This is a genomic window from Cobetia sp. 1CM21F (assembly GCF_023161745.1).
Taxonomy (GTDB): domain Bacteria; phylum Pseudomonadota; class Gammaproteobacteria; order Pseudomonadales; family Halomonadaceae; genus Cobetia; species Cobetia amphilecti.
In genome coordinates this window covers 1-115,343 of the sequence record NZ_JALNTQ010000006.1, presented here as the reverse complement: position 1 = coordinate 115,343, position 115,343 = coordinate 1, and the positions used below count along the sequence as shown (strand labels likewise).

91 protein-coding genes, 3 tRNA genes and 1 pseudogene (1 of these 95 running past the window's edge) are annotated in these 115,343 nt (G+C 64.0%); 39 read left to right on the top strand and 56 right to left on the bottom strand.

The annotated features are described in order from the left end of the window. From yajC to secF, 3 genes are all read left to right on the top strand, one after another. Positions 1-42: the final stretch of a preprotein translocase subunit YajC gene (yajC, locus tag MSG32_RS16185; RefSeq protein ID WP_043333819.1), read on the top strand. Its footprint begins 294 nt before the window's first position; the window shows 42 of its 336 coding nt (coding positions 295-336); its start codon lies beyond the left edge, outside the window; its stop codon occupies positions 40-42. Between the two features lie 70 nt (positions 43-112). Further along, positions 113-1,963 carry a protein translocase subunit SecD gene (secD, locus tag MSG32_RS16180; RefSeq protein ID WP_054556870.1) on the top strand — a complete coding sequence of 617 codons (1,851 nt, stop codon included), beginning with the start codon at positions 113-115 and terminating at the stop codon, positions 1,961-1,963. A gap of 12 nt (positions 1,964-1,975) precedes the next feature. Further along, a complete protein-coding gene (gene secF / locus MSG32_RS16175; protein ID WP_107336021.1) occupies positions 1,976-2,881 on the top strand; it encodes a protein translocase subunit SecF in 906 nt (301 codons plus the stop codon). A 141-nt stretch (positions 2,882-3,022) separates the two neighbouring features. Here secF and MSG32_RS16170 read toward each other — a convergent pair whose 3' ends face one another. Further along, a complete protein-coding gene (locus MSG32_RS16170; protein WP_043333816.1) occupies positions 3,023-3,817 on the bottom strand; it encodes an inositol monophosphatase family protein in 795 nt (264 codons plus the stop codon). 505 nt (positions 3,818-4,322) lie between these two features. Between MSG32_RS16170 and MSG32_RS16165 the strand changes: the two genes are divergently transcribed. The 14 genes from MSG32_RS16165 (at position 4,323) to der (ending at position 19,218) form a co-directional block, all read left to right on the top strand. Beyond that, positions 4,323-5,120 carry an RNA methyltransferase gene (locus tag MSG32_RS16165; protein WP_054556868.1) on the top strand — a complete coding sequence of 266 codons (798 nt, stop codon included), beginning with the start codon at positions 4,323-4,325 and terminating at the stop codon, positions 5,118-5,120. A 9-nt stretch (positions 5,121-5,129) separates the two neighbouring features. Then, a complete protein-coding gene (gene cysE, locus MSG32_RS16160) occupies positions 5,130-6,089 on the top strand; it encodes a serine O-acetyltransferase (RefSeq protein ID WP_248380691.1) in 960 nt (319 codons plus the stop codon). A 142-nt stretch (positions 6,090-6,231) separates the two neighbouring features. Then, a complete protein-coding gene (locus MSG32_RS16155; protein ID WP_043333815.1) occupies positions 6,232-6,705 on the top strand; it encodes a Fe-S cluster assembly transcription factor in 474 nt (157 codons plus the stop codon). Positions 6,706-6,830: 125 nt separating this feature from the next. After that, positions 6,831-7,979, top strand: a complete 1,149-nt coding sequence (locus tag MSG32_RS16150; RefSeq protein WP_248380690.1) for an aminotransferase class V-fold PLP-dependent enzyme — start codon at positions 6,831-6,833, stop codon at positions 7,977-7,979. 15 nt (positions 7,980-7,994) lie between these two features. Continuing rightward, entirely contained in the window at positions 7,995-8,321 is a 327-nt protein-coding gene (locus tag MSG32_RS16145; protein WP_043333813.1) for an iron-sulfur cluster assembly accessory protein, read from the top strand. Positions 8,322-8,618: 297 nt separating this feature from the next. Continuing rightward, a complete protein-coding gene (ndk, locus tag MSG32_RS16140) occupies positions 8,619-9,044 on the top strand; it encodes a nucleoside-diphosphate kinase (protein WP_043333812.1) in 426 nt (141 codons plus the stop codon). A 354-nt stretch (positions 9,045-9,398) separates the two neighbouring features. Beyond that, positions 9,399-10,556, top strand: a complete 1,158-nt coding sequence (rlmN, locus tag MSG32_RS16135; RefSeq protein WP_043333811.1) for a 23S rRNA (adenine(2503)-C(2))-methyltransferase RlmN — start codon at positions 9,399-9,401, stop codon at positions 10,554-10,556. Positions 10,557-10,687: 131 nt separating this feature from the next. Further along, positions 10,688-11,596, top strand: coding sequence for a type IV pilus biogenesis/stability protein PilW (gene pilW, locus MSG32_RS16130; protein WP_209443798.1), 909 nt, complete (start codon positions 10,688-10,690; stop codon positions 11,594-11,596). A 337-nt stretch (positions 11,597-11,933) separates the two neighbouring features. Further along, positions 11,934-12,977 (top strand): RodZ domain-containing protein, encoded by a 1,044-nt coding sequence (locus MSG32_RS16125; protein WP_248380689.1) that lies wholly within the window; start codon positions 11,934-11,936, stop codon positions 12,975-12,977. A gap of 11 nt (positions 12,978-12,988) precedes the next feature. After that, the gene (gene ispG, locus MSG32_RS16120) at positions 12,989-14,104 is read left to right on the top strand and encodes a flavodoxin-dependent (E)-4-hydroxy-3-methylbut-2-enyl-diphosphate synthase (protein ID WP_043333809.1); all 1,116 of its coding nucleotides are present in this window, start codon (positions 12,989-12,991) and stop codon (positions 14,102-14,104) included. Between the two features lie 112 nt (positions 14,105-14,216). Beyond that, on the top strand, positions 14,217-15,500 hold the full coding sequence (gene hisS / locus MSG32_RS16115; RefSeq protein WP_192839402.1) for a histidine--tRNA ligase: 1,284 nt from the start codon (positions 14,217-14,219) through the stop codon (positions 15,498-15,500). Between the two features lie 87 nt (positions 15,501-15,587). Continuing rightward, positions 15,588-16,244, top strand: coding sequence for a tetratricopeptide repeat protein (locus tag MSG32_RS16110; RefSeq protein ID WP_240548630.1), 657 nt, complete (start codon positions 15,588-15,590; stop codon positions 16,242-16,244). Further along, a complete protein-coding gene (gene bamB / locus MSG32_RS16105) occupies positions 16,241-17,401 on the top strand; it encodes an outer membrane protein assembly factor BamB (protein WP_043333807.1) in 1,161 nt (386 codons plus the stop codon). The genes MSG32_RS16110 and bamB overlap by 4 nt, the downstream gene beginning before the upstream one ends. A 392-nt stretch (positions 17,402-17,793) precedes the next feature. Beyond that, on the top strand, positions 17,794-19,218 hold the full coding sequence (gene der / locus MSG32_RS16100) for a ribosome biogenesis GTPase Der (RefSeq protein WP_248380688.1): 1,425 nt from the start codon (positions 17,794-17,796) through the stop codon (positions 19,216-19,218). 193 nt (positions 19,219-19,411) lie between these two features. Here the strand turns inward: der and MSG32_RS16095 are convergent, their stop codons facing one another. Continuing rightward, entirely contained in the window at positions 19,412-20,275 is an 864-nt protein-coding gene (locus MSG32_RS16095; RefSeq protein WP_043333805.1) for an ATP-binding protein, read from the bottom strand. 237 nt (positions 20,276-20,512) lie between these two features. Between MSG32_RS16095 and MSG32_RS16090 the strand changes: the two genes are divergently transcribed. Continuing rightward, a complete protein-coding gene (locus MSG32_RS16090; RefSeq protein ID WP_172978723.1) occupies positions 20,513-21,352 on the top strand; it encodes a M48 family metallopeptidase in 840 nt (279 codons plus the stop codon). A gap of 362 nt (positions 21,353-21,714) precedes the next feature. Continuing rightward, positions 21,715-22,902 carry an EAL domain-containing response regulator gene (locus MSG32_RS16085; RefSeq protein ID WP_248380687.1) on the top strand — a complete coding sequence of 396 codons (1,188 nt, stop codon included), beginning with the start codon at positions 21,715-21,717 and terminating at the stop codon, positions 22,900-22,902. Between the two features lie 225 nt (positions 22,903-23,127). On the opposite strand, the gene MSG32_RS16080 is transcribed toward MSG32_RS16085, so the two are convergent. Continuing rightward, the gene (locus MSG32_RS16080) at positions 23,128-25,554 is read right to left on the bottom strand and encodes an ATP-binding protein (RefSeq protein WP_248380686.1); all 2,427 of its coding nucleotides are present in this window, start codon (positions 25,552-25,554) and stop codon (positions 23,128-23,130) included. A 48-nt stretch (positions 25,555-25,602) separates the two neighbouring features. Further along, positions 25,603-26,094: a hypothetical protein gene (locus MSG32_RS16075; RefSeq protein WP_248380684.1), complete on the bottom strand. Its 492-nt coding sequence runs from the start codon at positions 26,092-26,094 to the stop codon at positions 25,603-25,605. 275 nt (positions 26,095-26,369) lie between these two features. Between MSG32_RS16075 and MSG32_RS16070 the strand changes: the two genes are divergently transcribed. Continuing rightward, positions 26,370-27,086 (top strand): response regulator transcription factor, encoded by a 717-nt coding sequence (locus MSG32_RS16070; protein WP_043333802.1) that lies wholly within the window; start codon positions 26,370-26,372, stop codon positions 27,084-27,086. A gap of 180 nt (positions 27,087-27,266) precedes the next feature. On the opposite strand, the gene aroE is transcribed toward MSG32_RS16070, so the two are convergent. The 3 genes from aroE to MSG32_RS16055 form a co-directional block, all read right to left on the bottom strand. Next, on the bottom strand, positions 27,267-28,100 hold the full coding sequence (aroE, locus tag MSG32_RS16065) for a shikimate dehydrogenase (RefSeq protein WP_248380797.1): 834 nt from the start codon (positions 28,098-28,100) through the stop codon (positions 27,267-27,269). Between the two features lie 43 nt (positions 28,101-28,143). Continuing rightward, on the bottom strand, positions 28,144-29,064 hold the full coding sequence (gene hemF / locus MSG32_RS16060; RefSeq protein ID WP_248380682.1) for an oxygen-dependent coproporphyrinogen oxidase: 921 nt from the start codon (positions 29,062-29,064) through the stop codon (positions 28,144-28,146). 179 nt (positions 29,065-29,243) lie between these two features. Continuing rightward, the gene (locus MSG32_RS16055) at positions 29,244-29,825 is read right to left on the bottom strand and encodes a Sua5/YciO/YrdC/YwlC family protein (RefSeq protein ID WP_153636528.1); all 582 of its coding nucleotides are present in this window, start codon (positions 29,823-29,825) and stop codon (positions 29,244-29,246) included. 306 nt (positions 29,826-30,131) lie between these two features. Between MSG32_RS16055 and MSG32_RS16050 the strand changes: the two genes are divergently transcribed. Beyond that, positions 30,132-31,016: a 5'-nucleotidase, lipoprotein e(P4) family gene (locus MSG32_RS16050; protein ID WP_248380680.1), complete on the top strand. Its 885-nt coding sequence runs from the start codon at positions 30,132-30,134 to the stop codon at positions 31,014-31,016. A gap of 59 nt (positions 31,017-31,075) precedes the next feature. Here MSG32_RS16050 and dprA read toward each other — a convergent pair whose 3' ends face one another. Together dprA and MSG32_RS16040 are read right to left on the bottom strand one after the other, a co-directional pair. Beyond that, entirely contained in the window at positions 31,076-32,365 is a 1,290-nt protein-coding gene (gene dprA, locus MSG32_RS16045; RefSeq protein ID WP_248380678.1) for a DNA-processing protein DprA, read from the bottom strand. 101 nt (positions 32,366-32,466) lie between these two features. Beyond that, complete coding sequence (locus MSG32_RS16040; protein ID WP_054556857.1) at positions 32,467-33,519, bottom strand: LysM domain-containing protein; 1,053 nt, start codon at positions 33,517-33,519, stop codon at positions 32,467-32,469. A gap of 255 nt (positions 33,520-33,774) precedes the next feature. On the opposite strand from MSG32_RS16040, the gene def reads away from it, so the two are divergent. The 5 genes from def (at position 33,775) to MSG32_RS16015 (ending at position 39,993) form a co-directional block, all read left to right on the top strand. Beyond that, entirely contained in the window at positions 33,775-34,284 is a 510-nt protein-coding gene (gene def, locus MSG32_RS16035; protein WP_043333797.1) for a peptide deformylase, read from the top strand. Positions 34,285-34,469: 185 nt separating this feature from the next. Next, positions 34,470-35,474 carry a methionyl-tRNA formyltransferase gene (fmt, locus tag MSG32_RS16030; protein ID WP_248380676.1) on the top strand — a complete coding sequence of 335 codons (1,005 nt, stop codon included), beginning with the start codon at positions 34,470-34,472 and terminating at the stop codon, positions 35,472-35,474. Then, positions 35,471-36,922 carry a 16S rRNA (cytosine(967)-C(5))-methyltransferase RsmB gene (rsmB, locus tag MSG32_RS16025; protein ID WP_248380674.1) on the top strand — a complete coding sequence of 484 codons (1,452 nt, stop codon included), beginning with the start codon at positions 35,471-35,473 and terminating at the stop codon, positions 36,920-36,922. Before fmt ends, rsmB begins: the two co-directional genes overlap by 4 nt. A 160-nt stretch (positions 36,923-37,082) precedes the next feature. Next, positions 37,083-38,456: a Trk system potassium transporter TrkA gene (trkA, locus tag MSG32_RS16020; RefSeq protein ID WP_043333795.1), complete on the top strand. Its 1,374-nt coding sequence runs from the start codon at positions 37,083-37,085 to the stop codon at positions 38,454-38,456. An 88-nt stretch (positions 38,457-38,544) separates the two neighbouring features. Further along, positions 38,545-39,993, top strand: coding sequence for a TrkH family potassium uptake protein (locus MSG32_RS16015; RefSeq protein ID WP_043333794.1), 1,449 nt, complete (start codon positions 38,545-38,547; stop codon positions 39,991-39,993). 90 nt (positions 39,994-40,083) lie between these two features. Here MSG32_RS16015 and MSG32_RS16010 read toward each other — a convergent pair whose 3' ends face one another. The 10 genes from MSG32_RS16010 to MSG32_RS15965 form a co-directional block, all read right to left on the bottom strand. Continuing rightward, positions 40,084-40,995, bottom strand: coding sequence for a DTW domain-containing protein (locus MSG32_RS16010; protein WP_153636532.1), 912 nt, complete (start codon positions 40,993-40,995; stop codon positions 40,084-40,086). A gap of 99 nt (positions 40,996-41,094) precedes the next feature. Beyond that, positions 41,095-42,039 (bottom strand): bile acid:sodium symporter family protein, encoded by a 945-nt coding sequence (locus MSG32_RS16005; RefSeq protein ID WP_248380672.1) that lies wholly within the window; start codon positions 42,037-42,039, stop codon positions 41,095-41,097. Positions 42,040-42,121: 82 nt separating this feature from the next. Next, positions 42,122-42,871 carry a Sir2 family NAD-dependent protein deacetylase gene (locus MSG32_RS16000; protein WP_248380670.1) on the bottom strand — a complete coding sequence of 250 codons (750 nt, stop codon included), beginning with the start codon at positions 42,869-42,871 and terminating at the stop codon, positions 42,122-42,124. 54 nt (positions 42,872-42,925) lie between these two features. Continuing rightward, entirely contained in the window at positions 42,926-44,704 is a 1,779-nt protein-coding gene (gene aceK / locus MSG32_RS15995) for a bifunctional isocitrate dehydrogenase kinase/phosphatase (RefSeq protein WP_248380668.1), read from the bottom strand. Positions 44,705-44,910: 206 nt separating this feature from the next. After that, positions 44,911-45,876, bottom strand: a complete 966-nt coding sequence (ttcA, locus tag MSG32_RS15990; protein ID WP_082388814.1) for a tRNA 2-thiocytidine(32) synthetase TtcA — start codon at positions 45,874-45,876, stop codon at positions 44,911-44,913. A gap of 228 nt (positions 45,877-46,104) precedes the next feature. Continuing rightward, positions 46,105-46,326 (bottom strand): hypothetical protein, encoded by a 222-nt coding sequence (locus tag MSG32_RS15985; RefSeq protein WP_043333792.1) that lies wholly within the window; start codon positions 46,324-46,326, stop codon positions 46,105-46,107. A 532-nt stretch (positions 46,327-46,858) separates the two neighbouring features. Then, a complete protein-coding gene (locus MSG32_RS15980; protein WP_131432712.1) occupies positions 46,859-47,503 on the bottom strand; it encodes a 3'-5' exonuclease in 645 nt (214 codons plus the stop codon). Positions 47,504-47,531: 28 nt separating this feature from the next. Next, entirely contained in the window at positions 47,532-49,502 is a 1,971-nt protein-coding gene (locus MSG32_RS15975; RefSeq protein ID WP_248380666.1) for a DUF294 nucleotidyltransferase-like domain-containing protein, read from the bottom strand. Positions 49,503-49,654: 152 nt separating this feature from the next. After that, positions 49,655-51,457: a sodium:solute symporter family protein gene (locus tag MSG32_RS15970; RefSeq protein ID WP_248380664.1), complete on the bottom strand. Its 1,803-nt coding sequence runs from the start codon at positions 51,455-51,457 to the stop codon at positions 49,655-49,657. Positions 51,458-51,547: 90 nt separating this feature from the next. Beyond that, a complete protein-coding gene (locus MSG32_RS15965; RefSeq protein WP_043333789.1) occupies positions 51,548-51,805 on the bottom strand; it encodes a DUF4212 domain-containing protein in 258 nt (85 codons plus the stop codon). A gap of 553 nt (positions 51,806-52,358) precedes the next feature. Between MSG32_RS15965 and MSG32_RS15960 the strand changes: the two genes are divergently transcribed. Next, entirely contained in the window at positions 52,359-56,357 is a 3,999-nt protein-coding gene (locus MSG32_RS15960) for a NahK/ErcS family hybrid sensor histidine kinase/response regulator (RefSeq protein ID WP_248380662.1), read from the top strand. 154 nt (positions 56,358-56,511) lie between these two features. On the opposite strand, the gene MSG32_RS15955 is transcribed toward MSG32_RS15960, so the two are convergent. From MSG32_RS15955 to MSG32_RS15940, 4 genes are all read right to left on the bottom strand, one after another. After that, on the bottom strand, positions 56,512-57,174 hold the full coding sequence (locus tag MSG32_RS15955) for a response regulator transcription factor (protein WP_043333788.1): 663 nt from the start codon (positions 57,172-57,174) through the stop codon (positions 56,512-56,514). 228 nt (positions 57,175-57,402) lie between these two features. After that, on the bottom strand, positions 57,403-58,371 hold the full coding sequence (locus tag MSG32_RS15950) for a DMT family transporter (protein ID WP_248380653.1): 969 nt from the start codon (positions 58,369-58,371) through the stop codon (positions 57,403-57,405). Between the two features lie 268 nt (positions 58,372-58,639). Continuing rightward, positions 58,640-60,586, bottom strand: a complete 1,947-nt coding sequence (acs, locus tag MSG32_RS15945) for an acetate--CoA ligase (protein WP_107335998.1) — start codon at positions 60,584-60,586, stop codon at positions 58,640-58,642. 276 nt (positions 60,587-60,862) lie between these two features. Next, positions 60,863-61,519 carry a SprT-like domain-containing protein gene (locus MSG32_RS15940; protein WP_248380651.1) on the bottom strand — a complete coding sequence of 219 codons (657 nt, stop codon included), beginning with the start codon at positions 61,517-61,519 and terminating at the stop codon, positions 60,863-60,865. 181 nt (positions 61,520-61,700) lie between these two features. On the opposite strand from MSG32_RS15940, the gene MSG32_RS15935 reads away from it, so the two are divergent. Continuing rightward, positions 61,701-62,429 (top strand): YecA family protein, encoded by a 729-nt coding sequence (locus tag MSG32_RS15935; RefSeq protein WP_248380649.1) that lies wholly within the window; start codon positions 61,701-61,703, stop codon positions 62,427-62,429. 114 nt (positions 62,430-62,543) lie between these two features. Here MSG32_RS15935 and MSG32_RS15930 read toward each other — a convergent pair whose 3' ends face one another. After that, complete coding sequence (locus tag MSG32_RS15930) at positions 62,544-63,665, bottom strand: phospholipase D-like domain-containing protein (RefSeq protein WP_248380647.1); 1,122 nt, start codon at positions 63,663-63,665, stop codon at positions 62,544-62,546. A 332-nt stretch (positions 63,666-63,997) separates the two neighbouring features. Between MSG32_RS15930 and plsB the strand changes: the two genes are divergently transcribed. Further along, a complete protein-coding gene (plsB, locus tag MSG32_RS15925) occupies positions 63,998-66,622 on the top strand; it encodes a glycerol-3-phosphate 1-O-acyltransferase PlsB (protein WP_248380645.1) in 2,625 nt (874 codons plus the stop codon). Between the two features lie 111 nt (positions 66,623-66,733). On the opposite strand, the gene MSG32_RS15920 is transcribed toward plsB, so the two are convergent. The 8 genes from MSG32_RS15920 to ampD form a co-directional block, all read right to left on the bottom strand. Next, on the bottom strand, positions 66,734-67,432 hold the full coding sequence (locus MSG32_RS15920) for a class I SAM-dependent methyltransferase (RefSeq protein ID WP_225348174.1): 699 nt from the start codon (positions 67,430-67,432) through the stop codon (positions 66,734-66,736). Between the two features lie 296 nt (positions 67,433-67,728). Next, complete coding sequence (locus MSG32_RS15915; protein WP_054556849.1) at positions 67,729-68,547, bottom strand: undecaprenyl-diphosphate phosphatase; 819 nt, start codon at positions 68,545-68,547, stop codon at positions 67,729-67,731. A gap of 205 nt (positions 68,548-68,752) precedes the next feature. Next, the gene (tsaB, locus tag MSG32_RS15910) at positions 68,753-69,448 is read right to left on the bottom strand and encodes a tRNA (adenosine(37)-N6)-threonylcarbamoyltransferase complex dimerization subunit type 1 TsaB (protein ID WP_248380643.1); all 696 of its coding nucleotides are present in this window, start codon (positions 69,446-69,448) and stop codon (positions 68,753-68,755) included. A gap of 290 nt (positions 69,449-69,738) precedes the next feature. After that, positions 69,739-70,395 (bottom strand): adenylate kinase, encoded by a 657-nt coding sequence (gene adk / locus MSG32_RS15905; protein WP_131432716.1) that lies wholly within the window; start codon positions 70,393-70,395, stop codon positions 69,739-69,741. Positions 70,396-70,949: 554 nt separating this feature from the next. Then, positions 70,950-71,711 (bottom strand): TerC family protein, encoded by a 762-nt coding sequence (locus MSG32_RS15900; RefSeq protein ID WP_043333781.1) that lies wholly within the window; start codon positions 71,709-71,711, stop codon positions 70,950-70,952. 244 nt (positions 71,712-71,955) lie between these two features. Next, on the bottom strand, positions 71,956-73,989 hold the full coding sequence (aceF, locus tag MSG32_RS15895; RefSeq protein ID WP_248380641.1) for a pyruvate dehydrogenase complex dihydrolipoyllysine-residue acetyltransferase: 2,034 nt from the start codon (positions 73,987-73,989) through the stop codon (positions 71,956-71,958). 105 nt (positions 73,990-74,094) lie between these two features. Then, positions 74,095-76,770 (bottom strand): pyruvate dehydrogenase (acetyl-transferring), homodimeric type, encoded by a 2,676-nt coding sequence (aceE, locus tag MSG32_RS15890; RefSeq protein WP_248380639.1) that lies wholly within the window; start codon positions 76,768-76,770, stop codon positions 74,095-74,097. Positions 76,771-77,218: 448 nt separating this feature from the next. Then, a complete protein-coding gene (gene ampD / locus MSG32_RS15885) occupies positions 77,219-77,830 on the bottom strand; it encodes a 1,6-anhydro-N-acetylmuramyl-L-alanine amidase AmpD (RefSeq protein ID WP_052384569.1) in 612 nt (203 codons plus the stop codon). Positions 77,831-78,001: 171 nt separating this feature from the next. Here ampD and nadC point away from each other — a divergent pair, with 171 nt between their 5' ends. The 3 genes from nadC to MSG32_RS15870 all read left to right on the top strand — a co-directional run bounded on the left by nadC (position 78,002) and on the right by MSG32_RS15870 (position 80,565). Then, a complete protein-coding gene (gene nadC, locus MSG32_RS15880; RefSeq protein WP_248380636.1) occupies positions 78,002-78,865 on the top strand; it encodes a carboxylating nicotinate-nucleotide diphosphorylase in 864 nt (287 codons plus the stop codon). A 110-nt stretch (positions 78,866-78,975) separates the two neighbouring features. Beyond that, positions 78,976-79,635 (top strand): class I SAM-dependent methyltransferase, encoded by a 660-nt coding sequence (locus MSG32_RS15875; protein WP_248380634.1) that lies wholly within the window; start codon positions 78,976-78,978, stop codon positions 79,633-79,635. Positions 79,636-79,770: 135 nt separating this feature from the next. Next, entirely contained in the window at positions 79,771-80,565 is a 795-nt protein-coding gene (locus MSG32_RS15870) for an SDR family oxidoreductase (protein WP_248380632.1), read from the top strand. A 122-nt stretch (positions 80,566-80,687) separates the two neighbouring features. On the opposite strand, the gene MSG32_RS15865 is transcribed toward MSG32_RS15870, so the two are convergent. From MSG32_RS15865 to MSG32_RS15850, 4 genes are all read right to left on the bottom strand, one after another. Next, positions 80,688-81,209 (bottom strand): GNAT family N-acetyltransferase, encoded by a 522-nt coding sequence (locus MSG32_RS15865; RefSeq protein WP_052384567.1) that lies wholly within the window; start codon positions 81,207-81,209, stop codon positions 80,688-80,690. Between the two features lie 93 nt (positions 81,210-81,302). Next, positions 81,303-81,983: an acireductone synthase gene (mtnC, locus tag MSG32_RS15860; RefSeq protein ID WP_153636541.1), complete on the bottom strand. Its 681-nt coding sequence runs from the start codon at positions 81,981-81,983 to the stop codon at positions 81,303-81,305. Next, positions 81,980-82,576 carry a cupin gene (locus MSG32_RS15855; RefSeq protein ID WP_052384566.1) on the bottom strand — a complete coding sequence of 199 codons (597 nt, stop codon included), beginning with the start codon at positions 82,574-82,576 and terminating at the stop codon, positions 81,980-81,982. Before MSG32_RS15855 ends, mtnC begins: the two co-directional genes overlap by 4 nt. Beyond that, positions 82,573-83,238: a methylthioribulose 1-phosphate dehydratase gene (locus MSG32_RS15850; protein WP_248380630.1), complete on the bottom strand. Its 666-nt coding sequence runs from the start codon at positions 83,236-83,238 to the stop codon at positions 82,573-82,575. The genes MSG32_RS15855 and MSG32_RS15850 overlap by 4 nt, the downstream gene beginning before the upstream one ends. Positions 83,239-83,597: 359 nt before the next feature. Here MSG32_RS15850 and tsaA point away from each other — a divergent pair, with 359 nt between their 5' ends. Both tsaA and MSG32_RS15840 read left to right on the top strand, forming a co-directional pair. Continuing rightward, positions 83,598-84,338: a tRNA (N6-threonylcarbamoyladenosine(37)-N6)-methyltransferase TrmO gene (gene tsaA, locus MSG32_RS15845; protein ID WP_248380796.1), complete on the top strand. Its 741-nt coding sequence runs from the start codon at positions 83,598-83,600 to the stop codon at positions 84,336-84,338. Positions 84,339-84,525: 187 nt separating this feature from the next. Continuing rightward, entirely contained in the window at positions 84,526-85,104 is a 579-nt protein-coding gene (locus tag MSG32_RS15840; protein WP_192839386.1) for an NAD(P)H-dependent oxidoreductase, read from the top strand. Positions 85,105-85,262: 158 nt separating this feature from the next. Here MSG32_RS15840 and purC read toward each other — a convergent pair whose 3' ends face one another. The 4 genes from purC to dapA form a co-directional block, all read right to left on the bottom strand. Further along, entirely contained in the window at positions 85,263-85,979 is a 717-nt protein-coding gene (gene purC / locus MSG32_RS15835; RefSeq protein WP_043333774.1) for a phosphoribosylaminoimidazolesuccinocarboxamide synthase, read from the bottom strand. A gap of 194 nt (positions 85,980-86,173) precedes the next feature. Further along, positions 86,174-86,956, bottom strand: a complete 783-nt coding sequence (locus MSG32_RS15830) for an MBL fold metallo-hydrolase (protein WP_248380795.1) — start codon at positions 86,954-86,956, stop codon at positions 86,174-86,176. Positions 86,957-87,111: 155 nt separating this feature from the next. Then, on the bottom strand, positions 87,112-88,050 hold the full coding sequence (locus tag MSG32_RS15825; RefSeq protein ID WP_054556839.1) for a hypothetical protein: 939 nt from the start codon (positions 88,048-88,050) through the stop codon (positions 87,112-87,114). Then, positions 88,050-88,934: a 4-hydroxy-tetrahydrodipicolinate synthase gene (dapA, locus tag MSG32_RS15820; RefSeq protein ID WP_043336386.1), complete on the bottom strand. Its 885-nt coding sequence runs from the start codon at positions 88,932-88,934 to the stop codon at positions 88,050-88,052. Before dapA ends, MSG32_RS15825 begins: the two co-directional genes overlap by 1 nt. A 447-nt stretch (positions 88,935-89,381) precedes the next feature. Between dapA and MSG32_RS15815 the strand changes: the two genes are divergently transcribed. Beyond that, positions 89,382-89,858, top strand: a complete 477-nt coding sequence (locus tag MSG32_RS15815; RefSeq protein WP_054556838.1) for a peroxiredoxin — start codon at positions 89,382-89,384, stop codon at positions 89,856-89,858. Positions 89,859-89,992: 134 nt separating this feature from the next. On the opposite strand, the gene MSG32_RS15810 is transcribed toward MSG32_RS15815, so the two are convergent. Both MSG32_RS15810 and MSG32_RS15805 read right to left on the bottom strand, forming a co-directional pair. Then, complete coding sequence (locus MSG32_RS15810; protein ID WP_043336373.1) at positions 89,993-91,084, bottom strand: AI-2E family transporter; 1,092 nt, start codon at positions 91,082-91,084, stop codon at positions 89,993-89,995. Continuing rightward, complete coding sequence (locus MSG32_RS15805; protein WP_043336423.1) at positions 91,081-91,347, bottom strand: sulfurtransferase TusA family protein; 267 nt, start codon at positions 91,345-91,347, stop codon at positions 91,081-91,083. The genes MSG32_RS15810 and MSG32_RS15805 overlap by 4 nt, the downstream gene beginning before the upstream one ends. Before the next feature lie 255 nt (positions 91,348-91,602). On the opposite strand from MSG32_RS15805, the gene MSG32_RS15800 reads away from it, so the two are divergent. Beyond that, complete coding sequence (locus MSG32_RS15800; RefSeq protein ID WP_248380628.1) at positions 91,603-93,105, top strand: M48 family metalloprotease; 1,503 nt, start codon at positions 91,603-91,605, stop codon at positions 93,103-93,105. A gap of 109 nt (positions 93,106-93,214) precedes the next feature. Here the strand turns inward: MSG32_RS15800 and nadA are convergent, their stop codons facing one another. The 12 genes and pseudogenes from nadA to purL all read right to left on the bottom strand — a co-directional run bounded on the left by nadA (position 93,215) and on the right by purL (position 108,972). Continuing rightward, complete coding sequence (gene nadA, locus MSG32_RS15795) at positions 93,215-94,273, bottom strand: quinolinate synthase NadA (protein WP_248380794.1); 1,059 nt, start codon at positions 94,271-94,273, stop codon at positions 93,215-93,217. 318 nt (positions 94,274-94,591) lie between these two features. Further along, positions 94,592-94,666: transfer RNA gene (locus tag MSG32_RS15790), tRNA-Lys, on the bottom strand. A 16-nt stretch (positions 94,667-94,682) separates the two neighbouring features. Then, positions 94,683-94,757, bottom strand: a tRNA-Lys gene (locus MSG32_RS15785). 36 nt (positions 94,758-94,793) lie between these two features. Continuing rightward, a tRNA-Lys gene (locus MSG32_RS15780) sits at positions 94,794-94,868 on the bottom strand. A 267-nt stretch (positions 94,869-95,135) separates the two neighbouring features. Further along, a complete protein-coding gene (gene rluB / locus MSG32_RS15775; RefSeq protein WP_043336411.1) occupies positions 95,136-95,996 on the bottom strand; it encodes a 23S rRNA pseudouridine(2605) synthase RluB in 861 nt (286 codons plus the stop codon). A 926-nt stretch (positions 95,997-96,922) separates the two neighbouring features. Then, positions 96,923-97,444 (bottom strand): annotated as a pseudogene (scpB, locus tag MSG32_RS15770) (SMC-Scp complex subunit ScpB); the annotation flags it as partial. Then, positions 97,441-98,478, bottom strand: coding sequence for a ScpA family protein (locus MSG32_RS15765; RefSeq protein ID WP_248380625.1), 1,038 nt, complete (start codon positions 98,476-98,478; stop codon positions 97,441-97,443). The pseudogene scpB and the gene MSG32_RS15765, both read right to left, overlap by 4 nt. A gap of 126 nt (positions 98,479-98,604) precedes the next feature. Next, complete coding sequence (locus tag MSG32_RS15760) at positions 98,605-99,819, bottom strand: hypothetical protein (RefSeq protein ID WP_043336371.1); 1,215 nt, start codon at positions 99,817-99,819, stop codon at positions 98,605-98,607. 131 nt (positions 99,820-99,950) lie between these two features. Next, on the bottom strand, positions 99,951-101,741 hold the full coding sequence (locus MSG32_RS15755; protein ID WP_248380623.1) for a DEAD/DEAH box helicase: 1,791 nt from the start codon (positions 101,739-101,741) through the stop codon (positions 99,951-99,953). Positions 101,742-101,974: 233 nt separating this feature from the next. Next, on the bottom strand, positions 101,975-102,796 hold the full coding sequence (locus MSG32_RS15750; RefSeq protein ID WP_248380621.1) for a crotonase/enoyl-CoA hydratase family protein: 822 nt from the start codon (positions 102,794-102,796) through the stop codon (positions 101,975-101,977). Positions 102,797-103,009: 213 nt separating this feature from the next. Then, positions 103,010-104,656, bottom strand: coding sequence for an FMN-binding glutamate synthase family protein (locus MSG32_RS15745; protein ID WP_199852285.1), 1,647 nt, complete (start codon positions 104,654-104,656; stop codon positions 103,010-103,012). Positions 104,657-105,057: 401 nt separating this feature from the next. Next, on the bottom strand, positions 105,058-108,972 hold the full coding sequence (gene purL, locus MSG32_RS15740; RefSeq protein ID WP_248380619.1) for a phosphoribosylformylglycinamidine synthase: 3,915 nt from the start codon (positions 108,970-108,972) through the stop codon (positions 105,058-105,060). A gap of 172 nt (positions 108,973-109,144) precedes the next feature. On the opposite strand from purL, the gene mltF reads away from it, so the two are divergent. Further along, positions 109,145-110,638, top strand: a complete 1,494-nt coding sequence (mltF, locus tag MSG32_RS15735; protein ID WP_082388806.1) for a membrane-bound lytic murein transglycosylase MltF — start codon at positions 109,145-109,147, stop codon at positions 110,636-110,638. 82 nt (positions 110,639-110,720) lie between these two features. Further along, positions 110,721-112,676, top strand: a complete 1,956-nt coding sequence (locus tag MSG32_RS15730; RefSeq protein ID WP_107335978.1) for a diguanylate cyclase — start codon at positions 110,721-110,723, stop codon at positions 112,674-112,676. Positions 112,677-112,755: 79 nt separating this feature from the next. On the opposite strand, the gene tadA is transcribed toward MSG32_RS15730, so the two are convergent. Beyond that, on the bottom strand, positions 112,756-113,202 hold the full coding sequence (tadA, locus tag MSG32_RS15725; RefSeq protein ID WP_248380615.1) for a tRNA adenosine(34) deaminase TadA: 447 nt from the start codon (positions 113,200-113,202) through the stop codon (positions 112,756-112,758). A gap of 200 nt (positions 113,203-113,402) precedes the next feature. Here tadA and MSG32_RS15720 point away from each other — a divergent pair, with 200 nt between their 5' ends. After that, the gene (locus MSG32_RS15720; RefSeq protein WP_248380608.1) at positions 113,403-114,248 is read left to right on the top strand and encodes an acyl-CoA thioesterase II; all 846 of its coding nucleotides are present in this window, start codon (positions 113,403-113,405) and stop codon (positions 114,246-114,248) included. A 151-nt stretch (positions 114,249-114,399) separates the two neighbouring features. Here MSG32_RS15720 and MSG32_RS15715 read toward each other — a convergent pair whose 3' ends face one another. Continuing rightward, positions 114,400-114,678 (bottom strand): hypothetical protein, encoded by a 279-nt coding sequence (locus MSG32_RS15715; RefSeq protein WP_248380607.1) that lies wholly within the window; start codon positions 114,676-114,678, stop codon positions 114,400-114,402. Positions 114,679-115,343 lie beyond the last annotated feature (665 nt).

Genomic DNA, 115,343 nt, shown 5'->3' with positions numbered 1-115,343 from the left:
GTGGCTGCAGTCCTGCCGAAGGGCACCATCAAGTCCATCTGATCCCTCCTGCTGCCGGCCCCTGTGCCGGCAGCATGCTTTTCTCTCCCGCTCCACCAAGGACAGGGCTGCCATGCTCAACCGCTATCCGCTTTGGAAGTACCTGGTGATCTGCCTGGTACTTGCCGTCGGCGTGATCTACGCATTGCCGAATCTCTACCCCGAAGACCCGGCTGTGCAGATCAGTGCCGCCAGCGGCGCCGAGGCCATCGACCAGCAAGACCTCGATCGCGCCACCAGTGCCCTCGAAAACGCCGGCATCACGCCCAAATCCGGGGAACTCAACGGTTCCACCGGCCTGATTCGCCTTACCAGCAACGACCAGCAGCTGCGCGCCAAGGAACTGATCAGCGAGACGCTCGGCGATGACGCCATCGTCGCGCTGAACCTGGCCGACGCCACGCCGTCGTGGCTGGCCAGCCTCGGTGCCTCACCGATGAAGCTGGGCCTTGACCTGCGTGGCGGTGTCCACTTCCAGCTGGAAGTCGACATGGACGCCGCGGTCAAGCAGCGCCTGGAAGTCAACGCCAGCGCCATCAAGGAAACCCTGCGCGAGGAGCGTATCCGCTACCGCGGCAGCGAAGTCGACGACGGCACCCTGAGCCTGACGTTCTCCGATGAGGAAGACCGTTCGAAGGCGCGCTCACTGATCTCGCGCGACTTCCAGAACTTCGAATACGACGAGCGCGATGTCGAGCGTGGAGCCGTACTGGACCTCACCCTGACCGCCGCCGCCGTCAAGGAGATTCAGGATTACGCGGTCAACCAGAACCTGACCACGATCCGCAATCGCGTCAACGAGCTGGGCGTGTCCGAGCCGCTGGTTCAGCGCCAGGGCCCGAACCGCATCGTGGTCGAGCTGCCGGGCGTGCAGGACACGGCCGCCGCCAAGCGCGTACTGGGTGCCACCGCCAACCTCGAATTCCGTCTGGAAGCGGCCAGCGACACGCCGGCCAGCGAGATGGAGAGCTTCGCGTTCCGCAACCAGCCGAGCCGCACCGCCAACATCATGAAGGACGTGATCATCAGCGGTGACAGCGTCTCCAGCGCCAGCACCAGCTTCGATGAAAGCGGCCGTCCGCAGGTCAACATCAACCTGGACGGAACCGGTGGCTCGATCATGAACCGCGTCACGCGTGCCGCGATCGGCCGCAACATGGCGGTGCTGTTCATCGAGCACAAGACCCGCACGCGCACCGTGATGGAAGACGGCGAGAAGGTCGAGAAGCGCATCCCGTACACCGAGAAGGGGCTGATCAGCCTGGCGACGATCCAGAGTGCACTGGGCAACAGCTTCCGCATCACCGGCCTCGACTCGCCGACGGAAGCCAAGGAGCTGTCGCTGCTGCTGCGTTCCGGCTCACTGGCCGCGCCGATCTACTTCGTGCAGGAACGCACCATCGGCCCGAGCCTCGGTGCCGAGAACATCTCGCGCGGCATCCTGTCCGTCGAGCTGGGCCTGCTGCTGGTCGTGCTGTTCATGCTGGCGCGCTACAAGGCCTTCGGTGTCGTCGCCAACGTGGCCCTGACCGCCAACCTGGCGATCCTGATTGCCGCGATGTCGATGCTGGGCGCCACCCTGACCCTGCCGGGTATCGCCGGTATCGTGCTGACGCTGGGCATGGCGGTGGATGCCAACGTGCTGATCTTCGAGCGTATCCGCGAGGAAATGCGCTCCAAGATGCCGCTGCATCAGGCGGTGCACACCGGCTTCGAGCGCGCCTTCACCTCCATCGTCGATGCCAACATCACCACCCTGCTGGTCGCGGTGATCCTGTTCTCCATCGGCAGTGGCCCGGTCAAGGGCTTCGCGGTGACGCTGTCCATCGGCATCCTGACGTCGATGTTCACGGCGATCATGGTCTCGCGCGGCATCATCAATCTTGCCATTGGCGGCAAGACACTCAAGAAACTCTGGATCTGAGGGGCCATCGTGATGCGACAGTTTGACTTCATGAGCAAGCGGCGCGCGGCCTTCATCGTCTCCATCGTGCTGACGATCGTGGCCATTGGCGCCCTTGTGATTCATGGCCTGAACCTGGGCCTCGACTTTACCGGCGGCACCCTGGTGGAAGTGAAATACCAGGCGGCACCGGCGCTGGACAGCGTGCGCCAGACACTGGAAGCCGCCGGCTACAAGGATGTCTCGGTCCAGACCTTCGGAGCCAGCAACGAGATTCTGGTGCGTCTGCAGCAGAGCTTCGAAGCCGGCATCGGCAATGACATCGTGGCGCATCTGCAGGCCACCGGTGACAGCGTCAACCTGATCCGCGCCGAGTTCGTCGGTGCTCAGGTCGGTGATCAGCTGCGTGACCAGTCCGGTCTTGGCATGCTGCTCGCCCTGGCCGTGGTGATGGTCTACGTGGCCTTCCGCTTCCAGTACAAGTTCGCCCTCGGCGCACTCATCTCGCTGGGTCACGACGTCATCATCCTGCTGGGCATCTTCGCCCTGTTCGGACTCGACTTCGACCTGACGGTACTGGCCGCGGTGCTGGCCGTGATCGGCTACTCATTGAACGACACCATCATCGTCTACGACCGCATTCGCGAGAACATCCGCAAATCGCGTACCGATGACATGCCGTCGATCTTCAATGACGCCATCAACGCGACGCTGTCACGCACGCTGTCCACCTCCGGCACCACCTTGCTGGTGTTGCTGGCGCTGTACTTCCTCGGCGGTGACATGATCCACAACTTCGCCATCGCACTGATCATCGGTGTGGTCGCGGGGACCTTCTCGTCCATCTACGTGGCAGCGGCGCTGCTGCTGGTGGTCGGCCTGAAGCGTGTGGATCTGATCCCCCCGCCCAAGGAGCAGTTCGAGGACGGCGCGCCGTAAGCGCCTCCGCTCGTTCAGCTTGGCACGGATCGGCCGGCACGGATCGCCAGGCACAAAAAAACCCCACCTCATGCGAGGTGGGGTTTTTTTCGTTCTCCAGACGGCCCGGAGGGCTGTCAGGTCACGTCATCTTGCAGGGTCTTACAGGTGCGGCTGCATGGTCTGCGCCAGCGCCTTGTACAGACGTGCGCCAGCGGCCATCAGGGTGCCTTCAGCAACCACGACCGGCGTGCCGTCGGCACTGCCTGCCAGAGCGCCACATTCCTTCAGGAACAGGCTGACGATCTCGCTGTCACCGGCATCCAGACCCAGCACATAGACGGCATCGACGCGGCCGGAGGCCAGCTCGAGCACGTCCAGCAGCGCACAGCCGCTGGTGCGCAGCATCTCGACCTGCGGGCCGACCTGCTGAACGATGGAGAGGTAGGTCGGCAGGTGACGCGGACGCTGCCAGCTTTCCGGCAGGCCCATCGCCAGACGCGCACCTTCGATGGAGGTGGCGTTGGTCACGCGGATACGGTGACCGGAGTGCTGGGCGCCACGACCGCGGCTGACGATGTACTCTTCGTCAGTGAACGGTGCGATGACCACGGCGTGCTCGGCACGGCCCTTGAACAGGCAGACCACGGACAGCGCGAAGCCGGAGGCCGCGGATGCCAGGTTGGAGTAACCGTGCACCGGCTCGATGCGCCAGTGGTAGTCAGAGCCCTGACCTTCACCATCGCGATGGTCGGTATAACGGCCGGAGAGACCGTGTTGCGGATAACCGCGCTCCAGCTGACGCACGATGTGCGCTTCGGCGCGACGTGCAGTGTCTGCAATGAAGGTGTCGAGATCGTTGTCGCCACGGGCGACTTCGATACGTTCACGAGCACGGACGAACTGCTCTGCGGCACCGCGTGCAGCACGCAGCGCAAATTGGACCATCGGATGCATGATCAAGGCCTTGACGAGTCGGGAGCTGTTAAAGAACGGGTGCCACGGCGCGTGAGACATCAACGCGGCGCAACACGGATCGAGCGAAACTGGGTGCAATCAGATCAGGCGGTCATGTAGCCCGTACAGGAATCCTGATACGGCGCGGGGCGCGCTGCATAGTGCAATGTATGCAGACTGCCAGCCGCCACAGCACGCGGCGCCAGCGAGGGCGAACACATGTTGCGACATGACGGGACGACGTAGTCTATCAGAGCTCGGCTCGAGCTGCCATTGCCTGCGGCCACCCTCTGCCTGCGCGTCGCCTCCCTGCGCCCTGCCCGCGCGCGCCTCCCCCGCGCCGCTCTTGCCCTCAAGACCGGCGGGAAACTGCTCCCTGACGCGGCTTCATGCTAGGATATCGGGTCCTGACGCGCGATTTATCGCTGAGTCTGCGTATGCGGATCACGCACTGCGCCAGCCGCGTCGGCCGACCCGCCCTTCAATTGCTATCCTGGAAGTCCTCATGCTTGAACGTCTGCGCATTGTCCTGATTGGCACCAGCCATCCCGGCAACATTGGTGGTGCAGCCCGCGCCATGCTCAATATGGGCCTGGCCGATCTCGCACTGGTCGCGCCGCGATGTCAGGTGCAATGCCAGGAATCCGCCTCACGCGCCTCGGGTGCCGATGCACTCGTCGCCAGCGCCTCGGTGCACGAGACACTGGAAGAGGCCGTGGCGGATTGCAGTCTGGTGGTCGGCTGCAGCGCACGTTCGCGCAACCTGCCGTGGCCGATGATCACGCCGCGCGCCTTCGGTGCCACCCTGGCCGATGAAGCCCGCCTGCCGGATGCCCGCGTGGCCATCGTCTTCGGCCGCGAGGATTCCGGGCTCTCCAATGAAGAGCTGCAGCGCTGCCACCGCCACGTGCATATCCCGACCAATCCGGATTTCAGCTCGCTGAATCTGGCCGCGGCGGTGCAGGTGCTGGCCTATGAGTGCCGCCAGGCGTGGCTGGCCGACCAGGAAGCCGCCGGCGAGACGCCGCGTGCCGAGGATGACCAGCCGTTCGGCATCGACTGGGACAGCCCGCTGGCCAGCCATGCCGACCTCGAGCGCCTGTTCGAGCATCTCGAGAAGACACTGATCAGCGTCGACTTCCTCGATCCGGAACAGCCGCGCCAGCTGATGGCACGCCTGCGTCGCCTTTATCTGCGCGCGCGTCCGGACAGCATGGAAATCAACATTCTGCGCGGCATTCTTTCCGCGGTGGACAAGCAGGTTCGCCTGGCACAAGCCGACACGGCCAACCGCACTTCCTGAGGACACGCCATGTTCACTCGACTGCGTGAAGACATCGATAGCGTGTTTGCCCGTGATCCGGCGGCGCGCAACTTCTTTGAAGTCCTGACCAACTATCCGGGCCTGCATGCGCTGGTGGCCCATCGCATCAATCACTGGCTATGGCGCCACAACGCCAAATGGCTGGCGCGCACCGGCTCGACCCTGATGCGCTGGCTGACCGGCATCGAGATCCACCCGGGTGCCACCATCGGTCGCCGCTTCTTCATCGACCACGGCATGGGCGTCGTGATCGGCGAGACCGCCCTGATCGGCGATGACGTGACCCTCTATCACGGCGTCACCCTCGGCGGCACCACCTGGAACGCCGGCAAGCGCCACCCGACCCTCGGCGACGGTGTCATCGTCGGTGCTGGCGCCAAGATTCTCGGCCCGTTCACCGTCGGTGCCGGTGCCAAGGTCGGCTCCAATGCCGTGGTCACGCGTGAAGTGCCTGCCGGCGCCACCGTCGTCGGCATCCCCGGCAAGATCGTCAAGCGCGCCGAGCCGGATGTGGCGGAGGAGCCGTCAGTCGACCCGGAAAGCCGCGAGGCCATGAAGGAGAAGTTCGGCTTCGATGCCTACGGCATGGGCCAGGACATGCCCGATCCGGTCGCGCGCTCCATGCACGCGATGCTCGATCACATGCATGCCGTGGACAAGCGCATCGAACAGATGTGCGGCACGCTGCGCAAGCTGGATGCCAGCTATCGCGCCGGGCGCCTGCCCGAGCTCGACGACGCCGACTTCGCCCAGCTGATCGATGAACTGGGGCCCTGCGGTGGCGAGACCACCGTCGCTGACGTGGCCGCGGCCCAGGGCAGCACCTCGCCCAAGGCCCGGGCAGCCTCCAGTTCCGAGCAGACCTCGCCCCAGCAGGCACCGACTGACCAGCCGCCGACCGAGCAGGCAAGCGATACGCAGGAGCCCGCCGAACGTCAGCATGGCTAAAGTTGACCAATTCAGTCGGGATTGACCCCGCCAGACCACCCCACCATAATGGGGCGCATTGATACGCCGTCTCGCCAGAGGCGGCGACTACGCCCGGCCTCGTCCTCAACGTCGCAGGCTCCATCTGCTCACGGACTCTGTCATGCGCCTGACCACCAAGGGACGCTACGCCGTCACCGCGATGCTCGATCTGGCCCTGCATGCCAGTTGCGGCCCGACCTGTCTGGCCGATATTTCCGTACGCCAAGGCATCTCGCTGTCGTATCTGGAGCAACTGTTTGCACGTCTGCGGCGTGCAGGTCTGGTCAAGAGCGTGCGTGGCCCCGGTGGCGGTTATCTGCTGGATACCGAACTCGAGACCACCTCGGTGGCGTGCATCATCGACGCCGTCAACGAGTCAGTCGATGCCACACGCTGTCAGGGAATGTCGGACTGTCAGGCCGGTGACACCTGCCTGACGCACCATCTGTGGTGTGATCTGTCCGACGAGATCCACGGTTTTCTCGACGGCATCAGCCTGGCCGACCTGGTCGCGCGCGAAGAGATTCGCCAGATCGCCAGTCGTCAGCGCAAGGCGTGCGAGCCGACACCGATCACCGTCATGCAAGGCAGCTGAGCGGCGTTTGCCAGCCAGGCTGAGCACGGCCAGCCGAGGCGATGCTCGCCGCGCCCCATCGCCTTCGAGATCGCCTTCATCACGTTCACCGTCATCACTGTCTGTCGTGTCTTCAGGAAGTCACCATGTCCCAGCCGATCTACCTTGACTATGCCGCCACCACGCCCGTCGACCCGCGCGTCGCCGAGCTGATGATGCGTCACCTGACGCAGGACGGCACCTTCGCCAACCCGGCCTCGCGCAGTCATATGCCGGGCTGGCTGGCCGAGCAGGCCGTCGAGGGCGCACGTCGTCAGGTCGCCGAGCTGATCGGTGCCGACCCGCGTGAGATCGTCTGGACCAGCGGTGCCACCGAAGCCGACAACCTGGCGCTGACCGGCTACATGCGTGCCAATGCCGCGCGTGGCCGCCATCTGATTACCTCGACCATCGAGCACAAGGCGATTCTGGATACCGCCAGTGCGCTGGAAGCGGAAGGCTTCGAGGTGACGCGCATCGCGCCACAGCCTGACGGGCGCATCAGCCCGGACAGCCTGCGCGACGCCCTGCGCAGCGACACCATCCTGGTATCGCTGATGGCAGTGAACAACGAGCTGGGCAGCCTGAATGACCTGAATGCGCTGGGCGACATCGCCCACTCGCATGGTGCGGCCTTCCATGTCGATGCCGCCCAGGCGCCCGGCAAGGTGCAGATCGATGTCAGACGTCAGCCCATCGACATGCTGTCACTGTCCGCCCACAAGGCCTACGGCCCCAAGGGCATCGGCGCGCTGTACGTGCGTCGCCAGCCGCAGATCAAGGTCGATGCCCTGATCCACGGCGGTGGCCATGAGCGCGGCATGCGTTCCGGCACCCTGCCGACCCATCAGATCGTCGGCATGGGCGAGGCCTACCGCCTGAGCGCCGAGCAGTTCGACGCCGATCACCAGCACCTCGTCGCGCTGCGTGATCAGTTCGTCGCCGGGCTTGCCGGCCTTGAAGGTGTGCACTTCAATACCGATATAGAGGTCAGCGCGCCCAACATCGTCAATCTCGCCTTCGAGGGCGTGGATGGCGAGGCGATGCTGATGGCGCTGCGCGGCATCGCGATTTCCACCGGCTCGGCCTGCAATTCCGCCAGTGTCGAACCGTCGTTCGTCCTCACCGGCATCGGGGTGCCCCGTCCGCTGGCGCTGGCATCACTGCGCTTCAGCTTCGGTCGTTTCACCACCGCTGCCGACATCGAATCCGCGCTCGGCGAACTCAGGCATGCCCTGACGTCGCTGCGCGCCTGACCCGGGAGACTGCTCATGGCACATCTGTCGATTTCCTCCTCCGCCGCCGACCAGATCCGCGTCGTGCTGGCCGAGCGCGGCCACGGCCTTGGCCTGCGTGTCTCGGTCAAGCCCAGCGGCTGCTCCGGCTACAGCTACGTGCTCGACTTCGCTGACGAGGTCAACGAGGAAGACGCCGTCTTCGTCGATCACGGCGCTACCGTCTATGTCGACACCGAAGCCCTCACCGTGCTCGACGGTTCCGAAGTGGACTACGTCAAGGACGGCCTGAACCGCTACTTCCGCTTCAACAACCCCAACGTCAAGGACGAGTGTGGTTGTGGCGAGAGCTTCAGCGTCTAGGCCAAGCTTCAGCGTCTAGGCCAGGCTTCAGCGTCTGAGACTGGCTTCAGCTTGTAATTAGAGCTTCAGCGTCCAGACCAGGCTCAACGTCCGAGCCGACCCTCAGCGCCTCGCCAGCCCATGCCGACGAGGCGCTTGCCATCTGTGCGTCATGCGACTCAGGCATGATGGATGCAGCCGGTGGCACTTGCCGCTATAATGCCGCCCACTTTTGTCGCGCGCATGCCGACAGAGCCCGTTTTCCGCCGTTCGGCATCTGCCGTGCGGCTCTTCAAAGCTTGTCTCAGGAGATTCACCATGACTCAGCGTACTCTGTCCATCATCAAGCCGGATGCCGTTGCCAAGAACGTGATCGGCGAAATCTACTCTCGCTTCGAGAAGGCCGGTCTGCAGATCGTCGCTTCCAAGATGGTTCACCTGTCCAAGGAACAGGCCGAAGGCTTCTACGCTGAGCACAGCGAACGTGGCTTCTTCGGTGAGCTGGTCGGCTTCATGACTTCCGGCCCGGTCATGATCCAGGTGCTGGAAGGCGAAGACGCCATCACCAAGAACCGCGACCTGATGGGCGCTACCAACCCGAAGGAAGCAGAAGCCGGCACCATCCGTGCAGACTTCGCCACTTCCATCGACGCCAACGCCGTTCACGGTTCTGACGCGCCGGAATCTGCTGCTCGCGAAATCGCCTACTTCTTCGGCGACAACGAAATCTGCCCGCGCGGTTGATTTCGCCTTGTACGACTGAGAAGCCCGGCCCTTCGGGGCACGCGTCTCCCAGCCGTGCATGACACGACGGCCCTGCCTGCGAGGCGGGGCCGTCGTGGTATCGGACGTGCTGAAGCGTCGCGCGACATCATGCACCCCCTGAAGCAGATTCGACGCTTGAGCAGGTCCGATACGCTTTTCTGAAAGCCGCTGCAGCGCCCTCTCCCCACGCCATGTGACGCCCACGCGCACTGCGCTGATGATGAGAGCCTCTTGAGGTCTGCGAGCCATCGCCACCTCCGCTGACAGCGTCGCCCTGCAGACGTCTATCCTTTGTATGACGCCTGCCCATCCCTGACACGACCGGCCCATACCATGACTGATACCACTGCAACTGCCACCGATGCCGCGGCGCCTGCCGCCGTCAAGCTCACCAACCTGCTGGGCCTGCCGCGCCCGGCGATGGAAGCCTTCTTCGAGAGCATCGGCGAGAAGAAATTCCGCGCCACCCAGGTGATGAAATGGATTCACCAGGAAGGCGTCGACAGCTTCGACGAGATGACCAACCTCGCCAAGCCGCTGCGCGAGCGCCTCAAGCAGGTCGCCGAGATCCGTGCGCCGGGCATCGTCTATGAAGGCGAGTCCAAGGACGGCACCCGCAAGTGGGTGCTGGAAGTCAGCGATGGCAGCTATGTCGAGACCGTGCTGATCCCGTCCGAGAACGGCAACCGTCGCACCCTGTGCGTGTCTTCCCAGGTCGGTTGCTCGCTGGACTGCAGCTTCTGCTCCACCGGCAAGCAGGGCTTCGAGCGTGACCTGACCGCCGCCGAGATCATCGGCCAGGTGTGGGTCGCCACCCGTGGCGCCGAAGACCGCAAGGACACCCGCAAGCGTCCGGTCACCAACGTGGTGATGATGGGCATGGGCGAGCCGCTGATGAACTACGACAACGTCGTGCCGGCGATGAAGCTGATGCTGGACGACAACGCCTATGGCCTGTCCAAGCGTCGCGTCACTCTCTCCACCTCCGGTGTGGTGCCCAAGCTGGACCAGCTCGGCGACGAGATGGACGTCAGCCTGGCGATCTCGCTGCACGCAGCCAACGATGAACTGCGCAACGTGCTGGTGCCGATCAACCGCAAGTGGAACATCCGCGCGCTGCTCGACTCCTGCCATCGCTACCTGGCCAAGTGTGACGACGCACGTATCGTCACCATCGAGTACACCCTGATCAAGGACGTCAACGACCAGATCCAGCACGCCGAGGAACTGGCCGCGCTGCTCGACGAGCTGCCGTGCAAGATCAACCTGATCCCGTTCAACCCGTTCCCGCATTCCGGTTACGAGAAGCCGTCACGCAACCAGGTGATGCGCTTCCAGCAGCGTCTCTATGAGCTGGGCTACACCGCACCGGTGCGCGCGACCCGTGGCGATGACATCGACGCCGCCTGTGGCCAGCTGGTCGGTCAGGTCAAGGACCGCACCCGTCGCGCCGAGCGTTACATCAACGCCATCCAGCTCGACGCCGACTGAGCGGCTGCCAGCCCTGACCTGACGCTATCGCCATAGCCATGCGCCGCCCTGCCACCTTGACTTGTGGCAGGTGCGGCGCTTTGATGGGGGCGCTTTTGTTGCCTGCCGCGACCCTCGCCCGCAGGCACATCATGAGCCTTCATTCACGCGAGGATTGCATGCCGAGTCGTCTGCCCCGTCATCGCACCAATGAGCATGACCCTGTCGCCCATGGCACTGTCGCACAGGGCCCCTGCCAGCATGATTCCCACACCCGCACCGCTGCTCGCGGCATCACTCGCCGCACCAGAGCCCTGCTGCTGTGCCTCGGGTTTGCCGGCCTGACCCTCGCAGGCTGCGCGACACGCGTGGAAACCAACGACCCCTACGCCCCGCCGGATGACAACAAGGCCTCGAACGCCTACGTGGAACTCGGAGAGGCCTATCTGGGTCGTAATCAGCTGCAACGCGCCGACAGCGCCTTCCAGAAGGCACTCAAGCTGCAGAGCAGCAATGCCGAGGCCAAGGCCGGGCTGGCGATGATCTATCAGCGCCAGGGTGAGAACGTGCTCGCCGATGACTATTTCAATCAGGCCATTTCCAGCGATCCGTCCTTTACCCGTGCGCGCAACAACTACGCGGCCTTTCTCTACTCTCGCGGTGAATACGTCGAGGCCTGTCGCCAGCTCGAGATCGCGGCGGAAGACCTGACCTACGACAATCGTGGCCAGCTCTATACCAATCTAGGGCGCTGTCAGTTGCAGCTGGGCAAGACCAGCGAGGCCGCGAAGAGTTTCGAACGTGCCGTCAAGATCAATCCGCGTGAGTCAGAGGCCTGGTTGGCGGTGGCACGCATGTCACATGACGCCGGCGACAATGACGCCGCCCAGTCGGCGCTGAGCCGCTACTTCCGTCTGGCTGGCACCGATAGCGACAGTCTCGCCCTGGCCGTCGATGTGGCCACGGCTCGCGGCGACAGCCGTCTGGCAGATCTCTACAGCCGTCAGCTGGAGCAGGTCATGACCCGTGAATCCGGTCGCGCGGTGATTCGCACTCCCTGAGCAAGGCGCAACGACGCCGCTGATGGCGCCACCTCACGGGCGGGGTCGCTGCAAGCAGGACCGAGAAGACCGAAATGCCGGTGAAAATCTCGGCGCGGGCTTGGTATAGTGCCGACGCGGACGAACGTGTGTTCGTGCGCGTCGATTGGCATGGGAGGTCATCGCTTTTCACGCTGCTCACTCGCATGATGATCAACGAGTCGTGCAGCACCCGGCCAATCGCGCGACAGCATCAGTCAGCATGCTCCAGCATCAGTGTCAGGAGCAGTTTCCCGCAGTACCGGAAGAGCGCCCGGATGTGCGTTCGGTAGACAGTTTTTCCTTACAAGGATGCGCCATGAGCGAACATCAACCCGCCCCTGATCAGCACGCCAGTGATGCACTGCCTGGCACGCGCCTCAAGCTGGAGCGCGAGCATCAGGGGTTGTCGCGTGATGAGGTGGCGACACAGCTCAACCTGCGCCCCAGCCTGGTCGATGACCTAGAACGCGACCACTACGACCAGATTCCCATCGCCGCGTACCGTCGCGGCTATCTGCGTGCCTATGCCCGCCTGCTGGGCATGGACGAGAAGGCGATCGTCGGGCAGTACAATGCCCAGTTCGGCACCACCGAAGCCGAGCGCTACACCCCCAGTTCCACGCCGTCGGTGCGCCCGCCGGGCAAGATGGGCAAGTACCTGTTCCGCCTCGTCAGCCTGCTGGTCATCGCCGGTCTGATCGGTCTCAGCTACGTGTGGTGGCAGAGTGGCGACTATGGCCGCACCTCGCCGGCGGAAACCTCCTCCCTCGAAGGTGGCAGCGATGCGGACAACGCCGCACCGGTCGTGAACGCCGATGGCTCCATCGAGCTTTCGCTCTCGCAGTCCTCTGCCAGTGAAGCGGCGCCGTCCTCCACTGCTACCGCCACCGGTGATGCGTCTGCCGTCGAGGCAGCAACCTCGTCCGAGGCGACAGCGCAGAGTGCTGACGCGCTCGATACAGGCGCAACCGCGGCCGCGCCGGGCGCTGCAGAGGCTGGCACGTCAGCGTCTGACGCTGCCACGGATAGCGCCGCTGCCACTGACGTGAGTGCTGTCGCCGATGCCAGTGCCGACACCTCGCAAGAGAGCGCAGCAGAAGAAGCTACGCCGGCGGCAGACCCGCGCAAGCTAGAATTGACGTTCAACATCAATTCCTGGACCGACATTCGTGATGCCGATGGCAAGCGCCTGCTGCGCGGTAACAACGAGGCCGGCACCAGCACGACGCTGGAAGGCAAGCCGCCCTTCACGCTGACCATCGGCAATGCCTCTGGCGTCGAATTGCGTTACATGAATGAAGCGGTCGACCTCACGCGCGTCACGCGCGGCAGTGTCGCCAAACTTACCCTCGGTGAATGATCCGGAATCCCATGCATAGTCACTCCCCCATCAAGCGCCGCGTCTCGCGCAAGATTCATGTCGGCAATGTGGCCGTCGGCGGCGATGCACCGATTTCCGTGCAGAGCATGACCAACACCGACACCAACGATGTCGCCGCCACCGTCGCGCAGATCAAGCGCCTCGAAGATGCCGGTGCCGATATCGTGCGTGTCAGCGTGCCGGACATGGATGCCGCCGAAGCCTTTGGTCGCATCAAGCAGCAGAGCAACATTCCGCTGGTCGCCGACATCCACTTCGATTACAAGATCGCCCTGCGTGTGGCGGAACTTGGCGTCGACTGCCTGCGCATCAACCCGGGCAACATCGGTCGTGAAGACCGCGTGCGTGCCGTGGTCAGCGCCGCACGCGACAACGGCATCCCGATCCGCATCGGCGTCAACGCAGGCTCGCTGGAAAAGGACCTGCAAAAGAAATACGGCGAACCGACGCCGGCGGCGCTGGTCGAATCTGCCATGCGTCACATCGACCATCTGGATCGCCTCGACTTCCAGGACTTCAAGGTCAGCGTCAAGGCCAGCGACGTGTTCATGGCCGTCGCCGCCTATCGTGACCTGGCAGCGCGCATCGAACAGCCGCTGCACCTGGGCATCACCGAAGCGGGCGGCCTGCGCTCGGGCACCGTCAAGTCTTCCATCGGCCTGGGCATGCTGCTGATGGACGGCATCGGTGACACCATCCGCGTATCGCTGGCAGCGGACCCGGTCGAGGAGATCAAGGTCGGCTTCGACATGCTCAAGAGCCTCAAGCTGCGCGCCAAGGGCATCAACTTCATTGCCTGTCCCAGCTGCTCGCGTCAGAATTTCGACGTCATCAAGACCATGAACGAGCTGGAGACACGTCTTGAAGACGTGATGACGCCGCTGAACGTCTCGGTCATCGGCTGTGTCGTCAATGGCCCCGGCGAAGCCAAGGAGACCGATGTCGGTCTGACCGGCGGCAGCCCCGCCAACCTGGTCTACCTGGACGGCAAGCCGGCCAGCAAGTTGACCAATGACACCCTGGTTGACGATCTTGAGCGACTCATCCGTGACAAGGTCGCGGAAAAAGAGGCCCGTGAGGCCGACACTATCATCCGCCAGAGCTGAGCTTGCCTCAGCTGGCTTGCGCGTCGTGATTGACGCGCCTTCGTCTCCCCACCCGCCTGCATGACGTCATGCGAGCGCCGTGGGGAGACGCGCAAGGATTCAGGAGAGAACGTTGAGTACCAAGATCCAGGCCATTCGTGGCATGAACGACCTGCTGCCGGACCAGTCACCGGTATGGCAATACTTCGAGCACCAGGTGGAAGCGCTGATGGGCCAGTACGGCTATCGCGAGATCCGCACCCCCATCGTCGAGCAGACCGCGCTGTTCAAGCGCTCCATCGGCGAAGTCACCGACATCGTCGAGAAGGAGATGTACACCTTCGACGACCGTAACGGCGACAGCCTGACCCTGCGTCCGGAAGGCACCGCCAGCTGCGTGCGCATGGCGATGGAGAATGGCCTGGTCCACAACCAGATCCAGCGTCTGTGGTACACCGGCCCGATGTTCCGCCACGAGCGCCCGCAGAAGGGCCGTTATCGTCAGTTCCATCAGGTGGGCGTCGAAGCCTACGGCATGGAAGGCCCGGACATCGATGCCGAGATGATCCTGATCTCCGCACGCCTGTGGCGCCAGCTGGGCCTGCTGGAACACGTCACGCTCGAGCTCAACTCACTGGGTAGCCTCGAGGCGCGTGCCGCCTATCGTGACCTGCTGGTCGAATACTTCGAACAGCACCTGGATGTCCTCGACGAAGACTCCAAGCGTCGTCTGCACAGCAACCCGCTGCGCATCCTCGACACCAAGAACCCGGACATGGCCGCCGTCGTCGACGCCGCGCCGCGCCTGGGGGATCACCTGGATGAAGAGTCCCGCGTGCACTTCGAGGGCCTCAAGGCACGTCTCGACGCCGCCGGCATCGAGTACGTCATCAACCCGCGCCTGGTGCGTGGCCTCGATTACTACTCGCGCAGTGTGTTCGAATGGACTACCACCGCGCTGGGCAGCCAGGGCACCGTGTGTGCCGGCGGCCGCTACGACAGCCTGTTCGAACAGCTGGGCGGCAAGCCGGTGCCGGCGGTCGGCTTCGCGATGGGCGTCGAGCGCCTCATCCTGTTGCTCGAGACGCTGGAACTGGTACCGCAGGACGTCCGCGAGACCGTCGATGTCTACCTGATGTCGATGGGCGAGCAGGCCGAAGGCGAAGCCATGCGTCTGGCCGAAGAGCTGCGCACCGCCCTGCCCAGCCTGCGTCTGGTGCTGCATTGCGGTGGCGGCAGCTTCAAGAGCCAGATGAAGAAGGCCGACAAGAGCGGTGCACGTATCGCGCTGATTCTCGGTGAGAATGAAGTCATCGAAGGCACGGTGGCGCTCAAGTTCCTGCGCGAGGAACGCGATCAGGAAACGCTGAACCAGCGTGCGCTGGGCGAACGTCTCGACAGCGTCTTCGGCGCCTGAGACTGCCAATGAATATCGGGCGGAGAGCCAGCTCTCCGCCTCACGAATGCAAGTGCCGGCATGCCGGCCAGGTCAAGGAGACCGCCCGTGGCGGAAGAGCTCAGAAGCGAAGAAGAACAGCTTGAAGCCATCAAGCGTTGGTGGAGCGAGAACGGCAAGTCACTGATTGCCGGTGTCGTACTGGCCGGCGCCGGTGTCTTTGCCTTCAAGGCCTGGCAGAACTATGAAGCCAGCCAGTCCGAAGCGGCCTCCGTGCGTTACCAGCAACTGATCAGTCTCGTCAGCCAGCCCAAGCTGGAAGACGCCGGCGTCAAGCAGGCGCGTACGCTGATCGGCGAACTGGAAAGCGAGCACGGCGACAGCCTCTACACCCAGATGGCGCACCTGCTGGATGCCAGCATGTCGGTCAAGGCCAACGATCTCGATGCAGCCGCCACGGCGCTGCAGAGCGTGATCGACAACAGCGATGACAGCTACCTGCAGGGGCTGGCCAGCCTGCGTCTGGCGCGCATCAACGTCGAGCGCGGCGACAACGACGCGGCACTCGCCCTGCTCAAGAGCCCGCCGGCGCCGCTGGCAGCGCAGGCAGCTGCGGTGCGTGGCGATGCCCTGGCTGCACAGGACAAGCGTGATGAGGCCATCGCCGCCTATCAGCAGGCCAGCACCCTGTCGCAGGAAAGTGGTCAGCCGGTCTACGGTCTCGACCTGAAACTCGCCGATCTGGCTGCGGAGTCTTCTTCATGAGCGTCACTCGTCGTCTGAGCGTACCGGCCTCGCTGCTGGCCGTGAGTCTGCTGGCCGGTTGCGCCAGCAGTGCCCAACCGGAATATGCGCCCAAGGAGCTGGTTGATTTCGATCGCCAGGTCGCGCTGGATTCCGTCTGGAGCGAATCGGTCGGCAATGGCCTTGGCCGTGCCCACTATCCGCTGTCACCGATCTTCGCCAACGACAAGCTGTTCGTCGGTGCCGAAGGCGGTGAGCTGGAAGCCCTCGCTGCCGACAGTGGCGACGACATCTGGCAGACACGGTTGCCAGCTGGCATCACCAGCGCACTGAATGCCGATGCCTCTCGCCTGTACGTCGGTACGCGCGATGGCAAGGTCAGCGCCGTCAGTCAGGAAGATGGCAGCATCGAATGGAGCACGCGTGTATCCAGTGAAGTGCTGGCCGCGCCGCAGTACAACGACGAGCTGGTCGTGGTGCAGAGCGTCGATGGCACCGTGACCGCGCTTGATCGCTTCACCGGCGAAGAGCAGTGGGCCTACTCGGCCACGATTCCGGCCCTGACGCTGCGTGGCACCGGCGCGCCGCGCGTCATCCAGCCGGTCACCTTCGCGGGCTTCGCCAACGGCAAGCTGGTCACGCTCGACAACCGCTCAGGTCAGGAACTGTGGGACCTGCGCGTTGCCGTGCCGGCCGGGCGTACCGAGGTGGACCAGCTGGTCGATCTCGATGGCCAGCCGGTGCTGACCCAGGATGGTCGCCTGTTCGTCACCAGCTACAACGGTCGTCTGATCGCTCTGGACGCTCGCAACGGCGAGCCGCTGTGGGACAAGCCGTCCTCCAGCTATCTGACGCCCATCGTGGTCGGCGATTACCTGTTCAGCATCGACAACGCCAGCCATGTGCTGGCGATGGATGCCAACACGGGCAACGTGCTGTGGAAGTCCGAAGACCTGGAAGGCCGCTGGCTGACCTCTCCGGCCTTCGTCGATGGCAAGCTGGTGGTCGGTGACTACGAAGGCTATGTGCACCTGATCGACGCCCAGAGCGGCGAGATGGCCGGCCGCTATGACGTGGGGGGCGATGGCATCAGCATCACCCCGCTGACCGAAGGCAAGCGCATCTACGTCTACACCAACGATGGCGAGCTGACGGCGCTGGATCTCGAAGCCCCGTAAGCCACTGATCGAGCGCGCACGTCAGCCTGCCCCGCAATCTGACATGCGCCTCGTTCAGCCCTCGTCACGACAACGGCAGCCATCTGGCTGCCGTTGTCGTAATGCGCCATTGGTAGCAACTCCCTGTCAATGCTAGAATGCTGCCCCCGCTGATCAGGCCTGCCGCACGACGCAGCCATTGATTCAGCCACGAGATCTTTCCGCCGACAGTGCTAACCCCCTGTCGGCGGACCATACTGGATGCATGCGACGCCTGCGTCGTCATCCAGTGCCCCAAGTCCGATATCATCGCTATCGCCCTGCCTGCACAAGGTGCTTTCCAGCCATCATGGTTCGAAGCAGACCGTACGGGGCCGGCATCGATGCTATCCCTGCGAATGCTGTGAGATTCCATGAACCCCGTGATCGCCCTGGTCGGCCGCCCGAATGTCGGCAAGTCGACGCTATTCAATCGCCTCACCAAGACCCGTGATGCTCTGGTCGCCGATTTCCCCGGCCTGACCCGTGACCGCAAGTACGGCACCGGCAAGGTCGGCGGCAAGCCCTACACCGTCATCGACACCGGCGGCATCAGCGGTGACGAGGAAGGCATCGACCTGATGATGGCCGGCCAGTCACTGGCCGCCATCGACGAAGCCGACATCGTGCTGTTCATGGTCGATGCGCGCGCCGGCCTGAACATGGCGGATGAGGCCATCGCCAATCACCTGCGCGTCAACCAGAAGAAGACCTGGCTGGTGGTCAACAAGACCGACGGCATGGACGAGGAGATCGGCAAGTCCGACTTCTGGACCTTGGGTCTGGGTGACCCGCGCGCCATCGCCGCCGAACATGGCCGCAACGTCACCACGCTGCTGGAAGAGGTGCTCTCGCTCTACCCCGAAGTCGAGGAAGGCGAAGACGAGGACCTGCACCCGGAGCTGGATGATCGCGGCGTGCGCATCGGCATCATCGGTCGCCCGAACGTCGGCAAGTCGACGCTGGTCAATCGCCTGCTCGGCGAGGAGCGCGTGGTCGTCTATGACCAGGCCGGCACCACCACCGACGCCGTGGAGATTCCCTTCGAGCGTCGTGGCAAGCCTTACCTGCTGGTCGATACCGCCGGGATCCGTCGTCGCAAGAACGTGCGCGAAGTGGTGGAGAAGTTCTCCATCATCAAGACGCTGGAAGCGATCAAGAAGTGCAACGTCGCCGTGATGGTGCTCGATGCCCGCCAGGGGCTGGTCGAGCAGGACCTGCACCTGCTGGACTTCGTGCTGACCAGCGGCCGCGCGCTGGTGCTGGTGGTCAACAAGTGGGATGGCCTGGAAAGCGAAGCCAAGGAGAAGATGCGCTCCGAGATCAAGCGTCGTCTGGGCTTTGCCGACTACGCTGACCTGCACTTCATCTCCGCGCTGCACGGCACTGCGGTGGGTGACCTCTACCCGTCCATCGACCGCGCCTTCGAAAGCGCCGTGGCCCGCTGGTCGACCAAGCGTCTGACCACCCTGCTGCAGGACGCCACCCAGGCGCACCAGCCGCCGATGGTCAACGGTCGTCGCATCAAGCTGCGCATGGCTCACCAGGGTGGCGCCAATCCGCCGCTGATCGTGGTGCACGGCAACCAGACCAATCGTCTGCCGGAAGCCTACAAGCGCTACCTGACCAACACCTTCCGCAAGGTGCTCAAGGTCAAGGGCACGCCGATGCGCTTCGAGTTCCGCTCCGGCGACAACCCCTTCGATGGCGCCCAGGGGGCTGATGACCGCGAGCGCGCAAAAGAGCGTTCACTGGCGCGCACCAAGGAAGCTCGCAAGGAACGCAAGCAGCGCCGTTGATGGCGTGAGCTGCGCCCGTGCGTGATGGCACGCCAGCGGATCTGATCCGCCAGCCTGCCCCATGAAAAAGCCGCCCCTGCAGTCATCTGCAGGGGCGGCTTTTTCATGTCGCGAGCACTGACGTTTCAGAGCACTTCAAGCGCTTCAAGCACCTCAAGCGCCGCAATCATCTCAAGGGCGTCAAGCACCGGGCTCACGCCTCCAGCGTCTTCTGCCCTGCCCAGAGATTGGCGAACTGCCAGGCGGCACGCCCGCTGCGCACCCCGCGCTGGGTGGCGTAGCGCAGCGCCTCGCCACGCGCGGCCTCATCGAAGCTGCCAGCGCCCAGACGCCATTCCACCCAATGCTGACAGGTCTCCAGATAGGCGTCCTGATTGAAGGGATGGAAGGCCAGCCACAGGCCGAAGCGGTCCGACAGCGAGATCTTCTCTTCCACCGCATCGCCGTGATGCAGCTCGCCATCGACGATGTGGGTGGCCTGGTTGTCGCTCATGTGCTCCGGCAGCAGATGACGACGGTTGGAGGTGGCGTACAGCAGCACGTTCTCCGGCGGCCCGGTCAGGGTGCCATCCAGCACGCTCTTGAGCGCCTTGTAGGCGTCATCACTGCCCTCGAAGGACAGATCATCGCAATAGACGATGAAGCGATGCGGCTGCTGGGCCAGCTCGGCGACCAGCGCCGGCAGTGCCGGCAGGTCGTGGCGATCGATCTGGATCAGACGCAGCCCCTCGCGGCCCAGGGTATTGAGCAATGCGCGGACCAGCGATGACTTGCCGGTGCCACGGGCGCCCCACAGCAGCGCGTGGTTGGCCGGCTTGCCCGCGAGGAAGGCGCGGGTATTGGCCAGCAGCTCGCGCTTCTGGCGTGCGATGCCGAGCAGGTCCTCGAGTGTCAGGGCATCACGCGGCGCGATCGGCGTCAGGCGCCCTCCCAAGGGGTGGCGGGTCCACAAGGCGGCGACATCGCGTGTCCAGTCCACTTCGACAGCCGTCGGCGGCAGCATCGGTTCGAGTCGGTCCAGCAGATGCGAGAGGCGGCGTTCAAACTCTGGCGACATGGTGATTCCCTGTCAGATACATGGGGTCCGGGCCGTGGCAGGCCCATCAGATCACGCCCAGTATCTCATGCCCGGCGGGGCCGTCTGGCCTGACGATGCTGTGATCTCAGCAACGTATCATTTCGCTGACTGCACCACTGCGCCTATCCGGTTATGCTGTCTGCACGTTTCTTGCACGTTCAGCGTCGCCCTGCCGTGCGCTCGAAGGTTGTCACGTCATCTAGCCAGGAGGCCCCAATGCCAGGATTGCTCGATCTCTCATCTCCCCGCGCCCTGCGTCGTCTGCTCCCGCTGGCGGCCCTTGCGGCGTCCGTCACCCTGAGTGCCTGCGCCAGCTCTCCGCTGGGCCGCAGCCAGCTGACCCTCTACTCGGACCAGGAACTGGAGAAGATGGGGGAAGCCAGCTTCAGCAAGTACCAGCAGGAGCTGCCGGTGGTGGAGGGTCGCCAGGATGCCTACGTCAGCTGCGTGGCGGATGCGGTGACCGCCAAGGTGCCCGCCAGCTATGGTATCAGCGGCTGGCAGGTCAAGGTATTCGAGGATGAGTCCGCCAATGCCTTCGCACTGCCGGGCGGCTACATCGGCGTCAACACCGGGTTGCTGGAGGTCGCCGAGAATCAGGACCAGCTGGCAACCGTCATCGGCCACGAGATCGCCCACGTGCTGGCGCGCCACGCCAACGAGCGCGTCTCGACACAATCGCTGACCTCCGCCGGGCTGTCGCTGACCCAGGCACTGGCCGGCCTCGAGGGCACCGGTGGCGATCAGCTCATGGGGCTGCTGGGCATGGGCGCGGAATATGGCGTGCTCAAGCCGTTCTCGCGCTCCCACGAGTCCGAAGCCGACCTGCTGGGACTGGACCTGATGGCCGAAGCCGGCTTCGACCCGCGCGCCAGCATCAAGCTGTGGGCCAACATGAATGCTGCCGGTGGCGCGCAACCGCCGGTGTGGATGTCGACGCACCCGAGTGATGAGCAGCGCATGGCGGCCCTCAACGAGCGCCTCGAGACCGCTCTGCCGACCTATCAGCAGGCCCGCGCCGCCGGCGAGAAGCCCAACTGCGATCGTCTGCGCTGACCCCGCCAGTCTGGGGTGGCGTCATCATTCTCAGGTAACACACGCTCGCGCGGCCCCTGAAGAACCTGGGGCTGCGCGAGCGCGCGGCGCGCGCTATCCAGCCGCCCTCTACTCTCTGGCTCTGCTCTCACTAGTCTGTCCTCTGATCTATCTCCCTTGACTATCTAACGCTCTACCAGCTCCTCGCTTTGCCGGCTTGACAGCCTGAATGTAAAAAGAAGCCGTCAAATGTGTCGATATCCGCGAATCATGTAACTGCATTGCTAATCTGGGATCACCTGCTCGCCTGCGCACTGCTCATGCAGTCACTTCATGCACAGCGGCGCGAGCGTATTCCCGACACTCGCTTGAGGATGCCTTACATGACTCGACACGCACTCATCATTGACGACGATCCGGATTTTCGTGAACTCATCAGCGGGCTGCTTTCCGCCCATGGCTTCGACTGCACGCAGAGCGAAGGGCTGCAGGACATCGCCTGCAATCCCGCCTGTCTGGAGACGGACCTCATCCTGGTGGACTACGAACTGGGCGACTTCACCGGCGATGATGTGCTCGGCTATCTGCGCGAACGCAATGTCGAGGCGGGCATCATCCTGATGAGCGCCTGTCACAACGACGACATGCAAGCGATGGTCGCCAGGGGCAAGCGCAGCGGCCTGGAGATGCTGGGCCAGCTCGGCAAGCCCTTCGACATCATGCACCTGGCCTCGCTGCTGGCAGAGCTGGACAAGCAACGCAATCCGCTGTCACTCGATGAGCTCGATGATGCTCTGACCGAGCGCCAGCTGCATCTCGTCTATCAGCCCAAGATCGACCTCGCCAGCGGCCGGCTCAGCGGCGCGGAGGCTCTCGTGCGCTGGCAGCATCCTCTACGCGGCATGGTCATGCCCAACCAGTTCATCACCATGGCGGAACGCAGCAACCGTATCGAGGCACTCACCTGGCAGGTCATCGAGCATGGTTTCCGCCAGCAGGGCCAATGGCAGTCCCAGGGACTTCACCTTGACCTCGCCCTCAATGTCTCACCGCAACTGCTGCGCACCCGCGACATGCTGAAGACGCTGGATGCGCTGGCCAGTCAACATCATGTCGATCCGCATTCCATCACGCTGGAACTCACGGAGAGCTGCGGGATCGACTGCCTCACCTACGCTCGCCACCTGCTGAATGCCATTCGCGACCGCGGCTATCGCCTGGCGCTGGATGACTTCGGCACCGGTTTCTCCTCGATGATGCAGCTCTACAACCTGCCGTTCGACGAATTGAAGATCGACCAATGCTTCGTCGGGCGCAGCGACAGCCACCCGGAAGCGCGCGCCATCACGCGTACCATCGTCGAGCTGGGCCAGCGTCTGAATCTCGCCGTGGTCGGCGAAGGCATCGAGACCGCGGAACAGCGCGATTACCTCTGCGATACCCGCTGCAATATCGGCCAGGGCTATCTGTTCGCGCGCCCCATGCCCGTCAGCGACTTCAATGCCTGGAGCCGCTGCCCGCCCAGCGCCGTCAATGCACTCAGCCAGCGCCACGTCTCCGCTGTCCATTGAGGAGACTGGCGTCCCGCCGCAGCGCAGCACAGACAGCGGGAATGCCGCAACACCCCCACGACACAGACGCCACCCATGTCACCATGGGTGGCGTCTGTGTCGTGAAGGCCAGGATGAATCGTGAAGGCCAGGATGAAGAGAGCGAGAGAAGGCGGGAACGGGAGAACAAGAGAGGCGTTAGTGAATGCTGTCGGCTGTCTATCACGCTATCTCATTCCCATACCGTCAGGAGAACAGATAGCCCTCTGCGAGAAGGCTGTCCCGCGTCGGCACACTCAAGGAGCGCAACGTGGCGACATGCTGATGTACCTCAGGCAGGTCCTCGCTGATCACGGCCTCCTCCAGCGCCTTGGCACCACTGGCTATGCCGCTGCACCCCAGCGAGGCTGACGCCCCCTTCAGGGAGTGTGCCTCGCGCTTGAGCTCGGTGAGATCCATCTGCTTCAGCAAGGTCACCATCACGTCGAGGCGTCCTTCGAGTCGCGTCAGGTAATTGCTCAGCAGTCGTGAATAGGCCTCGCCACTCAGGGTCGTGAGCAGCTCCTGACAGGTCGCGTGTTGCAGCAAGGAAGGCGCGGCATCGGGCAGAGCGCGCGCGCCTGAGTCGTCAGTTGCCACATCGAACGCCGAAGCAGCGTCGATCTGCGCGTCCTGATCTTCAGTCGCTGACGAGCTGACGCCATCATCGCCTGGTGCCTGCGTGACGGTAGTCCGCTCGCCAGCCGAAGCCTCTGACTTGTCTGGCTCGAGCGCCTTCTGCTGCGAATAAGACTTCTGTGAATCAGCCTCCTGTGAATCAGAGGCCTGCGAATCAGAGGCCTGGACCAGATACTGTTGCAGCACCCGATGCAGATCATCACGCGTGAAGGGTTTGTGCAGCACCCCCTGCATGCCAGCCTCGATGCAACGGCGGGCATCCTCCTGCATCACGTTGGCGGTCATCGCGATGATCGGCAGACGAGCGCTGGCGGGTTGCTCAGCCTCGTGCTGACGCCAGCGACGTGTCGTCTCGACGCCATCCAGCACCGGCATCTGCATGTCCATGAACACCAGATCGACATCGTTGCCAGCCTGCGCCAGCCATTCGAGTGCCTGTTCACCGTCTTCCACCACCGTGACCTGCTGCCCCAGATACTCGAGCATGGCCCGCGCCAGTGACTGATTGACCTCGTTGTCTTCCACCACCAGCACGCTTGCATGGGGCAAGGGCGTGTCTCCCACCGCCTGCTGCGGGCAAGCCTCGGCGGCGGTCAATACCGGCAGCGGCACGCGGCACCAGAAGCGACTGCCAAGCCCGAGATGACTCTCGACGCCGATCTCGCCGCCCATCGCCTCCACCAGTCGCTTGCAGATGGCTAGCCCGAGCCCGGTGCCCTCATGACGACGCGCAATCGAGGTATCCACCTGGGTGAAGGGGGCAAACAACTGGCTCACCTGGTCGGCGGCGATCCCGCAACCGCTGTCGTGAACCTCGAAATGAAGCGTCTCGCCCTCTTCCAGTGATGCCCTCAGCCGGATGGTGCCCTGGGGACAGAACTTGAAGGCGTTGTTGAGCAGGTTGGTCAGTACCTGACGCAGGCGATTGACGTCACCCTTGACCCAGACAGGCAGATCATCGGCACGTTCTTCGAGGAAGATGCGCGAGCATCCCTTGCCGGCACTGCCTGTCTGGCGATGGTAATGCGCGGCCAGGGAATCGAGGAATTCGGGCAACGAGAAGCAGCGCTGATCCAGCTCCAGCTTGCCGGCTTCGATCTTGGAATAATCCAGCACATCATTGATGACGGCCTGCAGGCTCTCGGCACTCTGGCGCAGCATCGCCAAATATTGCTGGCCACGCCGGGTCGAGACTTCCTCGCCGATGAGGTCCGACACGCCGACCATGCCATTGAGCGGGGTGCGTATCTCATGGCTCATGATCGCCATGAATTCCGACTTGGCACGACTGGCCGCCTGCGCCAGCTGCACCATGCCATCCAGCTCCTGGGTGCGCTCCTCCAGCTTGCGGGTCTTGTAGGCCCGTCCACGACTCTCGACGATCAGCGCGACCACCAGCACGATGCCGCTCAACGTCATCAGCAGCACCAGCGACAGCGCGAGGGCATACAGGTTGAGGAGCTCCGAGCGCTCCTTGGTGCGCTGGATAGCGGCCTCGGCATTGATGTTGAGCAGCAGCTCGCCGGTCTGCTCCTGAAGCGAGGCAAGCCGGCTGAGTATCTGCACATAGAGGGACGCATCACGCTCCTGACGACTCGCCAGGTCCATGATGGCGCTGTCCAGCACCTCGATTCTGGGCAGCATGGCCATCAGCTGGGCATGCAGGTCAGGCATCCCCGCCAGCATGCTGCCCAGTTGGCCGCTCTGCAGCAGCTGCACCCGGCTATAGAGGATGTCGAGCCGCAACAGCAGCTCGCTGTCATCCATCAAGGCGGGCGGCGTCGGGGTCTTCTGCTCCTCGGCCACCACCATGCGCAGCTCGCGCACTTCCCTGTCGAACTGATAGACCGCCCAGATCAGATTCTCACGCAGCTTGTGCTCGAGTGCCTGCTGACGCTGATAGACCAGAACGCCAGTCACCAATGCCGAGACGAAGAACAACGTCGCGGCAATGGCGATGGCGGTTCTGAAATGCAGAGAACGGAGTGGATTCATGCACGAGCATCCTGGCAGCGCTCATGAAACGGAGCAGGAGAGACGGGTTCAGCGTTCGATGTCGATTCGCTTCACCTGCCAGACAGAGCGGGTCATGATTTCCTCGTTGAGGAGATCCGGCTGCTCACTGAAGGGGTAGATGATGAAGATGGGGCCATTGTCGCGCACACGCAGTCGCTTGCCATCGACTTCCATGGCCAGTATCACCGGATGATCGAAATAGTCCTGCACCGGCGCGGTGGCGGCGTAGTCGTTGAGCGCCACGATACGCATGGTGCCATCCTCGACGCCCACCGCCTCCATCAGCGCCGAACCGAGCGGACCGCTGAAGCTCACTTCGCCATCATGCCAGGGGGTGGTGGTCACGGTTTCCCGTTGTGTCAGCGCCATGAGCATGGCGCGATCGAAATGTGCCTCGCCTCCGGCGTTGGTATGGGTGACATCCCCGGTGACGCGCAGCACCACCGGCCCCTGCGGTGCCTCGAGGGCCATGGCGAAGGGGCAAAACGATAGTGTCAGCAGCAAAAGCCAGTGGCGCATGCGGGGTAACGCCGTGGTGAGACATCGCAGGAGAATGAGAAGCGGCATGGGAAGACTCCAGGGGTCATGGACAACCATGGATGACGGCCGGAGGTTCACCGTCTCGTTTCATCCTCGCCCTTCACGGGTCAGCAGCGGCACCGCGCCATGAAGCAGCGAGAGGGTTGAACACGAGTATATGTCGCCATCGTCCTGGCAAACGTGAACCATTGTGACGCGGTCTCACGCAAGAGACGCGTAGACTGCTTGCGATACCCACGCGGGGAGACAGCGACATGCAAATCGGCATTCTGGAAGATGATCATGATCAACGTGATTACCTGACCCTGTGTCTCGAGGCTCAGGGACATGAGCTGGCAGGCTTCGAGCGCGCCAGCCAGTTGTTGCGCGCACTGCGCGAGCGCAGCTTCGACCTGCTGATCATCGACTGGCAACTGCCGGATGCCTGCGGCATGGAGCTGACGCGCACACTGCGCAGCGAGCACGGCTGGCGAGGGCTGATCCTGTTCATCACCGCAAGCCAGGGAGAGGAGGATGTCGTGCATGCGCTTCAGCATGGCGCCGATGATTTCCTGGCCAAGCCGATCCGCCCTGCCGAGCTCACGGCGCGTGTGGAAGCGCTGGGCAGGCGTTTCGTCACCTCCGATACCAATTACCTGCAGCCCAAGGTGGCCATCAGCGATCAATATCGGATCGAGCCGGATGAACACACCATCTGGTGCGGCGAGGAGCCGGTCGCCCTGACCCAGCGCGAATATCAGCTGGCCTCCCTGCTGCTGCGCCACGTCGGAGAGCTTTACTCACGCGCCTACCTGCTGGAGATGATCTGGGGGGTCAACGGGGACATCTCGACCCGTACGGTCGACACCCACGTCAGCCGCCTGCGGCGCAAGCTGGGACTGAACGGCAGCCGTGGGCTCAGACTGAAAAGCGTCTATCAGTACGGATATCGGCTCGAATCCTGTGCCACGGCCCCCGTCAAGAGCAGCTGAGCGCCAACAGCGAGGCGTGAGCACGCTGGATCATGGCCAACCAAAAAGGAGCGGGCGACTCTGTCGAGTCCCCCGCTCCTTTTTCATCGTCTGTCGTCTGACTGGTCGGCTAGCTGGTCATCTGGCTGCCCGTCTGGCGGCCATCTGAATCGACGTGCATGCCCGGCAAGCGCACGCGAATCATCCCTCCGCCAGCATCCTGCGCAACATGTCCGCCACTGGCCCCGTCTCCGGGCGCTTGTGACGCCACAGGAAGTAGGACTCGGCCGCCTGCTCCACCAGCATGCCGAGGCCGTCCTCGACCCGCGCGCCGCGCTCGCTGGCCCAGCGCATGAAGACAGTCGGCTCGGCGGCATACATCATGTCGTAGGCGAGCGCCTGCGGAGAGAACAGCGAATCCGGCAACGGCGGCAGCTCGCCGCCCAGCGATGCGCTGGTGCCATTGATGACCAGATCGAACTGACCCTCGATGGCCGCATAGCTGCCGCCGGACAGCAGGCAGCCTTCCCCCGCCAGGTCGGCGAAGTCCTCGGCCAGCGCACTGGCCTTGACGGCGGTGCGATTGGCGATCACCAATGCCGCCGGGTGCTTGGCCAGCAGAGGTTCCAGCACACCACGCACGGCGCCACCCGCGCCGAGAATCAGGATGCGCGCGCCCTTGAGCGGCGCCTCGAGACGTTCGAGATCACGGGTCAGGCCGACACCATCGGTGGTATCGCCATACAGCTGACCGGTCTTGCCGAGCATCAACGTATTGACGGCGCCGGCGCGACGGGCACGCGGGCTCAGCACATCGACCAGCCGGAAGGCCTGCTCCTTGAAGGGCATGGTGACATTCGCCCCCTGGCCGCCTTCGGCGACGAACTCGGCCCAACCGGCCGCGAAGTCATCGACCGGCGCCAGTCGTGCCTCGTAGCTCAGCGAGTCCTTGAGCTGCTCAGCGAAGGAGCGATGAATCAACGGGGATTTCGAGTGGGCAATCGGGTTGCCGAATACAGCGTAACGGGACATCAGGACTCCGGGGCAATCACAGAAAAGCGTCAGGTCAATGCGGCGATCAGGCCTCTTCGCCCAGCCAGTCGCGGGCATGCAGGAAGTCACGATACAGCACCGCTTCGGCACTGCCTTCCTCGGGCTCGTAGCCGTACTCCCAGTGCACTACCGGCGGCATCGACATCAGGATCGACTCGGTACGTCCGCCGCTCTGCAGGCCAAACAGCGTGCCGCGGTCCCAGACCAGGTTGAACTCCACGTAGCGCCCGCGACGATAGAGCTGGAAGTTGCGTTCACGCTCGCCATAGGCCGTCTCGCGGCGGCGCTCGACGATGGGCAGATAGGCCTCGAGGAAGCTGTCGCCGACGGATTGCTGGAAGGCGAAGCAGCGCTCGAAGCCCCACTCGTTGAGGTCATCGAAGAACAGGCCACCCACGCCCCGCGTCTCGTCGCGGTGCTTGAGGTAGAAGTACTCGTCACACCAGGTCTTGTAGCGCGGATAGACATCACTGCCGAAGGCAATGCAGGCATCGTAGGCCGTCTGGTGCCAGTGACGCGCGTCTTCTTCATGCGGGTAGAACGGCGTCAGATCGTAGCCGCCCCCGAACCACCATACCGGTGCCTCGCCCTCCTTCTCGGCGATGAAGAAGCGCACATTGCCATGGCTGGTCGGCACGTGCGGGTTGTGCGGATGCAGCACCCAGCTGACCCCGACGGCGTGGAAGCTGCGACCGGCCAGCTCCGGACGCACCGCCGTCGCGGAAGCCGGCAATTCATGCCCGAAGACATGCGAGAAGTTGACGCCACCCTTCTCGAACACGCCGCCATTCTCGATGACCCGTGAGCGACCACCGCCACCCTCGGCACGCTCCCAGCTGTCTTCACGGAAACTTGCCTGGCCATCGCAGGCTTGCAGCGCCTCGCACAGGCGGTCTTGCAGATCGAGCAGGTAGACCTTGACGTCTTCGAGATTGGCGTGGGCCACGATGCCTCCGGTAGAACAGGAATGAATGATGACGGGGCGACACCCGTCGTTGGCCGCTGCTGGCGGTGAACTGCCAGCTTACCGCGACACGCCGCGCTCGGCAGGTCGGAAAATGCCCCTCTTGGGCGCCTGGATGACGCGGCACTGATCTGGATCAACTCGAGGGGCGATCCTGCTGCTCAGGCGCGCAGTACCTTGCCGGTCGCGAGATCACGAATGGTGCTGGGACGCGGATTGCCGCCGAGCGGCCCCTCGAGGATCACGTCATTGACCAGCGCATCGCCGAAGGCGTCACGCACCTCGTCTGCGGTCATGGCAGGCGATTCGCCTGCACGGTTGGCCGAGGTCGACACCAGCGGGCCGCCGAAGGCAGCGCACAATGCCTGGACCAGCGGATGATCGGTCACGCGCACGGCCAGGCTGACGTGTTCACCGCGCAGCAAGGGGTGCGCACGGCCATTGTCAGGCACCAGCCAGGTATAGGGTCCCGGCCAGCTGGCCAGCAACTGCTCACGCTGCTCGACGGTGACTCCCGCCAACCAGGGTTCCAGCTGGGCGATATCACCGGCGATCAGGATCAAGCCCTTGGCGGCGTCGCGGGACTTGAGCTTGATCAGCCGTGCCAGGGCCTCACCATCGTCGGGATCACACCCCAGCCCCCAGACGGCCTCGGTGGGATAGGCAACGATGCCCCCATTGCGAAGACAGGCAGCGGCGCCGTCGAGGGCACGCTGATCCAGCGAAACATCACTGACATTCATGATCTGCTCGAACTCCTAGCTGCGGCAACACGATGGCGGCGATTCTAGCACGCTCACCGGCGCGAGACCGACGCTGCACATCGACGCAACACGGCGTCGCGCCGGGGTGGCATAGGCGCACCGCCCGGTTCACGGCATGATGAACGGGTCCATCGCCCTCAGGGTATTGCGAAACTGACGCAAAGGCTTGTTTCAAAAGACTATCGAGGTCATTTGGACGCTTTGCTGGACAGTCTCCAGCACCGGGCCTGATGCCGTTTCACCCCCACTTTTCCTCCCCCTTTTCTTCAGACAAGGATGTGATCCATGCGCCGCGCTTTCTCCCTGACCACCTCAGCCGCTCTCTTACTGGCATTGGCAGGCTGTGCCAGCTCTGGCCCCCAGACGCCGACCGCGCCGGCGCCACGCCCTGCCCCGCTGCAGGATGCCGCGGCGCAGGCGCCCTTGAGCGACCAGGCCATGCTGGCGACCCTGTGGATACAGCGCAGCGCGGAGTTTCATGCCCTGTCACTGCAAGCCTTCAACGTGGCCCACGACCGCCTGAATCTGGCGCTGGCGCGTCGCCACGCGCAGGACAAGCCGCTGGCGGTGGTCGTCGATGTCGATGACACCGTGCTCGACACCACCAGCTACGGCGGCTGGGCACTGCGTGAAGGTCGTACCTACGACAGCCAGAGCTGGGCTGATTGGGTGGATGATGCTGTCTCCACTGCTTCACCGGGCGCCGTGGACTTCCTCAACTACGCTCACGCCAGCGGCGTCGATGTGTACTACATCACCAACCGCAAGGCGGCCGGCAAGCAGGCCACCATCGCCAATCTCGCCACGCTGGGCTTCCCGCAGGCCGATGCCGAGCACGTGATGCCGCGCACCGACAGCTCCGACAAGACCGCGCGCCGCGCGCGGGTCACGCAGGAGCATGACATCGCGCTGCTGATGGGCGATAACCTCGGCGATTTCGATCAGGCCTTCCAGCAGTCCACCACCCGCGCACGCAATGCCGAGGTCGCCCGCCAGGCGGATCAGTTCGGCCGTCGCTTCGTGCTGTTGCCCAACCCGACCTACGGCGAGTGGGAAGGCGTGCTCTACGATGGCAACTGGAGTGCCAGTGAGCGCGAGAAGCGCGCCATGCGTGATGCGGCGCTCAATGCCTGGCAGCCCGAGAGCGGCAAGGTCAGCCTCGGCAAATGAGTTCAGGTTGCCGGCCTCCCGGATCATCACTGCCAGGTTGGCAACATTTGCTCAGAGCGTCAGAGTCGCTTCCAGCCACCCGGTGCCTGCATGACTCGCCCCTCGAGCTCCAGTTCCAGCAACTGCATGCTCAGCTCACTGACCGAGGTGCCGCTCAGCTCGACCAGCTTGTCCAGCGCCAGCGGCACGGCCCCCAGAAAGCACAATGGCGCCGCCTCCTGACTGACCGGCGGTGTGGCAGCGCGTGACGCTGGCGGCGCCAAGGACGGCAAGGGCAGTGACGTCGTGTGTGTCGCGAAGGTGGCGGAGGCTGTCGCTTGCCGAGCCGAAGTGGCTGAGCGAGAGGCCGCAGAGCCGGCAGCGGGCTGCCTGGATGACGCCACCCGGGCCTGCGTTGACGGCTGCTCGGTCGAGTGAGCCGGCAACAGGTGCTCGAGCTCCGCCAGCATGTCATCGACATCGCGTACCAGCGTCGCCCCCTGACGGATCAACTCCAGACAACCGCTGGCGGTGATGTCATCGATGCGTCCCGGCAGCGCGAACACCTCGCGATTCTGCTCCATCGCCAATCGGGCGCTGACCAGCGAGCCACTGCGCAGCGTGGCTTCGACCACCAGCACGCCGAGTGACAGGCCGGTGATCAGCCGATTGCGGCGCGGAAAATGACGCGCATGCGCACCGGTGCCAGGCGGATGCTCCGAGAGCAGCAGACCGCCACCCTCCAGCAGCCGTTGGCGAAGATGATGATGCTGAGCGGGATAGACCACATCGACCCCACAGCCAAGCACCGCCAGTGTCGAGGGACTGGCCGCATAGTCGTGCGCGCCGAGACGCGCTGACGCCGCCAGGGCTCCCTGATGCGCCGCGGCATCGACCCCCAGCGCCAGCCCACTGGCGACACTCCAGCCACGTGAGACCAGCTCAGCCGCGAAGTCATGCGCATGCCGCAGGCCTGCCTGGCTCGCCTTGCGTGCGCCGACGATGGCCAGCATGGGCAACTCAAGCAACGATTGACGCCCCAGCGCCCAGAGGGCCAACGGCGGGTCCGGCAGGGTATCGAGCATGGCTGGCCACTCGGGGTCCGCGGGGGTGAGCAGATGATAGCCCTGTGCCGGCGCATGCCAGGCAAGGTCTGCCATCACCTGCTCATGGAGCGGCGAGGATTCGGGACGCTCGCACCACAGGCGCAGCGGTGCCGCGAGGCGTGGCGGCAATACCGCCAGCCAGCCCTGCGGCCAGTCGGCCCGCTCACGCAGCTTGGCCGCGGTATGCGTGCCAAAACCCGGCAGGCGCGCCAGAAAGACGAAATCCGCCCGCGAGGGGCCGCGTTGTTCGACATCGATCGACACGCCACACCTCCCGAGCGGATTATTGACTCACCCTGGTTGTTCACTTCAGCACGACGAGTCGTTTCACCACGCCGATGCTTGCGGATGACAGGGGCTTTCGATCAGCCGTGGGGCTCCAGCAGCTTGTCACCGACGCTCAATGGGCGGCCGGCCTGCATCACCAGCGCGTAGCTGACCTTGTCGTAGATACGAAATACCATCACCAGGCCACCTTCCTCACCGGGCAGGGTGATCGGCTCGCCGGTGACGGGGTCGGTGATCGTCTCGCCGCGGCGCTCGATACCGAAGACGTACCCCGGCTGGATGCCTTCACGACTGCCGCGATTGAGCGCGACGATGTCATTGCGACCGATGTTGCGCAGTCCATCGGGGGCCGCGAGGATGACGCCGCCTACATCTTCTTCGGGCGGCTGCGGCTGGAAGCTGGTGGTGATCGCACCACCGTCCGCCGGCAGCAGCAGATCGCCATTGAGAATCTCGCGATTGGCCGACAGCACGCGCAGCACGCCGATATCGCCTTCGCGACGTTCAAGCTTGATGTCGCCGATGCTGATCATCTCCAGCCCCAGAAACTCCTGGGTGTCCGGGTCCAGGTAGCGCTGGCCCTTGCGGTAGACGCTGTAGGTGTCATTGGCGGACCAGTTGCCGCGGGCGTAGATGGTATCGCCGGCACCGCTGATCAGACGGGTGTCATCCCCGGCCACGATATAGGGCGCATCGGTGAGCAGCGCCGGGTCAATCACGCGATGCTCTTTCAAGAAGGCCGAGATCTTCTCCAGCGGAATCGGCGGCACCGCCTCGCGCTTGGGAATCTTGCGGATCTGGGGGGACAGCTTGACCACACCGCCCTGGCCGCGCTCCAGGCGCAGACGAGGCTCGCCATTCTCGTAGTAGAGCGAGATGCGATCACCCGGATAGATCAGGTGCGGATTCTTGATCTGCGGATTGGCGCGCCAGACTTCCGGCCACAGCCAGGGTTCACGCAGAAAGCGCCCGGAGATGTCCCAGAGCGTATCGCCACGCACCACCACATAGGTGGAAGGTACGTCATCACGCACGGTTGCTGCCTGTGCCAGCGACATCCCTGCGCTTGCCCCCAGCGTCGCCATGCCGAGGAGTGCCGTAAAGACGGCATTGCCGACCAGTCGTTTCATGCCCATTCCTGCGTCCCTTGCGTTATTGCCACCCATCGCTCGGTGGTGATGGTCTTGTTCTGAACTCCGCACCGCGCAGACCCGCTCTGCCCCGCGCCTGGTGGCTGCTGACCCCTGTCCATCGCCATGTCAGATCAATCCTGACTATTGCCGCGATAGTAGCAGCATTGACGGCATTCGGTTCCGTTCCTCGCTTGCGCACACTACAATATCAGGCAAATCCTTTCTGACAGCACAACGGTAATTACACCAGCCATGGCCAAACGCGAAATCCTTGAATTCCCTGATGAGCGTCTGCGCAACGTTGCCGCCCCGATCGACACGATCGACGCCGAGCTGCAGACCCTGATCGACGACATGATCGAGACCATGTATGACGCCCGCGGCATCGGCCTCGCCGCGTCACAGGTCGACGAGCATCGCCGTCTCATCGTCATCGACGTCAGCGAAGATCAGTCCCAGCCGCTGGTGCTGATCAACCCGGAATACACCCCGATCGGTGATGAACAGCAACCGATGCAGGAAGGCTGCCTGTCGATTCCTGAATATTATGCCGAAGTCCCGCGCTATCTGAAGGTACGACTCAAGGCTCAGGACCGCAACGGCGATGCCTACGAACTGGAAGCCGATGGCCTGCTGGCACATTGCATCCAGCACGAGCACGACCACCTGCAGGGCAAGCTGTTCGTCGACTACCTCTCCCCGCTCAAGCGTGATCGGGTGATGAAGAAGATGCAGAAGCGTCACAAGCTGCAAGAAGCCTGATCCCTCACGCTCGGCCACACGGCCGATATTGAGCGCATGGCGGCACCGCACGAAGGCCGAGGGCAACCCCTCGGCCTTCGTGCGGTTACTGGTCCATCAGCCGCGTCTGTCGCGCTGGCCGACCTGCCGCAACCGTCAGCACCTTGAGCACGGCCGCCTCCGTGCTCCTACATGAGTCATAGCACATGTCGAAAGCCCTGCGCATCGCCTTTGCCGGCACCCCCGATTTCGCCGCCGAGTGTCTGTCCGCCCTGCTGGGCAGTCGCCACGAGATCATCAGTGTCCACACCCAGCCTGATCGCCCCTCCGGGCGTGGTCGCAAGCTGACCCCGGGCCCCGTCAAGCAGCTGGCACTCCAGCACGATATCCCCGTCCATCAGCCGCTCAACTTCAAGGACGAGGCCGATCGTCAGATTCTGCGCGACCTCGAGGCCGACATCATGGTGGTGGTGGCCTACGGGCTGATCCTGCCGCAGGCGGTGCTCGATATTCCGCGTCTGGGCTGTCTGAACATCCACGCCTCTCTGCTGCCGCGCTGGCGCGGTGCCGCACCGATCCAGCGTGCCATCGAAGCCGGTGACAGCGAATCCGGCGTCACCATCATGCAGATGGATGCCGGCCTGGATACCGGTGACATGCTGCTGATCCGCCGCACCCCGATCACCGCCAGCACCACCGGTGGCGAGCTGCACGATGCGCTGGCAGCCCAGGGTGGCGAGGCCATCGTCACGGCTCTCGACGCCATCGCCGCTGGCGACCTGCCCGCGACCCGCCAGCCGGAAGACGGCGTGACCTACGCCGCCAAGCTCTCCAAGGCCGAGGCCGAACTCGACTTCACCCGCCCTGCCGCCGAGCTGGACGCGCGCATCCGCGCCTTCAATCCGTGGCCGGTGGCCTGGACCCGCCTTGAAGGCGAGCCGCTGCGCCTGTGGATGTCCCGCACCGGCGAGCAACGCCTCACCGACAGCGTGACGCCCGGCACCCTGCTGGCGCCCGGCAAGGATTGCCTGCGCATCGCCTGCGGCGATGGCCATGAGGTGCTCGAGATCACTCGCGCCCAGTTGCCCGGCGCCAAGCCGCTGTCCGTCAAGGACCTGCTCAATTCCCGTGCTGCGCGCTTCCCCGAGGGCCTCGTCCTCGGCGCAGATCACGCCCCTGATACCGATTCCCAGACCGAGACTTCCGCATGAGCCAGTCAGACAACCCGTCCTCCAAGGGCAACGGCAAGAAGCGCAACTCCCTGCCGCCGGCCCGCAGCAAGGGCGGCGCTCACAAGCATGGCGGCGCCCGTCGCAAGCCTGACAATGCACCGGCCTCGCCGGGCGCTGCGGTGCGTGTCGCGGCTGCGCGGACGCTGGCCCCGGTGCTGGCCGCGCGTACCTCGCTGAACCTGGACAGCCTGCCGTCCGGTGTCGCCGGGCGTGATCAGGGCCTCTACAAGGCACTGTGCTTCGGCGTCTGCCGTCAGCTGCCGCGTCTGGATGCCTTGGCGGGCAAGCTGCTGAAGTCATCCTTCAAGTCGCAGGATCAGGACATCCACGCCCTGCTGCTGCTCGGCCTCTATCAGCTGCTGTACATGCGCATCGCCCCGCACGCCGCCGTCGGTGAAACCGCTGGTGCCGCCCGTGGCCTGGGCAAGGGCTGGGCCACCGGCGTGCTCAACGCCTGTCTGCGTCGTTTCCAGCGTGAGCAGGAAGCGCTGGAAACCGAGGTCGACAAGGACCCCGCCGTCGCCCTGTCCCACCCCCAGTGGCTGCTGGATACCTTCCAGCGCAACTGGCCGGACGACTGGCAGGCCATCGCCGAGGCCAACAACGCCCAGGCGCCGATGACACTGCGCGTCAATGTCGCCGCCATCAGCCGCGATGACTACCTCGCCCAGCTGGCGGAAGCCGAGATCGAAGGCGTGGCCTGCCCGTTCGCCGAGCACGGCATCACCCTGACCAGCGCCTGCGACGTCAGCGCCCTGCCGGGCTTCGAGGATGGCCTGGTCAGCGTGCAGGATGAAGCGGCACAGCTGGCCGGTCAGCTGCTGGCACCGGCCGTGACGGCCATCAACGCCGAGGGTGAAGGCGTGCGCCTGCTGGATGCCTGCACCGCGCCGGGCGGCAAGCTGGCGGACATGCTGGAGCGCTTCCCGGGGCTGGACGCCACCGCCATCGACATCGACGGCGAGCGCCTCGAGCGCGTGGAAGAGACGCTGGAGCGTCTCGAGCTGGGGGCCGGCGTCGTGTGTGCCGATGCCAGCGAACGCGATTGGTGGGACGGCGAAGCCTTCGACGTCATCCTGCTCGACGCGCCCTGCTCCGGCAGTGGCGTCATCCGTCGTCACCCGGACATCAAGCTGCTGCGTCGCCCGAATGACATCGGCGACCTGGCGCGCCTGCAGGGCAAGCTGCTGGCCAATCTGTGGGGCATGCTCAAGCCCGGCGGCACCCTGGTCTACGGCACCTGCTCCATCATCACCCAGGAAAACGCCCGCGTGATGGACCGCTTCCTGGCCGCGACACCGGACGCCAAAGCCGAGACCATCAAGGCCGACTGGGGCCGTGTCTCCGGTGCTGGCCGCCAGATGCTGCCGCAGGTCAATGGCCACGACGGCTTCTACCTGGCCCACATCACCAAGGCCAGCGCCTGATCACAGCCAGGTGAGCCGTGTCGGCGCGACGTCCGTGGTGACATGAGACGCCACGCCTGACATTCCCGGACAGCCGCGCCCCGACTCTCGGGGCGCGGCTGTCTTCCGTCCTGGCACTGGTTTATCCTGTGCCGACTGAGCAACAGCGGACGAGCCGGACATGAAAATCATCATTCTGGGCGCAGGTCAGGTCGGCGGAACGCTCGCCGAACACCTGGCCCATGAAGAAAATGACATCACGGTGGTGGATACCGACAGCGAACGGCTGCGCGAGCTTCACAACCGACTCGACATCCGCACGGTCACGGGGCCGGCGAGCTATCCGCAGATCCTGCGGCAGGCGGGTGGCGAGGATGCCGACATGCTGATCGCGGTGACCAACTCTGACGAGGTCAACATGATCGCCTGTCAGATCGCCCATAGCCTGTTCCACACGCCGACCAAGATCGCGCGTGTGCGCTCGACCGCCTATCTGACCCGCAAGGGCCTGTTCTCGCATGACGCCATCCCGGTCGATGTGCTGATCAGCCCCGAGCAGGTGGTGACGGACCACATCCGCCGCCTGATCGAATATCCCGGCGCCCTGCAGGTGCTCGACTTCGCCAATGGCGTCGCCCAGCTGGTCGCGGTGAAAGCCTACTACGGCGGACCGCTGGTCGGTCAGGAGCTCGGTTTCCTGCGTCGCCACATGCCCAACGTGGATACCCGCGTCGCCGCCATCTATCGTCGCAATCGTCCGATCATCCCGCGCGGTGACACCGTGATCGAAGCCGATGACGAGGTGTTCTTCATCGCGGCGCGCAAGGACATCCGCACCGTGATGGGCGAGCTGCGACGCGTCGATCGCAACTTCCGCCGGGTGGTGATCGCCGGTGGCGGCCATATCGGTGAGCGTCTGGCCGAGACGCTGGAGCACAGTCATCAGGTCAAGATCATCGAGCACTCGCTGGCGCGTTGCACCGACCTTTCCGAGCGCCTCGATCGCACCGTGGTCCTGCACGGCAGCGCCACCTCCAAGCGTCTGCTGCTGGAGGAGAACATCGAGGATTGCGACATCTTCTGCGCGCTGACCAACGACGACGAGGTCAACATCATGTCGTCGATGCTGGCCAAGCGGCTCGGTGCCAAGAAGGTGCTGACGCTGATCAACAACGCGGCCTACGTGGACCTGGTGCAGGGCGGCGAGATCGACATCGCCATCTCTCCCCAGCAGGCGACCATCGGCGGCCTGCTGACCCACGTGCGCAAGGGTGACATCGTCAATGTCCACTCGTTGCGCCGTGGTGCGGCGGAAGCCATCGAGGCCATCGCCCACGGCGATGAGCGCTCCTCCAAGGTGGTAGGCCGACGCATCGAGGATATCAACCTACCGGAGGGCACCACCATCGGTGCCGTGGTGCGCGGCAAGGAAGTGCTGGTGGCGCATCATGACCTGGTGGTGGAGTCCAACGACCACGTCATCCTGTTCGTGGTCGACAAGCGTCGCATCCGCGAGGTGGAGCGTCTGTTCCAGGTCGGGTTGACCTTCTTCTGATGCCGGCCTCCATGACTTCCGCCCCGCGCCCGCCCCGAACGTCACTCGGCGGCTTCACCACGCTGCGCCTCTCTCAGGGAGGCGCCGCATGAGCCTACGCGTGATCTCTCGCATCCTCGGTATTCTGCTGATGCTGTTCAGCCTGACGCTGGTGCCGCCGATGCTGATCTCGAGGGTCTTCGAGGACGACACCCTGAGCGCCTTCGCCGTGGCGATGGGCATCACCCTGCTGACCGGTTTCGCGCTCTTCTACCCCAATCGGCACGCCCGCAAGGAGCTGCGCAACCGCGATGGCTTCCTGATCACGGTGCTGTTCTGGACCGTGCTGGGGGCCTTCGGCTCGCTGCCCTTCCTGCTCGCCGAAGACCCGAACCTGACCATCATCGATGCCATGTTCGAGTCGTTCTCGGGGCTCACCACCACCGGCGCCACGGTGATGACGGGGCTCGATCTGCTGCCCCACTCCATCCTCTACTATCGCCAGCAGCTGCAATGGCTGGGCGGCATGGGGATCGTGGTGCTGGCGGTGGCGATCCTGCCGACACTCGGCATCGGCGGCATGCAGCTCTACCGCACCGAGATTCCCGGCCCGCTGAAGGACTCCAAGCTGACGCCGCGCATCACCGAGACGGCCAAGGCGCTGTGGTACATCTACGCCGCGCTGACGCTGGTGTGCTTCGCCAGTTACTGGGCGGCTGGCATGAGCTGGTTCGATGCCCTGGGCCACAGCTTCTCGACCGTCGCGGTCGGTGGCTTCTCAACCCACGACGCCAGCATCGGCTACTTCGATTCCGCCAGCATCGAGATGATCTGCGTGTTCTTCATGGTGGTGTCCTCGATCAGCTTCGGCCTGCACTTCGCCGCTTGGCGCGAGGGACGCATCAGCCATTATCTGCGCGACCCGGAGACACGTTTCTTCCTGATCCTGCTGCTGATCCTGACCTGCGTCACCATCGCCGGCCTGCTGCTCACCGGCAGCTACGATGACAGCAAGGCACTGCGCCACGGCCTGTTCGAGGCCGTCTCGGTGGCCACCACCACCGGCTTCGGCGTCGCCGATTTCACCGGCTGGCCGGGCGTCTTGCCGATGATGCTGTTCATCGCCGCCTTCATCGGTGCCTGCTCCGGGTCCGCCGGTGGCGGCATGAAGGTCATCCGCATCCTGCTGATCCTCAAGCAGGGCGTGCGCGAGATCCATCGTCTGATCCACCCCAATGCCATCCTGTCGGTCAAGGTCGGCAAGATGCGCATCTCGGAGGGCGTGGCTGAAGCGGTGTGGGGCTTCTTCTCCGTCTACCTGATGCTGTTCGTGCTGATGATGCTGGGCATGCTGGCCACCGGGCTTGACCAGGTGACGGCGTGGTCAGCGGTCGGCTCGGCGCTCAACAATCTGGGGCCGGGGCTGGGTGAGGTCGCGACCCACTACGGCGATATCCCGGGGGCCGCCAAGGGCATCCTGATCCTCGCCATGCTGTTGGGGCGTCTGGAGATCTTCACCATCCTGGTGCTGTTCACGCCGGCCTTCTGGCGGCGCTGACAGCCGCCAGCGTGCCGAGAGCATCACCTTGAACGCAAACGCCCCCGCCGGAGGACTCCGACGGGGGCGTTTTTTGTTGCGGCGCTTCGACTATGACTCGCCGGTAGTGGCGTCACGGCGCGCCAGCAGGCGGCGCATCGGCGCGGTCGGCTCCAGCACGTAATGGATGCGGCTGGCACGATAGCAGTCGTTGAAGGCATCGAAGTAGTCATCCAGCACGCTGGCCGCGTTCTCCTCTCCCGCCTGACGCAGCAGCTCCGCCGCCACTTCCGCCGTGCACAGGTGCGCTTCGGAGGCAGGCTTGCGCAGGTGATAGCGGGTCAGACGTTGAGTGTGCAGCGGCAATACCGGCAGGCCGTCCAGATAAGGGCTCTTGCGGAAGATGCGCCGCGCCTGACGCCAGGTGCCATCGAGCAGGATGAACACCGGAATGCGCGCCTCGCCACTGGCGGTATGCGTTGCCACATCGGCGCCGACGCCGGCGATGGCATTCACGTCGACCACGCGGTCGGCGTAGTCGGGCTGGTCATCCGGGAAGATGATGAAGGGCTGATAGCGCTCATCTTCCAGCAGCGCCAGCAGGCGCGGGTCCGGCTCGACGCGATACCAGCTGAAGACCTCGGTGCCCGCCAGCACATCCGAGATCAGGCGCCCGGTATTGGTCGGCTTGTAATGCTCCAGCGGATGGGTGATCAGCCAGAACTTGATCCGCGACTCGGCGGTGACCTGATAGGGACACAGGCAATTGAGCCTGGGCAGGCGGCACGCCTCACAGCGAATCACCTGACTGCCGCGCGCCTTGAATTCGCGGCGCGGATGCCGTCCGTGCCACGCCTCCGGCTCGCCACTGGGCAGCGTGGTGATGCCACTGCCTTCGCCTGGCGCGACGGTATCGATTGCCACAGCGTCGCCATCGACGCTGGAGGCGACAGCGGAAGCAGATTGAGGCGCACAGGCGGCGATATCGTCGCCATCAGCCGGCGGGGGGCGGGAATCACACATGATGAGCAGTCAGAACCAAGGAAAAAGGGACGCGCATTCTAGCATGCGCGTCCCTTTCTCCCATTCCTCTGTCCCGACTCAGGTTGCCGATTCGCGGGATCAGACCTCGTAGCGGTGCTTGCTGCCGGTCACGAACTTGGGCGGACGACGCTTCCAGTAGCCAGCCAGCAGCGACCCCGAGACGTTGTGCCAGATGGAGAAGATCGCCCCCGGCAGCGCCGCCGTGGCGGAGAAGAACTGACTGGCCAGTGACGCCGCCAGGCCGGAATTCTGCATGCCGACCTCGATGGCGATGGTGCGCGAAGTGCGCTCATCCAGCCCGAACAGGCGCGACAGGCCATAACCCGCGCTCAGGCCGATGCCATTGTGTGCCACGACCGCCAGCGCGACCAGCGGGCCCAGCGTGGCGAGGCGCCCGACGTTGAGCGAGACCACGATGGCGATGATCAGCACGATGGCCAGCATGGCCAGACTCGCCAATGCCGACTCCCACTCGCGGATCAGATCACGCGCGAAGTGGTGCACGACCACGCCGAGCACGATGGGGGCGACCACCAGCTTGGCGATGCTCAGCAGCATGCCGCTGACCGGCACATTGATATCGGTGCCCAGCAGCCACCAGGTCAGCAGCGGCGTCATCACGATGGAGAGCAGCGTCGAGGCCATGGTCATCGAGACCGATAGCGCCACGTGTCCGCCGGCAAGCCAGGTCATCACGTTGGAGGAGGTTCCCCCTGCCGTGGCACCGACCAGCACCATGCCCACCGTCAGCGCCGGGTCCAGCCCCAAGAGGCGCGCAATCAGGAAGGCGGCCAGCGGCATCACGCTATATTGCAGCAGCAACCCGAGCGCGATCGGGCCGGGGCGACGCGCCACGCGTATGAAGTCGTCACGCGACAGGGTCAGGCCCATGGCGAACATGATCAGCGCCAGCAGAGGCTGAATGGTGTCCTTGAGCGCCACGAACGGCGTCGGAGCCACCACGGCGATGCCGGCAAAGACCAGCGCCCACAAGGGGAAGAAACGATTCAGCGTCTCGAACATGCTTTTCACTTTTCGGTCGCCCGGGGCATCGATTTCCCGGAAATTGCTGGCCCGCCTCCCATGGCAGGCCTGAAGGCGCGCATCATAACGTATCAGGCAGCCCCAGGTGGCCCTGATACAACCAATGGCGCACAAGGCGCGGTACCGCCTGACCGGCACTTTCGGCCAGCGGCAGCACGCCGGGCTCGGCCAGTTCATCGGCATTCGGGTCGACCAGCACGATGGGGGCGTCCAGCGGTGCTGCTGCATAGAGGTTGGACGCCGGCATGACCTTGAGCGAGGTGCCGACGATCAACAGCAGGTCCGCCTCGGCGGCGATCTCCTCGGCGACCGCGTAGAGCGGCACCGCCTCACCGAACCACACCACGTCCGGACGAAGCTGACTGCCCTTGTCACACAGGTCCCCGAGGCGAATGCCGCCACGCGGCAAGGGATAGCGCAGGCCGTGGTCGACGCTGGAGCGCGCCTTGAGAATCTCGCCATGCAGATGCACGACCTCGCGTGAGCCCGCTCGCTCGTGGAGGTCGTCGATGTTCTGGGTGATGACCGAGACGCGAAAGCCGTGCTGCTCCAGCTCAGCCAACGCCTTGTGGGCCGCGTTGGGCCTGGCGCGGCGTACCTGGGTGCGGCGGTCATCGTAGAAGCGCAGCACCTGCTGGGGGTCACGTCGGAAGGCCTGCGGCGTCGCGATGTCTTCCAGACGATGCTCTTCCCACAGGCCATCCTCGGCGCGGAAGGTGCGCAGGCCGCTCTCGGCGCTGATGCCGGCGCCACTCAACACGACCAGATGGCGTCCGTGACGTGCACCGGGGTCCTTGAAGCCTTGACTCATCTAGCACTCTCTCTGGCGTTGGACAGGATCGAACAGCGGGCATGGCGATCACACTCAGTCATCGATGAAATCCTGACTGCGATCGACACCGAAGCGCCGCTTGTTGCGATAAGGGTAGACATCGATCACGCGCCCTTGCGCGATGGCGTCCTGCAGGCCACGCCACCAGCTGGCCTGGAAGATCTCGGGATGCAGCTCGTAGAACAGCTTGCGCAGCTGAATATCGGCAAACAGGAAGGGGCCGAACTCCTCGGGGAAGATGTCGTTGGGCCCCACCGAATACCAGGGCTCGCTGGCCAGCTCCTGCTCAGGGTAACGTGCCTCGGGAATCTCACGGAAGTTGCACTCGGTCAGGTAGCTGATCTCGTCGTAGTCATAGAAGACCACCCGCCCGTGGCGCGTGACGCCGAAGTTCTTGAGCAACATATCGCCGGGGAAGATGTCAGCGGCAGCCAACTGCTTGATCGCATTGCCATAATCATTGAGCACCGCGCGGGTTTCCTCGGCGTCACACTCCTCGAGATACAGGTTGAGCGGCGTCATCATGCGCTCGGTATAGCAGTGACGGATCAGCACCTTGTTGCCGCGCAGGCTGATCGAGGAGCTGCACACCTCCAGCAGCTCTTCGAGGCAGGCCGGGTCGAAGTGGTCCTTGCCGACGGTGAAATTCGAGAATTCCTGCGTATCGGCCAGTCGCCCGACACGATCATGGCGCTTGACCAGACGGTACTTCTCGCGCACCTGATCACGACTCATGTCCTTGCCGGGGGCGAAGCGGTCCTTGATCAGCTTGAACACCAGCCGGTAACTGGGCAGCACGAAGACCGCCATCACCATGCCGCGCACGCCGGGCGCGATGATGAACTGATCGGAGCGACTCGCCACATGCTGGTTGAGGCCGCGGAACAGTTCGGTCTTGCCATGCTTGTAGAAGCCGATGGCAGCGTACAGCTCGCCGATGGGCTTCTCGGGCATCAGGGTCTGCAGGAACCCGACCACCTCGCTGGGCACTTCGATCTCGACCTGGAAATAGGCCCGCGTGAAGGAGAAGATGATCGAGACCTCTTCCGGCTCGATGATCACGGTATCCAGATAGACGCCATCGCGCTCGGTATGCAGCACCGGCAACACCAACGGCAGGGTCTGGCCGCCACCCTCGATGCGCCCGACCAGATAGGCCCCCTTGTTGCGATAGAAGACGCTGCGCAGCATCTCGAAGGCGGCGTCCGGCGCATCGCGCACCACCTCAGGCAGCGTCGCGAGCAACATCTCGGCGCCCAGCGTCACATCGCGCCCCTGATGCTCGAAGGCGATCCCCAGCGGCGCCTCGTTGAGCACGGATTCGAGTGCCCCGGCCCAGTCACCCTCGACCGGCACACGATGGCTGATACTCAAGCCGGAATGGCGTGCCGGACTCTGGCGGGATGGCGAGACGAACATCCAGTCATCGCGGATGTGACGATGGGAAAACACGCTGCAGAAGATGGAGTTGTAGAAGGTCTCGGCCAGCTTGTAGTCGAGGCGTTGATCGATCAGCGCCATGTACTGCCGCTTGGCCTCGCCCCACAGGGTGCATTCGCACAGGCGGTCGGGCTCGAAGGCGCGCTCCAGCCGCTCCATGGTGGCGGCGACCTTCTCGTCGTAGAGGTTGATACGCGCGGCGGAGGCCTGCTGTGCCTCACGCCAGTCGGCCTCGATGAAGCGCCGCCGCGCATCACTGGAGATCTGCTTGAAGCGTGATCGATATTCATCGAAGCCATGCAACACGGTCGCCGCCAGTCGCTGGCCCTGCTGGCCATTGCCGCGCTCGTCACTGTCCACATCATTGCCCATCGCCGCCTCCCTGCCCTTCAGTCACCTGACATGACCAAAGCATGCGGACTGTCGCGCCAGCAAGCGAGACGACAATGGTCGCGGGCCTTCAACCCTGACTCACGCTAGATGCGCCATCCATCAAGGCCGACCACCTGAAACGCAGAACGCCACTCCGCAAGCGAGGTGGCGTTCATGATGTCTGACGACGGCCAGGGGCGCGTGGCTTACAGCTCATGCCCCAGCGAGGCCGCCGAGTCGGCCAGCGGCTTGACGCGGCGCTCGGCCTCGAACAGATCATCGGCCATGCCGGCCTGCTCGGAACTCATGTCCAGCGCATCGATGCGCGAGGCCTGGAAGCGGTCACGCTGCTCATCCAGGCCGGCGAAATCGAACAGGTCACGGTCTGCCAGATGTGACGGCGCCACCGAGGTAACGGCATGAAACATGGTTTCCAGCCGCCCCGGATGCTTCTTCTCCCAGTCCTGCAGCATCTCCTTGACCACCTGACGCTGCAGATTCTCCTGCGAGCCGCACAGGTTGCAGGGAATGATCGGAAACTCGCGGGCGTTGGAATAGGCCTCGATATCGGACTCACGGCAGTAGGCCAGCGGGCGAATCACGATATGGCGCTGGTCATCGGAGAGCAGCTTGGGCGGCATCGTCTTGAGCTTGCCACCGAAGAACATGTTCAGGAACAGCGTCTCGAGGATGTCATCGCGGTGGTGGCCGAGGGCGATCTTGGTCGCGCCGATCTCGGCGGCGAAGCCATACAGCGAGCCGCGACGCAGGCGCGAGCACAGCCCGCAGGTCGTCTTGCCCTCCGGCACCTTCTCCTTGACGATGGAATAGGTATCACGCTCGAGGATGTGGTACTCGACGCCCACCGACTCGAGCCATGCCGGTAGCACATGTTCCGGGAAGCCGGGCTGCTTCTGATCGAGATTCACTGCCACCAGCGTGAACTGCACCGGCGCATTGCGCTGCAGGTTCATCAGGATATCCAGCATGGTGTAGGAATCCTTGCCCCCGGACAGGCACACCATCACCTTGTCACCATCACGGATCATGCCGTAATCGGTGATGGCGGTACCGACATTGCGCCGCAGGCGCTTCTGCAACTTGTTCAGTTCGCGCTTGGCAGTGGCCGCATCAGTGGGGCTGGACGAAAGCTCGCTATCGGGTGTGAACATGGGGCATCAGGCTGGCAGTTTGGAAGGGCGCACAGTCTAGCATTGGCCAGTAGACGGTCACAGAGGCAGCGTACTTCAGGCGGGGGTGCCTGCCCCTGTCGGGCCAGGTGGCGTGACGCCGACGCAAGATACGCCAACGCCCGCAGTCAGCGGGCGTTGGCGTGTGGCATGCGCCGTGGGGAACAGCGGCGCTTGCGCGGACTTCCTGCAAGCTAGAAAAGGCGCAGGCTAGAACAGGCGCAGCACTTCCAGATAGCGGATCACCACCCCGCCCAGCATCACGAGGATACCGAAGCGTTGCAGTCTGAATTCAAGCGCAGTGAGCGCAAGCTTGCGAGACCAGAACATCAGCACACCGCGCATGTCCTGAGTCCGGCGAATATAGAGGCCGTAGGCAAACAGCACGATGGCCAGGCCAAGAATCAACAGCGTATTGGTCGCGATCAGCATGTCGCACCTCGTGGGCAAGTACCCCTGAGTCATAAGGAAGGCAATCGTGGGCGGATGCCTTATCTGAAGCCGGGCCCCGAGCAGATGCCCGGGGCCCGACAGTCATCACCTGGCGCAGTGATGACGATCCTGAAGAGAATGATGCCGTCCTCAGGCCTGACAGAGGCTGGCTGACAGCAGGTCCTTGTCACGCATGGCCTTTGCTCGCTGTCGCCGCTTCATTATGGTTATCAAAGCTGCTCGGTCTTGCATCCTGCATGGCTTGGCCGTCCTGCTGGCCGGTAGTGCACTGGCGTGTAATCAGAGTCGACCTCACGCCGCAGTGGGCGTGTCGTATGGGTGCCAGTGTGGACAAAGGCAGTGAGCCCGGCCATTGGACATTCCGGCAACAGACCTTGGAATAATAGCCTTGAGGATGATGTCGGCTGATGAGGCGTCTGATACCGGGCGTGACACGCATCCAGCACCTACTCAGCGCCTGCCCAGGCCCCTGACACAAGCCCCTGCCATAAGCTCCTGACATAAGCCTCGCTCAGGCCTGACTGGCCAGCGAGGGCGACAGCGGTGCCTGCATCAGGCGCTGCGCCATCAGCGCACTGGTCACGGCGTCCCCCAGCGCGCTGTGGCGACCGATCACCGGCACGCCCAGGGCATCAGCCATCGCCTCGAAGCGCAGGTCCGGGGCGGCGTCCGGCTGCTCATGCTTGCAGCGCCGGGCGTAATCGCGCGCCAGATCGTGACGCTGGTTGGGCAGATCAAAGCCGAAGCGTGGCCGCAGGTGACGGTTGATCACCGCGACATCGAAGTCGATGCACCAGCCCACCAACGGACGATTGCCGATGAACTCCAGCAGCTGTCGCAGCGCATCGCCCAGCGCTTCTCCGCCATGCAGATCGATACCGCGCAGACGATGGATGCGGATCGAGTCGCCCTGCAGCCCTTGCGGGCATTGCAGGTAGAGTGACAAGGCGCTGGAGGTATGGATATGGCGCGCATCGAAACGCACCGCCGCCAGCGAGACCAGCTCGGCGTGGCCGACATCGAGACTGGTGGTCTCGCAGTCCAGCGCCACACGCTCCCCGCCCCGCTCGGCGGCATGCCAGGGACGAAAGAGCTCGGCAAACTCGCCCTGCGCATGACGACGACGATCACTGGCGCGTCTCAGTTGTTCGAACATGCCACCTCCCCTCGGCCCTGAGGCCGGTTCAGTATTCCAGGTGATAACGATGTGACAGGCGCTGTTTGAAGTCCTTGACCCGACTCAGGGCATCGCGCAAAAGATCACGCTCCAACGAGGACAGCGACTGGGTGATGATCAGGTTGCGACTCCCCGCCTCACGCGCCGCCGTGGTCTTGTCCTGGCCATCCCTTCGCGAGTCGCTGGCCCGGCCGACGGCAGCGCCATGTTCGTCCTCTTCCAGATGGCGCAGCTGCTGGCGCAGACGCAACTCGGCAAACAGGGACAACGCCTCGGCAAGGTCAGCGCTGTCGCTGGCCTCGATACGCCCATCACTGACCAGCGCCTCAAGCCGCGCGAAGGTGCCGGTGGCCATCACTCCGCGTTCCAGCGCCATGGTGCGAACGCCATGCACGATGGGGAAGATGCCGCCCTTCTTGATATCGATGCCGTGTCGCGGCGAGCGCAAGGAGCCGAACAGCGTCAGCGGGGTCGAGAAATGCAGCGCCGGGCGCGCGAAATGCGACAGCAGCAGCTCATCGCGCGTGGCGTGGCGCACCAGGTGTCCGCGCAAGCTGTCGACCAGCGCTTCATTGCCGCCGCTGGCGCGCGCATCGAAGACGATGGCCAGATTCATCAGCGCCTCGCCATCGCGCCCGGCGCACCAGCGTGCGATCTTGCCGCGCCAGCGCGACTCGGTGGCGACCCACTCCGGATTGGAGACCATGATGTTGCCCGGGCATGGTGGATAGCCGAGACCCGCCAGGGCGTCACTGAAGCGCTGCAGGGTGTCCTCGTTTTCGGGCCACTGGTGGCCATCGGCGATGATCAGCCCATTGTCCTGATCGGTCTTGAGGATCTGTTCGCCGCGCCCTTCACTGCCCATCAGCATCAGGCAACTCGAGGTCCGGTGCTCCTCCTCCACCAGCATGGCGAAGGTGCGCTCGATCAGGCGCCCGTTGAGCGCACTCAACAGCGCCATGGCATGGCGCATGTGGACTCCCTGCATCGCCAGCGCCCTGACCATTTCCGGCAGACGCGCACTGGCCTGCTCAAGCGCCGCCATATCAGAGGCGCGCTCGATCTCGAGACTCACCAGCTGACTGCGATTGGAGAAGAACCCCAGCACGTCGGTCAGCTCGATGACCCCGACGACCGCCGCGTCAGGCGTCAGGCGCTCCTTGACCACGACCCGCGCGACCCGGTGGCGGGTCATCTGCACCAGCGCCTGGAACAGATACTCCTCCGCCGTGACCGCCACCAGCGCAAAGCTGCCCAGCGAGGCGAGCGGATGATTGGCAGCCAAGCCCTGGATCACCAGCGCATTGAGCAGGTCCGTGCGTGTCACCACGCCCTGACGGCCCTCGACAGAGATGATCAGGCTGTCCGCCCCCGCCGTCTGCATGGCCTTGACGCCCTGCTCGATACTGGCGCTGGCCGCCAGCTTGAGCGGCGGACGCATGCAGTCCATCACCCGCGCCAGCATGAAGCCCGCCTGGTCGCGACTCGCGCCCTGACGGGTATCACGCTGCGCCGCCAGCAGCCGCGCCTTGTCGCTCAGGCTGTGCTGGAAGTACTCACCGAAGGCAGGACACTCGTCGCACAGCGAGAAGAACAGCTGTGCGGGCAGCTGATAGCACAGCGTCTCCTGCTCACAGACGAAGCGGGTGCGGCAATGGCCATTGAGCAGCGTCAGCGCCCCGAACAGGTCCCCCGCGGTGTAATGACCGATGCGCAGGCTGACCCAGGCATCCAGCCCCTCGCGCTGCGCCTTGTCGAGCGTGGCGGCGTCCGGCAGTGTCGAATCGGCGGCCAGTTCCGCCACCTCGCCCTTGTGAATGATGTAGACCGCCTCACCGACGGCCCCCGGCACCAGCGGCTGCGCCAGCGCCTCGAAATAGTGAAGGTCCACCCCTTCGGCCAGCCGTTGCCGAAGACGCTCATCCAGCAGACTGAACGGCGGCTCCTCGAACGCGATATCCACCAGTGACGCTTGCATGACAGCGACTCCCCTCTGCGCGTGCAGCGCTGATCGATGCACGAGCCCTCAAACCACGAGGCCCCGCCTGCAGGTGCAAGACGGGGCTTCGGGAAACGGGGGCCTGTTCGCGCCGATGCTGCGTGCTGCGCGAACAGGCCCTGCTGCCTGAATCAGTGATCCACTGCTGTTCCGGCCCCGCGCGGAACACGAATGTCCTCGACGATATGCTGGATGTGCTCGGGCGGCGGCGGAGTCATCTTGCAGACGATGACCGCGACGACGAAGTTGAGCACCATGCCCAGCGAGCCGATCCCCTCCGGTGACACACCCAGCAACCAGTTCTCGGCGCTGTTGAGTTCCGGCGAGATGAACTTGAAGTAGACGATGTAGCTGAAGGTGAAGACCAGGCCGACCAGCATGCCCGCGATGGCACCTTCCTTGTTCATGCGCTTGGAGAAGATCCCCAGCAGGATGACCGGGAAGAAGCTCGATGCCGCAAGCCCGAAGGCAAAGGCCACCACCTGCGCCACGAAGCCTGGCGGGTTGATACCGAAGTACCCGGCGATCACGATGGCCACTGCCGCCGCCAGACGTGCCGCGACCAGCTCCTGTTTCTCGCTGATGTCCGGCTTGAAGGTCTTCTTGAGCAGGTCATGCGAGATGGCCGACGAGATGACCAGCAACAGACCGGCCGCCGTCGAGAGTGCTGCCGCCACCCCACCCGCCGCCACCAGTGCGATGACCCATGCCGGCAGGTTGCCGATCTCCGGGTTGGCCAGCACGATGATGTCGCGGTCGATGTAGACCTCGCTCTCGTTGTCGGTGGGCGTGTTGCTCACCAGGCGCTGACCGTACTCACCGCGGGCTGCCTGGCTGTCGGCGCTGCCTTCGTAGCTCGGCTTGCCCGCGAAGGGATCACCGCCACGCATCTGGATGATGCCGTCGCCATTCTTGTCGACCCAGCCGATCAGCCCGGTGTTCTCCCAGTTGTAGAACCAGCCCGGCAGCTCCTCATAGGCCGTCTCGTTGACGGTCTCGACCAGATTCACCCGCGCGAAGGCACCCACGGCCGGCGCAGTGGTGTAGAGCAGTGCGATGAAGAACAGCGCCCAACCGGCGGAGATACGCGCATCCTTGACCGTCGGCACCGTGAAGAAGCGCACGATGACGTGGGGCAGGCCCGCGGTACCGCACATCAGCGCGGCGGTGATGAAGAAGACATCGATGGTGGACTTGGAACCCTCGGTGTACTCGCGGAAGCCGAGATCGGTCACCACCTGATCAAGCTTGTGCAGCAGATAGACGCCGGTGTCATTGCCCTGGGCATCGACCAGGGTGCCGCCGAAACCGGTCTGCGGCAGCACGTGGCCCGTCATCATGATCGACAGGAACACCGCCGGCACCAGGAAGGCGAAGATCAGCACGCAGTACTGGGCCACCTGGGTATAGGTGATGCCCTTCATGCCGCCGAGTACCGCATAGAAGAAGACGATCGCCATGCCGATCACCACGCCGACGTTCACATCCACCTCGAGGAAGCGCGCGAAGACGATGCCGGTACCGCGCATCTGGCCGGCGACATAGGTGAAGGAAATGAAGATGACGCAGACCACCGCCACGGTGCGCGCGACGCTGGAGTAGTAACGGTCACCGACGAAGTCCGGCACCGTGAACTTGCCGAACTTGCGCAGGTACGGCGCCAGCAGCATGGCCAGCAGGACGTAGCCGCCGGTCCAGCCCATCAGGTAGACGGAGGCGTCATAGCCGACATAGGCGATGATGCCCGCCATCGAGATGAACGAGGCCGCCGACATCCAGTCAGCGGCGGTCGCTGCCCCGTTGGCGATGGGGTGAACGCCACCCCCGGCGACATAGAATTCCTTGGTGGAACCGGCTCGCGACCACACCGCGATCCCGATATAGAGCGCAAATGACGCGCCCACGAACAGATAGGTCAGCAGTTGAACATCCATTGGCAGTGTCCTTGGCGATGTCGATCATATTGTTCTTATTCACACAACGGCGCGTCACGACGAGCGGCCTGTGCCCGGCGTGTCACTGACTCACTGCTCGTGAACATCGAAGCGCTCATCGAGCTTGTTCATCGAACGGGCATACAGAATGATCAGCGCGAGGAAGAAGTAGATCGCTCCCTGTTGCGCAAACCAGAAGCCCAGCTTGAAACCGAAGAACTGGATGTTGTTCAGCACGTCCACCAGCAATATCCCGCATCCATAGGACACCACGAACCAGACCACGAGATAGCCCATGATCAGTTTGATATTGGCGGACCAATACGCCTTGGCATTCGCTTCCTTCATGATGGTGTTCTCGCATTGTTATTGTGATTGGCGAAGTGGAGTGATTGGCGATCCGGAGATCGATGACCACCCGTCAGCGGATGATCCTTTCTCGGCGGTTGATGGGTATTTCCTGCGCTTTTCAAGGCATGACAGGAAACTTGGCGACTCGAATCTGACAGTAGACAAGGCCCTGCAACGCTGCAGGCTGACTTTAGTCGAGAATGTCAGCCATCCCTGATGGAGCATAATTGAGAACGATACAATTCATTTGAAATCAACAAGTTGATTCATATCCTAAAGATGCAATCCCTTGGTCTATTGGCCAAATGGGCGAAGAATGATCGGCGAAAGCTTCGGCGTATTGCGCGCATGACATTGGCCGATGCCGGAAAACAGGCCCGTTGTGCAGACGCCATTTACCGCTTCTTGAGGGCAGCCAGCGAGGCGTCTGCATGGCAATGGATGACACAGCCTCTTCCCCACGACTCTCAAGACGCCGAGTCTGTCATGCACAATGCTTGGGACTCGTGGCGGGGCTGCGTAGAATGGCGCTTCCAGAGAGGAGAGCGACATGTTCCAGGGTTGGTGGCTGATCGCAGTGGCACTCGCATATATCGCGGTGCTGTTCACGATTGCATGGCGGGGGGATCGCAACGCCAAGAAACACGGGTCGCCGAATCGGCGCCCAGCGGTCTACAGTCTGGGGCTTGCGGTCTACTGCACCAGCTGGACCTTCTACGGTAGCGTCGGGCAGGCCGCGACCAGCGGCTGGAGTTATCTGAGCATCTTCATCGGGCCGATTCTGGCCTGTCTGCTGTTCTGGCCGATCCTGCTCAAGATGATTCGGGTCGCCAAGCGCCAGAACATCACCTCGATTGCCGACTTCATCGCCTCGCGCTACGGCAAGACACAGTCGCTGGCGGTGTTCGCCTCGCTGGTGGCCCTGGTCGGCACCCTGCCCTACATCGCCCTGCAGCTGAAGGCCGTCTCGAGTGCCTATCAGGTACTCACCGACACCAGCGATGTCACGCGAACCGCCTGGCTGGGCGATACCGCCTTCTATGTCGCGGCGATCATGGCGCTGTTCGCCATCCTGTTCGGCACCCGCCACACCGACGCCACCGAGCACCATGTCGGCCTGTTGCAGGCGATCGCCTTCGAATCGCTGGTCAAGCTGGTCGCCTTCCTGACCCTGGGCGTCTATGTCACCTGGGGCATGTTCAATGGCCTGGGCGACCTGTTCACCAAGGCCGATACCTATCTGGAGCTGCAACAGCAGCTGGAGACCCAGACCTTCGGCACCGGCTTCTGGGCCCAGACGCTGCTGGCGATGCTGGCGATCTTCTGCCTGCCGCGTCAGTTCCACGTCGCGGTGGTCGAGAATACCCACCACGATGACGCCCGGCGTGCGCGCTGGATGTTCCCGATCTATCTGGTCGCCATCTCCTTCTTCGTGCTGCCGATCGCCGCCGCCGGCCTGACCATGTTCCCCGACGGTTCGGTGTCACCGGACAGCTTCGTGCTGGCGCTGCCGATGGCGGCGGACCAGACCTGGCTGACCCTGCTGACCTTCATCGGCGGCTTCTCCGCCGCCACCGGCATGGTGATCGTCGCCGCCGTCGCGGTCTCGATCATGATCTCCAACGAGATCGTGATTCCGCTGTTGTTCCGCCTGCGCTGGTTCGATACCGAGGCGCGCGACTACAGCCATATCGTGTTGCTGGCGCGTCGTCTGACCATCGTGATGATCCTGGCGCTGGCCTACGGCTTCTATCTGCTGATCGCCGAATACAGCACCCTCTCGGCCATCGGCTTGCTGTCGTTTGCCGCCGTCGCCCAGTTCGCGCCCTCGCTGATGGGTGGCCTCTACTGGAAGCGCGGCAATCGCCTCGGCGTCATCGTCGGCCTGAATGTCGGCTTCGCGGTCTGGGCCTGGACCCTGCTCGTGCCGGCACTGGCACAGGCGGGCCTGATGCCGGCCGAGATCGTCAACCAAGGGCCGCTGGGCATCGACTGGCTGTCGCCGCATGGCCTGTTCGGCTTCCGCTTCAATGACCCGCTGACCCACGGCGTGATGCTGTCGCTCGGCCTGAACCTGTTCTGCTACATCTTCGTCTCGCAGATGACGCCGCAGCGCGTGGTCGAGCGCATCCAGGCCTCGCTGTTCGTCGACAGTGTCGAGACCCGCCAGACCAGCGTCTCGCGCCCCTGGACCGGCTCCACCTCCGTCTCGGACCTGCGCGTCCTGTGCGAACGCTTCCTCAGCCACGAGCAGGTCGAGCGCGCCTTCGAGGACTACGCACGCCGCAGCGGCCAGCCGCTGGAGCTGCATGCACGCGCCTCCATCGACCTGATCCAGTTCACCGAACGCTTCCTGGCCTCGGTGCTCGGCGCCTCCTCGGCACGCATCGTCGTCAACTCGGCGCTGCAGGGCCGCGGCATCGGCATCTCGGATGTCATCTCCATCGTCGATGAAGCCTCGCAGGTGCTCGAATTCAACCGCGCCCTGCTGCAGGCGACCATCGAGAACATCCACCAGGGCATCAGCGTGGTCGACCAGCACATGCGCCTGGTGGTGTGGAACCAGCGCTACCTGGACATGTTCCGCTTCCCTGACAACCTGATTCGGGTCGGCGCTCCCATCGATCGCATCTTCCGCTACAACGCCCACAACGGCGAATACGGCCCGGGCGACCCCGAAGAGCACGTCGACCAGCTGCTGGATGCCATCCGCAACGGCGAGCCGCACCGCTACGTGCGCTATCGCCAGGATGACAGCGTGATGGAGATCCAGGGCAATCCGATGCCCGGTGGCGGCTTCGTCTACACCTATCAGGACATCACCCAGCAGAAGCGCACCGAAGAGGCGTTGATCCGCTCGGAAAACAACATCCGCATCTACACCGACAACGTGCCGGCGCTGATCGCCTACTTCGACAAGGAGTGTCGCTACCTCTTCACCAACCGTGCCTATGAAGCGGTGATGGGCATCGACCGTACCGCCGTGATCGGCGAGCCCGCCGAAGAGGCGATGCCGGAAGACATCTATCGCCAACGCGCGCCGTGGATGACGCGCGCGCTGTCAGGTGAGCGGGTCTCCTTCGAGATCTCGCTGGAAGCCCCGGAAGGCGGCGTGCGCTACATGCTGGTCACCTATACGCCGCACTTCAGCACCAAGGGCAACATCCTCGGCTTCTTCGCGCTCTATCAGGACATCACCGAGCGACGCCTGGCGGAGATCGCCCTCAAGGAGACCAACGAGAACCTGGAAGAGCGCGTGCGCGTGCGTACCCAGGAGCTGTCACAGGTCAACGAGGCCCTGCGCACCGAGAACCGCGTGCGCGCCGAGGCCGAGCAGGCACTGCGTCAGGCCAAGCAGCTGGCCGAGGATGCCAACGCCTCCAAGACTCGCTTCCTCGCCGCGGCCAGCCACGACCTGCTGCAGCCACTGAATGCGGCGCGCCTGTTCACCTCCGCCCTCGCCCAGCAGGTCGAAGGCGAGATGAAGACCACCACCAATCACATCGACAACTCGCTGCAGGCCGCCGAGGAACTGCTCAGCACCCTGCTCGACATCTCCAAGCTGGATGCCGGGGCACTGGCGCCACGCCGCAGCGTGTTCCGCCTCTCCGACATCCTCAAGCCGCTCAAGGCCGAGTTCGAGGTGATGGCGGAAGATCGCGGGCTGGACCTGAAAGTGGTGATGACGCAGCTGGCGGTGGATTCCGATGGCCAGATGCTCAGACGCATCGTGCAGAACTTCCTCTCCAACGCGGTGCGCTATACCCGTCAGGGTCATGTGCTGCTGGGCTGTCGCCGTCTGGGCGATCGCATTCGCATCGAGGTCTGGGACACCGGCCCCGGCATTCCCGAGTCGAAGCTGACCGAGATCTTCCAGGAATTCCGGCGTCTCGATCAGACCGAGCGTCACAAGGAAAGCGAGAAGGGTCTCGGCCTGGGACTGTCAATCGCCGAACGCATGAGCCGGGTGCTCGACCACCCGATCACGGTGCGCAGCTGGGTCGGCATCGGCACCGTCTTCGCCGTCAGCGTGCCGATCAGCAAGGAGCTGCCGGCGGCCGAGCTGCCGGATGCCGTGCCGGCTCGCAAGCGCGCCGGCAACAAGCTGACCGGCACTCGCGTCCTGTGCATCGACAACGAGAGCCTGATTCTCGAGGGCATGAAGGCGATGCTGTCCGGCTGGGGTTGCGAGGTGTTCACGGCGACCTCGATCGGCGGCGCCAAGTCGGTGATCCGCAACCTGGATGGTGATCCGGATGCCATCCTCGCCGACTACCACCTCGACAACGAGGTGACGGGCCTGATGGCGCTGGACGCGCTGGATGAACGTCTGGCGGGCTCGGTGCCGGGCATCGTGATCACCGCCGACCGCACCGATGAGGTCGCCGAGGAAGTGCGCCGTGCGGGCTATCACCTGCTGCTCAAGCCGGTACGACCCGCCGCACTGCGTGCGCTGCTGACGCGCACCCTGCAGGCCAACCGCGCCGAGAAGCACACCAGTGGCACGAGTGATGCTCCCGACGCCGCGACGGATGACCCAGCCCCCTGATCAGGCGAGCTGGCCTGTCGCTCTTTAGACCCAGCCTGTCGCTCTTTAGACCTGGTAGAAGCAAAAAGCCCGCCCTGTCAGCGACAGGGCGGGCTTTTTGTGGCTTGAAGGCGCGACTCTCGAAAAGAGCCTCAGCTCAAGCGCTGACGCAGGATCAGGAGCGGACTTTCGGCGGCTCGACTTCCAGACGCTGGGCCGCGATGACGGCCTGGGTGCGCGAATGCACGCCCAGCTTGCGCAGAATGGCGGTCACGTGGGCCTTGATGGTGGCTTCGGACACATTCAGCTCATAGGCGATCTGCTTGTTGAGCAGACCTTCCGTCAGCATGTTGAGCACGCGGAACTGCTGCGGCGTCAGTGACGCGATCGCCTCGGCGAAGCGCGATTCATCTTCGGAAGACTCGCCCATGGCCTCGGCGATATCCGTCGGCAGCCAGACTTCACCTTCGAGGATCTCGCCGATGGCTTCGGCGATGACGTCGAGGCTGGCGGACTTGGGAATGAAGCCGGAGGCCCCATAATCGATGGCGCGGCGCACCACGTAGGGCTCCTCGCTACCGGACACGACCGCCACCGGGATGTCCGGTGTCTGGCCACGCAACTGGATCAGACCGGAGAAGCCGTGGGCTCCCGGCATGTGCAGGTCCAACAGGATCAGGTCGGCATCGGGATGGCGGGCAACGACTTCGTTGGTCGCTTCCATGCTGTCAGCCTCGACGATCTCCGCCTGGGAGGCGACTTGTCTAAGCGCCTGGGTCAGTGCGGCACGAAAGAGCGGGTGATCGTCTGCAACGATGAACTTCTGGGCAAAGGCCATTGAGTCTCCTCCAAAACCCCGATGGTGATCATCACCGACCTTCCTGGCCGGTCAACAATCGCCGTTATTTTCTGGCATGTTACCCCATAAAACGTGCGTTTAACAAAGCAGCCCACCATCGGAAGATGTACTGATGTTTCGCTCGGGGAACACGAGTATCGCACGGATTGATGCCCGGCGAGCGAACAATCCGTGCGCTGATTCTGACAGCATCCTGGGGATGGTGAGTCAGACAACCCTACCCGCAACGCGACTGGCATGCCAGCCGATCAATGCGACACCGGCAATCAGCACGAAGCCGATCAGACTGGCGATATCCGGCACCTCCCCCCAGATGGCCCAGCCCGCCAGTGCCGAAAACACGATGGTCAGATAGGAATAGATCGACACTTCCCCCGCCGGTGCGAGGCGATAGGCGGTGGTCATCAGAATCTGACCGCCGGCCGCAAAGATGCCGATGCCCAGCAAGGCCAGCGCCTGAGGGCCGCTCGGCATCACCGGATTCATCAACATCGGCACCAATGTCACCACACTGGAGACCAGCGAGAAATGCAGCACGATGGTCGCCGAGGCCTCGCGCCCTCTCATCGCACGGATGAGCGTATAGGCCGCCCCCGCCAGCATTGCCGAACCCAGCCCGACCATGGCGGGCAACAATGCCTCCACGCCGCCCTCGGCAAATGCCAGTTGCGGCTTGATGACCAGCGCCGCGCCAGAGAAGGCGACCAGCATGCCGACCAGCCGCCAGCCACCAAGGCGCTCGGCCAGGAAGAGGCCGGCGAACAGGCTGACGAAGAACGGCGATAGCTTATTCAGAATAGTCGCATCTGCCAGCAGCAGATGATCGATGGCGTAGAAGAAGCTCATCACGCCGCCGAGCCCGATCAGTGACCGCGCCATCAGCATCGGCTGGTGGCGCCAGTGGCCCAGCAGACGCGCGCCCGCCATGCGCACCATCACCACCGCCACGCCGAGACTGACCAGGTTGCGCACGAAGACCTTCTCGAACAGCGGCAGGTCGCCGCTCAGCTTGACCATCGCTCCCATCAGCGCGAACGAGATCGCCGACAGGCACATCAGGATGACGGCGCGAGGACGATTCTCGCCCTCATTGGACGACGCGGCGGCGGGAGAACTGGCGGGAGAACTGGCTGGCTGAGAGGCGGGGCAGGATGCATCCGACTTGCCTGCTGACATGGGGGCGGCCTTGATCATGAATTGATTGGGGAAATGCGCAGCGAGGCGCGAATGGACTCCGCGGGCACATGCGCTGTCGCATCATTATCAAGCCAGCGCCTCCTCGATGGCCAACCTTTCACGTCTCGCACAGCGCAAAAGCGCGGGCCAGGAATACGAACAGACAGATGCCCCCGGACAGGCGCACAAAAAAGCGCGGGAGCCAGGCTCCCGCGCTTCGCTGTCGCTGCGTGTCTTGTCAGGCCTCGATGACCGGTACTCGACGCGTTCAGCGGTTGGCGCGCTGCTCGATCAGGTCATCCACCACTGACGGGTCCGCCAGGGTCGAGGTATCGCCGAGGCCGTCGGTCTCGTTGGCGGCGATCTTCCGAAGGATGCGGCGCATGATCTTGCCGGAACGCGTCTTGGGCAGCCCCGGCGCCCACTGGATGACATCCGGCGAGGCGATCGGGCCGATGTCCTTGCGCACCCACTGGGTCAGCGTCTTCTTGAGCTCATCACTGGCTTCGATACCGTCGTTGAGCGTCACGTAGATGTAGATTCCCTGCCCCTTGATGTCATGGGGATAGCCGACAACGGCGGCCTCGGCGACCGCCTCATGCGCGACCAGCGAGGACTCGATCTCGGCGGTGCCCATGCGGTGGCCAGAGACGTTGAGCACATCATCGACGCGCCCGGTGATCCAGTAGTAGCCATCCTCGTCGCGACGACAGCCGTCACCGGTGAAATACATGCCCGCATAGGTGGAGAAGTAGGTCTGCACGTAGCGTTCGTGATTGCCCCAGATCGAACGTGCCTGCCCCGGCCAGCTGTCGAGAATCACCAGGTTGCCTTCGGTCGCGCCCTCGAGGATGTTGCCCTCGTTGTCGACCAGCGCCGGCTGCACACCGAAGAACGGCAGCGTGGCGGAGCCCGGCTTGAGATCGGTCGCGCCCGGCAGCGGCGCGATCATGATGCCGCCGGTCTCGGTCTGCCACCAGGTGTCCACCAGCGGGCAATTGCCATTGCCGATCACGCGGTGGAACCACTCCCAGGCCTCGGGGTTGATTGGCTCGCCCACCGAGCCGAGCAGTCGCAGGCTCGTGCGCGAGCTTGAGTCCATCACGCTGTCACCGTGTGCCATCAGTGCACGCACGGCGGTCGGGGCGGTATAGAGAATATTGACCTGGTGCTTGTCGACGATCTCGCCGATGCGCCCGTGGGTCGGATAGCTGGGCACACCCTCGAACATCAGCGTGGTCGCGCCATTGGCCAGCGGCCCGTAGACGATGTAGCTGTGGCCGGTCACCCAGCCGACATCCGCCGTGCACCAGTAGATATCGCCATCGTGGTAATCGAACACGTAGCGATGGGTCATCGCGGCATAGAGCAGATAACCGCCCGTGGTGTGCTTCAGGCCCTTGGGCGTGCCGGTGGAACCGGAGGTGTAGAGGATGAACAGCGGGTCTTCGGCGCCCATCGCCTCGGCCGGGCAGTCACTGGACTGACGGTCCACCAGCTCATGGAACCAGGCATCGCGACTGCCCCAGTTCACCTCACCGCCGGTACGCCGCACCACCAGCACGTGGTCGACACAGTCGGTGCCATCACGCTCCAGCGCCTCATCGACATTCTCCTTGAGCGGTACGCGCTTGCCACCCCGCAGTGACTCATCGGCGGTGATCACGATGCGCGAGCTGGAATCGACGATACGCCCCGCCAGCGCGTCCGGCGAGAAGCCACCGAACACCACCGAGTGCACGGCACCGATGCGCGTACAGGCCAGCATCGCCATCGCGGCTTCCGGAATCATTGGCATGTACAGCGTGACCACATCGCCCCGCTTGACGCCCAACTCCTTGAGGCCATTGGCAAACTGGCTGACACGCGCATGCAGCTCGCGATAGGTGATCGACTGGGACTCGTTCGGGTCGTCCCCTTCCCAGATGATGGCGACCTGATCGCCACGCTCGGCGAGGTGGCGATCGAGGCAGTTGTGCGCCACGTTGAGCTTGCCGTCCTCGAACCAGCGCACATCGACATCACCGGGGCCGAAGTTGGTATTGCGGATCACCGAGGGCGCATCGAACCAGTCCAGTGACTGGGCCTGCTCGGCCCAGAATGTCTCCGGCGCCTCGACGGACTGCTGATACATGGCCTGATAGCGCTCGCGGTCTGCCCAGGCGTGGGCGGCGACATCGGGAGTGACCGGATGAACCTTGGCATGTTCGCTCATGTGGCGTGACCTCTGACGGATTGGCTGGCGACTCGCTGTCCCACGCGGCATGCGTGAAGCGCAGGCGAGCCGAGGCAAGTCCATTTCAGCTTAAACCCAAGCATGGGGGGGCCACACACTAGACCTTGGTAGATAAATTTTTACTAATTATTTCAACTGTTTATCAACAAATTACACCAAGGTCACAGCGACGTTCGGAGGACAGAAACCGCCTGAAAAGACACCCTCTGGCGCGACTCGCACTTTGCAATGACGCGCCAGCGAGCGAAATGCGCCTCAACGCGCAGTCGACGCATGGCGCGCCGGGTCATTCAAGGGCCCGCTCAATTCCTGGCCACAGCGCCGACAGCGATAGCGGTGACCGCGCTGGGCATTGGCGTGGCGTCGCGAGCTGAAATAGTGCGCGGTATCGCAGCCACAACCATAGGCCCAGGGCGTCGGGCTGGCAGTCGAGACATCCATGCGATGCGTCACCTCCGGGGGGATGCCGTAGAGGTTGGTCATCACCTGCTGCCACTCGGGGCCATGCGGTTTGACGCGTGTCTTTCCGGCGCGCTCGACCACCTCCATCACCACCCAGTGCGCGACCTCATGGGGGACGGTCTGGCTGAGGAAGTGATGGCGATTCTCGCTGAGCAGTTGCCAATTGAAGCGCAGCCGCTGGCGCGCCGAATCCGCCGTGCCCGCCGTGCGCCCCTTGAGGCGGCAGGAGACCGACGGCATGCGCAGCTCGGGGAACAGGGCACGCGCGCGTGCCAGACATGCCAGTACCTGCGCCTCCAGCGTCGCGTGCAGGGCAGGCGCCGTCAGCGCCTCGAGCGCGGCGGCATCGGCCAGCGGCAGTGGCGTCGCGGGGGTCTCCCCCAGGCAGGCCAAGGCATGATCGGGCGCAAATCGGTATCGACTGACGACACGACGAGTGGATGATGACATGACACGATGACCAGACAGCAGAGCGATGGAACGGATGAGCTGATGACGAGCGAGCGTACCACTCCTCGAGGCGTGAAATGATACACTAGCGCCATTCACGCTTGCCCGGTTCCCCTTGGTTCACCCAGGTAGCCAGGCGGCACTGTTCGACTTCTCCCCTTATCGCACGTGAGACTCCCCCATGGCCGAGCCTGTCCAGACCCAGCCGCTGCTGGATGATGAATCCCTCGACATCCTCGACGAATTCCTCGAGTCCGACATCGTCGGCCCGGAAGCTCTCGATATCATCAGTGCGCATGGCTTCATGCTGGCACTGGCCATCGCGCCGCGCGAAGTGCCCTCCAGCCTGTGGCTGCCGGAACTCTTCCAGGGGCAGCCAAGCTACGAAAGCCCGCAACAGGAAGCGGAAGTCGTTTCCCTGTTCGAGCAGATGCGCGCCAACGCCATCGATGCCCTCGAGCACGGCGTGCTGCCGGAACTGCTGTTCGAGCTGGAACTGGGCGGTACCGACCCGGTCGAGACGCCGATCGGCGACTGGTGTGCCGGTTTCATGGAAGGCGTGTTCATGGACGAGGAGGCCTGGTTCGGTACCCAGGAAGAGGCGGCCGCCGAACTGCTGCTGCCGTTCATGGCCATCTCCGGCGTCTTCGACGATGAAGACCCGGAGATCGGCGAGCTGATCGCCGACCCGATCGGTGCCCAGCGCTTCGTCAACCAGCTGCCGGAACTGCTGCTGGACCTCTACCTGCTCTACCGTGTCCCGCCGGAGAGCCCCAAGCCGTCGCCGCGTCGCAAGGGTTCCGCCGCACCGGGTGCGGCCGGCATTCCGCGCAGCAAGCACGCCGGCAACAAGGGCGCTGGCAAGGGTGGCAACAAGAACGGTGGCAAGGGCGGCGGCAAGAAGCGCTGATCCCGCCACGGCGCTCTTAACGCCATGCAGCCTTGAAAACCAAAACGCCGGGCGACCTCATGGGTCGTCCGGCGTTTTGGTTCCACGCAGCCGCGTCTGACAGCTGCGAGCCGCTCAGCGCAGCCGCGTCACCAGGCTATCCAGGGTGCCATAGCCCCACTCGCGACAGCGCTGCATCAATGGCCGACGCTGCCAGGCGGCCTGGGTGATCTCGACACTGTGGGCGAAGTGATGCTCGAACAGCGTGGCGACCTCGGCGGCGAAGCGATGGTCCTGCACCTCCTGATTGGCCTCCAGATTCCACTGCAGGCTCCAATGATCGAAGTTGCACGACCCCAGCGTCACCCAGTCATCCGCCAATGAGAACTTGGCATGCAGAAAGCGGGGCTGGAATTCATGGATACGCACGCCCGCCTTGAGCAGCCCGGCATAGAAGCGCTGCCCCGCCGAGCGCACGCCCGGGTGATCATGATGCTGGCCGGCGATCAGCAAGCGGACATCGACACCCCGGCGCGCCGCGCGCTTGAGACGCCGCCGCATGCTGAAGGTCGGCACGAAGTATGGCGTGCAGATCCACAGCCGCTTGCGTGAGCTGCTGGCCTGATGCTGCAGGGAATGACGGATGGCCTGATAGCGGAAACCATGCCCCCAGACCACCCGCCCACGCATGCTCAGATAGCCCTCGACCCGGCACGCCCGCACATTGATGCTGCGCACCGCCAGTCGGCTGCCATGGCCACGACTGGCCGCGGAGTCCCACACGCGTGCGAACAGGCGCACCCAGTCACTGATGCACGGCCCCTCGATGCGTATCGCGACTTCCGACCAGGCCTCGGCGAAGACATCCACCGCACCGAAGCCGCCGGTAAAGCCCACCTCCCCATCGACCACCAGAAGCTTGCGATGGTCACGCGTCAGATTGCGCCCCAGCCGCCACCAGGAGAGCGGGTTGTAGATCCTGAGCTGAATATCGGCCTCGATCATGCGCTGGCGATCAACTTCCTCGAGGCCCAGCGAGCCGAAGCCATCCAGCAGCACCAGCACCGTCACACCGCGGCGGCGCGCGCCACACAGCGCATCGATCAGGACGCGACTGAGGTGACCGCTCTCGGCCAGATACAGCTCGAGCAGGATGGAATGGCGCGCGGATTCCACCGCCTCCAGCATGCTGGGCAGAAAACGCGCGCCTTCCGGCAGCAAGGTGAATCGATTGCCTGATCGCCACATTCCCAGCATGCCTTGCCTCCCGTCATTTCCCTGCACGGCACGATACAGATGGCGATGCCCATGACGGTGCACCGCCAGATGCTGCCACTGTGCGCTTCGTCACTACGCACTCAGTCACCAAGTACTCTGTCGCTACGTACTCAGTCACCAAGTACTCTGCACGGCGTCTGCGGGCAGAATGCGTATAATGTTCAATATCATGCTTGCGCTGAGCGCTACCAGCCAGACCATGAAAACGTCGCAATCAACCCTCATTCATCGTCCCGATGCTTTATTCGTGAACGCCGACAGATTGTCGTTTCCGGTAGTCCGTCCTTGTCCACACCTGCGAGAGCCTCACCATGTCGCCAGTCACCTTAGTCTTGCGCCCGTTGCGCAATGTCAGTCGCCGTCTGCTGGACAAGTGGGTGGAGCTGCGCGCGGTGGAGCCCGACATCAATGCGTTGGACCACAGCGCCTTGAACCTCGACCCGACGCTGCCGGTGGTCTACGTCTTCCCGTACCAGGCATTGTCCGACGAGCTGGTGGTCGAGCAGCTGTGCGAGGCACGTGGCCTGCCCTCGCCGACCCTGCCTCTGAGCATAGGCGACCTGCGCCTGAGCCACTCCCGTCTTCGTCTGTTGCGGCGCTCGCGCAGCGACAGGAGCCTGCTGTCACGCCGCCTGGCCAAGTTGATCGCCGCACTGGAAGACGCCCCGAGTGATGTCGAGGTGCAGCTGGTGCCGGTCAGCGTGTTCTGGGGGCGTGCCCCGGGCAAGGAATTCGGCTTCTGGAAGTTCATCTCCGCCGATAGCTGGCGCGTGACGGGCGTGCTGCGCCGCGCCATCGCGATTCTGGCGCATGGTCGTTCGGTGGATGTGCATTTCGGCCAGCCGCTCAGGCTGCACGAAGCGCTCAGGGAAGGCCCGCAGGACTCGGCACTGGCGCATCGCCGCATCTCGCGCCTGCTGCGCGTGCACTTCCGGCGCGTGCGTACCCGCCTGCTGGGGCCAGACCTCTCCCACCGCCACACCATGATTCGCAACCTGCAGAAGGCGCCCGCCGTGCAGGACGTGATCAGCGAGCTGGCACGCGAGCAGAATCAGCCGCCGGCACGCCTGGAGAAGCGCGCCCTGCAGTATGGTCGCGAGATCGCCTCCAACATGGGCTATCCGGTGCAGCGCTTTCTGGCGCATGCCCTCAAGCGGCTGTGGCACAAGCTCTACGACGGCGTCGAGGTGCGTGGCATGGCGCAGGTCAAGGCGATCGCCGGCGACTGCGAGCTGATCTACGTGCCCTGTCATCGCAGCCATATCGACTATCTGCTGCTGTCCTACGTGCTGTTCCACGAGGGCCTGATGACGCCCCACGTCGCCGCGGGCAAGAATCTCGACATGCCGATCATCGGCCCGATCCTGCGCCGTGGCGGCGCCTTCTTCCTGCGCAGAAGCTTCCGCGGCAATCGCCTGTACGCCACCGTCTTCGACGAGTACGTGCATCAGCTGATCACCCGTGGCCACCCGCTGGAATACTTCATCGAGGGGGGCCGTTCACGCACCGGCCGCATGCTGCCCCCGCGCCCGGGCATGCTGGCGATGACCCTGCGCTCCTTCCTGCGTGATACGCGCCGCGAAGTGGCCTTCGTGCCGGTCTACATCGGCTACGAGAAGGTCTTCGAGAGCCTGAGCTATCAGCGCGAGCTGTCGGGGGCCAGCAAGAAGAAGGAATCACCGCTCGACCTCATCCGCGTGCTCGGCCAGCTCAAGCAGCCCTTCGGCAAGGTCTACCTGAACATCGGCGAGCCGCTCAAGCTGGGCGAATGGCTGGATGAGGCCGCGCCGGATTGGAAGGCCAGCCGACACCAGCGCCGCCCAGAATGGCTGACCCAGGCGGTGCCGCAACTGGGGCATGAAATCGCCACGCGCATCAATGCCGCCGCCGCGCTCAATCCGGTCTCGCTGACGGCGCTGGTGCTGCTGTCCACCGCCCACCACGCCATCGAGGCCAGCCTGCTGCAACGCCAGCTGGCGATGCTGGTGCGTCTCGCCGACAAGCTGCCGGGCCGTCATGACCATAGCCTGCCCGAGGGCACGCCGGATGAGTGGGTCGCACACTGCGCGCATCTGGGGCTGGTCACCCTGCGCCCACAGAGTCTTGGCGAGCTGGTGATCGCCACCCCGGAGCAGGCCAGTCTGCTGACCTGGTATCGCAACAACGTGCTGCACCTGCTGGCGTTGCCGGCGCTGATCGCCTTCGCCTTCCGCAACACGGCCCAGTACACCCTCGAGGCACTGGAAGACCAGATCAGTCCCGCCTGGCCGCTGCTGGTGCGCGAGCTGTTCGTCCCCGAGGCCCCTGAGCTGAAGGCGGATATCGCCGCCACGCTGGCTCTGATGAGCGAGGAAGGTCTGCTGGAGCATCAAGTGGCGACTGGCGACACTCCGGAGCGCTGGTCACGTCCGGTGGCCAGTCAGGAGCCTTCCGAGCAGCTGCGCCTGCTGGCTCAGCCGGTACAACCGACGCTGGAACGCGGCTACCTGTTGATCGCCGCCCTGTTGCAGCACGGCAGCGGCACGCTGGACCGCGAGTCCCTCGAGAGCCATTCCGGTGCCCTGGCCGAACGCCTGACCCTGCTGTCGGGCCTCAATGCGCCGGAGTTCTTCGACAAGCGTCTGTTCAGCGGCCTGCTCGATACGCTGCTGGAGCTGGAGTTCATCTGGCTGGAGAGCGGTCAGCTATGCTTCGGCGAAGCGCTGGAAGACCTGCAGGTGCACGGCCGCGATCTGTTCGATCCCGCCCTGCGCCATCGCCTGCAGCATGTGCGCCTGCGCGACAGCGAGAACGAGACCGAGAACGAGAGCGAGAGCGACGCCCCGACCGAAGGAATGGACGAGGAGCAGCACCCAGCCCTCGACGACCACGAGGCCGCTGACGAAACCGCATCAGCAGACCGCAAGGCGCCCGACACCTCCTCTCAGCGCGAATGAGATGATGGGCCGAGGCCCCTGGCGCAAAAAAGCCCCCGCCGCGATCACATCGCGAGCGGGGGCTTTTGCGTTTGGCGGAGGCTTTTACATTGCTGACGCCATCGTCAGGCGTCAGCGCAGCGCCTGCTTCACATAGACGTCGTAGCGGCTGGTCTTTTCCTCGACCACATGGCTCGGCGCGAGCCCGCCGATCGGTTCGGCCTTGCGTGGGCGCTTGACCACCACGCGATGCGTCGCGACCTCCAGCGCCGCCTCGAGCAGCGCCGGGGCATCCGCATCATCGCCGGCCAGGGCGCGGAAGACACGCATCTCCTTCTTGACCAGGGCCGACTTGTCACGGTGCGGGTACATCGGGTCGAGATGCACCACCTGCGGCGGCTGGTCCCACTGCGTCACCAGCTCCCCGAGCTCCCGCGTGGCATCACCGTGCAGCGCCTGCATGCGCAGCGCGATCTCGCGAATCTCGTCATCCGCACAGCCCTGTGCCCGGGTCAGGCCATCGACCAGAATCGCCGCCGTGGCCGCCACGCGTTCGATCATCAATACCGGTGCCCCGAGACTCGCCAGCACGAAGGCATCACGCCCGAGCCCTGCAGTGGCATCGACGATGCTCGGCAGTGCGCCTCGATTCAGGCCACAGGCGCGTGCGATCAGCTGGTTGCGCCCCCCGCCGAAACGACGGCGATGATCGGCACGACCGGCGACGAAATCGACGCACAGCGGCTTGCCGTATTCACGCTCGTCTCCAGCGATCACCAGGCGCGGTGCGCCCTGCTCGTCCAGCGCCACCTCGAGCTTGAGCGCCGGCATCTCGTCATCTTCCCGCAGCGCGATACCGAAATGTGCCGCCAGCATAGCGAGTTCCGGGCGCGCCTGCAGCCGTGAACGGGCAATGGCGATCACGGGAGCGGCATCGGCCGCTGCATCATGGGCAGCGAGGGTGTCTTCGGGTGGCAGCATGGATGGGCTCTATGAGAAACAGTGAAGCGAAACGGTGAACGCAGGAAAAGGGAAACTCGCATGGCATGCGGTCAGGCTGACAAACGCCGACGGCGCCGCAAGAGCGACGCCGTCAGGAGACAAGCTTACGTCATCGCACGCATGGCTTACAGCAGCAACAGCATGCCGAACAGCATCATGCCCAGCAGCAGGCGATAGATGACGAAGGGCAGCATGCCGATGCTGTCGATGGCCTTGAGGAACAGCTTGATGCACACCAGCGCGGAGACGAAGGACAGCACCACGCCGAGGGCGACATCGAACAGCTGCGCCTCACTGCCGGTCTCGATCAGCTCCAGGCCCTTGAGCAGGCCGGCCGCGACGATCAGCGGAATCGACAGCAGGAAGGAGAAGCGCGCGGCGCTCTGACGCTCGAAGCCCAGCAGCAGCGCGGCGGTGATGGTGATGCCCGAACGCGAGGTGCCGGGAATCAGGGCCAGCGCCTGGAACAGGCCGATGATCAGCGCGCCCTTGAGCGTCAGCGTCGCCAGGTCACGCGTGCGTGCGCCCTTGACGTCCGCCCACCACAGCAGCAGACCGAAGACGATGGTGGTGGTTCCGATCACCGCGATCGAGCGCCCGGCCGTTTCCACCACATCGCCCAGCAGGCCGCCGAAGATCACGGCCGGCAGCGTCGCCAGCAACACCGCCCAGCCCAGACGGCTGTCTTCGGTCTGGCGCGCCGCCAGCGTACCGCCGCCGCTGAACTGGCCAAACCAGCCAGCGAGAATATTGGCGACATCCTTGCGGAAGGCCATCACCACGGCCAGCAAGGTACCGACGTGTACCGCGACATCAAACGCCAGCCCCTGGTCCGGCCAGCCGAACACCTGGGAGGGCAGAATCAGGTGGGCGGAGGAGGAAATCGGCAGAAATTCCGTCAGACCTTGAATGACGGCCAACGCCACCACATGCATGAGTTCCATGAAACATCCTTTTAAGAGAGACGGGCCTCAGTGGCCCACACGGACGACAGACATCGTCTATGGCACTGCACGTGCCGTAGTGACAGAACAACGCTTTGCGTCAAGCCGCGCCGCGAGTGTCGGGCGCGACATGATGATGCGCGAACCTTATGTCAGCCTTGGCTGAACCCACGATGACGCAACGAGATGGCAATCCCTGGTGCCATCAGCGCCATGCCACCTCATTGCGCAGATAGACCGGCTGGGCCTCGACCGCCGACACCGCTTCACCGCGGGCATACGCCTGGGCGGCCAGCATCACCATGGCCTCGGCATCCGGTTGCGGCTCGGGAAGTTGCAGTGCCAGGCTGGCACGCACGCTCTGGGGCAGCTCGTCGTGCATCACCAGTCCCGAGCCGACCGCCAGCCAGTCATGCTCACGCAGCGCCGCAGGCAGCTCCAGCAGGCCCGGAGCGCAGACCTGCTCGGGTAGCACCTGCTCGACCTCGATCTCGCCGTCAGCGCGCGTCACGACGCGATAGGCGCCGGTATAGAGCTCGCCCATGCGTGCATCCAGCATCGGCAGCACGAAACGCGCGTGATGCTGGCGGTGGGCCTGCAGTGACAGGGCCGCCAGCGTCGAGACGCCGATCACCGGCACATCGAGACCGAAGGCGAGGCCCTGGATGGTGCCAGCGGCGATGCGCAACCCGGTGAACGAGCCCGGTCCGTGGCCATAGGCCAGGGCATCGAGGTCGTTGAGGGTCAGATCGGCAGCGGCCAGCAGCGCCTCGATCATCGGCATCATGCGCTGGGTGTGCTGACGGGGAGCCTCACAGCGCTCGGCAGTAACAACGCCGTCTTGCCACAGGGCAACGGAACAGGCGGAAGAGGATGCATCGATGGCCAGAAGCGTGGTCATGGGCGGTTCGTCGTCAGAAAAATGTGACGCGATTCTACCCGTCCCCCGCGGGCAGCAAAAGACGCAGGCTGTCCACGGCTGGTGTCGGCCGCGGGCGTCACTCCTGCTGCAACCCCCGAGCCCACGCCGGCAAGCGGCCTGCCGCAACGCCTAATTCCTGATTCGCGCCAGTATGCGAAGAACAAAAAAACGCCCGCAGACAATGTCTACGGGCGTTCTTCGTCAGGCGGCCGGCTTCATCAGCGCAACCCTATCTGTTCCAGCTGAGCCACCTGAGGCGTACCAGGCAATCAGTGCTCCAGCGCGCTGACCAGCTGAGCACGAATGTCGTCGACGGAGCCGACGCCTTCGATGCGGTGGTAGGCCGGGGCCTGGGCATCGCCAGTGGCAGACCAGCTGGAGTAGTACTCGACCAGCGGTTCCGTCTGCTCGTGATAGACGGACAGGCGGTTGCGCACGGTGGCTTCGCGGTCGTCTTCACGCTGGATCAGGGCTTCGCCAGTGACGTCGTCCTTGCCTTCTTCGCGCGGCGGGTTGTACTCGATGTGATAGACACGACCGGAATCCGGGTGCACACGACGACCGGACAGACGCTTGACGATCTCTTCGTCAGCGACGGCGATCTCGACCACGTGGTCCAGCTTCACGCCGGCTTCCTTCATGGCGTCAGCCTGCGGAATGGTGCGCGGGAAGCCGTCGAACAGGAAGCCGTTCTCGCAATCGGGCTGGCTGATGCGCTCCTTGACCAGGGCGATGATGATCTCGTCGGACACCAGTCCGCCGGTATTCATGATCTCCTTGACCTTGAGTCCCAGCTCGCTGCCGGCCTTGACCGCGGCGCGCAGCATATCTCCGGTAGAGATCTGCGGGATGTTGAAACGCTCGCAGATGAACTGGGCCTGGGTGCCCTTGCCGGCGCCGGGGGCGCCCAACAGGATCAAACGCATCGGTACTGCTCCTTGAGTGTGCAAATGAAAAGCATCAAACGGGTGTAAAGGGTCATCTGGCGCTGGTGCACCTTGCCCTCGGCGGCAGATAGCCATCCAAGGCGCTCTGGTCGTCGACACGATCGAGGTGAAGCGGCGAAACTCGCGGCGTCGAGACGCTCGACTACCTCATGAGGGCCGAACGCATCGAGCGTATCGATGACCAGGATGAATATGGGCAGCGGACCAATATGTGCTGCGCAGAACGACGGCGCGCACGGATGATCTCATTATGTCATCGCCATGCAATGTAGAGCTGACGATACCGTTCACACGACGCCGGCACAAGCACACCAAAGGCGCGTATACCGCCCTTTGGCACTGTTTTGGCGCGCAGGAGGGCCTGTCGCCCTCCTCGCCGGTTGCCGACCTGCCATACACGGCTGTCATGACACGAAAACGCCCCCTGCGGCACGCGGTCGCAGAGGGCGTCTTTCCACTCACGCCGGGCCACCTTGCTCAGTCGCCGTGGCGTGATCAGGCTGAGTCATGTCAGCCGTTGCTGTGCCAGTGTCTCACTCGGTGACGTCTTCCGCCTGGCTGCTGCGACGCAGACGCACTGCCTTGGCGCGCTTGCTGCGCAGACGGATGTTGAGCATTTCCACCGCCAGCGAGAAGGCCATCGCCACGTAGATGTAGCCCTTGGGCACGTGGACACCGAAGCCTTCGACCATCAGCATCATGCCGACCATGATCAGGAAGGACAGCGCCAGCATCTTGATGGTCGGGTGACGATCGACGAAATCGCCGATGGGCTTGGCGGCCACCATCATGATGCCCACCGAGATGACGATGGCGATGACCATCACCATCAGGTGATCGACCATGCCCACCGCCGTGATCACCGAATCCAGCGAGAAGACGATATCGATCAAGGCGATCTGGACCATGATCGCCATGAAGCTGGCGCTGCCCTTCTTCGCACCCTCTTCGGCGGGGTCTTCGCCTTCCAGGTTGGCGTGGATCTCGTGGGTGCTCTTGCCGAGCAGGAACAGGCCCCCGAAGACCAGGATCAGATCACGTCCCGAGAAGCTGAAGTCGGCCACGCTGAACAGGGGCGCGGTCAGTGACATCAGCCACGACAGCGACATCAACAGCACGATGCGCATGCCCATCGCCAGGCCCAGGCCGATCATGCGCCCGCGCTGACGCTGGGACTCGGGCAGCCGCGCGACCAGAATCGACAGGAAGATGATGTTGTCGATGCCCAGCACGATCTCAAGCGCGGTCAGGGTCGCCAGGGCCACCCATGCCGAAGGGTCCATCAACCATTCCATTGTCTTGCTCCTTGTGTGTTGCGAGAACCGGCCTTCCCGGGTCGTGCCAGCACGATGCGACAGATCGCGGCAGGTTGGCGTGAAGCATCGCATGTTGTGCAGGGCAGCAACAGCGGTCGCCGCCCTGCCACACCAACGGACATGCACAAAAAAACGGCCTCCCGAAGGAGGCCGTTCTGTCAGCGAGGAGCGCCTTCACCTTCCAGGAAGGTCGCGGCACCCGCGCTTCATGCCACAGGCATCATCAGAGCAGCATGCGACGCACGTCGGTCAGCACCTGAGCCAGATACGCCGTGAAGCGTGCTGCATCCGCCCCGTTCACCGCACGGTGATCGTAGGACAGTGACAGCGGCATCATCAGACGCGGCTGGAAGGCAGCGCCGTCCCACACCGGCTTCATCTGCGCCTTGGAGACGCCCAGGATGGCGACTTCCGGCGTGTTGACGATCGGTGTGAAGGCAGTACCGCCAATGGAGCCAAGGCTCGAGATGGTGAAGCAACCACCGGTCATCTCTTCGCGCTTGAGCTTCTTGGTCTGCGCCTTCTTGGCCAGTTCCACGGATTCCTTGGCCAGGTCCAGCAGGCTCTTCTGATCCGCATTGCGGATCACCGGCACCATCAGGCCGTCCGGCGTATCCACCGCGATACCGATGTGCACGTACTTCTTGTGCACCAGGGTCTCGCCGTCGGCCTTGAGGCTGACGTTGAACTGCGGATACTTGGCCAGCGCGTGAGCCGCCGCCTTGATCATGAACGGCAGCGGCGTGAGCTTGGCACCTGCCGCTTCCGCCTCGGCCTTCATGGACTTGCGGAAGGCCTCGAGCTCGGTGATATCGGCCTCATCGAACTGGGTCACGTGCGGGACGTTGAGCCAGCTGCGATGCAGATTGGTGGCACCGGCCTTCATCAGGCGGCCCATCTTCTTCTCTTCGATCTCACCGAACTGGCTGAAGTCCTGATCCGGCACCTGCGGGATACCGGCACCGCCGGTGGCCTGCGCGGCAGGGGCTGCCGGTGCGGACTTGGCCTTCTGCATCATCTGCTTGACGTAGGCCTGGACATCTTCCTTCACCACACGGCCCTTCGGACCGCTGCCGGAAACGTCCGCCAGGTCGACACCGAACTCACGTGCCAGCAGGCGAACCGCAGGTCCTGCGTGGACCTTGGCACCCTTGCTCGGCTTGTGAGCGGCCATCTGGGCTTCCGGGCTCGGCGCACCGGCCGGTGTCGGAGACGGCTTCTGCTCGCTCTTCTCCGCCTTCGGAGCAGCCGGCGCTTCGGACTTGGCAGCCTTCGGCGCAGGCGCGGCACCCGCGACCTCGATGTAACCGATCAGGTCACCCTCGGAGACGGTGTCTCCTTCCTTGACGGAAAGCTCCACCACCTTGCCCTTGTAGGGGCTCGGGATGTCCATGGTCGCCTTGTCGGACTCCAGCGTGATCAGCGCGTCTTCCTCGTTGACCTCGTCACCGACGGCCACGGCCATCTCGATGATCGGCACGCTGTCGCTGCCGGACAGATCCGGGACACGCAATTCCTTGCGCTCCGGCTCACCGGAGGCCGGCGCTTCTTCAGCAGCCGGTGCCTCAGAAGACGTGTCTTCAGAAGTGGACTCGGAGGAAGAAGCCTGCTCGGCCGGCGCGGAATCAGACGCGCTGTCACCGCCTTCACCGGCGATTTCCATCTGACCGATGACATCACCGGAAGCGACGCTGTCGCCTTCCTTGACGGTCAGCTTGACGATCTTGCCCTTGTGCGGGCTCGGGACGTCCATGCTGGCCTTGTCGGATTCCAGCGTGATCAGCGCATCTTCGGCGTCGACTTCATCGCCTTCGGAGACGGCCATCTCGATGATCGGCACGGCTTCGGAGTCGCCCAGGTCCGGTACGACGATGTCGACGGTCTGGGTGCCACCGGAAGCGGCCTTCGGTGCAGAAGCGGACTCTTTCGGCGCTTGCTGCTCAGAGGCTTCCTGCTTGGGAGCCTCTTCCTTCGGCGCTTCCTGCTCGTCAGAAGCGTCAGAGGAGGTGTCACCACCGCCTTCGGCTTCCAGCTCCAGGATATCGTCGCCTTCGGAGACGGTGTCGCCTTCCTTGACGAGAATCTTCACCACCTTGCCGCCCTTCGGTGCCGGCACATCCATGCTGGCCTTGTCGGACTCAAGAGTGATCATGGTGTCTTCGGCGGAGATGACATCTCCCACCGCCACCGCTATCTCGATGATCTCGACATCGGAACTACCGCCAATGTCGGGAACCTTGATGATTTCGCTGCTCAAGATCGTGCTCCTTCCAAAACGTGCACGGGGAGCGACACCCGAATCACCTGCGCATCATCATGATGTCGAGGAGGGAGTGCCGCTCGCCTGTTCCGCGATCTCCGCTCAGACGTTCAGCGGATTCGGCTTGTTGGGGTCGATGCCGTAGGTCTTGATCGCTTCCGCGACCACCTTGCGGTCGATCTCACCACGATCCGCCAGCGCCTTCAGGGCCTGGACGGTGACGAAGTTGCGGTCGACTTCGAAGAAGTGACGCAGCTTCTCGCGGGTATCGGAACGACCGAAACCGTCGGTACCGAGCACGTGATAGTCAGCCGGCACCCAGGCACGAACCTGGTCAGCAAACAGCTTCATGTAGTCAGTGGCAGCCACGACCGGGCCGTCACGTCCTTCCAGACACTGAGTGATGTGCGGCTTGGCCGGGGTCTCTTCCGGCTTGAGGAAGGCCTGACGATCCAGTTCCAGCGCTTCACGACGCAGCTCGTTGAAGCTGGTGACGCTCCAGATGTCGGCGTCGACACCGTAGTCCTGCTTGAGCATCTCGGCGGCTGCCTCGACTTCACGCAGGATGGTGCCGGAACCCAGCAGCTGAACGCGTGCCTTGCCGTCCTTGCCGCCTTCCTTGAGCAGGTACATCCCCTTGATGATGTCCTTTGCGGGCACCGTCTCGAGTGCTGGCTGCTCGTAGTTCTCGTTCATCACCGCCAGGTAGTAGAAGACCGGCTCGTGCTGCTCGAACATGCGCTTCATGCCGTCCTGCACGATGACCGCCACTTCGTGAGCGTAGGTCGGGTCGTAGGTGCGGCAGTTCGGGATGGTCGAGGCCAGGATATGGCTGTGGCCATCCTGGTGCTGCAGACCTTCGCCGTTCAGGGTGGTACGACCGGCAGTACCGCCGACCAGGAAGCCACGTGCCTGCAGGTCGCCTGCGGCCCACGCCAGGTCACCGATGCGCTGGAAGCCGAACATCGAGTAGTAGACGTAGAACGGCATCAGCGGCAGGTTGTGGTTGGCGTAGGACGTTGCCGCCGCCACCCACGCAGACATGGCGCCTGCTTCGGAGATACCTTCCTCGAGGACCTGACCTTTCTGGTCCTCGCGGTAATACATGATCTGACCCTTGTCGACCGGCTCATACTTCTGGCCTGCCGCGGTGTAGATGCCCAGCTGACGGAACATGCCTTCCATGCCGAAGGTACGCGCTTCGTCAGGAATGATCGGCACGACACGCTCGCCGAGGGTCTTGTGCTTGACCAGACCGTTGAGTACGCGCACGAAGGCCATGGTGGTGGACACTTCGCGGCCGTTGGAACCCTTGAGCTGGGACGCGAAGATCTTGTCGTCCAGCGGCGGGATTTCCAGCGTTTCATACTCGGTGCGACGCTGCGGCAGATAGCCGTTCAGACGTTCGCGCATGAGGTGCATGTACTTCATTTCCGGGCTGTCGTCCGCCGGCTTGTAGTACGGCACTTCCTCGAGCTGTTCGTCGGTCAGCGGGATACCGAAGCGGTCGCGGAATGTCTTCAGCGCTTCGTGTTCCATGGTCTTGACCTGGTGGGCTTCGTTGGCAGCTTCGCCATCGCCCATGCCCATGCCGTAACCCTTGACGGTGTGCGCCAGGATGACGGTCGGACGACCATTGGCGTTGTTGACCGCTTCGTGATACGCCGCGTAGACCTTGTACGGGTCGTGGCCACCACGGTTCAGACGCCAGATATCGTCGTCTGACATGTCCTTGACCAGATCGGCCGTCTCCGGGTACTTGCCGAAGAAGTGCTCACGCGTGTACGCGCCGCCATTGGCCTTGTAGTTCTGATAGTCGCCGTCGACCGCTTCGTCCATGCGCTTCTGCAGGATGCCTTTCTTGTCCTGTTCGAAGAGCGGATCCCAGAAGCGACCCCAGGTGACCTTGAGCACGTTCCAGTCGGCACCACGGAAGACGCCTTCCAGCTCGTCCATGATGCGGCCGTTGCCGCGCACCGGACCGTCAAGACGCTGCAGGTTGCAGTTGATGACGAAGATCAGGTTGTCGAGGTTCTCGCGGCCAGCCAGCGAGATGGCACCCAGGGACTCCGGCTCGTCACACTCGCCGTCACCCATGAAGCACCACACCTTGCGGTCGTACATGGACTTCAACTCACGCGAGTTGAGGTACTTCATGACGTGCGCCTGGTAGATCGCCTGGATCGGGCCCAGACCCATGGAGACGGTCGGGAACTGCCAGTAATCCGGCATCAGCCACGGGTGCGGATAGGAAGACAGGCCGTTGCCGTCGACTTCCTGACGGAAGCTGTCCATCTGCTCCTGGCTGAGACGACCTTCCAGGAAGGAACGGGCGTAGATGCCCGGCGCCACGTGACCCTGGATGTAAAGCAGATCGCCTTCGAAATCTCCTTCCGGTGCACGGAAGAAGTGGTTGAAGCCTACGTCGTAAAGCGTCGCACTGGACATGAAGCTCGAGATGTGACCGCCCAGGCCCTTGTGGGCACGGTTGTTGCGGATCACCTGAGCGATGGCGTTGTAACGGATAAGCGAACGGATACGACGCTCCATGAACAGGTCGCCCGGCATGCGCGCTTCGCGATGCACGGGGATACTGTTGCGATGGGGCGTGGTCACCGAGAAGGGCACCTGATGGCCATCACGACGCAGGCGGTCGGCCAGGCGTGACATCAGGTACTGGGCACGATCCTCACCCTCACGATCCAGAACCGATTCCAGGGAGTCCAACCATTCCGTGGTTTCGATCGGATCGAGATCTTCTCTTGCCTCCAGACTCATAGACGTCTCTCCGAGTGAAGAAATTTTTTGTCAAACGTTTCGACGAACAGCGATATCGAAACCAGTGGCGCTCTTCAGTGTGGGCACGACCTTCTGAGTGGGTCGCATCTCCGATAGACCTGTCGTGACCGGGTCTTGCCGGCCGTCAATCTCGACGCGCATCCTGCGCCAAAGCAGGGCACAAGATGCAGTCATTTGGCGTGAAAGATACCGCAAACACCCCCGCGTGCCAATTCAGGGCAGCAAGACTCACCGGGCAGGTGCAAGGCTTGGCTGCCCCGCGGCAGCACTGGCCTCATGCGCCTTGCGGTCGGGACTCATACGCCAGACTGAGCCGCCCTCGATAGCCGTGATGTAGTAAAACTACCAACGCGCCCCGCCACTGGGCGTTTCCTGCCTGGAGACGCCACGCAATGCTGCAATGCACCATCGCGAGGCACCTGCGACCTTAGTCCTGAATGTCGTCCAGCAGGCGATCGAAGTAAGCCCAATCGAAGGCCGGGCCAGGATCCGTCTTGCGCAACGGCGCAATCCGCGCATGCGAGGTGATGCGCTCGCGCGTCAGCGCGGGATAGCTCGCCATCAGGCCGGCCACGGTGCGTGCCAGGGTGCGATATTGGACATCGCGATAGGGATGCACCTCATCGCCCTCGAGTTCGATGCCGATGGTGAAGTCATTGAGCTCGACCCGCTCACGCTGACCGTCATGCCAGCGCGAGCGACCGGCGTGCCAGGCGCGACGATCGAAGGGCACGAACTGCACCAGGCGACCGTCGCGCTGGATCAGCACATGCGCCGAGACACGCAGCTGATGGATATCGGCAAAGTAAGGGTGGGCGCCGGGGTCGAGCTGATTGGTGAACAGCTGCTCGATGGCCGGACCGCCGAAGCGTCCGGGCGGCAGGCTGATGGAATGCAGCACCAGCGCCGAGACTTCTCCCTCGGGACGAGCATTGTGATTGGGAGACGGCACCTGACGGGCGCTCTCCAGCCAGTGCTCGGGGGTGACCGCCAGACGCGTCAGGTGGCCCGACCGCGGGGAAGAGGACAAGGGGGGCATCGAAGACTCCAGACGGGAAGGTCGTCGCACGCGGGGACTGACCGCTCGCGTGGCTTTTCCTATAATGGCGCACATTATGGCATGCTCGGCAGCCACGGGTCTGTGTCACTGCCCCGGCACACGCACAGACCCCAGCTCCGGCAGCACTCTTCGTACAAGGATCAGACGCGCATGAACTTCCACGACGCCCTCGCCGAGGATATCCGTACCAGCGCCGCCCGCCTGCTCGCCGAGGATGTCGGCGGTGGCGATATCACCGCCGAATTGATTCCGGAGCGCCAGTGGGCCAAGGCGCGCGTGATCAGTCGCGAACCGGCCATCCTGTGCGGTGTGCCCTGGGTCGATGAGCTGTTTCGGCGCCTCGATCCGCGCGTCAGCCTCAAGTGGCTGGCCAGCGACGGTGATCGCCTCGAGGCCGACGCGCCCTTCCTGGAGCTGGAAGGCCCGGCACGCTCGCTGCTGACCGGCGAGCGCGCGGCGCTCAACCTGCTGCAGACGCTCTCCGGCACCGCGACCCGCGCCAGCCACTATGCCTCGCTGGTCGAGGGCAGTGGCGTGCGCCTGCTCGATACCCGCAAGACCCTGCCTGGCATGCGTGTCGCCCAGAAATACGCCGTCAGCTGCGGCGGTGGCCACAATCATCGCATCGGCCTCTATGACGCCTTCCTGATCAAGGAAAACCATATCGCTGCCTGTGGCAGCATCGCGGCGGCGGTGCGTGAGGCGCGCGACATCGCCTCCGACGTCACCTGCGAAGTGGAAGTCGAGAATTTCGAGGAGCTGGCCCAGGCGCTGGATGCCGGTGCCGACGTCATCATGCTCGACAACTTCGACAACGATCAGCTCATCGAGGCCGTGGTGCGCAACAAGGCGCATGCCAAGCCGGCCGTACTGGAAGCCTCCGGCAACGTCAGCGAGGCGACCCTGCCGGGTATCGCCGCCACCGGCGTGGATTGCATCTCGATCGGCGCACTGACCAAGGACGTGACCTCCATCGACCTGTCGATGCGCATCTACACTGTCGAGACCCGCTAGCCAACGACAGGTGAATGCCTTCCTGCTGGCCAGCTCCTGTCCTGCAGAAGTCGCCGCTGACGCCGGCCCATCTGTCACGACACATTGCCATGCCGCCAGGGAGGCGCCCCATGTCCCCGCCATCTCCTCATCAGCCGCCGCCTGAAGCCCCCAGGGCATCAGGCGGCGGCTGGCAGACGCGCCGCTGGAGTCTCTACGCGCCGATCTATGACCGTGTGGCCGCCCGCATCCTGCGCTCCGCGCGGCGTGATGCCATCGCGACCCTCGATATCCAGGCGGGCACCCGCGTGCTGCTGCTCGGCGGTGGCACCGGGCTCGACCTGCCCTTCCTGCCCCGTGACATCGAGCTCGAGGTGATCGACGCCTCCCCCGCCATGCTGCGCCGCTGTCGCGAGCGCGCCGAGACGCTGGGCTTCGATGCCAACGTCAAGCCGGGCGACGCCATGGCGCTCGACTTCCCCGATGGCTATTTCGATGTCGTCATCGCCCACCTGATCATCGCCGTGGTGCCCCAGCCCCAGAGCGCCTTCGATGAAGCGCTGCGCGTGCTGGCCAGCGATGGCGAGCTGTCGCTGCTCGACAAGGGCCTGCGCGGCAATCGCCCGGCCGGGCGACTGCGTCGTCTGCTCAATCCTCTGGCCCGGCTGGTGGCGACCAACCTCAATGTGCCGCTGGACAACCTGCTGGAGGGCCATGCGGTGCAGCGACTCGAGGACCGCGACCTCGGCCCCGGCGGGGCGTTGCGCCACATGCATCTGCGCAAGATCTGATCTGCACTGCCACTCCCCCCTTGCATTGCGCGCTCGGCATCGCCACGCAATGAGCACACCCGGATGACGAGAGCGACACGGCTCGAGGCACCTGCCTGGGCTCTCGTCGCCATCGCTCCCTGCAAGGAGGTTTGCATGCAGATTGATCTACGCGGCCGCAGCGCCATCATCAGTGGTTCCACTGCCGGTATCGGCTTCGCCATCGCCACAGGGCTTGCCCGCGCAGGCGCCTGCGTCACCCTCACCGGCCGCACCCAGGCGCGTGTCGATGAGGCCGTCGCCAGCCTCAGAGACAAGGCGCCCGGCAGCGAGGTACAGGGCGTGGCCGCGGACCTGGGCACACGCGACGGCTGTGACACGCTGATCCGCGCCGTGCCGGACACCGACATTCTGATCAACAATGTCGGCATCTTCGCCCCGCAGGATTTCTTCGACACCGACGACGACACCTGGGAGCAGTTCTTCCAGGTCAACGTGATGTCGGCGGTGCGCCTGTCCCGCCACTATGCGCGAGGCATGAAGGAGCGCGACTGGGGTCGCATCCAGTTCCTGTCCAGCGAATCGGCGCTCAACATCCCCAGCGAGATGGTCCACTACGGCATGACCAAATCCGCGGTGCAGTCCGTCTCGCGCGGGCTCGCCAAGGTGCTGTCCGGCACCCGAGTGACCGTCAACGCCATCCTGCCGGGGCCGACCCGCTCCGAGGGCGTGCTCGAGATGCTCAAGCAGAACGCCGAGGAGCAAGGCAAGGCACTTGAGGAGGTCGAGGCCGACTTCGTCAAGCAGGCCCGCCCGACCTCCATCCTGCAGCGCCTGGCAAGCCCCGAGGAAGTCGCCAACATGAGCGTCTACGCCGCCTCCGAACAGGCCAGCGCCACCACCGGCGCCGCATTGCGTGTGGAAGGCGGCATCGTCGACACCATGGCCTGATCGATCTGATCACGCGGCATGACTGACACCATGCCAGACGCGACACCATGCCAGACACAAGACGCCCCCGCCGGATGACCGGCGGGGGCGTCTTCATTTCCGATATCACCGTGACGCACGCGTCACTCGTCGAGACGTTTCTCGAAGCGCTCGCGCTTGAGACAGATGCCATCGCGCTTGACGTGCTCAAGCCCCAGGCTGTGCCAGCCACGGCGGGCCAGGCCCGGCGACAGCGTCAGACTGGCCTCCAGACTCATCACGCGCACCTTGCGCTCGCGCAGGTCGCGCTCGGCCGCCGCCAGCAACTGGCTGCCGATGCCCTGCCCCATCAGACTCGGATAGACGTAAAGCATCTCGATGCGCGCCAGCGGCCATTCGGGGGCGTACTCGCAGAAGCCGATGCAGCGGCCATCACGCTCCGCCACCAGCACCTCGAAGCGATGCTGACGCGCGGCCCAGCGTTCGGCGTCGCGCGGGACACGCGCGGCCCACTGCTGGCGCTGCGCCAGATCATAATGACCGGCAGCGCCCTGCATGACGGCCTGGTAGAACACCTCGGCCTGGTCCGCGGCATGCTGCGGCTGCGCCGCCACGATATGAACACGCTCCCTGGCCACTTCACGGCTATCGGTCTGGCTGTGCAATCGTTCGTCCTCCTTGTGTCCTCGAACGAGGACGATGTATTCATGGAAAACCTGACAGGCTCACGGCTGACACCTGTCACTGAAGCGTCCTGTTCAGCCGCTGAAGGACACCTCATCGAAGCGGCTGGCCCGGGGGTGATCTCCCGTGACCATGTCCGGTTCTCGCACCAGCTGCCAGGTATGGAAGCCGGCGGCAGCGGCGGCGTCCAGCTCGGCGACGACATCCGACAGGAACAGGATCTCCGCGCCCGGAATGCCCAGCTGACCGGCGATGCGGCGATAGCTCTCGGCTTCCTGCTTGGGGCCCGTGGTGGTGTCGAAGTAGCCGGCAAACAGCGGAGTCAGATCGCCGACATCGGAATGCCCGAACAGCAGCTTCTGGGCCTGGATGGAGCCTGAAGAGTAGACATACAAGGACAGTCCGCGTTCCTTCCAGTCACGCAATCCCTTCACGGCATCGGGATAGACATGGCCGGTGAAGTCGCCGTCCGCGTAGCCCTGCGCCCAGACCATGCCCTGCAGCGCCTTGAGCGGCGTGGCCTTGCGGTCAGCGTCGATCCAGCCTTCCAGAATGGCGATCACGGCCTCGAGATCGGCCTCCGGCGCCTCGGCCAGCTCGCGGGTGGCGGCCAGCTGCTCGGCGACGTCCTCACGCTCGGCATTGGCGCGCACGAAATCGCCCAGGTTGGCGCGCGCATAGGGGAACAGCACCTGATGCACGAAGCGAATCGAGCCGGTCGTGCCCTCGATGTCGGTGACGATGGCGCGAATCATGCGGACTCCTGGGAATGCGGGGCTGCGGTCTGGGTAAAGTGCTCGGCCAACGCTTCATGACGCGGGAAGCGGGCGGCGATGTCATTGTCGGTGAAGTTGGCGATCCAGCCTTCCGGATTGGTGAACAGGCGGATGGCGGTGAAGTCCGGCGTCGGCCCCATGTCGAACCAGTGCGGCGTGCCGGCCGGTACGGCGATCAGGTCATCCTTCTCGCAACCGACCGCCAGCACGCGCTCGCCCAGATGCAGGTAGAAGATGCCGCTGCCGCGCACGAAGAAGCGCACCTCATGCTCCGCGTGGCGGTGCTCATCGAGGAACTTGCCGCGCAGGGCGTCGCGGTCAGGATGATCCGGCGTCAGGCCGATCACGTCGGCGGTGACGAAACCGTTCTCGGACTTGAGACGCGCGACATCATCGGCGTAGGCCGCCAGCACCTGCGTCTGGTCGGTGGGATCACTCATCTCGCAGCCCGCCGTCCAGCGCTCGAAGCGAATGCCTTCGGCCTCGAGTTCGCTGGCGATCTGCGCGCCATCATTGGTGATCAACTGCGGACGCGAGGCGTCCTGCTCGGCGTAGATGGCCAGAAAGCTCATCGCTGTCTCCTCAGTTCCAGTTCACAACCCATCAGGAAATCGAGCGCTTCGACATGACGGCGACAGGCCGACATGCTGCTGGCCCAGGTGTAGAGGCCATGGCCGCGGATCAGGTAGCCGTGAAGACCGGCATCGGCGGCCAGGCGGGCGCGCACGTCCAGCGCCAGCGCATCGATATCCTGAGTATTGTCGAAGACGGCCAGACGTACCGCCGTCTCATGACTCTTGACGCCTTCCAGCGCCTTGTTGAGTTCGAAACCCTCCAGGCTCAGGGTGTCGCCCTCATGGCACAGCGACAGCACGGTGGCGGCCCTGGAGTGGGTATGCAGAATCGCCTGCGCGTGGGGCAGGTCTTCGTAGAGCTGACCATGCAGGCGCGCCTCGTCAGAGGCCTTGCGGGAAGTGCCCTGCAGCCTGACGGCAAAATCGCTGACCAGAATGTCGCCACTGGTCAGGCGGCCCTTATGGCAGCCCGAGGCGGTGACCGCCATCAGGCGATCACTGAGACGACAGGAGAAGTTGCCACCGGTGGCCGGCACCTGCCCGGCAGCGTCCAGCGCCTGACCGGCCTCGATCAACTGTTGGCTCGCCAGTGCAAGGCGGTCGAGGTCCAGTGTCGACGGCAGGCCGTCGGCAGCGGTAATGGCGATAGGGTCTGACATGATCAAAGTTGCCCTCAAGAGTCGCGCGGGGCATTCACGCCCCGTCGCCAGCATCACGATTCAGCGCCACGTGGCGCTGCTCTCGCGGCAGACTACACAAGCCGACCCAGTGAGACCAGTCATGCCGCGCGACGACGGGCATGGCATCATGGCGACCTGGAATGTCACACGACATTCTGCGCCATCATCACTTCAGCCTCTGCCACGGTCTTGCCATGTCCTCTTCCGATCAGCCCGCCAGCCCCCACCCGACCGCCGACACGGCCGAGCACCCGATGAACGATGCCGCACTGGCCAGGCGCCTGCCGCTGCTGCCCCCTCATCTGCGTGAGCAGGCCGCGGCGCTGGGCCAACAGGCCATGCAGCCGGTGGGCATCATCGAAAGCTGCTACCCGGACAAGTTCGGCATTCCCCGCCAGCCGGGGCTGGCGCGCCACGCCACCGCCATCCTGCACCTGCTGCCACCCTTCGATGACCCGGACTGCGTGCGCGACATCGAGGGCTTCAGCCATCTGTGGATCCACTTCCTGTTCCACGCCAGCCCCACACGCTGGACGCCCTTGATCCGCCCGCCGCGCCTGGGAGGCAACGCGCGCACCGGCGTCTTCGCCTCTCGCAGCACCCATCGTCCCAACCGGCTGGGGCAGTCGGTGGTCGAACTGGCAGGCGTCGAGCCGGCGGCCAACGCCACGCCGGATGGCAAGCAGTCGGGCAAGCGCAACGGCGTGCGCCTGCTGCTGCGCGGCCACGACCTGCTCGATGGCACGCCGGTGATGGACATCAAGCCGTATCTGCCGTGGGTCGATGCGGTGCCCGAGGCGCGTGCCGGCTATGCGCCTGCGCCACCGCCGCGTCACGCCGTCGTCTTCAGCTCACAGGCCGAGCAGACACTGGCGACGCGGGCCGACAGCGCCACGCTGCGCGCACTGATCGAGGAAGTGCTCGCCCAGGACCCGCGCCCCGCCTATCACGCCACCAGGCCCGCCGATGGCAAGCGCCAGTACGGCGTACGGCTGGTGGACGTGGATGTGCGCTTCACGGCCCGCACGCAACCCGATGGCCACTTGATGATGGAGGTCGCGGCCATCGTGGCCGTCTGATCAAGCCCCTGCGCGAGCCAGGGCAGCGCCTTGGCCAGTGGGGCTCAACGCCTTGCATGAAGCGGATCGAAGGATTGCGCGCGCCAGATCAAGACAATGCCAGATTGGATTGGCAAACCGTCACGAGACCTGACCATACTGGGCGTGCGTTCCTTCATCTCCACTCGTTTCACCGGGAGTCCGCCGCATGAGTATCCGTCTGCTTGCCTTTGCCGCCAGTACCCGCAAGGCCTCCGTCAATCGACGCCTGATCGAGCGCCTGGCGCACCACGCCCGGCAGGAAGGTGCCGAGATCAGTCTGCTCGATCTCAACGACTTCCCGATGCCGCTCTACGATGGCGATAGCGAAGAGGCCAATGGCCGCCCCGCCAGCGCCGACCGCCTGCAGGAGATGCTGGCCAGCCATCAGGGGCTGCTGCTGGCGACGCCGGAATACAACGGCTTCTTCAGTCCGTTGCTCAAGAACACCTTCGACTGGCTGTCACGTCCGGCGGCGGATGGCCAGAGCGGCATGGACGCCCTGCGCGGCATGCCGGTCGGCATCGTCTCGGCCTCCCCCGGTGCCATGGGCGGCATGCGCGCGCTGCCCTTCGTGCGCCTGTACCTGAACAACCTCGGCATGCTGGTCGCGCCCCAGCAGATCGCGGTCTCGCGTGCCGCCAGCGCCTTCCACGAGGATGGCAGCCTGGATGACGAAGGCCAGGACCACGCCCTCGCGGCTGTCGCCCGCCAGGTGATCGACCTGGCCAGCCTGCGCGCCTCCTGAAGCGCCACGCCTCTTTCCTCACAGCTACGTTCCCGCCCAGACACTTGGCGCCTGCCAAACAGGAACGGCCCCCTGCCATTGGCAGGGGGCCGTTCCTTGATGCGCTGTCTGCGTGACGTCAGGACCTCAGTGCCCCAGTGCGTCACCCAAGCTCAGGCTCAGGCCGAGAAATCGATACCGATACGGCGACCGACTTCCTCGTAGGCTTCGATCACGCCGCCCAGGCCCTGACGGAAGCGGTCCTTGTCGAGCTTCTCGCGCGTCTCGGCATCCCACAGACGGCAGCCGTCCGGCGAGAATTCGTCACCCAGCACGACCTCACCCTTGAAGACACCGAACTCGAGCTTGTAGTCGACCAGCAGAATGCCGCCGTCGAGGAACAGCTGCTTGAGGATGTCGTTGACCTGGAAGGTCAGTTCCTTGGCGCGTGCCAGGTGCTTGGGCTCTGCCCAGCCGAAGGTCTCGACCAGCGACTCGTTGATCATCGGGTCGCCCTTCTCGTCGTTCTTGAGGAACAGCTCGAAGGTCGGCGGATTGAGCTCGATGCCTTCCTCGACACCCAGACGACGCACCAGTGAACCGGCGGAGATGTTACGCACCACGCACTCCACCGCCATCATGTCGAGACGCTTGACCAGACATTCGTTGTCGCTGACCAGACGCTCGAAGTGGGTCGGGATACCGGCCGCCTTGAGTTTCTCCATGATGAAGGCATTGAACTTGTTGTTGACCATGCCCTTGCGATCCAGCTGCTCGATACGCTTGCCGTCGAAGGCGCTGGTATCGTCGCGGAATTCCAGCAGCAGAAGATCCGGGTCGTCAGTGACGAAGACGGATTTGGCCTTGCCAGCGTAGAGCTCTTCACGCTTTTCCATGAGATTCCCCCTGATGACGCTAGACGCGTCGAGTGTTGAGGCGGTCGACGATGAATCGATCACGCTTGAGTCTGTCACGCCCAGTCGAGAAGGACTGTGGCGCTGGTGTATGAGGTGATTCGAGAGCTGTCCATCTGGTCAGCTCATCCAGAATCACAAACGCCCGATCGCGAAGCGACCGGGCGTCATGAATATCAGGCGATGGCCTGCCAGCCAAAGCCGCTGTCCTGCGCGGCGATGATCAGGCGACTATCGTCATCCGCAAGCCAGGGGGCCAGTGCCTCCCGGGCCAATGACGGATGGTTGTTGCTCTCCGACAGGTGCGAGGCCACCAGCCGCTGCAGGCGCGCCAGCCCCAGATAGGGCAAGGCGGCACACGCCTGGGCATTGGCCAGGTGACCGAGCCGCCCCCCGACCCGCCGCTTGAGGCTGGACGGATACGGCCCGCTGGCCAGCATCTGCGGATCGTGGTTGAACTCCATCACCAGCGCATCGCAATCGGCAAAACACTGCAGCACATGCTCACTGACGTGACCGAGATCGGTCAGCACGCCGAGACGACGCGTGGCCGTCTCACCGCGCCGGTTGAACACGAACTGCACCGGCTCGCGCGCATCGTGGGGCACCGTGACCGGCAGAATCTCGAGATCCTTGATCGCGAACTCCTGCTGCGGCGTGATCAGATGCCGACTCGGCAGCGCGCCGAGCTTCTTGGCACGCCCGGCAAGCCAGGTGCCGGTGGTCAGATGCACCGGCACACCATGGCGACGCGCCAGCGGCCCCACGCCGCTCAGGTGATCACCATGTTCATGCGTGACCAGCACGGCGTCCAGCTGCGAGGGGTGCACGCCGAGGCGCGCCAGGCGGGCCTCGGTCTCCTTGAGGGTGAAGCCGCAATCGACCAGCACCAGTGCCTCGCGAGTGCGGATCAGCGTGCCGTTGCCCTTGCTGCCGCTGCCCAGCGACGCCATCGCCATCACGCCCTGGGCGTCGTCACCCGGCCCACGGGCGGCCGTCAGGCCAGCCGCCAGCGCCCCACTGCCTGCCACTGGGAGGGGGATCTGAAACGACGCAGCCGCCTCACCCGACGAGTCGTCAGATGAGGCGGCGCAAGGCGTGTCGAGCCACATGCTCAGCGCAGTGTCGACGCCACGGCGTCGAGCAGCTCACGCGCCAGTGCCGGCGTGGTCTCTTCACCATCGGCACGGGTCGCCGTGACCAGGGTGTGGTCATTCTCGGCGCGCAGCTTGAGTACCATCGGTACCGGATCACCATCGCCACCGATACCCAACCAGCCGCCATCACGCTCTTCACGCGGGATGTAATCGACCATGAACTCGCCACGCGAGCGGTCCTGATCGGTCAGCGTCTGGTAGTCGGTATTGAAGTTCTTCTGCAGCTGATAGAGCAGCTCGGCCCAGCTGCGCTCGGTGTCCAGCGCCAGATCAACCTGCCAGGTGCCATCGCGGCCTTCCAGGCGCACGCGGTCATCACGACTGAGCGACTGGGCCGCCAGCGAGACACCACTATCGGCGGAAGACGCGGCCAGATAGCCGCTCAGCGCGTTCAGGCAGCTGCCGGCGACATCGCCGCCCTGCTGACAACGTACTTCGGAGGCATCGGCACGCAGCCCCTGGCTGACGCTGATGATGCCCTGGGCCGTGGTGATCTCGCCCTTGCCGGCATCGATGCTCTGCACATCAAGGCCCTGGTCGCGCACGAAGGACTGCAGACGTGTCCATACCGCTGCCGGCGCGGCGTTCACGGCCAACCAGCGGGCATCGCCGCTCTGACGCATGGCGACGAACTCACGCCCGCCCTGCTCGCTGGTCGCCAGCGGCTGGGGGCGCGGTGCCTCGAAGTCGTCGCTGGCCAGGAAATCACTGCTGGCCTGCGGCACCGGCATGGAATCCTGGTAATCACCACGATTGATCGTGTCCGGAAGCTCCAGCGGCGGCGCGATGCTGGCATCGGCATACTCGCTGTTGCGATCGTAGTAGTAGCCATCACTGGAACAGCCTGCGACCGCGAGCGCCGTCAGCAGGGCCAGTGGCACGAAACGCTGACTCATCAGTTGAGCACCTCGGCCAGTTGCAGTGCTTCCTCGACCGTGGAGTGGTACTGCTCGGACAGCCAGGTCAGCGGCAGACGCACGCCGGACTCCGGCGACAGGCCCATGCGGTGCATGGCGAACTTGACCGGGATCGGGTTGGACTCGACGCCCATCGCGGAGTGCAGCGGCATCAGGCGCGTGTTGATCTGATGAGCGCGCTCGGCATCGCCGGCCACGGCGGCTTCACACATCTCGTGCATCAGGCGCGGCGCGACGTTGGCCGTCACGGAGATATCGCCGTGGCCGCCCATCAGGATGAAGTCGCAGGCCGTGGGGTCATCGCCGGAGTAGAGCGCGAAGTCAGTGCCCTTGAGGCGGTCGATCAGTTCCTGACCGCGCTCCAGGTTGCCGGTGGCATCCTTGAGGCCGACGATGTTGTCGAGCTCGGCGAGGCGGAAGACCGTCTCGTTGTAGATATCGGAGCAGGTGCGACCCGGCACGTTGTAGAGAATGACCGGGATACCTGCCTGCTCGGCGACGGCCTTGAAGTGCTGGTAGAGCCCTTCCTGAGTCGGCTTGTTGTAGTACGGCGCCACGGAGAGGCAGTAATCCGCACCGACTTCCTTGGCGTAGCGAGCCAGTTCGACCGCTTCGGAGGTGGCGTTGGCGCCCGTGCCGGCGATGACCGGAATCTTGCCGGCGACCGTCTCGACCACACAGCGGATGACATCGAAGTGCTCCGCGAAGGACATGGTGGTCGGCTCGCCAGTAGTGCCGGCGGCGACGATGGCATCGGTGCCATTTTCGAGGTGGAAGGCGACCAGCTGGCGCAGGGCGTCCCAGTCGATCTCGCCGGTGGCCTTCATCGGGGTCGCCAGTGCGACAATGCTACCTGTGATCATCCCTCGAATTCTCCTCTGGTGCCTGATGCGCCAGGCGTGTCCCTGCGCTGTTGAAACAACGGATCTCGGGGACAGACATCTGACATAAATTGGTTGACGCGGGACTCTGATTGCGTGGGCACGCCGACACGCGAGTCGCGTCAAGGGTGATGATGTTACAAAGACCATCGAAGCCTGTACAGACGCCATCTGCACCGGTTGTGCAAAGCGGTGGATTCCCTCGCCTGTCCGTGGGGCAGATGCACGGCGGATGGGCGCGATGGCGCCGGTCGCCAAGACGGTGAAACACAAGAGTTCTGCCCTGTCTTTGACAAGTCAGGACGCCCTGCGTGTAATGCAGGACACACCGCAGAAGCGGGCAAGCGCGATGCCCATCACTGCCGGTTTTTTTCATCATTCAGCACTGTCAGCCGCCACATGGCCGTCAGTCATCGCCAGGAGAGCACGATGAGCGTCAGCCTCGGTCAGCCAATTCCCGACTTTACCGCCCAGGCCACCAGTGACACCGAAGTCACTCCGGCCAGCCTCAAGGGCAAGCAAGCCGTCATCTATTTCTACCCGAAGGACCACACGCCGGGCTGCACCACCGAAGGCGGTGACTTCCGCGACAACCTCGAGGAATTCGAAGCGGCCAACACCGTGATTCTCGGCGTTTCCCGCGACAGCCTGCGCACCCACGAGAACTTCCGCGCGAAACAGGGCTACCCGTTCGAGCTGATCAGCGACCCGGACGAGACCCTGTGCAAGATCTTTGACGTCATTCACATGAAGAAATTCATGGGCAAGGAAAGTCTCGGCGTGGTGCGCTCCACCTTCCTGATCGACGCCGACGGCAATCTGGCGCGCGAATGGCGTGGCGTGAAGGTCAAGGGCCATGTCGAGGAAGTGCTGGAAGCCGCCCGCGAGCTCAACGCTGACCGCTAGTCTCGAATGGCAGCAGCTCGAGTGGCAGCTGTCCGTGTGACAGCAGCTCGTGGAGAAACAGCTGGGCAGAGAGCGCCTGTGCGCCAGCCGCCTCAACCATGAAAAAGCCCCGCCGATTGGCGGGGCTTTTTCGATCAGGCGCTCTTGTCCGCGACCCGATTCTCCTCGGCGCGCGCCCGGCGCGGCCAGGCATAGAGCAGCGACTTCATCAGGGTCGCCAGCGGGATGGCGAAGAACACCCCCCAGAAGCCCCAGATGCCGCCGAAGAACAGCACCGCGAGGATGATCGCCACCGGATGCAGATTGACCGCCTCCGAGAACAGCAGCGGCACCAGCACGTTGCCATCGAGCGCCTGGATGATGCCGTAGGCGATCATCACGTACATGAAGGTGTCGCCCAGCCCGTAATGGAAACCGGCGACGGCGGCGACCGGCAAGGTCGCCCCTGCCGCGCCGATGTAGGGGATCAGCACCGAGAAGCCGACCACGATCGCCAGCAGCGCCGAATACGGCAGCCCGAAGGCGACGAAGGTGACGTAGCTGACGCCGCCGACGATGACGATCTCGATCACCTTGCCGCGCACGAAGTTGGCGATCTGGTCATCCATCTCGTTCCAGACCCGGCTCATCAGCAGGCGCTTGCGTGGCAGCAGCGCCAGCGTGAAGTCCACCAGCCGCTCGCGGTCCTTGAGCATGAAGAACACCAGGATCGGCACCAGCACCAGGTAGATCACCACACCCATCAGGTTGCCCAGCGACGCCAGCGACAGCGATACCGCGCGCTGCCCGAACTGGGTCAGCTCTCGCCCGGCGGCGCCGACCCATTGCTGGACCTGCTCCGGCGTGATCAGGCCGGGGAAGCGCTCCTGCAACTCGCCCAGCCAGCGCTGCCCGGAGGCGAACATGCCGGGAATCTCCTGGATCAGATTGGCCAGCTGATGCCAGACCAGCGGCAGCAGGATCAGCGCACTGGCCAGCATGATGCCCATGAACACCAGCGTCATCAGGCTGACCGCCGCCAGGCGCGGCAGGCCACGGCGCTCCATCCAGCTGACGCCGCTCTGCAGCAGGAAGGCGACGATCAGGGCGGTGAAGAATGGCGCCAGCATGCTGCCGAGCAGAATGACGGCGGCGAACACCAGCACCAGCACCAGAAACAGCACCACCGCTTCTTCGTCGGAGAAATAGCGTTCGATCCAGCCACGCAACAACGTCTTCATGGTCATGACGGATCTTCCTCGCACAGCGCCTTGATCACGAAGCGATAATCGCCCTCTGGCGTCTCTTCACGCGAGACCAGCGCGTGATCGCTCAGCGCCAGATAGGCAGGAATGTCGCCCCAGGCGCCGGCGTCACTGGCGAGGACCTCGAGTTGCTCGCCGGCACTCATGCCAGCCAGTTTGAGCTTGGTGCGCAGCAGCGGCAACGGACAGTGCAGGCCGCGCGCATCCAGCGTCTGCAGGTGGGTATCGGCCGTGGAGTCAGCCATCGGATTCGCAGTCTCAGCGCCAGGTCGTTCGAATGCCATCTGCCCTTCCGTTCTCGTTATGATGTTCTGCCGCACGCCATGGAGGGTGCAGCTTGAAAACGCCCCGATTTAAGGGCACCTTGCCTGACAAAGCAACTTTCCGCCCTGCGCGGCTGCGTCCTGCCCGGACTCGCGCAGGGCCGTCAACGCCAGTGCGGCGCCCGGCAATCCTGCGAGCCGACCGCACCTTGCGCCATATCGAAGAGGATTGCCTGCATGTCGTTGCTGCCCCCCTTGAGCGGACGCGTCCGCATCGGACGCCGCGGGCTTGCCACCCTGTCGAGCGCCCTGCTCGGCCTGTTGCTGATGGGCGCGCCGGTCGCCAGTGCGCCGGCCGCATCCCACAACGACTATGGACTGCCGGACCTGGGGAGTGCGAGTGGCGGCATCTCCAGCAACGATGAATATCGTATCGGTCGCGCCTGGCTGCGTCAGTTCCGCGCCCATGTGCGTGAATGGGATGATCCCATCACTCTGGACTGGATCGGTAGCATCGTGCGTCGACTGGCGCCGTGGAGCGAGCTGGATGAGCGCAATTTCATCATCACGCTGGTCGCCAGCAGCCAGCTGAACGCCTTCGCCGTGCCCGGCGGCGTGGTCGGCGTCAATACGGGGCTGTTCGTCTTCGCGCCGGACCGCGACGCCTTCGCCTCGGTGCTCGCCCACGAACTGGGCCACCTCTCCCAGCATCACTTCGCGCGCAACATGGAGCGCCAGGCCGAGACACGCCTGCCGACACTGGCCGGCTTCCTCGCCGGCATGGTGATCGCGGCAGGCGGAGGCGGTTCAGCGGGCATCGCGACCATGGCCGGCACCCAGGCCGCTGCCATTTCCGACCAGCTGGCCTATTCGCGCCGCTTCGAGCAGGAGGCCGACCGCGTCGGCATCGATGCACTGTCACGCGCCGGCTTCGACCCCGAGGCCATGCCGCGCATGTTCCGCGCCATGCAACGCATGGCCAGCCTGCAGGGCGGCAACGCACCGGAATTTCTGCTCACGCACCCGGTGACCGAGGCGCGCATCGGCGACACCCAGGCGCGTGCCGACGCCATGCAGAAGGTGACACCCGACCCGCTCGCGCAGCTCGCCTACGCGATGATCCGTGCCCGCGCCTTGCTGGCGCTCAACCTGCGCCAGCCCGAGCAGGGGCTGACGACACTGCGCGAAGACAACCCCGACCCCGACGCGATTGCCTACTATCAGGCGCTGGCCGCGGCGGAGCACAACCAGGTCGACAAGGCACTGGCCGCGCTGGATCGCCTGCATGACAAGCATCCTGACCTGACCCTGATCAGCGCCAGTGCGGTCGAGGTCGCGCGGGATGCCCGGCGTTATGAGGAGGCGACCCGCCGCGCCAGACGCCTGCTGCGCCTGCAACCCGACTACCTGCCGACCCGACTGGCCATGGCGGAAGTCGCGCTGCAACAGGACCCCGCCGCCGCGCGCCAGCAGCTGGAGGACATGCGTCGCGATCATCCCGATGACCCCAAGGTCTGGAGCCTGGCCTCCGAGGCCAGTGGGCGCAGTGGCCACACCGCCGAGGCCTTCCTGTATCGCGCCGAATTCGACCAGCTGGAGGGCCGCATGGACAAGGCCTTCGCGCAGCTCAAGCTGGCCGACGAGGCCGCGCGCAAGAACGGCGACTTCAGCATGGCCAACCGTATCAGTTCACGCCGGGAGGACTTCAAGCGCTATCGCAACGCCATCGAGGAGTTCTGAGGCAGCCCCCGCTCGCTTCACCAGGCAAACAAAAACCGCCGCCCCGGGAAATCGGGAGCGGCGGTTCTGGTTCATGCAGACATCAATTGGTGGCGATCAGCGTCAGCGCTCAGCCGCGATTGAATTCCAGCATCCGCGTCAACGGCTTCAGGGCGCGCTCACGCAGGTCATCATCGACGAAGACTTCCTCGGCATTGGCTTCCGATGGATCGCGACGCAGCACGGCGGCCAGATTCTCCAGGCCGTTCATCGCCATCCACGGGCAGTGCGCACAGCTCTTGCAGGTCGCGCCATTGCCGGCGGTCGGCGCCTCGTACAGCTGCTTGTGCGGCGCAGCCTGCTGCATCTTGAAGAAGATGCCACGATCGGTCGCGACGATCAGCTGCTGATTGTCGAGCTCGACGGCGGCCTTGATCAGCTGCGAGGTGGAACCGACCACATCGGCCAGCTCGACCACCGACTGCGATGATTCCGGGTGCACCAGCACCGCGGCGTCCGGGTAGACCTTGAGCAGGTCACTGATGCCCTGGGCGCGGAACTCGTCGTGGACGATACAGGCGCCGTCCCACAGCAGCATGTCGGCACCGGTCTGCTTCTGCACGTAAGCGCCCAGATGCTTGTCCGGCGCCCAGATCAGCTTCTCGCCCCGGGCATGCAGGTGCTCGATGACATCGACGGCGATCGAGGAGGTCACCACCCAGTCGGCACGCGCCTTCACGGCCGCCGAGGTATTGGCGTACACCACCACGGTGCGGTCGGGATGAGCATCACAGAAGGCCGCGAACTCGTCTTCCGGGCAGCCGAGGTCCAGCGAGCAGGTCGCCTCCAGCGTCGGCATCAGTACGCGCTTCTCCGGCGACAGGATCTTGGAGGTCTCGCCCATGAAGCGCACGCCGGCGACGATCAGTGTCGAGGCGTCATGGCGGGCGCCGAAGCGTGCCATCTCGAGCGAGTCGGCCACGCAGCCGCCGGTTTCCTCGGCCAGCTGCTGGATGGCGTCGTCACAGTAGTAATGCGCGACCAGTGCGGCATCACGCTCGATGAGCAGCTGCTTGATCTCGTCGATCAGCGCGGCATCTTCGGCGGCGGGGCGTGTCGGGCAGTAAGCGCGGGCCAGATGCTCGCGCACCTGCTCACGGACGGCATTGTGGGCCTCACGACCCGGCATGGCATTAGTCAGGCTGTTCATGTGTCTCTCACCTAGCCCACAGGGGCTCCCCCTGTGCTGAGTGGGTCAGGACTCGGCCCGGACACGAACGGCCCGTGGCGGCCCTGCCAGCGCTGCAGCTGGGCTCCCCAGACTGCGGCGTGTGCCTTGGGCGTCTATCGCCCGCAGCGTCGTCCGCACTGGGCGGACATGAGCCTTGGCTCGCCCACAAGGATACGCCTGGCGCGATCGCGGCTCCAGTCGACTTGGGGGGCAACGGACTCTTTCCTTTCGCGTAACAAAAATTGCCCCGCGCCAATGAAGGCACGGGGCAAGATCTGGTGGGTCGTGAGGGATTCGAACCTTCGACCAATTGGTTAAAAGCCAACTGCTCTACCACTGAGCTAACGACCCAAAACTGGGTGGCGGATGGTGGGTCGTGAGGGATTCGAACCTTCGACCAATTGGTTAAAAGCCAACTGCTCTACCACTGAGCTAACGACCCGCCGCCGGGTGCTTTGCAAGAGACCATTCCAGAGAATGGTGGGTCGTGAGGGATTCGAACCTTCGACCAATTGGTTAAAAGCCAACTGCTCTACCACTGAGCTAACGACCCTTGCGAAGCGGGACGTAAGATACCGCCGATCCCGTTTCGACGCAAGCCTTTTGCAAAAAAACTTCAAGTAAATGACCAGCTTGTCCGCTGGCACCTCGCGAAACGCCCGCGCCAGCGCGGGGCCAGCCCCTGTGACAAAGACACGCAAGCCCGCGATGGGCGCGGGCTTGCGGGTTACCACTTAGGTCGCACGAGCTTGTGGCATGTCCACGAGCTTATGCCATGTCAGTGAATGACGGCGCATCGCCGCCCTCACCGACTGCGCCATCAGCGCGGCTTGCGCGTACGCTGCGGCGGCTTCTTCATGGCGCGCACCGGACGACGCTTCTGCTTGTCGCGGCTCCAGCGGTTCTGCTCGTCCGGCGTCAGGGCCGGCGCCTTGCGATGCTCGAGACCTGCCAGCGTGGACAGCTCATCGATCTCACTCTGCTCCATCTCCACCCACTCACCGGCGCGAGCGCGCTTGTCGAGGAAGATGTTGCCGTAGCGCACGCGCTTCAGACGGCTGACGGTCAGGCCCTGGGAGTCCCACAGACGGCGAACCTCACGGTTGCGGCCTTCCATGATCACGACGTGGAACCAGCTGTTGATGCCTTCACCACCGAATTCCTGCACATCGGTGAAACGTGCTGGGCCATCTTCGAGCATCACGCCATTGACCATGTTGACGACGTGCTCGCGCTTGACCTCACCCATGACACGCACGGCGTACTCACGCTCGATCTGGGTCGACGGGTGCATCAGGCGGTTGGCCAGCTCGCCGTCGGTGGTGAACAGCAACAGACCGCTGGTGTTGATATCGAGACGACCGATCGCGATCCAGCGCTCGCCCTTCAGGCGCGGCAGACGCTCGAAGACGGTGCGGCGGCCTTCCGGGTCCTTGCGCGTGCACAGCTCGCCTTCCGGCTTGTTGTACATGATGACGCGACGCGCCGTCTCTTCGGCGCCCTTCAGGCTCTGCGGACGATCATCGAGGCTGACCTGGTCACGCGGGCCGACGCGATCGCCCAGCTGGGCGACCTTGCCGTTGACCTTGACGCGACCGGCGCTGATGGCGACTTCCATCTCACGGCGGGAGCCGAGACCGGAGCGCGCCAGCACCTTCTGCAGTTTCTCGTCCTCGACCAGCTTGTCGCCCTTGGCCTGCGGCGGCAGCGGACGCAGTTCCGGCGCGTCGGCGGCGGCCAGCTTCTTGCCGACATTGGCCTTGCTGCCACGCGTGGACTTGCCGGTATCACGGGTCGGGCGAGCCTGCTCGCCACGCTTGTCGGCAGAATCCGCCGCGCGCTTGTCCGTGACATTCTTGTCCGCGAAGGCCTTGCCGGTCACGGCCTTGCCACCGGCGTGCTTGCCGCCAGCCTGCTTGTTGCCTGCCTGGCTGCTGCCGGGGCGAGAGGTCTTGCGCTTATCAGAGTCTGTCTTGCTCATGACATGAACCATTTCATCTATAGGAGTTTCGCCTACGCAGGGTCGTCATCATCGACGGTCCCGGCAGCGGAGGAGTCGTGCGGCTGCGCATCGGCAGCGTCGTCATCCTCGTCTGCGCCGCGCAAACGTTGGCTGAGGCGCGCTTCGAGTGTGGCGAAGTCGAACCCCGAGCCGGTGGACGCCATCCCGGCGTGGTCATTTTCCGCCTGTGAAGCGGAGGGTGCTGCTGTGTTCGGTGTGTCAGCCGAGGCGCCGGAGGTATCGAGTGCGCGCATCTTCAGCGCCTCTTCCAGCTGCTCGGCGGTGACGTCCGGCGGTTGCCAGTCGTCGGGCACCGGGGTGCCGGTGTCGGTCTCAAGATCTGACTCAAGCCCTGTCTCAAGCCCTGTTTCAAGCCCTGTTTCAAGCCCTGTCTCAGCGCCTGATTCAGTCTTTTCCCCAGTCTCTGCCTCAGGTGCTGACTCAGGCGATGTCTCATGCTCTGGATCAGCCCCCGCATCAGCGCCGTCTGCCGGTGCCTCCTCCGCCTCGCCGTCCGGGTCATCCGGCAATGGCAAGGTCTGAGAGGGCGGCACATCATACAGGTCTGCCTCGAGCTGTTCGAGTCCTTCGAAGCCTTTCAGTTCATGCACCGGCGGCAGCTCTTCCAGCGTCTTGAGCCCGAAGTCATCGAGGAACTGACGCGTGGTGGCGAATACCGCCGGACGCCCCGGCACATCACGGTGACCGACCACTCTCACCCAGCCGCGCTCGACCAGGGTGCGCATGATCGAGGAGCTGACCGTCACGCCACGCACCTGCTCGATATCGCCGCGGGTCACCGGTTGACGATAGGCCACCAGCGCCAGGGTCTCCAGCAAGGCGCGCGAATAACGTTGCGGACGCTCTTCCCACAGCCGCGATACCCAGGGGGAATACTGCTGGCGAACGCGCAGCCGCCAGCCACTGGCGGTCTCGATCAGCTCCAGCGCGCTCTTGTCGGCCGGGTGGCGCGCTTCCAGCTTGCCCAACGCCTCGCGCAGCGCGGGCCTGGTCGGGCTTGAATACTCATCGAACAGACCGGCCAGGCGCTCAAGCGTCAGCGGCTCGCCGGCGGCCAGCAGGGCCGCTTCGATGATCTGGTCCAGCGGGACATCGCGCAAACTCATGACGCCGCGTTCTCCTGCTCGTCGGATGGGGGTAAGGAAGGTGACGTCTGCGCACCATCGGGCGCTGCGTCATCGTACGCTGCGTCATCGAACGCCCCCTGATCGGCTGCCACCTCATCTTCGTCGGCGAACTCCAGTGCCAGCCAGTCCTCGTCATCCTCTGGGTCCGGTTCCGGCGTGCGGGCGCGCACGTGAATCGGTGACAGCGGCGCATTCTGGACGATCTCGATCATCGACTCCTTGGCCAGCTCCAGAATCGCCATGAAGCTGACCACCACCCCGGCACGCCCTTCCTCGAGCGTGAACAGCTTCTCGAAGGGCGTGAAGTGCTCATGGGTCAACAGATTCATGATCGCCAGCATGCGCTCGCGGGTCGACATCACCTCACGCGAGATGGTGTGCGCCTGGACGAGATCCGCCTGACGCAAGAGACCGGACAACGCGCCGAGCAATTCCGACAGATCGACATCAGGGTGCACCACCCGCGTCTCGAGCTCGGGCAGGTCTGCCGTGGCCACGAACCAGTCGCGGCCCTGACGTGGCATCTCATCCAGCCCTTCGGCGGCCAGCTTGGTCTGCTCGTATTCCTGCAGGCGGCGGATCAGCTCGGCGCGCGGGTCCTCTTCCTCGTCGTCATCACTCGCCTTGGGCTGACGCGGCAGCAGGCTGCGCGACTTGATCTCCGCCAGCATCGCGGCCATCAGCAGGTATTCACCGGCCAGGTCGATCTGCATGGCGTGCATCAGCTCGACATACTCGATGTACTGATGGGTGATGGCCGCGACATTGATGGCGAGGATATCGAGATTCTGGCGACGAATGAGGTAGAGCAGCAGATCCAGCGGCCCCTCGAAGGTCTCGAGAAAGACACGCAGCGCCTCCGGCGGGATGTACAGGTCCTGCGGCATCTCGGTGAGCGCGGTGTCGTTGACGCGCGCCAGCACCGTCGACGCCGCCGTCGGGGGCGTGACGAGAGGTGCGGGCTGATGCCCATCGGTGAGGGCAAAACTGGCGCCATCGAGCAGGTCGCTCATGACATCTCCTGCAGGAGGCGGGTGAAGGTGGGTCCGGGGGACGGGCATTCTAGCGGCTCGCGCCCCATCCCCCAAGTCTTTACGCCGCCGGTGACACGCCGGGCCCGCGCTCGGCGCCGCCCGCGCCTAGCGATAGGTCAGGCCAATCACGCGCCGCAGCTCATCCAGGGTGTCACGCACGGTGTCGCGGGCCCGCTCGGCGCCTTCTGTCATCATGGTGCGCACCTTGCCATGCTCCCCTTCCAGCGCCTCGGCACGCTCACGAATCGGCGTCAGCGCCGCGTCGACATGCTCGATCAGACAACCCTTGCAGTCCAGACAGCCGATGCTGGCATCACGGCAGCCTTCCTCCGCCCACTGGCGGTCCGAGGCGGGCGTGAAGCTTTCATGCAGAGTCCACAGCGGGCAGCGCTGCGGGTCACCGGGGTCCTTGCGACGCACGCGCGCAGGGTCGGTGGGCATCTCGCGCACGCAGGCCGCGATATCGTCGCGCCCGCTGCGCAGAAAGATGGCGTCTTCCCGTGCGGCCTTGTGTGTCTTGAGCTCCATGCCCAGCAGCGGCTCGACCTCACCCTGCCAGTGTTCCGGCTCGCCGAGGATGCGCCGCCCGCCACCTTCCAGATAGCCGAGCAGGCGCTCCTGCTGGTTGCGGTTGAGCTTGCTGGTCTCGGCCAGCAGGCCACGCGCGCGCTCGAAGGCTTCCAGATCCCCCTCTTCCTGGTAGTCGCTCAACCATTCGCGATACAGGCGACCGCTCTTCTTGCCCAGGCGCGCGATGGCGCGTTCAGCCTGCTCCTCGAAGCCGGCATCGCGGCCATAGCGATGATTGAAGCGTCGGGCGACCTCACGGGTGAACTCGATATGCGCACGCTGCTCGGGGCCGGCGGGCACCACCTGCCCCCGCAGCGCCAGAATGTCGGCCGCCTGCATCAGGGGCGCACCGAGCATGGCCAGGCTGGCACCCTGCTGCTCACCGAGCCCGGCGACCATCTCGCGGTAGCTGGGCAGACGCTCCAGCCAGGCCTTGGGCGTGACGCTGGCCAGGATCATGTGCACATCGGTCAGCTCCGGCACCCACGACTGGATGAACAGGGTAGCGACCTTGGGGTTGACCCCACAGGCGAGACAGTCGATCACCATCGCCCAGCTGTATTGCTCGATCTCGTGAGGCGCGTGACCGCTGACCGCCAGCGCGTTCCAGTCGGCGACCAGAAAATAGGCATCGTGATGGTATTGCAGCTCGGTCCAGCGCCGGATCACTGATTGATAGTGTCCGAGTTGCAGGTGTCCGGTGGGGCGTAAGCCGGACACCAGCCTGGCCGAGGTATCGGTGGCACTCACCTTGTGAGTTCTCCCTGAGGCGTATGAAGCCGCCAGTCTAGCAACCCGAGGCACCGATCAGCATCCCCGCGACGTCGTGTCCCTGACAACATGCGCCACGCGACCGGATCACGCAGCGGCCAGCGCGCCGTTCAGCCGGCGGCGATACCGGTGCGATAGCGCCCGGCGTAGTCGAACAGCTTGTCGCGGATCTGCCAGTAACGCCCGCTCTTGCGCCCGATGACGAAGTCCGGCGCCTTGAGACGCTCCTCGCCCGCCAGCACCTCGGCGATGTCCTTCGGCGCCCAGTCACTGCCCGGCGCGCGCAGATGACGCGCGAGGAAGCTCAAGCGGAAGGCGTGACGCTGGGCGGAGGTCTCGAGCGCGAACCACTCGGACAGATCGGTGCCATCCTCGTCGTAATAGGTCACCTTCAAGCGTGGCAGACCGCGCCCGTTGCGCGCCTCCTCCAGCTGCCAGCCGCTGACGCGCAGCACCCGTGCGTCACGCAGCTTGAGCGCATCGCGCAGCTTGTCATCCGGGTCGACCAGCCGTGCCTGACAGGCATGACAATGGCGTGCGGCAATGTCATTGGCCTCGCCACACTGCGGGCAGGCCTTGGCGCGATAGCGGAAGTCGCACTGCACCAGCGGCCTGCCCTCGCCCTCCGGTGACTCGACCAGCCCCTGACAGCGACGCCCGAAGTGCTCGACCACCAGCTCACCATCCTTGCGTCCCCAGAACAGATTGGCATTGCCGCACACCGGGCACTCGACCTGGACGATCTCGGTGTCGCCGGCCGGCTTCGGCGTCGCCACCTCCGGCGCGTAGAGGTCCCAGGGGTTGCCGGCGTAGTCGAGAATCAGACAATCCGTCTTGCCGGGACTCAGACGCAGGCCGCGCCCGACGATCTGCTGATAGAGACTGACGGATTCGGTGGGCCGCAGGATGGCGATCAGGTCGACATGCGGCGCATCGAAGCCGGTGGTGAGCACCGCGACATTGACCAGATACTTGAGCTGCTGGGCCTTGAAGGCATTGATCAGCCGCTCGCGCTCCTCGCCGGGGGTCTCGCCGGTGATCAGTGCCGCCTCGCCGTCAGGCAGGAGTGCGGTGACTTCCTCGGCATGCTCGACGGTGGAACAGAACACCATCACGCCACGCCGTTCGCGTGCCTGGGCGACGATATCCAGCACGATGCCCGGCGTCGCGCGGGAGCCCTGCACCACCTCGTTGAGCTCCGCCTCCTGAAAGCTGCCGCCGATGCCGGGCGCCAGCTGCGAGAAGTCATAGCGCGCCACCGCGACATCGACGCGCCGCGGCTCACTCAGAAAGCCTTGCCGCACCATCAGGCGCAGCGGCTGCTCGAAGACGCAATCACGGAAGAAGCAGTCATCATCCCCGCGCACCATGCCGTGATAGTGACGATGGAAGATGAAGCCCTGACCGAGACGATACGGCGTCGCCGTCAGTCCCAGTACCTTGAGGCGCGGATTGTGCTCGCGCAGATGATTGATGACCTTGCGATAGCTGGCGTCCTTCTCCAGCGAGACCCGGTGGCACTCATCGATCACCAGCAGCGTGAAGGGTGCCGCCTGTGCATCAGCCGCCTGTTCCTCAGGCGTGAAGGCATCGAGGTTGCGCACCACTGACTGCACCGAGCCGAACACCACCTGACGCGAGGCCTGCTTGCGCTTGAGGCCGGCACTGAAGATGTCGGCGTCCTTGCCATAGGATTCGTACTTGGCGTGGTTCTGCTCGACCAGCTCGCGCACATGCGCCAGCACCAGCACACGGCCACGCGCGATACGCGCAAGCTCCGCGATCACCAATGACTTGCCGCTGCCGGTGGGCAGCACGATCACCGCCGCCTCATCACTGCGGCGAAAGTGCTCGACGGTACGCCGCACGGCCTCCTGCTGATACGGACGCAGCTCAAACATGCAGCGCCGTCCAGCGAGATACGCGAGTGGGAGCGCTGCCGGCAGGCAGGCCCAGGAAAGTGATGGCTGACAGGGACGTGAGGGCTGACAGTGACGTGATGGCTGACAAGGAAATTGACATCAAGGGGCCGCCGAATCGCAGGAAGGGACAATGCCCCCATTATCCGCATCAGCGACTGCAGCGGCAAAGTGGGTGTGGATAACCTGAGCCCGTCAGTCTTGGCCCGTCAGGGTCAGAAGCGCGGCGCGCGCCCCTCGAGCTTGGCCTTGATGCACTCGGTCTGCTCCGCACGCCCCAGCAGCGAGGACTGCAGTTCTGCTTCAAGCGCCAGCGCCTCGGCTTCCGGCGCAGCGAGGGCCTCGTCATAGAGACGCGTGATGGCGCGGATGGCGCTGGGAGAGCGCCCGGCAATCTGGCGCGCCAGGGCCAACGCCTCCTCCTGCGGGCTGGAGATGATGCGCGTGACCAGGCCGGCACTCTGCGCCTCGCTGGCCTCGACCTTGCGCCCGCTCCACGTCAGCTCGTGCAGCCAGTCCGGTCGTACGCCACGCGCGGTGACGCTGATGCCCATGTCCGGAATGATGCCCCAGTCAATCTCGAGCACCGCCAGACGCGCATCAGGATCACACAGCCGGATGTCCGCCCCCAGCGCGATCTGCAGGCCGCCACCGAAGACATTGCCATGCAAGGCGGCGATGACCGGCACCCCGACATCTCGCCAGCCCAGCGCCAGCTGCTGCACGGTATTGCGCTGCGGCGCACAGCCATTGGCCCCCGCGACCAGCAACTGCGGCACGCGGGCGGCGTCGCCCATGATGGCGGCGATATCCAGCCCCGCACAGAAACTGGGCCCCTCGCCGGACAGCACGATGGCGCGCAGGCCTGATTCCCGGGCGCGGGCATGCAGCTCCTGCTGTACTGCCAGCAGGGCATCGATCATCTTCCAGTCGATGCCGTTGTGCTTGTCAGGGCGATTGAGGCGCACGTCGGCGACATGCTCACTGATCGAGAGGGTCACATAACGTTCAGGCGTGAGGTGGGTAGCGTCAGACATGGCGGTCTCCCTGCGACGGATAACGAGCAAGCACGCGCTCGAACGATTTCACGACAGTGCCGAGCGATGGCACTCATCCAGTGATAAACCCAAAAGGCGCAGGCAACCACACTGCGTTCGTCGAGCTGCCCGCGGGCATGACTCGCTACGTCTCAGTGTGACTGCCTGCGCCCGGTTGTTGAACGGTCGTTTGGTCGCAGAGGTGACGATTGTCTACTCGCGCTTGGCGCCCGAGACCTCCGACAGCGATCGCGGCTGGAAGCTCTCGGCCTGGGCCATCGCCCAGACACGACGATAGAAGGGATAGTCATCCCCTTGCGTCAGCAGTGCGCCCTTGGTCAGGAAGGGATGCAGGTGCGAGAACAGCTTGACCTCATTCTCGGAGACACGATGCACCAGGTGGTCCGGGGTGATCTGCCAGGGCGTGTGCAGGCCCGCCGCCGACAGGATCTCGGCCAGCGCATGCAGGGTGTTGTGGTGGAAATGACGCACCTGATCGGCCTTGTCTTCCACGACCAGCGATTTCTGGCGCAGATCATCCTGGGTGGCGATCCCCGTCGGGCACTTGTTGGTGTGACAGCTCAGTGACTGGATGCAGCCCAGCGCGAACATGTAACCGCGTGCGGCATTGACCCAGTCCGCGCCCAGTGCCATCACGCAGGCGATATCGAAGGCACTGATGATCTTGCCGCTGACCCCGATGCGCACCTCATCACGCAGCCCTGCGCCCACCAGCGAATTGTGGACGAACTGCAGCCCTTCACGCAGCGGGGTGCCGAGGTGGTCGGTGAATTCGGTCGGTGCGGCGCCGGTGCCGCCCTCACTGCCATCGACGACGATGAAATCGGGCACGATCCCTGTCTCGAGCATCGCCTTGACGATGGCCATGAACTCCCACGGCTGCCCGAGGCACAGCTTGAAGCCCACCGGCTTGCCACCCGACAGCTCGCGCAGGCGCTGGATGAAGCTCAACAGCTCAAGCGGTGTGGAGAACTCACCGTGGTTGGACGGCGAGATGCAATCCTTGCCCATCGGAATCCCGCGCGTCTCGGCGATCTCCTCGCTGATCTTGCTGGCCGGCAAGACGCCCCCGTGGCCGGGCTTGGCACCCTGGCTGAGCTTGATCTCGATCATCTTGACCTGCTCGCTGGCCGCCTGACGGGCAAACTTCTCGCCATCGAAGCGCCCTTCCTCGTCGCGGCAGCCGAAGTAGCCACTGCCCAGCTCCCAGATCAGATCGCCCCCGAATTCGCGGTGATAGGGACTGATGCTGCCTTCGCCGGTGTCATGGGCGAAGTTGCCCAGCCTGGCGCCCTTGTTCAGGGCGCGGATGGCATTGGCGCTCAAGGAGCCGAAGCTCATCGCCGAGATATTGAACAGCGAGGCATTGTAGGGATGCGAGCACTGGGAGTTGCCGACGTTGAGACGAAAGCCCTTGGGGTCCGGCACGCTCGAGGTCTGCATGGAGTGGCCGATGAACTCATAGCTGTCGGAATAGACATCGAGCAAGGTGCCGAACGGCTGGGAGGAGTTGTGCTGACGGCCACGCGCATAGACCAGCTCGCGCTGCTTGTGGGAAAACGGCAGCTGATCGGTGTCCGACTCGAACAGGTACTGACGCATTTCCGGACGCAGCGCCTTGAACAGGTAGCGCATGTTGCCGATCACCGGATAGTTGCGACGCACGGCGTAATCCGGCTGCTGCATGTCGTAGATGCCGACGGCGACCAGAAAGGCCATCAGCAGCGTCAGCGGCCATATCCAGGGCGTCAGCTCCGACAGCCCCAGGCAGACCAGCAAGCCGAGGACACAGAGCCCGAAGACGGAGTAGCGAGGTAACAGCGACCATTTCAGTTTCATCAAAGCTTCCTTTGCCAGCGAACAGCAATGTCAGGGCTGTCGTTGTGGGAGGGTCTGGGGTTGTGAGCAAGAGTCGCGACCACGGGTTGCGCCCAGTGCGGCGGCCACGGAACACACCATGCCTGTCAGGCAGGCATCATCATCGATGGCGATGGCGATGGCGATGGCGATGGCGACATCACGATGACGCCAGCCTGCCGCATGCCGGGCCGAGTGTCCTGCTCAACGGTGGAATCCGCTGTTGAGCCAGTCGCACCACGGTGCTCTCGGCATGTCTATAAACAAGAAGACGCCCTCGTGGCGTGAACCACGAAGGCGTCTCCCGGTACTGCATTTCGCCACTGGTGGCGTGCGCCAGCCTCATCGACCGAGGAGGCCGAGTCGCTGGCGCGTCACGTCGCTCAGTCAACCCAGCGACGGGCATTGCGGAACATGCGCAACCAGGCGCCATCCTGCTGCCAGTCGTCCGGACGCCAGGAGTTGGTGACGGCACGCGCCACGCGCTCCGGGTGCGGCATCATGATGGTCACGCGACCATCATCGGTGGTCAGACCGGTGATACCGGACGGCGAACCGTTCGGGTTGGCCGGATAGCGCGTGGTGGTCTGGCCGTAGTTGTCGACGTAACGCAGCGCGACCTGGCCGCTGCTCTGCATCTTGCGCAGGTGCGCGCTGTCGCGGAACTCGGCACGCCCTTCGCCATGCGCGATGGCGATCGGCAGGCGCGAGCCTTCCATGCCATCGAGGAACAGCGAGGCGCTCTTCTCGACTTCGACCATCGCGACACGGGCCTCGAACTGCTCGGACTCGTTGCGCACGAAGCGCGGCCAGGCCTCGGCTCCCGGGATCAGCTCCTTGAGCTGGGAGAGCATCTGGCAACCGTTGCAGACGCCCAGCGCGAAGCTGTCGTCACGGTTGAAGAAGCGCTCGAACTGTTCACGCGCACGCGCATTGAACAGCACCGACTTGGCCCAGCCACCGCCGGCACCCAGCACGTCACCGTAGGAGAAGCCGCCACAGGCGACCAAGCCCCGCATGGTGTCCAGATCGACACGCCCTTCGAGGATGTCGCTCATGTGGACATCGACGGCCTCGAAACCGGCACGGTCGAAGCTTGCCGCCATCTCGAGCTGACCATTGACGCCCTGCTCGCGCAGGATCGCCATGCGCGGACGTGCACCGGTGTTCAGGTACGGCGCCGCGATGTCCTCGTTGACGTCGAAAGTGGCCTGGGCGGTAAGGCCCGGGTCACGCACGTCGTTGATGGACTCGAATTCGCTCTTGGCGCAATCGGCGTTGTCACGTGCGGCCTGCATGCGATAGCTGGTCTCGGCCCACAGGCGCTCGGCACTGGCGCGGGTGGTGGAGAGCAGGTTCTGGCCCAGCAGCGTGATGTTGATCTGCTCATCGGCACGCGGCGTGGCGATCACGCCACTGTGCTCGAGGCCCACGGCCTTGAGTTCGGCGAGGATGGACTCGGTATGTTCGCGACGCACCTGCACCACGGCACCCAGTTCTTCGGCGAACAGCGCGCCGGTGGCCTGACCCGGCTCGGCGGCGGTCCAGTCGAGGGAGATATCGAGACCGACACGTCCCGCGAAGGACATTTCCATCAAGGTGGTCAACAGACCACCGTCGCTGCGGTCGTGATAGGCCAGCAGCTTGCCTTCGACATTGAAGCGCTGGATGGCCTCGAAGAAGTGCTTGAGGTCTTCGGGCTTGGCAAGATCCGGCGCTTCATTGCCGACCTGACCATAGACCTGCGCCAGCGCGGAGCCACCGAGACGGTGAGCGCCATGGCCAAGATCGATCAGGATCAGGTCCGTTTCCACGGCCTCGCCATTCAGCGTGCGACGCAGCTGCGGCGTGAGGGTACGCATGGCATCGGTGACCGGCGCGAAGCCTGTCATCACCAGCGACAGCGGCGCGGTGATCGACTTGTCTTCGCCGTTCTCGTCCTGCCAGGCGGTGCGCATGGACATGGAGTCCTTGCCGACCGGAATGGTCAGGTCCAGCGCCGGGCACAGTTCCATGCCGACGGCGTGGACGGCCTCGTAGAGCGCCTGATTCTCGCCGGTGTGATCGGCAGCGCTCATCCAGTTGGCGGACAGCTTGATGTCAGACAGCTTGGCGATCGGCGCGGCGGCCAGATTGGTGATCACCTCGGCCACGGCCAGACGCGCGGACGCCGCCGGCGAGATCAGTGCGACCGGCGTACGCTCGCCCATCGCCATCGCTTCACCGACATGGCTGTCGAGGGAGCTGGTGGTGACGGCGCAATCGGCCACCGGTACCTGCCACGGACCGACCATCTGGTCGCGCGCGACCATGCCGGTGATCGAGCGGTCGCCGATGGTGATCAGGAATTTCTTGGAGGCGACGGTGGGCAGCTGCAGCACACGGGTCATCGCTTCGCGCGGGTCGAGGTTGTCGAGGCCCAACGCCGGCAGTTCCAGCGTCTGGCGCTCGAAGCTGCGTGACATCTTGGGCGGCTTGCCGAACAGCACATCCATCGGCAGATCGACCGGACGCGTATCGAAGTGACCATCCTTGACGATCAGCTCGTGCTCCTCGAGGGCTTCACCGACCACGGCGTACAGGCAACGCTCACGCTCGCACAGGGCTTCGAAGGTGGCCAGATTCTCCGGCGCCACCGCCAGCACGTAGCGTTCCTGGGATTCGTTGCACCAGATTTCCAGCGGGCTCATGCCGGATTCGGCGCTCGGCACGGCGCGCAGATCGAACAGGCCACCGCGACCGCCATCCTTGACCAGCTCCGGCAGTGCGTTGGACAGACCGCCCGCGCCGACGTCGTGGATGAAGCAGATCGGATTCTTGTCATCCAGCGCCCAGCAGCGATCGATGACTTCCTGCACGCGACGCTCCATCTCGGCGTTGTCACGCTGCACGGAGGCGAAATCGAGGTCTTCGCTGGAGCTGCCGGAGGCCATGGAAGAGGCAGCACCGCCGCCCAGACCGATCAGCATCGCCGGGCCGCCCATCACGATCAGCTTGGCGCCGACCGGAATATCGCCCTTCTCGACGTGCTGGCTGCGGATGTTGCCGTAACCGCCGGCGAGCATGATCGGCTTGTGATAGCCGCGACGCTCGATACCGCCGGCACCGAAGGCATCCTGCTCGTAGGTACGGAAGTAGCCGTTGAGGTTGGGACGGCCGAATTCGTTGTTGAACGCAGCGCCCCCGATCGGGCCTTCGAGCATGATGTCGTAGGCGGTCTTGATGCGCTCCGGCTTGCCGTAGTCGTGCTCCCACGGCTGTTCGAAGCCCGGGATGCGCAGGTTGGAGACGCTGAAGCCGGTCAGACCCGCTTTCGGCTTGGAGCCGACACCGGTCGCGCCTTCATCACGAATCTCGCCACCGGCACCGGTCGCGGCGCCCGGATAAGGGGCGATGGCGGTCGGGTGGTTGTGGGTCTCGACCTTCATCAGGATGTTGATCGGTTCCTGATGGTAGGTATAGATGTGGCCTTCGCCTGTCGGGAAGTAACGCCCGGCAGTCGGACCTTCCATCACGGCGGCGTTGTCACTGTAGGCGGACAGCACGCCATCCGGATGATGCTGGTAGGTGTTCTTGATCATCTTGAACAGCGAGTGCGACTGCGCTTCGCCGTCGATGGTCCAGTCCGCATTGAAGATCTTGTGGCGGCAATGCTCGGAGTTCGCCTGAGCGAACATCATCAGTTCGATGTCGGCAGGATTGCGGCCCAGAGTCTTGAAGGACTCGACCAGATAATCGATCTCGTCATCGGCCAGTGCCAGACCCAGGCTACCGTTGGCCTTGGCCAGGGCTTCGCGGCCACCGCCGAGGATGTCGACATGGGCAAGCTTGGCAGGTGCCTGATGCTGGAACAGACGTGCCGCGTCCTGAGTACGGGTCAATACCGTCTCGGTCATGCGGTCGTGCAGTCGGGAGGACAGCGTGGCGAAGAGCTCTTCGCTCAGGGGCGCGTCCAGCTTGATGCGGTAGGCGATGCCACGCTCGAGGCGGCGGACTTGCGGCAGGCCGCAGTTGGCGGCGATATCCGTGGCCTTGGAAGACCAGGGGGACAGCGTGCCGAGGCGGGGGATGACGAGGAAGAGATGTCCTTCCGGAGCGCTCTCGTCACGACTGGGGCCGTAGTCCAGCAGGCGCTCCAGTGTTGTCCGATCGGAACTGCTCAGTTCACCATCGACCTCGGCCAGATGAAGGTACTCGGCATGAAGAGATTCCACCTCCGGCACCAGCTCGCGTAATGCAGCCAGTAGACGGGTGTGACGGAAGGCGGAAAGGGCAGGCGCGCCTCGCAGTTCGAGCATGGTCAGGGAAAGCCTCTGAAGCAGCGTGAACGGACAACCGCCAAACGGCGGCAGCAAGCGCATATCATACGTGAAAGGCGAGCCTTAACGAAGCCCGCAGGCGACATGCGTTGGATGACAGTGTGTTGAGCTGCCGGTATGGTGGAAGCCCTGCCGTGAATGATGCTGACGCATGCTCAAGACTTCGCCCTCTTCTCTCATTCCGCCCGTGCGACAGCTGCTGCGCCACGCGCGGCGTTTCCTCGTCGCGGCGCTGGCCCTCGCCTTGCTTATACTGCCCGAGCGCACCCTCATCGAGATGCCCACGCGGCTGGACGATGTCCGCGCGCGCGACTTCATTCAGGTCGCCACGCGCAATACCCCCACGACCTTCTATCGTGGCCGTCAGGGGCCTACCGGTTTCGAATACGAGCTGGCACGGGACTTCGCCGATTATCTTGGCGTGAGTCTGTCAATGGATTCCGAGCACAATATCGAGAGCCTGACCCAGAGCGTGCTCAATGATCAGGCCGATCTTGCGGCCGCGACCCTGCCGCTGGATCTCTCCGAACAGGACCTGCGCTTCTCGCGCCCCATCCTCGAATTGCAGGCGATGGTGGTCTATCGCCGCGGCATGCACCCGCCCAAGGAATTGAAGGATCTGGTCGGCAAGCGCATCGGCGTCATCAAGGGCGCCGGCACCAGCCTGGTACTGCGCGAAGTCCAGCAGGACATCCCCGAACTCAGCTGGAAGGAAACCGGCGAGCTTGAGGTGGCGGACCTGCTGCAACGCATCGAGGAAGACAAGCTGGATGCGGCGGTCGTCTATGCCCATCAATTCAAGCTCAATCGCCTGTTCTTCCCCAATGTGGAGAACGGCTTCGACGTGGGCGATCCTCTGACGCTGGCCTGGGCCTTCCCCGCACATGGCGACATTTCATTGCTGACCGCCGCCAATGATTTTCTCGAGACACGCCGCCAGGATGGCACTCTCGATCAACTGGTCGAGCGCTATTTCGGCCATGATGACTATCTCGAGTATGTCGGCGCACGCACCTTCATCCGCCAGGCACGCGACCGCCTGCCGCGCTATATCGATACCTTCAAGGAAGCCGCACGCGAAACCGGTATCGACTGGAAACTGCTGGCCGCCACGGGCTATCAGGAATCGCACTGGCAGCCCAAGGCCACCTCTCCCACAGGGGTGCGCGGCCTGATGATGCTGACCAATGTGACGGCGCGCGAAATGAAGATCGCCAACCGTTTGGACCCCGTTCAGAGCATCGATGGTGGCTCACGCTATCTTGTGAGTATAAAGGGACGCTTGCCAGACGAGATCAAGGAACCGGATCGCACCTGGATGACGCTGGCAGCCTACAATGTCGGCCTGGGTCACCTGTTTGACGCCAGACGGATCGTGAAGATGAAGGGCGGCGACCCGAATCGCTGGAAGGATGTCCGCGAAGCCCTGCCCTTGCTTCAGAATCGTGAGTGGTACCAGAAAGTCCGTTATGGTTATGCACGCGGCGGAGAACCTGTCATCTATGTCCGCAATATCCGTCGTTATTATGAAATACTGAATTATGTTTACCGTAGCCAGCAGCAGTTCTATCAGCTGGATGAGCGTCCGATTACCGACGACGAAGGCGACAGCAATCCCTTCGATACAGTGCCTCCGATTCTCTGAGGATGGAGTTCGGACCGTCAGCACTCCGGTGCCTCAAGTGCACGCATCTTCACCACGCATCAAGAGCCTCTAAGGACAGGGAATGACACGCAGACTCGTCTTGATGTCGCTAAGCCTGATCGCGTTCGGCATCGCCTTGCTGGGGCTCTGGCCGTCTGCCGGCAATGAAGCCAATGCGCTGCTGCTGATGATGTTGACCCTGCAAGCCGCCGGCCAGGCTGCCTGGCATTGGCGCAATACCTCCCTCAGCCAGCTGTTCCTCAGCGCCTCATTGATCCTCAATATCCTGCTGATCTGTACCTTCCTGCTACCGGAAAGCTGGGTGGGGGTGGACCACTGGGGAGACCTGCTGATCAATCTGCCGGGCGATTGGCACATCGCCAATATCCGCCCGCCTATCCTGATCCTGTTTGCCTGTTTCGGCCTCACGACCTGCGCCCTGTTGCGCATGCGACTGGGATTCGGCTCTGCCATCCAGCTGACGCAAGTCACGCTGCTGTTGCTGTTTGCCATGATGTCCGACGCCAGTCTTTCCGTCGCCAGCATGGTGCTGGCAGGCCCGGAACGCATCACGCTGACCAGCTTCGTCAGTCTGCTGTTGATCGCTCAATGGATCGATCTACAGCCGGCATTCATGCAGATGTGGCGCCGCAATCTCATACCGCTGATCATTTCCTCCTCGATCACCCTGGTCTGTCTGCTCGCCTGGCAGCAGCAGAGCCAGGACGAGAACAATCGCATCAACCAGTCGACCTACGTACTGGGCGACAAGATCGCCACGGAGCTGTCTCGCGAGATCAACGACCAGCTCAATGCGATGCGGCGCTTCGCCGGTTTCTGGAGCCTGATGGGGCAGACACCGACGCGCGGAGAATGGCAGCGCCTGGCACGCAGCTATTACAAGGATTTCGATTACTTCCAGAACATCGCCTTCATCGATCCGGACAGCGTGGTTTCGCGCGTCTTCCCGGACAAGGGTCGCAATCATGATGTGCTGGGCGTACGCCTGCTGGATGCTCAGCCGGACACGCCGCTGCGCAATCCGCTGGAACTCGGCATCGAGGGCCATACCGGCATCATCGACCTGATTCAGGGCGGCAAGGGCATGGTGTCCTACCTGCCGGTGCGCGATCCACGTGATGGCACCATCCTGGGGGCGATCGCCATGGTGGTGGACCTGGCCCCTCTGCTCGACAGGGCCATGGACACGGCACGCAATGAGGCATTTGCGGTCACCCTGTCAGAGCGCGGCAACATCTATATCCATGTCGGCCCGGAAAGTCGTCTGGCGCCCTGGGGGCATCGCATCCCCATCGAGCTGCCCGCCACCGACCTGACACTGGGCCTGCAGCCGACACAGCAGTTCCTGGCGGCCACTCGTGGCCGCCTGCCAGAGGTGACGTTACTGACGGGCATGCTGCTGGCCTACCTGCTCTTCCTCGTGATCTACATGTATCGCCGCGTCTCGCAGGAGCACGGCATCGTCAAGAATGCCAATGATGCACTTCGCGAAGAGATGGTGCGGCGAGAGCGACTGCAGAACGAGATCCAGTGGCTGGCGCGTCACGACGAGCTGACCCAGCTGCCCAATCGTCGCTATTTCCTCGAGCAGGTGCAGAGCTTCAGCGGTAAGATGCCTCTGACGGTCATGATTCTGGATATCGACTTCTTCAAGACGATCAACGACAAACTGGGACACTTGGAGGGAGATCGCTACCTGCAGAAGATTGCCGCCGTCTCACGGGCACCCGTGGAGTCTGCCGGCGGCATACTGGCGCGCTTCGGTGGCGAGGAGTTCGTGGTGTGCATTCCGGAATGCCCGCGCGCGGTAGGCCGCACTCTGGCGGAAGAGCTGCGGCGTGCCGTGCAGGCTGCAGGACTGCCGCAGCCCGCCACGGACAGCGTCGTCACGGTATCCGTGGGCATGGCATGCGTGGCGCGCGCTCCGTTGCGGCTGGATGCACTGCTGCAGGCAGCGGATGAGGCGCTGTATCGCGCCAAGTCCAGTGGTCGCAATCAGGTTCAGGTCGCTGCCTGACGACTCACGGAGACCAACACGATCGCAACGCGGAGGACCTGCGCGGGCGGATCTGAGCGGAAGGTTCAGCATGAAAGGATCAGCTCGGAAGCTCACCGCGCCGCTCAGCGAAGAAGGACTTGAGCAAGCGCTTGGCGTGAGCGGCCAATAGCCCCCCTTCCACCACGACGTGATGGTTATGCCAGGGCTGTGCAAACAGATTGGCACGCGACTCAACCATGCCGGTCTTCGGCTCTGCCGCCCCGTAGACGACCCGCTTCACCCGCGCGTGGATCAAGGCGCCACTGCACATCATGCAGGGTTCCAGCGTCACATACAGCGTGCAATCGTCGAGACGATAGTTGCCGAGTCGGGCCGCCGCCGCGCGCAAGGCCTGCACCTCGGCATGTGCCGTCGGGTCCGGGGTGCTGACCGGCGCATTGTAGCCAGTGCCGATGATGTCGCCCTGAGGATTGACCACCACCGCGCCGACAGGCACCTCGCCAGCCTCGAATGCCAGCCGCGCCTGGTCCAGCGCGCGGTGCATATAGTAATGATCCCCACGCGGCCCACTCCGGGCCTGCGGCGCTATCGCCAACTCGTCACTCACCGTTGTTCTCCGGTATCCTGAAGCCATTGTTTCGCTCACCATGATAACGGCTTGGCGCTCGCGCTTCCTCCTGCATTGCCACCCCGCGCGGTCTGGCACTGCTCCGAGCGCCTGCCCCTCAGTACAAGGATAGATCCATGACCCAAACAGCCACTGCGCCTCTTGAGGCACTGGTCACCCTGCTGGGTCTTGAGACCCTGGAAGAGAACCTGTTCAGAGGGCACAGTCAGGACCTCGGCTTCCCTCAGCTGTTTGGCGGGCAGGTACTCGGACAAGCGCTGTCCGCAGCGACACGCACGGTACCGGTCGAACGCCAGGTCCACTCTCTGCATGGCTACTTCCTGCGCCCGGGCGATGCCCACAAGCCTGTCATCTATCAGGTTGATGGCGTGCGTGATGGCGGCAGCTTCACGACTCGACGCATCAGTGCCATCCAGAATGGCAAGACCATCTTCTTCTGCAGCGCCTCCTTCCATGGCAAGGAGGCAGGCTTCGAGCATCAGCTCGCCATGCCCGATATCGAATCCCCAGAGCAGTTGATCGAACAGGGGGCACGTATCGAGCGCTATGAGGGCCACCCCATCGAGTTCCTGCGCCTGAAGGCGCCGATCACGGCGAGTGATGATGACGCCTGCCCCCCACCACGCCAGCGGCTGTGGTTCCGTCTGGCAGGCGAGCTGCCGGAAGATGATGCCCTACATCGCTACCTGCTGACATACAGCTCCGACTTCAACCTGCTGGCGACCGGCCTCGGCGGACATGGTGTGCGGTTCGGTTCGCCCGAACTGCAAATGGCGAGCCTGGATCACTCGCTATGGTTCCACCGCGATGTACGCGTCAATGATTGGCTGCTCTACGAGATGGATAGCCCGTGGGCGGGAGGCGCACGCAGCTTCGCTCGCGGTAGTCTCTATAACCGGCACGGCGAGCTGGTGGCATCCAGCGCCCAGGAAGGCCTGACACGCCTGCGAAAACGTCCCTGAACGAATCGCCCTGAGCGAATCGTCCTGAACAACGATGCCCCTCTTGAGACATTCTCAAGAGGGGCATCGTCATGTTTGGCTGCGTCTATCTACAACCTACAACACTAAGAGTAGCGCACTGCGACTCACTATTATCGCGTCAATAGGGGAGTCACTTCAGTGCTGCCCTGACGCGCGTGCAGTTTTCATCCCGATAGCGCTGCTTGTAGTCATTGCGCTGGGACTGCCAACTTCGCATCTGGCCCGACGACCCGCCGCCGCGACGCCTATCGGTATAATATTCGATCTTGTCCTTGATGAACTGACAGCGCTCTATCTTTCTCTCTCGCTCCCCGGCAGATGCCATTTCTGATGACATCAGCCCCAACAAAAGAGCCATCATTCCTGCCAATAGAAGTCTTGATGAAGAATATGAAATGCTCCTCGCCATGTCGCCTCCTTGCGCCTGTTCATGGCTAACTTCAATGAGTGATATTCAATGACAGCGCAGACACCGAGCAGGTGCAGCAACAGCAAAGATATCTCCCGATAAAGATATCTCTCAACAGCGTGGAATGCCTGTCGATCAAGTACACTCAATAGAGCGTCAAAACGCTTTCCCAGTGATACTGATCCATAGACAAAGATGCCTCTATCACAGAAGTGATAGAGGCATCTTTGTCTCATATAGCTCATGTGGCTATGTCTTGTGCTATACGCATTTACCCCAGCACGGCAGTTCTTTTGCGCCAACGCTTCCTGAGCACCACTTTTCCTGCGCACAAAGAGAACCGTCCCTGTAGCAAGGCTACAGGGGCGGTCCGGTATAAGTGCCTGGCGAACTTTTCATGACTGTCATGGGGCGGCCATCCGCGACTCTTGCAGGGAGAAACCCTACCTGGCGGGGCTATCACACCAATGATCTAGCAGCTTTCATCAGCAATTCTCGGCACACTTTGCTTGCACGAGGCTTTTTTGCGCCAATTTTTTCTGCGCACAAAGAGAACCGCCCCTGCAGCAAGGCTACAGGGGCGGTTCGGTATAAGTGCCTGACGATGACCTACTCTCACATGGAGAAACTCCACACTACCATCGGCGCTAAGCGGTTTCACTTCC

Excerpts from the sequence above, each read along its gene's own strand:
- secD (WP_054556870.1), top strand. The coding sequence starts at position 113 with ATGCTCAACCGCTATCCGCTTTGGAAGTACCTGGTGATCTGCCTGGTA.
- secF (WP_107336021.1), top strand. The coding sequence starts at position 1,976 with ATGCGACAGTTTGACTTCATGAGCAAGCGGCGCGCGGCCTTCATCGTC.
- MSG32_RS16170 (WP_043333816.1), bottom strand. The coding sequence starts at position 3,817 with ATGCATCCGATGGTCCAATTTGCGCTGCGTGCTGCACGCGGTGCCGCA.
- MSG32_RS16165 (WP_054556868.1), top strand. The coding sequence starts at position 4,323 with ATGCTTGAACGTCTGCGCATTGTCCTGATTGGCACCAGCCATCCCGGC.
- cysE (WP_248380691.1), top strand. The coding sequence starts at position 5,130 with ATGTTCACTCGACTGCGTGAAGACATCGATAGCGTGTTTGCCCGTGAT.
- MSG32_RS16155 (WP_043333815.1), top strand. The coding sequence starts at position 6,232 with ATGCGCCTGACCACCAAGGGACGCTACGCCGTCACCGCGATGCTCGAT.
- MSG32_RS16150 (WP_248380690.1), top strand. The coding sequence starts at position 6,831 with ATGTCCCAGCCGATCTACCTTGACTATGCCGCCACCACGCCCGTCGAC.
- MSG32_RS16145 (WP_043333813.1), top strand. The coding sequence starts at position 7,995 with ATGGCACATCTGTCGATTTCCTCCTCCGCCGCCGACCAGATCCGCGTC.
- ndk (WP_043333812.1), top strand. The coding sequence starts at position 8,619 with ATGACTCAGCGTACTCTGTCCATCATCAAGCCGGATGCCGTTGCCAAG.
- rlmN (WP_043333811.1), top strand. The coding sequence starts at position 9,399 with ATGACTGATACCACTGCAACTGCCACCGATGCCGCGGCGCCTGCCGCC.
- pilW (WP_209443798.1), top strand. The coding sequence starts at position 10,688 with ATGAGCCTTCATTCACGCGAGGATTGCATGCCGAGTCGTCTGCCCCGT.
- MSG32_RS16125 (WP_248380689.1), top strand. The coding sequence starts at position 11,934 with ATGAGCGAACATCAACCCGCCCCTGATCAGCACGCCAGTGATGCACTG.
- ispG (WP_043333809.1), top strand. The coding sequence starts at position 12,989 with ATGCATAGTCACTCCCCCATCAAGCGCCGCGTCTCGCGCAAGATTCAT.
- bamB (WP_043333807.1), top strand. The coding sequence starts at position 16,241 with ATGAGCGTCACTCGTCGTCTGAGCGTACCGGCCTCGCTGCTGGCCGTG.
- der (WP_248380688.1), top strand. The coding sequence starts at position 17,794 with ATGAACCCCGTGATCGCCCTGGTCGGCCGCCCGAATGTCGGCAAGTCG.
- MSG32_RS16095 (WP_043333805.1), bottom strand. The coding sequence starts at position 20,275 with ATGTCGCCAGAGTTTGAACGCCGCCTCTCGCATCTGCTGGACCGACTC.
- MSG32_RS16090 (WP_172978723.1), top strand. The coding sequence starts at position 20,513 with ATGCCAGGATTGCTCGATCTCTCATCTCCCCGCGCCCTGCGTCGTCTG.
- MSG32_RS16085 (WP_248380687.1), top strand. The coding sequence starts at position 21,715 with ATGACTCGACACGCACTCATCATTGACGACGATCCGGATTTTCGTGAA.
- MSG32_RS16080 (WP_248380686.1), bottom strand. The coding sequence starts at position 25,554 with ATGAATCCACTCCGTTCTCTGCATTTCAGAACCGCCATCGCCATTGCC.
- MSG32_RS16075 (WP_248380684.1), bottom strand. The coding sequence starts at position 26,094 with ATGCGCCACTGGCTTTTGCTGCTGACACTATCGTTTTGCCCCTTCGCC.
- MSG32_RS16070 (WP_043333802.1), top strand. The coding sequence starts at position 26,370 with ATGCAAATCGGCATTCTGGAAGATGATCATGATCAACGTGATTACCTG.
- MSG32_RS16055 (WP_153636528.1), bottom strand. The coding sequence starts at position 29,825 with ATGAATGTCAGTGATGTTTCGCTGGATCAGCGTGCCCTCGACGGCGCC.
- MSG32_RS16050 (WP_248380680.1), top strand. The coding sequence starts at position 30,132 with ATGCGCCGCGCTTTCTCCCTGACCACCTCAGCCGCTCTCTTACTGGCA.
- MSG32_RS16040 (WP_054556857.1), bottom strand. The coding sequence starts at position 33,519 with ATGAAACGACTGGTCGGCAATGCCGTCTTTACGGCACTCCTCGGCATG.
- def (WP_043333797.1), top strand. The coding sequence starts at position 33,775 with ATGGCCAAACGCGAAATCCTTGAATTCCCTGATGAGCGTCTGCGCAAC.
- fmt (WP_248380676.1), top strand. The coding sequence starts at position 34,470 with ATGTCGAAAGCCCTGCGCATCGCCTTTGCCGGCACCCCCGATTTCGCC.
- rsmB (WP_248380674.1), top strand. The coding sequence starts at position 35,471 with ATGAGCCAGTCAGACAACCCGTCCTCCAAGGGCAACGGCAAGAAGCGC.
- trkA (WP_043333795.1), top strand. The coding sequence starts at position 37,083 with ATGAAAATCATCATTCTGGGCGCAGGTCAGGTCGGCGGAACGCTCGCC.
- MSG32_RS16015 (WP_043333794.1), top strand. The coding sequence starts at position 38,545 with ATGAGCCTACGCGTGATCTCTCGCATCCTCGGTATTCTGCTGATGCTG.
- MSG32_RS16010 (WP_153636532.1), bottom strand. The coding sequence starts at position 40,995 with ATGTGTGATTCCCGCCCCCCGCCGGCTGATGGCGACGATATCGCCGCC.
- MSG32_RS16005 (WP_248380672.1), bottom strand. The coding sequence starts at position 42,039 with ATGTTCGAGACGCTGAATCGTTTCTTCCCCTTGTGGGCGCTGGTCTTT.
- MSG32_RS16000 (WP_248380670.1), bottom strand. The coding sequence starts at position 42,871 with ATGAGTCAAGGCTTCAAGGACCCCGGTGCACGTCACGGACGCCATCTG.
- aceK (WP_248380668.1), bottom strand. The coding sequence starts at position 44,704 with ATGGGCAATGATGTGGACAGTGACGAGCGCGGCAATGGCCAGCAGGGC.
- ttcA (WP_082388814.1), bottom strand. The coding sequence starts at position 45,876 with ATGTTCACACCCGATAGCGAGCTTTCGTCCAGCCCCACTGATGCGGCC.
- MSG32_RS15985 (WP_043333792.1), bottom strand. The coding sequence starts at position 46,326 with ATGCTGATCGCGACCAATACGCTGTTGATTCTTGGCCTGGCCATCGTG.
- MSG32_RS15980 (WP_131432712.1), bottom strand. The coding sequence starts at position 47,503 with ATGTTCGAACAACTGAGACGCGCCAGTGATCGTCGTCGTCATGCGCAG.
- MSG32_RS15975 (WP_248380666.1), bottom strand. The coding sequence starts at position 49,502 with ATGCAAGCGTCACTGGTGGATATCGCGTTCGAGGAGCCGCCGTTCAGT.
- MSG32_RS15970 (WP_248380664.1), bottom strand. The coding sequence starts at position 51,457 with ATGGATGTTCAACTGCTGACCTATCTGTTCGTGGGCGCGTCATTTGCG.
- MSG32_RS15965 (WP_043333789.1), bottom strand. The coding sequence starts at position 51,805 with ATGAAGGAAGCGAATGCCAAGGCGTATTGGTCCGCCAATATCAAACTG.
- MSG32_RS15960 (WP_248380662.1), top strand. The coding sequence starts at position 52,359 with ATGTTCCAGGGTTGGTGGCTGATCGCAGTGGCACTCGCATATATCGCG.
- MSG32_RS15955 (WP_043333788.1), bottom strand. The coding sequence starts at position 57,174 with ATGGCCTTTGCCCAGAAGTTCATCGTTGCAGACGATCACCCGCTCTTT.
- MSG32_RS15950 (WP_248380653.1), bottom strand. The coding sequence starts at position 58,371 with ATGTCAGCAGGCAAGTCGGATGCATCCTGCCCCGCCTCTCAGCCAGCC.
- acs (WP_107335998.1), bottom strand. The coding sequence starts at position 60,586 with ATGAGCGAACATGCCAAGGTTCATCCGGTCACTCCCGATGTCGCCGCC.
- MSG32_RS15940 (WP_248380651.1), bottom strand. The coding sequence starts at position 61,519 with ATGTCATCATCCACTCGTCGTGTCGTCAGTCGATACCGATTTGCGCCC.
- MSG32_RS15935 (WP_248380649.1), top strand. The coding sequence starts at position 61,701 with ATGGCCGAGCCTGTCCAGACCCAGCCGCTGCTGGATGATGAATCCCTC.
- MSG32_RS15930 (WP_248380647.1), bottom strand. The coding sequence starts at position 63,665 with ATGCTGGGAATGTGGCGATCAGGCAATCGATTCACCTTGCTGCCGGAA.
- plsB (WP_248380645.1), top strand. The coding sequence starts at position 63,998 with ATGTCGCCAGTCACCTTAGTCTTGCGCCCGTTGCGCAATGTCAGTCGC.
- MSG32_RS15920 (WP_225348174.1), bottom strand. The coding sequence starts at position 67,432 with ATGCCGGCGCTCAAGCTCGAGGTGGCGCTGGACGAGCAGGGCGCACCG.
- MSG32_RS15915 (WP_054556849.1), bottom strand. The coding sequence starts at position 68,547 with ATGGAACTCATGCATGTGGTGGCGTTGGCCGTCATTCAAGGTCTGACG.
- tsaB (WP_248380643.1), bottom strand. The coding sequence starts at position 69,448 with ATGACCACGCTTCTGGCCATCGATGCATCCTCTTCCGCCTGTTCCGTT.
- adk (WP_131432716.1), bottom strand. The coding sequence starts at position 70,395 with ATGCGTTTGATCCTGTTGGGCGCCCCCGGCGCCGGCAAGGGCACCCAG.
- MSG32_RS15900 (WP_043333781.1), bottom strand. The coding sequence starts at position 71,711 with ATGGAATGGTTGATGGACCCTTCGGCATGGGTGGCCCTGGCGACCCTG.
- aceE (WP_248380639.1), bottom strand. The coding sequence starts at position 76,770 with ATGAGTCTGGAGGCAAGAGAAGATCTCGATCCGATCGAAACCACGGAA.
- ampD (WP_052384569.1), bottom strand. The coding sequence starts at position 77,830 with ATGCCCCCCTTGTCCTCTTCCCCGCGGTCGGGCCACCTGACGCGTCTG.
- nadC (WP_248380636.1), top strand. The coding sequence starts at position 78,002 with ATGAACTTCCACGACGCCCTCGCCGAGGATATCCGTACCAGCGCCGCC.
- MSG32_RS15875 (WP_248380634.1), top strand. The coding sequence starts at position 78,976 with ATGTCCCCGCCATCTCCTCATCAGCCGCCGCCTGAAGCCCCCAGGGCA.
- MSG32_RS15870 (WP_248380632.1), top strand. The coding sequence starts at position 79,771 with ATGCAGATTGATCTACGCGGCCGCAGCGCCATCATCAGTGGTTCCACT.
- mtnC (WP_153636541.1), bottom strand. The coding sequence starts at position 81,983 with ATGATTCGCGCCATCGTCACCGACATCGAGGGCACGACCGGCTCGATT.
- MSG32_RS15855 (WP_052384566.1), bottom strand. The coding sequence starts at position 82,576 with ATGAGCTTTCTGGCCATCTACGCCGAGCAGGACGCCTCGCGTCCGCAG.
- MSG32_RS15850 (WP_248380630.1), bottom strand. The coding sequence starts at position 83,238 with ATGTCAGACCCTATCGCCATTACCGCTGCCGACGGCCTGCCGTCGACA.
- tsaA (WP_248380796.1), top strand. The coding sequence starts at position 83,598 with ATGCAGCCGGTGGGCATCATCGAAAGCTGCTACCCGGACAAGTTCGGC.
- MSG32_RS15840 (WP_192839386.1), top strand. The coding sequence starts at position 84,526 with ATGAGTATCCGTCTGCTTGCCTTTGCCGCCAGTACCCGCAAGGCCTCC.
- purC (WP_043333774.1), bottom strand. The coding sequence starts at position 85,979 with ATGGAAAAGCGTGAAGAGCTCTACGCTGGCAAGGCCAAATCCGTCTTC.
- MSG32_RS15830 (WP_248380795.1), bottom strand. The coding sequence starts at position 86,956 with ATGGCGATGGCGTCGCTGGGCAGCGGCAGCAAGGGCAACGGCACGCTG.
- MSG32_RS15825 (WP_054556839.1), bottom strand. The coding sequence starts at position 88,050 with ATGAGTCAGCGTTTCGTGCCACTGGCCCTGCTGACGGCGCTCGCGGTC.
- dapA (WP_043336386.1), bottom strand. The coding sequence starts at position 88,934 with ATGATCACAGGTAGCATTGTCGCACTGGCGACCCCGATGAAGGCCACC.
- MSG32_RS15815 (WP_054556838.1), top strand. The coding sequence starts at position 89,382 with ATGAGCGTCAGCCTCGGTCAGCCAATTCCCGACTTTACCGCCCAGGCC.
- MSG32_RS15810 (WP_043336373.1), bottom strand. The coding sequence starts at position 91,084 with ATGACCATGAAGACGTTGTTGCGTGGCTGGATCGAACGCTATTTCTCC.
- MSG32_RS15805 (WP_043336423.1), bottom strand. The coding sequence starts at position 91,347 with ATGGCTGACTCCACGGCCGATACCCACCTGCAGACGCTGGATGCGCGC.
- MSG32_RS15800 (WP_248380628.1), top strand. The coding sequence starts at position 91,603 with ATGTCGTTGCTGCCCCCCTTGAGCGGACGCGTCCGCATCGGACGCCGC.
- nadA (WP_248380794.1), bottom strand. The coding sequence starts at position 94,273 with ATGCCGGGTCGTGAGGCCCACAATGCCGTCCGTGAGCAGGTGCGCGAG.
- MSG32_RS15765 (WP_248380625.1), bottom strand. The coding sequence starts at position 98,478 with ATGAGCGACCTGCTCGATGGCGCCAGTTTTGCCCTCACCGATGGGCAT.
- MSG32_RS15755 (WP_248380623.1), bottom strand. The coding sequence starts at position 101,741 with ATGTTTGAGCTGCGTCCGTATCAGCAGGAGGCCGTGCGGCGTACCGTC.
- MSG32_RS15750 (WP_248380621.1), bottom strand. The coding sequence starts at position 102,796 with ATGTCTGACGCTACCCACCTCACGCCTGAACGTTATGTGACCCTCTCG.
- MSG32_RS15745 (WP_199852285.1), bottom strand. The coding sequence starts at position 104,656 with ATGAAACTGAAATGGTCGCTGTTACCTCGCTACTCCGTCTTCGGGCTC.
- purL (WP_248380619.1), bottom strand. The coding sequence starts at position 108,972 with ATGCTCGAACTGCGAGGCGCGCCTGCCCTTTCCGCCTTCCGTCACACC.
- mltF (WP_082388806.1), top strand. The coding sequence starts at position 109,145 with ATGCTCAAGACTTCGCCCTCTTCTCTCATTCCGCCCGTGCGACAGCTG.
- MSG32_RS15730 (WP_107335978.1), top strand. The coding sequence starts at position 110,721 with ATGACACGCAGACTCGTCTTGATGTCGCTAAGCCTGATCGCGTTCGGC.
- tadA (WP_248380615.1), bottom strand. The coding sequence starts at position 113,202 with ATGCACCGCGCGCTGGACCAGGCGCGGCTGGCATTCGAGGCTGGCGAG.
- MSG32_RS15720 (WP_248380608.1), top strand. The coding sequence starts at position 113,403 with ATGACCCAAACAGCCACTGCGCCTCTTGAGGCACTGGTCACCCTGCTG.
- MSG32_RS15715 (WP_248380607.1), bottom strand. The coding sequence starts at position 114,678 with ATGGCGAGGAGCATTTCATATTCTTCATCAAGACTTCTATTGGCAGGA.